The 113,598-nt window shown below is 66.3% G+C and carries 105 protein-coding genes and 3 pseudogenes (2 of these 108 cut by a window edge); 68 read left to right on the top strand and 40 right to left on the bottom strand.

The features are described from left to right. Positions 1-416, top strand: the 3' portion of a protein-coding gene (gene nrdR / locus BKA03_RS09430) for a transcriptional regulator NrdR (RefSeq protein WP_062075827.1). It extends 67 nt beyond the left edge of the window; only the last 416 of its 483 coding nucleotides appear in the window; the start codon falls outside the window, past its left edge; it ends in the stop codon at positions 414-416. Here nrdR and BKA03_RS09425 read toward each other — a convergent pair. Beyond that, complete coding sequence (locus tag BKA03_RS09425) at positions 413-2,896, bottom strand: DEAD/DEAH box helicase (protein WP_179398074.1); 2,484 nt, start codon at positions 2,894-2,896, stop codon at positions 413-415. The genes nrdR and BKA03_RS09425 overlap by 4 nt on opposite strands. An 11-nt stretch (positions 2,897-2,907) precedes the next feature. Beyond that, positions 2,908-4,113, bottom strand: a complete 1,206-nt coding sequence (gene serA / locus BKA03_RS09420) for a phosphoglycerate dehydrogenase (protein WP_083972059.1) — start codon at positions 4,111-4,113, stop codon at positions 2,908-2,910. A gap of 56 nt (positions 4,114-4,169) precedes the next feature. On the opposite strand from serA, the gene BKA03_RS15565 reads away from it, so the two are divergent. Further along, entirely contained in the window at positions 4,170-4,973 is an 804-nt protein-coding gene (locus BKA03_RS15565; RefSeq protein ID WP_062076107.1) for a matrixin family metalloprotease, read from the top strand. A 31-nt stretch (positions 4,974-5,004) separates the two neighbouring features. On the opposite strand, the gene BKA03_RS09410 is transcribed toward BKA03_RS15565, so the two are convergent. Continuing rightward, positions 5,005-7,191: a HelD family protein gene (locus BKA03_RS09410; protein WP_062076108.1), complete on the bottom strand. Its 2,187-nt coding sequence runs from the start codon at positions 7,189-7,191 to the stop codon at positions 5,005-5,007. A gap of 138 nt (positions 7,192-7,329) precedes the next feature. On the opposite strand from BKA03_RS09410, the gene BKA03_RS09405 reads away from it, so the two are divergent. The 3 genes from BKA03_RS09405 (at position 7,330) to BKA03_RS09395 (ending at position 9,184) form a co-directional block, all read left to right on the top strand. Then, on the top strand, positions 7,330-8,244 hold the full coding sequence (locus tag BKA03_RS09405) for a PAC2 family protein (protein ID WP_062076109.1): 915 nt from the start codon (positions 7,330-7,332) through the stop codon (positions 8,242-8,244). 144 nt (positions 8,245-8,388) lie between these two features. Next, entirely contained in the window at positions 8,389-8,592 is a 204-nt protein-coding gene (locus BKA03_RS09400; RefSeq protein WP_062076110.1) for a cold-shock protein, read from the top strand. A 220-nt stretch (positions 8,593-8,812) separates the two neighbouring features. After that, positions 8,813-9,184 carry a DUF3040 domain-containing protein gene (locus BKA03_RS09395; protein ID WP_062076111.1) on the top strand — a complete coding sequence of 124 codons (372 nt, stop codon included), beginning with the start codon at positions 8,813-8,815 and terminating at the stop codon, positions 9,182-9,184. Here BKA03_RS09395 and BKA03_RS09390 read toward each other — a convergent pair. The 3 genes from BKA03_RS09390 to BKA03_RS09380 are packed head-to-tail and all read right to left on the bottom strand — an operon-like array spanning position 9,129 to position 13,644. Next, positions 9,129-11,336, bottom strand: coding sequence for a transglutaminaseTgpA domain-containing protein (locus tag BKA03_RS09390; protein ID WP_062076112.1), 2,208 nt, complete (start codon positions 11,334-11,336; stop codon positions 9,129-9,131). The genes BKA03_RS09395 and BKA03_RS09390 overlap by 56 nt on opposite strands. Further along, on the bottom strand, positions 11,333-12,610 hold the full coding sequence (locus BKA03_RS09385) for a DUF58 domain-containing protein (RefSeq protein ID WP_062076113.1): 1,278 nt from the start codon (positions 12,608-12,610) through the stop codon (positions 11,333-11,335). The genes BKA03_RS09390 and BKA03_RS09385 overlap by 4 nt, the downstream gene beginning before the upstream one ends. 2 nt (positions 12,611-12,612) lie before the next feature. Beyond that, the gene (locus tag BKA03_RS09380; protein WP_062076114.1) at positions 12,613-13,644 is read right to left on the bottom strand and encodes an AAA family ATPase; all 1,032 of its coding nucleotides are present in this window, start codon (positions 13,642-13,644) and stop codon (positions 12,613-12,615) included. Between the two features lie 192 nt (positions 13,645-13,836). On the opposite strand from BKA03_RS09380, the gene mraZ reads away from it, so the two are divergent. The 21 genes from mraZ to BKA03_RS09275 all read left to right on the top strand — a co-directional run bounded on the left by mraZ (position 13,837) and on the right by BKA03_RS09275 (position 34,601). After that, positions 13,837-14,304, top strand: coding sequence for a division/cell wall cluster transcriptional repressor MraZ (gene mraZ / locus BKA03_RS09375; RefSeq protein ID WP_062076115.1), 468 nt, complete (start codon positions 13,837-13,839; stop codon positions 14,302-14,304). A 102-nt stretch (positions 14,305-14,406) separates the two neighbouring features. Next, the gene (gene rsmH / locus BKA03_RS09370) at positions 14,407-15,375 is read left to right on the top strand and encodes a 16S rRNA (cytosine(1402)-N(4))-methyltransferase RsmH (RefSeq protein ID WP_257020131.1); all 969 of its coding nucleotides are present in this window, start codon (positions 14,407-14,409) and stop codon (positions 15,373-15,375) included. Continuing rightward, positions 15,372-15,785 (top strand): cell division protein FtsL, encoded by a 414-nt coding sequence (ftsL, locus tag BKA03_RS09365; protein WP_062076117.1) that lies wholly within the window; start codon positions 15,372-15,374, stop codon positions 15,783-15,785. Before rsmH ends, ftsL begins: the two co-directional genes overlap by 4 nt. Positions 15,786-15,913: 128 nt before the next feature. Continuing rightward, positions 15,914-17,683, top strand: a complete 1,770-nt coding sequence (locus BKA03_RS09360) for a peptidoglycan D,D-transpeptidase FtsI family protein (RefSeq protein WP_062076118.1) — start codon at positions 15,914-15,916, stop codon at positions 17,681-17,683. 1 nt (position 17,684) lies between these two features. Further along, the gene (locus BKA03_RS09355; protein WP_062076119.1) at positions 17,685-19,262 is read left to right on the top strand and encodes a UDP-N-acetylmuramoyl-L-alanyl-D-glutamate--2,6-diaminopimelate ligase; all 1,578 of its coding nucleotides are present in this window, start codon (positions 17,685-17,687) and stop codon (positions 19,260-19,262) included. Continuing rightward, positions 19,259-20,614, top strand: coding sequence for a UDP-N-acetylmuramoyl-tripeptide--D-alanyl-D-alanine ligase (locus BKA03_RS09350; RefSeq protein WP_062076120.1), 1,356 nt, complete (start codon positions 19,259-19,261; stop codon positions 20,612-20,614). The genes BKA03_RS09355 and BKA03_RS09350 overlap by 4 nt, the downstream gene beginning before the upstream one ends. Next, a complete protein-coding gene (mraY, locus tag BKA03_RS09345; RefSeq protein WP_062076121.1) occupies positions 20,611-21,711 on the top strand; it encodes a phospho-N-acetylmuramoyl-pentapeptide-transferase in 1,101 nt (366 codons plus the stop codon). The genes BKA03_RS09350 and mraY overlap by 4 nt, the downstream gene beginning before the upstream one ends. After that, positions 21,711-23,117: a UDP-N-acetylmuramoyl-L-alanine--D-glutamate ligase gene (murD, locus tag BKA03_RS09340; protein WP_238579475.1), complete on the top strand. Its 1,407-nt coding sequence runs from the start codon at positions 21,711-21,713 to the stop codon at positions 23,115-23,117. The genes mraY and murD overlap by 1 nt, the downstream gene beginning before the upstream one ends. A 1-nt stretch (position 23,118) precedes the next feature. Continuing rightward, complete coding sequence (locus BKA03_RS09335) at positions 23,119-24,342, top strand: FtsW/RodA/SpoVE family cell cycle protein (protein ID WP_062076122.1); 1,224 nt, start codon at positions 23,119-23,121, stop codon at positions 24,340-24,342. Then, positions 24,335-25,453 (top strand): undecaprenyldiphospho-muramoylpentapeptide beta-N-acetylglucosaminyltransferase, encoded by a 1,119-nt coding sequence (gene murG / locus BKA03_RS09330; RefSeq protein ID WP_062076123.1) that lies wholly within the window; start codon positions 24,335-24,337, stop codon positions 25,451-25,453. Before BKA03_RS09335 ends, murG begins: the two co-directional genes overlap by 8 nt. Then, positions 25,450-26,814, top strand: coding sequence for a UDP-N-acetylmuramate--L-alanine ligase (murC, locus tag BKA03_RS09325; protein ID WP_062076124.1), 1,365 nt, complete (start codon positions 25,450-25,452; stop codon positions 26,812-26,814). Before murG ends, murC begins: the two co-directional genes overlap by 4 nt. Before the next feature lie 286 nt (positions 26,815-27,100). Then, positions 27,101-27,829 carry a cell division protein FtsQ/DivIB gene (locus BKA03_RS09320; protein WP_062076125.1) on the top strand — a complete coding sequence of 243 codons (729 nt, stop codon included), beginning with the start codon at positions 27,101-27,103 and terminating at the stop codon, positions 27,827-27,829. A gap of 123 nt (positions 27,830-27,952) precedes the next feature. Continuing rightward, on the top strand, positions 27,953-29,113 hold the full coding sequence (gene ftsZ / locus BKA03_RS09315; protein ID WP_062076126.1) for a cell division protein FtsZ: 1,161 nt from the start codon (positions 27,953-27,955) through the stop codon (positions 29,111-29,113). Between the two features lie 2 nt (positions 29,114-29,115). Continuing rightward, entirely contained in the window at positions 29,116-29,844 is a 729-nt protein-coding gene (locus BKA03_RS09310; RefSeq protein ID WP_083972069.1) for a purine nucleoside phosphorylase YfiH/LACC1 family protein, read from the top strand. Between the two features lie 163 nt (positions 29,845-30,007). Next, a complete protein-coding gene (locus BKA03_RS09305; protein WP_062076128.1) occupies positions 30,008-30,484 on the top strand; it encodes a cell division protein SepF in 477 nt (158 codons plus the stop codon). A 48-nt stretch (positions 30,485-30,532) separates the two neighbouring features. Continuing rightward, positions 30,533-30,832, top strand: a complete 300-nt coding sequence (locus tag BKA03_RS09300) for a YggT family protein (protein WP_238579476.1) — start codon at positions 30,533-30,535, stop codon at positions 30,830-30,832. A gap of 112 nt (positions 30,833-30,944) precedes the next feature. Further along, positions 30,945-32,096, top strand: a complete 1,152-nt coding sequence (locus BKA03_RS09295; RefSeq protein WP_062076129.1) for a DivIVA domain-containing protein — start codon at positions 30,945-30,947, stop codon at positions 32,094-32,096. 106 nt (positions 32,097-32,202) lie between these two features. Then, on the top strand, positions 32,203-32,655 hold the full coding sequence (locus BKA03_RS09290; protein ID WP_062076130.1) for a TraR/DksA family transcriptional regulator: 453 nt from the start codon (positions 32,203-32,205) through the stop codon (positions 32,653-32,655). A 2-nt stretch (positions 32,656-32,657) separates the two neighbouring features. Further along, positions 32,658-33,182: a signal peptidase II gene (gene lspA / locus BKA03_RS09285; RefSeq protein ID WP_238579479.1), complete on the top strand. Its 525-nt coding sequence runs from the start codon at positions 32,658-32,660 to the stop codon at positions 33,180-33,182. Next, complete coding sequence (locus BKA03_RS09280; RefSeq protein ID WP_062076131.1) at positions 33,179-34,096, top strand: RluA family pseudouridine synthase; 918 nt, start codon at positions 33,179-33,181, stop codon at positions 34,094-34,096. The genes lspA and BKA03_RS09280 overlap by 4 nt, the downstream gene beginning before the upstream one ends. A gap of 4 nt (positions 34,097-34,100) precedes the next feature. Next, the gene (locus BKA03_RS09275; RefSeq protein WP_062076132.1) at positions 34,101-34,601 is read left to right on the top strand and encodes a GNAT family N-acetyltransferase; all 501 of its coding nucleotides are present in this window, start codon (positions 34,101-34,103) and stop codon (positions 34,599-34,601) included. 16 nt (positions 34,602-34,617) lie between these two features. Here BKA03_RS09275 and BKA03_RS09270 read toward each other — a convergent pair whose 3' ends face one another. The 4 genes from BKA03_RS09270 to BKA03_RS09255 all read right to left on the bottom strand — a co-directional run bounded on the left by BKA03_RS09270 (position 34,618) and on the right by BKA03_RS09255 (position 41,770). After that, positions 34,618-35,331 carry an ABC transporter ATP-binding protein gene (locus BKA03_RS09270; protein WP_062076133.1) on the bottom strand — a complete coding sequence of 238 codons (714 nt, stop codon included), beginning with the start codon at positions 35,329-35,331 and terminating at the stop codon, positions 34,618-34,620. After that, entirely contained in the window at positions 35,328-36,470 is a 1,143-nt protein-coding gene (locus tag BKA03_RS09265) for an ABC transporter permease (RefSeq protein ID WP_062076134.1), read from the bottom strand. Before BKA03_RS09265 ends, BKA03_RS09270 begins: the two co-directional genes overlap by 4 nt. 143 nt (positions 36,471-36,613) lie before the next feature. Then, positions 36,614-37,213, bottom strand: a complete 600-nt coding sequence (locus BKA03_RS09260) for a TetR/AcrR family transcriptional regulator (RefSeq protein WP_062076135.1) — start codon at positions 37,211-37,213, stop codon at positions 36,614-36,616. A 114-nt stretch (positions 37,214-37,327) separates the two neighbouring features. Beyond that, a complete protein-coding gene (locus BKA03_RS09255) occupies positions 37,328-41,770 on the bottom strand; it encodes a DUF3418 domain-containing protein (RefSeq protein WP_062076136.1) in 4,443 nt (1,480 codons plus the stop codon). Positions 41,771-42,023: 253 nt separating this feature from the next. Here BKA03_RS09255 and dnaE point away from each other — a divergent pair, with 253 nt between their 5' ends. Then, on the top strand, positions 42,024-45,563 hold the full coding sequence (gene dnaE, locus BKA03_RS09250; protein WP_062076137.1) for a DNA polymerase III subunit alpha: 3,540 nt from the start codon (positions 42,024-42,026) through the stop codon (positions 45,561-45,563). Here dnaE and BKA03_RS09245 read toward each other — a convergent pair. From BKA03_RS09245 to BKA03_RS09235, 3 genes are all read right to left on the bottom strand, one after another. Beyond that, on the bottom strand, positions 45,560-47,032 hold the full coding sequence (locus BKA03_RS09245; RefSeq protein WP_062076138.1) for a nitronate monooxygenase: 1,473 nt from the start codon (positions 47,030-47,032) through the stop codon (positions 45,560-45,562). The two genes, dnaE and BKA03_RS09245, sit on opposite strands and share 4 nt — an antisense overlap. 136 nt (positions 47,033-47,168) lie before the next feature. Further along, entirely contained in the window at positions 47,169-49,073 is a 1,905-nt protein-coding gene (locus BKA03_RS09240; RefSeq protein WP_238579477.1) for an ArnT family glycosyltransferase, read from the bottom strand. A 56-nt stretch (positions 49,074-49,129) separates the two neighbouring features. After that, complete coding sequence (locus tag BKA03_RS09235) at positions 49,130-50,518, bottom strand: bifunctional glycosyltransferase family 2/GtrA family protein (protein ID WP_179398072.1); 1,389 nt, start codon at positions 50,516-50,518, stop codon at positions 49,130-49,132. A 128-nt stretch (positions 50,519-50,646) separates the two neighbouring features. Between BKA03_RS09235 and hisD the strand changes: the two genes are divergently transcribed. The 8 genes from hisD to BKA03_RS09195 all read left to right on the top strand — a co-directional run bounded on the left by hisD (position 50,647) and on the right by BKA03_RS09195 (position 57,453). Beyond that, positions 50,647-51,975: a histidinol dehydrogenase gene (gene hisD, locus BKA03_RS09230; RefSeq protein WP_062076218.1), complete on the top strand. Its 1,329-nt coding sequence runs from the start codon at positions 50,647-50,649 to the stop codon at positions 51,973-51,975. A 2-nt stretch (positions 51,976-51,977) separates the two neighbouring features. Then, positions 51,978-53,105, top strand: coding sequence for a histidinol-phosphate transaminase (locus BKA03_RS09225; protein WP_373366742.1), 1,128 nt, complete (start codon positions 51,978-51,980; stop codon positions 53,103-53,105). Next, the gene (gene hisB / locus BKA03_RS09220) at positions 53,102-53,716 is read left to right on the top strand and encodes an imidazoleglycerol-phosphate dehydratase HisB (protein ID WP_062076220.1); all 615 of its coding nucleotides are present in this window, start codon (positions 53,102-53,104) and stop codon (positions 53,714-53,716) included. The genes BKA03_RS09225 and hisB overlap by 4 nt, the downstream gene beginning before the upstream one ends. Before the next feature lie 13 nt (positions 53,717-53,729). Next, on the top strand, positions 53,730-54,203 hold the full coding sequence (locus tag BKA03_RS09215; protein WP_062076221.1) for a hypothetical protein: 474 nt from the start codon (positions 53,730-53,732) through the stop codon (positions 54,201-54,203). Positions 54,204-54,212: 9 nt separating this feature from the next. Continuing rightward, positions 54,213-54,860: an imidazole glycerol phosphate synthase subunit HisH gene (hisH, locus tag BKA03_RS09210; RefSeq protein WP_062076222.1), complete on the top strand. Its 648-nt coding sequence runs from the start codon at positions 54,213-54,215 to the stop codon at positions 54,858-54,860. A 358-nt stretch (positions 54,861-55,218) separates the two neighbouring features. Continuing rightward, complete coding sequence (gene priA, locus BKA03_RS09205; RefSeq protein ID WP_062076223.1) at positions 55,219-55,956, top strand: bifunctional 1-(5-phosphoribosyl)-5-((5-phosphoribosylamino)methylideneamino)imidazole-4-carboxamide isomerase/phosphoribosylanthranilate isomerase PriA; 738 nt, start codon at positions 55,219-55,221, stop codon at positions 55,954-55,956. A 115-nt stretch (positions 55,957-56,071) separates the two neighbouring features. After that, positions 56,072-56,680 (top strand): hypothetical protein, encoded by a 609-nt coding sequence (locus BKA03_RS09200; protein WP_062076224.1) that lies wholly within the window; start codon positions 56,072-56,074, stop codon positions 56,678-56,680. Positions 56,681-56,709: 29 nt separating this feature from the next. Next, the gene (locus tag BKA03_RS09195) at positions 56,710-57,453 is read left to right on the top strand and encodes an SseB family protein (RefSeq protein WP_062076225.1); all 744 of its coding nucleotides are present in this window, start codon (positions 56,710-56,712) and stop codon (positions 57,451-57,453) included. A 7-nt stretch (positions 57,454-57,460) separates the two neighbouring features. On the opposite strand, the gene BKA03_RS09190 is transcribed toward BKA03_RS09195, so the two are convergent. From BKA03_RS09190 to BKA03_RS09170, 5 genes are all read right to left on the bottom strand, one after another. Further along, a complete protein-coding gene (locus BKA03_RS09190; protein ID WP_062076226.1) occupies positions 57,461-58,177 on the bottom strand; it encodes a S1 family peptidase in 717 nt (238 codons plus the stop codon). Then, positions 58,174-58,806 (bottom strand): hypothetical protein, encoded by a 633-nt coding sequence (locus tag BKA03_RS09185; RefSeq protein WP_062076227.1) that lies wholly within the window; start codon positions 58,804-58,806, stop codon positions 58,174-58,176. Before BKA03_RS09185 ends, BKA03_RS09190 begins: the two co-directional genes overlap by 4 nt. 116 nt (positions 58,807-58,922) lie before the next feature. After that, on the bottom strand, positions 58,923-59,681 hold the full coding sequence (locus BKA03_RS09180; protein WP_062076228.1) for a S1C family serine protease: 759 nt from the start codon (positions 59,679-59,681) through the stop codon (positions 58,923-58,925). Next, positions 59,678-60,319 (bottom strand): hypothetical protein, encoded by a 642-nt coding sequence (locus BKA03_RS09175; protein WP_062076229.1) that lies wholly within the window; start codon positions 60,317-60,319, stop codon positions 59,678-59,680. Before BKA03_RS09175 ends, BKA03_RS09180 begins: the two co-directional genes overlap by 4 nt. Further along, positions 60,320-60,682 (bottom strand): DUF1844 domain-containing protein, encoded by a 363-nt coding sequence (locus BKA03_RS09170; RefSeq protein ID WP_062076230.1) that lies wholly within the window; start codon positions 60,680-60,682, stop codon positions 60,320-60,322. Between the two features lie 111 nt (positions 60,683-60,793). Between BKA03_RS09170 and infC the strand changes: the two genes are divergently transcribed. From infC to BKA03_RS09145, 5 genes are all read left to right on the top strand, one after another. Beyond that, the gene (gene infC, locus BKA03_RS15560) at positions 60,794-61,948 is read left to right on the top strand and encodes a translation initiation factor IF-3 (protein ID WP_083972116.1); all 1,155 of its coding nucleotides are present in this window, start codon (positions 60,794-60,796) and stop codon (positions 61,946-61,948) included. 93 nt (positions 61,949-62,041) lie between these two features. Further along, positions 62,042-62,236, top strand: a complete 195-nt coding sequence (gene rpmI, locus BKA03_RS09160) for a 50S ribosomal protein L35 (protein ID WP_062076231.1) — start codon at positions 62,042-62,044, stop codon at positions 62,234-62,236. A gap of 25 nt (positions 62,237-62,261) precedes the next feature. Beyond that, positions 62,262-62,642, top strand: coding sequence for a 50S ribosomal protein L20 (gene rplT / locus BKA03_RS09155; protein WP_062076232.1), 381 nt, complete (start codon positions 62,262-62,264; stop codon positions 62,640-62,642). 24 nt (positions 62,643-62,666) lie between these two features. Further along, positions 62,667-63,503 (top strand): TrmH family RNA methyltransferase, encoded by an 837-nt coding sequence (locus tag BKA03_RS09150; protein ID WP_062076233.1) that lies wholly within the window; start codon positions 62,667-62,669, stop codon positions 63,501-63,503. 53 nt (positions 63,504-63,556) lie between these two features. Next, complete coding sequence (locus BKA03_RS09145) at positions 63,557-64,027, top strand: hypothetical protein (protein WP_062076234.1); 471 nt, start codon at positions 63,557-63,559, stop codon at positions 64,025-64,027. A 159-nt stretch (positions 64,028-64,186) separates the two neighbouring features. On the opposite strand, the gene BKA03_RS09140 is transcribed toward BKA03_RS09145, so the two are convergent. From BKA03_RS09140 to BKA03_RS09130, 3 genes are all read right to left on the bottom strand, one after another. Then, on the bottom strand, positions 64,187-64,519 hold the full coding sequence (locus BKA03_RS09140) for an HNH endonuclease (protein WP_373366741.1): 333 nt from the start codon (positions 64,517-64,519) through the stop codon (positions 64,187-64,189). Between the two features lie 143 nt (positions 64,520-64,662). After that, complete coding sequence (locus BKA03_RS09135) at positions 64,663-66,015, bottom strand: IS256 family transposase (protein WP_179398184.1); 1,353 nt, start codon at positions 66,013-66,015, stop codon at positions 64,663-64,665. 40 nt (positions 66,016-66,055) lie between these two features. Then, positions 66,056-67,138, bottom strand: coding sequence for a DUF222 domain-containing protein (locus tag BKA03_RS09130; RefSeq protein ID WP_179398071.1), 1,083 nt, complete (start codon positions 67,136-67,138; stop codon positions 66,056-66,058). 492 nt (positions 67,139-67,630) lie between these two features. On the opposite strand from BKA03_RS09130, the gene pheS reads away from it, so the two are divergent. Then, positions 67,631-68,728 carry a phenylalanine--tRNA ligase subunit alpha gene (pheS, locus tag BKA03_RS09125; RefSeq protein WP_179398070.1) on the top strand — a complete coding sequence of 366 codons (1,098 nt, stop codon included), beginning with the start codon at positions 67,631-67,633 and terminating at the stop codon, positions 68,726-68,728. Then, positions 68,728-71,349 carry a phenylalanine--tRNA ligase subunit beta gene (gene pheT, locus BKA03_RS09120; protein ID WP_179398069.1) on the top strand — a complete coding sequence of 874 codons (2,622 nt, stop codon included), beginning with the start codon at positions 68,728-68,730 and terminating at the stop codon, positions 71,347-71,349. Before pheS ends, pheT begins: the two co-directional genes overlap by 1 nt. A 59-nt stretch (positions 71,350-71,408) precedes the next feature. On the opposite strand, the gene BKA03_RS09115 is transcribed toward pheT, so the two are convergent. After that, the gene (locus BKA03_RS09115) at positions 71,409-72,332 is read right to left on the bottom strand and encodes a cytochrome c oxidase assembly protein (protein ID WP_179398068.1); all 924 of its coding nucleotides are present in this window, start codon (positions 72,330-72,332) and stop codon (positions 71,409-71,411) included. A 292-nt stretch (positions 72,333-72,624) separates the two neighbouring features. Between BKA03_RS09115 and BKA03_RS09110 the strand changes: the two genes are divergently transcribed. Next, on the top strand, positions 72,625-73,236 hold the full coding sequence (locus tag BKA03_RS09110) for a DedA family protein (RefSeq protein ID WP_179398067.1): 612 nt from the start codon (positions 72,625-72,627) through the stop codon (positions 73,234-73,236). Positions 73,237-73,247: 11 nt separating this feature from the next. Here the strand turns inward: BKA03_RS09110 and BKA03_RS09105 are convergent, their stop codons facing one another. The 4 genes from BKA03_RS09105 to BKA03_RS09090 are packed head-to-tail and all read right to left on the bottom strand — an operon-like array spanning position 73,248 to position 76,848. After that, positions 73,248-73,856, bottom strand: coding sequence for a response regulator transcription factor (locus BKA03_RS09105; RefSeq protein ID WP_179398066.1), 609 nt, complete (start codon positions 73,854-73,856; stop codon positions 73,248-73,250). Then, positions 73,853-75,028 (bottom strand): sensor histidine kinase, encoded by a 1,176-nt coding sequence (locus tag BKA03_RS09100; RefSeq protein WP_218856019.1) that lies wholly within the window; start codon positions 75,026-75,028, stop codon positions 73,853-73,855. The genes BKA03_RS09105 and BKA03_RS09100 overlap by 4 nt, the downstream gene beginning before the upstream one ends. Before the next feature lie 24 nt (positions 75,029-75,052). Next, a complete protein-coding gene (locus BKA03_RS09095; RefSeq protein WP_179398065.1) occupies positions 75,053-75,850 on the bottom strand; it encodes an ABC transporter permease in 798 nt (265 codons plus the stop codon). Beyond that, positions 75,847-76,848 (bottom strand): ABC transporter ATP-binding protein, encoded by a 1,002-nt coding sequence (locus BKA03_RS09090; RefSeq protein WP_257020129.1) that lies wholly within the window; start codon positions 76,846-76,848, stop codon positions 75,847-75,849. The genes BKA03_RS09095 and BKA03_RS09090 overlap by 4 nt, the downstream gene beginning before the upstream one ends. A gap of 115 nt (positions 76,849-76,963) precedes the next feature. On the opposite strand from BKA03_RS09090, the gene BKA03_RS09085 reads away from it, so the two are divergent. After that, positions 76,964-77,173 carry a phenylalanine--tRNA ligase subunit beta-related protein gene (locus tag BKA03_RS09085; protein ID WP_179398064.1) on the top strand — a complete coding sequence of 70 codons (210 nt, stop codon included), beginning with the start codon at positions 76,964-76,966 and terminating at the stop codon, positions 77,171-77,173. 100 nt (positions 77,174-77,273) lie between these two features. On the opposite strand, the gene BKA03_RS09080 is transcribed toward BKA03_RS09085, so the two are convergent. Further along, entirely contained in the window at positions 77,274-79,646 is a 2,373-nt protein-coding gene (locus BKA03_RS09080; RefSeq protein ID WP_179398063.1) for a P-loop ATPase, Sll1717 family, read from the bottom strand. A gap of 552 nt (positions 79,647-80,198) precedes the next feature. Here BKA03_RS09080 and BKA03_RS09075 point away from each other — a divergent pair. Beyond that, positions 80,199-80,408 (top strand): annotated as a pseudogene (locus BKA03_RS09075) (GTP-binding protein); the annotation flags it as partial. A gap of 39 nt (positions 80,409-80,447) precedes the next feature. Here the strand turns inward: BKA03_RS09075 and BKA03_RS09070 are convergent. The 4 genes and pseudogenes from BKA03_RS09070 to BKA03_RS09055 form a co-directional block, all read right to left on the bottom strand. Then, positions 80,448-80,918 (bottom strand): annotated as a pseudogene (locus BKA03_RS09070) (SDR family oxidoreductase); the annotation flags it as partial. Positions 80,919-81,066: 148 nt separating this feature from the next. Further along, on the bottom strand, positions 81,067-81,639 hold the full coding sequence (locus BKA03_RS09065) for a recombinase zinc ribbon domain-containing protein (protein WP_179398062.1): 573 nt from the start codon (positions 81,637-81,639) through the stop codon (positions 81,067-81,069). Between the two features lie 49 nt (positions 81,640-81,688). Further along, positions 81,689-82,324, bottom strand: coding sequence for an NAD(P)H-binding protein (locus tag BKA03_RS09060; RefSeq protein ID WP_179398061.1), 636 nt, complete (start codon positions 82,322-82,324; stop codon positions 81,689-81,691). A gap of 87 nt (positions 82,325-82,411) precedes the next feature. Further along, positions 82,412-82,912 carry a MarR family winged helix-turn-helix transcriptional regulator gene (locus tag BKA03_RS09055; RefSeq protein ID WP_179398060.1) on the bottom strand — a complete coding sequence of 167 codons (501 nt, stop codon included), beginning with the start codon at positions 82,910-82,912 and terminating at the stop codon, positions 82,412-82,414. Positions 82,913-83,027: 115 nt separating this feature from the next. Between BKA03_RS09055 and BKA03_RS09050 the strand changes: the two genes are divergently transcribed. From BKA03_RS09050 to BKA03_RS09035, 4 genes are all read left to right on the top strand, one after another. Further along, on the top strand, positions 83,028-84,023 hold the full coding sequence (locus BKA03_RS09050) for an NADP-dependent oxidoreductase (RefSeq protein WP_179398059.1): 996 nt from the start codon (positions 83,028-83,030) through the stop codon (positions 84,021-84,023). 378 nt (positions 84,024-84,401) lie between these two features. Further along, positions 84,402-84,833: an IS110 family transposase gene (locus tag BKA03_RS09045; RefSeq protein WP_179398058.1), complete on the top strand. Its 432-nt coding sequence runs from the start codon at positions 84,402-84,404 to the stop codon at positions 84,831-84,833. Positions 84,834-85,199: 366 nt separating this feature from the next. Continuing rightward, positions 85,200-86,582, top strand: coding sequence for a hypothetical protein (locus tag BKA03_RS09040; protein ID WP_218856018.1), 1,383 nt, complete (start codon positions 85,200-85,202; stop codon positions 86,580-86,582). A 424-nt stretch (positions 86,583-87,006) separates the two neighbouring features. Further along, on the top strand, positions 87,007-87,219 hold the full coding sequence (locus BKA03_RS09035) for a hypothetical protein (protein ID WP_179397631.1): 213 nt from the start codon (positions 87,007-87,009) through the stop codon (positions 87,217-87,219). A gap of 30 nt (positions 87,220-87,249) precedes the next feature. On the opposite strand, the pseudogene BKA03_RS09030 reads toward BKA03_RS09035, so the two are convergent. Together BKA03_RS09030 and BKA03_RS09025 are read right to left on the bottom strand one after the other, a co-directional pair. Continuing rightward, positions 87,250-87,602: pseudogene (locus tag BKA03_RS09030) on the bottom strand (SDR family oxidoreductase); the annotation flags it as partial. Further along, entirely contained in the window at positions 87,598-88,275 is a 678-nt protein-coding gene (locus BKA03_RS09025) for an HAD family hydrolase (protein ID WP_179398056.1), read from the bottom strand. The gene BKA03_RS09025 and the pseudogene BKA03_RS09030, both read right to left, overlap by 5 nt. A 123-nt stretch (positions 88,276-88,398) precedes the next feature. On the opposite strand from BKA03_RS09025, the gene BKA03_RS09020 reads away from it, so the two are divergent. From BKA03_RS09020 to BKA03_RS09010, 3 genes are all read left to right on the top strand, one after another. Then, positions 88,399-88,809, top strand: coding sequence for a hypothetical protein (locus BKA03_RS09020; protein WP_179398055.1), 411 nt, complete (start codon positions 88,399-88,401; stop codon positions 88,807-88,809). A gap of 44 nt (positions 88,810-88,853) precedes the next feature. Further along, positions 88,854-89,174 (top strand): helix-turn-helix domain-containing protein, encoded by a 321-nt coding sequence (locus BKA03_RS09015; protein WP_179398054.1) that lies wholly within the window; start codon positions 88,854-88,856, stop codon positions 89,172-89,174. A 64-nt stretch (positions 89,175-89,238) separates the two neighbouring features. Continuing rightward, positions 89,239-89,766, top strand: coding sequence for a nucleotidyltransferase family protein (locus BKA03_RS09010; protein WP_308477972.1), 528 nt, complete (start codon positions 89,239-89,241; stop codon positions 89,764-89,766). Between the two features lie 81 nt (positions 89,767-89,847). Here the strand turns inward: BKA03_RS09010 and BKA03_RS09005 are convergent, their stop codons facing one another. Continuing rightward, the gene (locus BKA03_RS09005; RefSeq protein ID WP_179398053.1) at positions 89,848-90,744 is read right to left on the bottom strand and encodes an SDR family oxidoreductase; all 897 of its coding nucleotides are present in this window, start codon (positions 90,742-90,744) and stop codon (positions 89,848-89,850) included. Positions 90,745-90,973: 229 nt separating this feature from the next. Between BKA03_RS09005 and BKA03_RS09000 the strand changes: the two genes are divergently transcribed. The 4 genes from BKA03_RS09000 (at position 90,974) to BKA03_RS08985 (ending at position 94,524) form a co-directional block, all read left to right on the top strand. Further along, positions 90,974-92,062, top strand: a complete 1,089-nt coding sequence (locus tag BKA03_RS09000) for an alpha/beta hydrolase (RefSeq protein ID WP_179398052.1) — start codon at positions 90,974-90,976, stop codon at positions 92,060-92,062. 92 nt (positions 92,063-92,154) lie between these two features. Beyond that, positions 92,155-92,667, top strand: coding sequence for an O-acetyl-ADP-ribose deacetylase (locus tag BKA03_RS08995; protein WP_179398051.1), 513 nt, complete (start codon positions 92,155-92,157; stop codon positions 92,665-92,667). 394 nt (positions 92,668-93,061) lie between these two features. Continuing rightward, positions 93,062-93,769 (top strand): GAF and ANTAR domain-containing protein, encoded by a 708-nt coding sequence (locus BKA03_RS08990; protein WP_179398050.1) that lies wholly within the window; start codon positions 93,062-93,064, stop codon positions 93,767-93,769. 2 nt (positions 93,770-93,771) lie between these two features. Then, a complete protein-coding gene (locus BKA03_RS08985; RefSeq protein WP_257020128.1) occupies positions 93,772-94,524 on the top strand; it encodes a GAF and ANTAR domain-containing protein in 753 nt (250 codons plus the stop codon). Positions 94,525-94,666: 142 nt separating this feature from the next. Here the strand turns inward: BKA03_RS08985 and BKA03_RS08980 are convergent, their stop codons facing one another. The 3 genes from BKA03_RS08980 to BKA03_RS08975 form a co-directional block, all read right to left on the bottom strand. Further along, positions 94,667-95,047, bottom strand: coding sequence for a hypothetical protein (locus BKA03_RS08980; protein ID WP_179398048.1), 381 nt, complete (start codon positions 95,045-95,047; stop codon positions 94,667-94,669). Next, entirely contained in the window at positions 95,044-95,169 is a 126-nt protein-coding gene (locus tag BKA03_RS15300) for a hypothetical protein (protein ID WP_257020127.1), read from the bottom strand. The genes BKA03_RS08980 and BKA03_RS15300 overlap by 4 nt, the downstream gene beginning before the upstream one ends. A gap of 195 nt (positions 95,170-95,364) precedes the next feature. Next, complete coding sequence (locus BKA03_RS08975; RefSeq protein WP_179398047.1) at positions 95,365-95,832, bottom strand: GNAT family N-acetyltransferase; 468 nt, start codon at positions 95,830-95,832, stop codon at positions 95,365-95,367. A gap of 145 nt (positions 95,833-95,977) precedes the next feature. Here BKA03_RS08975 and BKA03_RS08970 point away from each other — a divergent pair, with 145 nt between their 5' ends. Together BKA03_RS08970 and BKA03_RS08965 are read left to right on the top strand one after the other, a co-directional pair. Continuing rightward, entirely contained in the window at positions 95,978-96,460 is a 483-nt protein-coding gene (locus tag BKA03_RS08970; RefSeq protein WP_257020126.1) for a nucleotidyltransferase domain-containing protein, read from the top strand. After that, positions 96,457-96,816 carry a HepT-like ribonuclease domain-containing protein gene (locus tag BKA03_RS08965; protein ID WP_179398046.1) on the top strand — a complete coding sequence of 120 codons (360 nt, stop codon included), beginning with the start codon at positions 96,457-96,459 and terminating at the stop codon, positions 96,814-96,816. The genes BKA03_RS08970 and BKA03_RS08965 overlap by 4 nt, the downstream gene beginning before the upstream one ends. Positions 96,817-96,880: 64 nt before the next feature. On the opposite strand, the gene trpS is transcribed toward BKA03_RS08965, so the two are convergent. After that, positions 96,881-97,921, bottom strand: coding sequence for a tryptophan--tRNA ligase (gene trpS / locus BKA03_RS08960; RefSeq protein ID WP_179398045.1), 1,041 nt, complete (start codon positions 97,919-97,921; stop codon positions 96,881-96,883). A 258-nt stretch (positions 97,922-98,179) separates the two neighbouring features. Here trpS and BKA03_RS08955 point away from each other — a divergent pair, with 258 nt between their 5' ends. The 5 genes from BKA03_RS08955 to BKA03_RS08935 all read left to right on the top strand — a co-directional run bounded on the left by BKA03_RS08955 (position 98,180) and on the right by BKA03_RS08935 (position 105,897). Next, positions 98,180-99,631 (top strand): 3' terminal RNA ribose 2'-O-methyltransferase Hen1, encoded by a 1,452-nt coding sequence (locus BKA03_RS08955; protein ID WP_179398044.1) that lies wholly within the window; start codon positions 98,180-98,182, stop codon positions 99,629-99,631. Then, positions 99,628-102,168, top strand: a complete 2,541-nt coding sequence (locus BKA03_RS08950; protein ID WP_179398043.1) for a polynucleotide kinase-phosphatase — start codon at positions 99,628-99,630, stop codon at positions 102,166-102,168. The genes BKA03_RS08955 and BKA03_RS08950 overlap by 4 nt, the downstream gene beginning before the upstream one ends. A gap of 455 nt (positions 102,169-102,623) precedes the next feature. After that, complete coding sequence (locus tag BKA03_RS08945) at positions 102,624-104,264, top strand: peptide chain release factor 3 (RefSeq protein ID WP_179398042.1); 1,641 nt, start codon at positions 102,624-102,626, stop codon at positions 104,262-104,264. A 265-nt stretch (positions 104,265-104,529) separates the two neighbouring features. Further along, positions 104,530-105,213 (top strand): AMIN-like domain-containing (lipo)protein, encoded by a 684-nt coding sequence (locus BKA03_RS08940; RefSeq protein WP_179398041.1) that lies wholly within the window; start codon positions 104,530-104,532, stop codon positions 105,211-105,213. Between the two features lie 306 nt (positions 105,214-105,519). Next, positions 105,520-105,897: a hypothetical protein gene (locus BKA03_RS08935; protein ID WP_179398040.1), complete on the top strand. Its 378-nt coding sequence runs from the start codon at positions 105,520-105,522 to the stop codon at positions 105,895-105,897. Positions 105,898-105,978: 81 nt separating this feature from the next. Here the strand turns inward: BKA03_RS08935 and BKA03_RS08930 are convergent, their stop codons facing one another. Beyond that, complete coding sequence (locus BKA03_RS08930; protein ID WP_179398039.1) at positions 105,979-106,977, bottom strand: restriction endonuclease; 999 nt, start codon at positions 106,975-106,977, stop codon at positions 105,979-105,981. A gap of 116 nt (positions 106,978-107,093) precedes the next feature. Here BKA03_RS08930 and BKA03_RS08925 point away from each other — a divergent pair, with 116 nt between their 5' ends. The 5 genes from BKA03_RS08925 to BKA03_RS08905 all read left to right on the top strand — a co-directional run bounded on the left by BKA03_RS08925 (position 107,094) and on the right by BKA03_RS08905 (position 112,985). Beyond that, complete coding sequence (locus BKA03_RS08925) at positions 107,094-107,405, top strand: Dabb family protein (protein WP_218856017.1); 312 nt, start codon at positions 107,094-107,096, stop codon at positions 107,403-107,405. A 115-nt stretch (positions 107,406-107,520) separates the two neighbouring features. Continuing rightward, the gene (locus BKA03_RS08920; protein ID WP_179398038.1) at positions 107,521-109,284 is read left to right on the top strand and encodes an MFS transporter; all 1,764 of its coding nucleotides are present in this window, start codon (positions 107,521-107,523) and stop codon (positions 109,282-109,284) included. Then, positions 109,281-109,775: a MarR family winged helix-turn-helix transcriptional regulator gene (locus BKA03_RS08915; protein ID WP_179398037.1), complete on the top strand. Its 495-nt coding sequence runs from the start codon at positions 109,281-109,283 to the stop codon at positions 109,773-109,775. Before BKA03_RS08920 ends, BKA03_RS08915 begins: the two co-directional genes overlap by 4 nt. A 640-nt stretch (positions 109,776-110,415) precedes the next feature. After that, a complete protein-coding gene (locus tag BKA03_RS08910) occupies positions 110,416-112,407 on the top strand; it encodes a putative bifunctional diguanylate cyclase/phosphodiesterase (RefSeq protein ID WP_179398036.1) in 1,992 nt (663 codons plus the stop codon). Between the two features lie 2 nt (positions 112,408-112,409). After that, positions 112,410-112,985, top strand: a complete 576-nt coding sequence (locus tag BKA03_RS08905) for a DUF5317 domain-containing protein (protein ID WP_179398035.1) — start codon at positions 112,410-112,412, stop codon at positions 112,983-112,985. A 19-nt stretch (positions 112,986-113,004) separates the two neighbouring features. Here the strand turns inward: BKA03_RS08905 and BKA03_RS08900 are convergent, their stop codons facing one another. Further along, positions 113,005-113,598, bottom strand: partial view of a sugar O-acetyltransferase gene (locus BKA03_RS08900; RefSeq protein ID WP_179398034.1) — the 3' portion only. 18 nt of this gene lie beyond the right edge of the window; the window shows 594 of its 612 coding nt (coding positions 19-612); its start codon lies off the right edge, out of view; the stop codon is at positions 113,005-113,007.

Here is a 113,598-nt window from a genome sequence, read left to right as displayed (position 1 = left end):
CGCTCATTCGCAGGCGCCGGCAGTGTCCCAACTGCGGCAAGAGATTTTCCACGGTCGAGGCGTTCTCGCTCTCCGTCGTGAAACGCTCTGGCGTGGTCGAGCCCTTCTCCAGAGACAAGATCATTTCCGGGGTTCGCAAGGCCTGCCAAGGCAGGCCCGTCTCAGACGATGACCTCGCGCTGCTCGCGCAGAAGGTCGAAGAGGCTATTCGCGACTCCGGACAGGCCGAGATCGACGCGCTCGATATTGGCCTGGCAATTCTCACTCCGCTGAGAGATCTCGACGAGATCGCCTACCTCAGGTTCGCGAGCGTATACCAGGCCTTTGATTCCCTCGAAGACTTTGACCGAGCGATCGCCGACCTCAGGCACGAGGACGCGGGCAAGGAACCTGCCGCGTCGGGCTCGACCGACTAGTCCTTCTTCTTGGGCCGGGCCTTGCCTCTCCGGCTTCCGGGCGGCTGGCGTCCCGTCGACTTGTTCTTGCTCTTGTGGGCCGCACCGTGGCCGGGTTCGCTTGCCGGAGGCGCAAAGTCGCGCCGCGGCGCGGAGCCGCGATTTTCCGTCGGCGAGTCATCGCGGCGAGCGGGCCGATCATCGCGGCCGCCCCATGCTGGCTTGGCGCCACGAGAATTGTCGCGGTTTCCTGCGTAGCCGCCACGATCGGTATTGCCTCGGTATCCACCGCGTGAGTCGTCCTTGCGAGGCGCCCAACCGGTACGGGACTGCGCGGCGGGGCGTTCACCACGGGAGTCGTCACGGTTGCCCTGGTACCCGGAGGTGCGTGCGGGGCGTTCACCACGGGAGTCGTCACGGTTGCCCTGGTACCCGGAGGTGCGTGCGGGGCGTTCACCACGGGAGTCGTCACGGTTGCCCTGGTACCCGGAGGTGCGTGCGGGGCGTTCACCACGGGAGTCGTCACGGTTGCCCTGGTACCCGGAGGTGCGTGCGGGGCGTTCACTACGGGAGTCGTCACGGTTGCCCTGGTACCCGGAGGTGCGTGCGGGGCGTTCGCCACGGGAGTCGTCACGGTTGCCCTGGTACCCGGAGGTGCGTGCGGGGCGTTCACCACGGGAGTCGTCACGGTTGCCCTGGTACCCGGAGGTGCGTGCGGGGCGTTCACCACGGGAGTCGTCACGGTTGCCCTGGTACCCGGAGGTGCGTGCGGGGCGTTCACCACGGGAGTCGTCACGGTTGCCCTGGTACCCGGAGGTGCGTGCGGGGCGTTCACCACGTGAGTCGTCACGGTTGCCCTGGTACCCGGAGGTGCGTGCGGGGCGTTCACCACGTGAGTCGTCACGGTTGCCCTGGTACCCGGAGGTGCGTGCGGGGCGTTCGCCACGGGAGTCGTCACGGTTGCCCTGGTACCCGGCACCACGCTGCGGCCGTTCGGTCTGTTCTGGACGCTCGGTGTACTCGCGCCGTGCGGGCCGTTCCGTGCGTGCGGGTGTGGCGGGCGGCGCGGCCGTCTGGCCTGAGAGCTGTTGCTCGCGCAACGCCAAGGCCCGCTCCCTGTCCGCAAGTTCCCTCTCCTTGGCGGTGAGGTGATCGCGCTTGGCAGCGAACGCGGCATCGTCGCGCGGCGACGTCACTGGCCGCCCGCGACTGGGACGCTCGCGTCCGGGACGGTCGCGCCCGCCGCGAGAGTCGTTACCCCCGCGGTCGCGTCCACCGCGGCGGTCCGCCCGCATGACGGGCAGGGGCTCAATAACGGGGACGCCGGAAGGCTGCCGCGCGCCCGTAAGTGCGTCGATTTTGGCCAAGGCTGCCGCATCGACTGTCCTGAAGGCGGCGTCCTCTGCCTGAATGTTTGCCTCATCGAGTACCCGAAGCGCGGCATTTCGTTGGTGGGGGAGCACCAACATGACGGCGAGGCCATCGGCGCCCGCCCTGCCGGTGCGGCCGGAGCGGTGGGTGTAGTCGCGGTGGTCGGCTGGCGGGTCGATCTGGATGACCAGGTCCACCGCGTCCACGTGAATCCCGCGCGCGGCCACGTCGGTGGCCACAAGAACGGGCAGCCTGCCGGAACGGAACTCGACCATGACGAAGTTGCGCTCCGCCTGAGAGCGATCGCCGTGCAGGGCCGCCGCAGGAACGCCATTCGCGCGCATGTCGGCCGCGATGCGATCGGCGGCGAGCTTGGTCCGCACGAAGCACAGGGTGCGTCCCTCGCGGGCCGCCATGCGAGTGGCCATCTTGTACTTCTCGTGCGGAGGGATGGAGATCATGACGTGGCGCTGGGTGGGCTGCGCGCTGCCGTCGGTGACGTCGTGCAACACGGGGTTGTGCATGTATCGCTTGACCAGATCGTCGACGACGCCGTCCAGGGTCGCCGAGAACAACAGGCGCTGCGCGTCGGCGGGAGTCTTGTCGAGGATTTCTGCGATTTCCTCGCCGAATCCCATTTCGGCCATGTGATCGGCCTCGTCGAGCACCGTGATCGACGTGTGGGACAGGTCAATGTGTCCGCGCCGCACGAGGTCCGCCAAGCGGCCGGGGGTGGCCACGACGAGGTGGACTCCGCGCTCCACGGCCATGATCTGCTTGCTCATCGACAGTCCGCCTGCCACGAGCCTGTACGTGAGTTGCGTCGCGTGAGCGTAGGGCTCGAGGGCATCGCCGACCTGCATGGCGAGCTCACGGGTCGGTACGAGCACGAGCGCATGGACTTGATGACGTTCGGGCTTGGGCAGGTCCGCGACGCGAGCCAGGATCGGCAGGCCAAACGCAAGGGTCTTGCCGGATCCGGTGCGGGCTTTGCCGAGCACGTCCCTACCGGCCAGGGCATCGGCGATGGTCGCGGATTGGATGGGGAACGGAACGGTCAGCTCGTAGTGAGCGAGTGTGGCAACGAGCTTCTCGGGAAGACCGAGATCGGCGAAGGACGCGGTCGACACGCCTCCGGTGGTTATGAGAGCACCCGCAGCCGCACGGTCGCTGGCATCGTGGACAGGGCGGTGAGGGCTTCGTCCGCAAGTCCCGCGGAAACGTCTGTGACCACGTAACCAAGTTCACCGCGAGTCGCGAGAAGTTGAGCCTCGATGTTGACCTCATGTTCCGCGAAGGCGCGGTTGACCGCGGCGAGAACGCCGGGGATGTTGGTGTGGAGGAACGCGATGCGGTGCGCTCCCTGGAGCAGGTCGAGCGACAAGTTGGGCAGGTTCACGGAAAGCGAGGTCGACCCGCTGAACACGTAGTCGCGCAGCCGCGTCGCAACAAAGATGCCGATGTCGCGCTGCGCCTCCTCGGTGGAGCCGCCGATGTGGGGCGTGAGGATGACGTTGGGCATGTCCTGCAGCGGAGAGGTGAACGCGTCGCCCTTGACCTTCGGTTCGACGGGGAACACGTCGATCGCGGCGCCGCCGATGTGGCCCGATTCGAGACCGCTCTTGAGCGCCTCGATGTCGAGAATGAATCCGCGCGACAGGTTGAGAAAGAGCGCCCCTCGCTTCATAGCGGAGAACTGTTCGCGACCGAAGAATCCCTGGTTGCCAGCGCGCCCATCGACGTGGAGCGTCACGATGTCGGCTTCCGCAAGAAGCGATTCGAGCGTCGGCATCTTGGTCGCGTTGCCAAGAGCGAGCTTCTCGGCGGCGTCGAAGAAGATGACGTTCATGCCGAGGGCCTCGGCGATCACCGAAAGCTGCGAGCCGATGTTGCCGTAGCCGACGATGCCGAGGGTGCGGCTCCTGATCTCGTGGGCGCCAGTGGCGCTCTTCGACCACACGCCCGCGTGCATCTGGCGGTTGTGCTCGGGGAGCCTGCGGGTGAGCGAGATCATCTCGGACACGGCCATCTCGACGACCGACCGCGTGTTGGAGAACGGCGCGTTGAAGACGGCAACCCCGCGCTTGGCCGCGGCGGCCAGGTCAATCTGGTTGGTTCCGATCGAGAAGGTGCCGATCGCGATGAGGTCCTTTGCGGCCTCAATGACGCGCTCGGAGACCTGCGTCTTGGATCGAATCCCGAGGAGCTGGACGCCGTCAAGGGCGGCAATCAACTCATCTTCGTCGAGGGCTCCGTCACGATTGTCGACGGCGATGCCGGCGGCGGTGAGGATGTCGGTGGCTTTGGGGTGAAGTGTTTCAAGGAGGAGTGCACGCACGGGCCCTATGTTCTCGCACTTCCGGTTCGTTTACCAATTTGCCCCGTCCGTGACAGGCTGAACGGGTGAATACGCTTGGGCGCACGCTCATGGTTGCTACCGTCGCGATCGTCTGTGGTTTCGCCGGGGCCTACGCGTACAACAGCGGTGCAATCGATCCGAGCCACTTCGGCCAGCCGCGCAACGCCGTCGATGTGAACGGCAAGTTGGTGTCTCTGCCTTTGCCGGGTCCCCATCCACAGCGGCTCGCGCCCGTTGTGGTGACCGATGCTGTGGGGGAGTTCACTTTCGAGTCGGAGGGCGCGGATGGCCCCGTCCTACGAGACCCCTGCCTTGCCATTCATTGGGAGCTCTCCGCCGCCGGGATGCCTGCGGGTGCCGAGCCGCTCGCCCAAGAGGCAGTCGCCAACGTCGCCGCGCACGCCGGACTTGTCTTCATCTTCGATGGTTATACGAGCGACCAAGCGGCGTTTGATGGCCCCCTGTTGGTGCGCGGCGACGGCTGGCAGTACGCGCCGATGGTGATTGGCTGGGGCACCGCGGCTCAGTCCTCTGATCTCGGAAGCGATACCGCGGGCGTCGGCGGGGCAAGGGTGACTCCTGGCGCCTATGAGGAACGCGAATTCCTGTGGTCGGGGACCGTGATCATCGATACGTCAAATATTCGAGACATCGTGACGAGCCCAGCGGAGCAGGCCCGTATCCGGGCGGTGATCATGCACGAGCTTGGCCACGTCGTCGGTCTCAACCACGCCGCCGATCCTCACGAGTTGATGTATCCGACAGCCACCTACGTCATCGACTGGGGTCCGGGCGACCTCGAGGGACTTGCCGCCGCGGGTGCGGGGCCGTGCGAGGTGTCGAAGTGACCCGACTGGTGCTCTGGCGGCCGGAACTCGCCTAGATGTCGGTGAGTCCATCCGGCAGCTGTCCGTGGTGCACCAAGACGAGCCTCCGGGTCGAACGAGTGAGCGCCACGTACAGGTCTTGAGGCACGCGAGCGATCGAGGTGGGATCGGCGATGACTACCGAGTCAAATTCAAGGCCCTTCGCCTCGCGTGCTGTCATGACTTCGATTCCCGGACGCGCAAGCGACGACACATGAGAGATCAGGTCCTCGGACGCAATGACGGCCACCAGTCCGCCGCCGCGAGTCACGAGTGAGTCCGCCTCGACCCCGGCCGCGTCGGACGCGACCCGGGCAATCGCCTCGCGTTCCGGGACGCCGATGGTCGCGAGGGCATCGTCGACGTCCCTCGCCGCGCTCATTTCGCTCACGGGCAGGCCGGCGGCGCGGGCGAAGCTCTGCGCGGCCGACGCGACAGCCGCGGGAATGCGATAGCTCACGGTGAGTTCGCGCAGGTGCCACCCCGCCTGGAACAGCGGGTCCATCGTCTCCGGCCACCAGCGAGTCCCAGCTGGGGCCGAGGTCTGTGCGATGTCGCCCACGATCGTGAACGAACGGGAGGGGCACCTTCGCAGGAGCATCCGCCAGGCCATGGGGGAGAGCTCTTGAGCCTCGTCAACAATCACGTGCCCGTAGGTCCACGAGCGGTCCTCGCTCGCGCGTTCGGCGACGGTCTTGTGCGTTTCCGGCGCCCTCATGCGCTCGGCAAGCATCTCCGCCGTCACGATGCCATCGCCGCCGATGATGTCGAGCACTTCGCGGGCATATCGCAGTTCGGCCTTGTCATCGCCCGATACGCGGGTCGACTGCGGCAGGTCTCCGAGCAATTCGGCGGCCTCGTCGAGGAGCGGCACGTCCGCATCAGTGAAGGGCGCGTCGGGGTCGCGTGCCAACAGCGCGCGCTCGGCGTCGGTCATGCGGGACGCACACGCGGCAAGCAGGTGAGGTTTTGAGAACAGGTCTCGTAGCAACTGCTGAGGGGTCAACGGCAGCCAACACAGGTTGATCGCGACCCGTAGCGAGCGGTCGTCGCGCAGGTCTCGCGCGATTTCCTTCTTGTCGTCGTCTTCGATTTCTGGGCCGAGCTGATCGACCACTTGGCGCGTGAGGCGGTTGATCATCTCCTTGGCAAACGCGGCGCGGGCCGCATTGTGGGGCTTCCCGTCGCGACGTGCGCGGGCTTGTGCCTCGCGCACATCGGAACGCTTGATCGTCACCTCTCGACCGTCTATCCGAAAATCCTGATCGCGTTTGGGAACGCGTTGGCGCTCGCGCACGGCCGACCTGACAACGGTTGACATGTCGAGCCTGCCCTTGAGGGCCGCGACGTCGTCGTGCTCCCGCGCCGTGGTGCGAATGCCCTTGACGAGTCCAGCCAAGGTCGTCGATACCGCGCCCGTCTCGCCCAAGGAGGGGAGCACGTGGTCGATGTAGCGCAAGAACGACGTGGATGGGCCGATGAGCAGCACCCCGCGGCGTGCGAGCAAATCCCTGTGGTGGTAAAGCAAGTAGGCGGCACGGTGCAGGGCCACTGCGGTCTTGCCGGTTCCGGGGCCGCCCTGCACCACGAGAGCTCCCTGCAAGGGAGCGCGAATGACCGCGTCCTGCTCGGACTGAATGGTCGCGACGATGTCGCCCATGCGGCCGGTGCGCTTCGCGTCGAGAGCCGCGAGGAGGGCTCCTTCGCCCGCGAGAGAAGCCTCGTGACCCGAACCCCTGAGCGCCTCCACATCCAGCACGTCGTCCTCGACCGCGGTGACGACACGTCCCTGGGTGGTCAGGTGTCTACGCTTCATCACACCTTGGGGTTGGGCTGCGGTCGCTGAGTAGAAGGGCGTCGCCGCGGGCGCGCGCCAGTCGGTCAGGAGCGGGATGTGATCGGCGTCTGACAGGCCGATGCGGCCCACGTAGAGCACGTCGCTCGCGACCATGTCGAGGCGTCCGAAGCACAAGCGGTCCTCGACGGCATCCAGTTGAACGATGCGGTCCTCGTAGAGCGTTGCGAATGCGTCGCGCTCCGAGCGATTCTGGGGGGAGCCGGACGGTCCCGCTTTGCGAACGTCTGCGAGCCGCTCTGCGGCCTCGAAACGCAAAGCGTCGAGCCGCGCATAGAGGGCGTCGACAACGCCCTGTTCCGCGCCAATGCCAAGGCCCGCCTCGACGGTGGACTCGTCGTGCATGAACTCCCTTTCGCGCTGCCAGCGAACCCCGCGGGCAGTAGACCATCCTCGCACGAGAGGCGGCCTAGAGGAATGCTCGGGCGTTCGCGGGCCGCGATATCGCGCATATTGGCGGCCTATCCGTGTCACAGTGAGGGCATGGCACTCATCACCTGGGATATCGAGGGCGTCGCGCAATGGGCCGACCGCTCGGGATCGGACGCGGTCTTGGTCCAGTCGCTCAGGGGGTTCATTGACGCGGGCAAGGTTGGCAGGCTCGTGTGCGAGCACATTCTGAGCCTGTCGGAACCTGTGAGGCTCGCGACTTTTGACATCGATGAGTTTCTCGATTACCGCTCCCGTAGGCCGGAGATGACGTTTTCCGTCAACGAGTGGACCGGTTACGACGAGCCCTACTTGGCGATTGACATGGTGAGAGACGCCGAGGACCGTGCTTTCCTTCTGCTCCACGGAAGTGAGCCCGACGTCCGTTGGGAGGCCTACATTCGTGCCGTGAAGGGTGCGGTGGAGAAGCTGGGCGTTGGCCTGACGGCAGGTGCCCACGGAATTCCCATGGGTGTTCCCCACACCAAGCCACTGCAGTCGACCATTCACGGCACGCGCCAGGATCTGCTACCAGACACCTCAGGCATGTTTGGGACGGTAACGGTTCCCGCCTCCGCCCAGAATCTCTTGGAATACCGATTCGGCCAGTGGGGCATGGACGCCGTCAATGTTGCCGTTCACGTGCCGTACTACGTCGCGCAGTCCGCGTTGCCGCAGGCGGCGCAACACGCACTGAGTCACCTCGAGGGGCTGACGGGGCTGAGTCTCTCACCCGAGCGTTTGGACGAGGCTGCGGTCGCCGCGTCGACCGAGATCGCGAGCCAAATGGTGGACTCGGAAGAGGTCCAGGCGCTCGTCGCGACCCTTGAAGAGCAATACGAGGTCATGGAGGCGGCGCGTCGGGACGGCATCCCGCTCGACCGTCCGCTGCCCACCGCAGACGAACTTGGGGCCGAATTTGAACAATTTCTTGCCCAACAACGCCGAGAGTCTCCCCCTCACGACTAATTTGTGCCATGCTTAGCATTGGTTGCATCTACGTAGTGAGCAGTACCCGTCTGCCTAGCAGACACGGGGCGAGGCATTGCGGCGACGAGTGGGACACAGTGTCCCGCTTCCCGTCCCGGGCATTAAAGGCAAGGAAATACCAGCATGACACAGGGCTCCGTTAAGTGGTTCAATGCAGAAAAGGGCTACGGCTTCATCGCTCAGGACGGTGGAGGCGCTGACGTCTTCGTTCACTACTCCGCGATTATTACCGACGGCTTCAAGACCCTCAACGAGGCGCAGCGCGTCGAGTTCGAGGTCACGCAGGGCCCCAAGGGTCCGCAGGCCGAGCAGGTCCGCGCTCTGTAACCAGAGACAGACTTCGAGAACCGCCGCCTCCCTTGTGGGGGCGGCGGTTCTGTCTATTTGGGGCTCGAATGGCCGCTTGGGAACATCGCACGCACCTTGGTGCGTTGAACACGCGAGGGCCTTCTCCGAAGGGCACACGGGGGCGCTTGGCCAGACGGGCTAGTCCGTTGGCGACGGAGGAATTAGACTGTGCTCACCTAGAAGTGTGAAGGAGGTCACGATGCCGCTGTCTGAACACGAGCAGCGAGTGCTCGAGCAACTCGAGCGCGACCTCGGCGCGGACCCGAAGTTGGGCCGAAGCATGGCGAGGGGTTCCCGCAATCGGGGGCGTATCGCTTTGGGCGTCATCGGCGTGATCGCCGGCCTAGGGGTCGTCCTCATCGGCGTCGTTGCGGCGATCGTGCCACTGGGAATCGTCGGTTTCGCGCTCATGACCGCCGCGGCGATGTGGGCCATTTTTGCTCCCACGCGACCGTCACTCTCTGTGGTCGGCAAGTCGAAGTCTTCAGCTCGTTCTCAGCGGGCCAAGGAACCCTTTATGCGCCGTGTCGAACATCGGCTTGAGCGGCGCCGCGAACAGGGCGACCTTTAGCGTCAAGGCCCCTCGCTTGAGCGGCTGCGGCGACGATATCTTCCGCCCATTCCGTGATCGTTTCCACGTCTAGGGCCGTACCGGTGGGGGCGTAGCGGTAGTCGGCTACCGCGTTCGACATCGTGGTGAACTTTTTGAGAATGTCTAGGGGCAGGAACGCGCCTTCGGTAGCGAGAGCCCTGGTGACGTAGTCAACGGCCTCCGAGGGAGTGAGTGACAGCGGCCACGCCGTATCGGGCGGAAGGCCCTCCCTCACTGTCGACCACACCGTCTCCGGCGTGGTCTCTTGCCACTCGCCGGAGTGCCTGCGTTTCAACCACCACGACACGCCGCCAAGGGCGATTGCCGCCAGGACGACGAGGATGACGATGAGCGGCCAGGGGACCGAACCGGTGGCGGGGGCGTCCACGGATGAAGGCGAGTTCCCGCCGGGGTCTGCGGGTCGGTGTGCTCCCGAAGGAGCCGCCGTAGGAATCGTGATTCCACCAGAGCCGGTGCCGGTTGGGTTCCCCACGGGATCGGCGTAACTTGGCCTGGGACCCGTTTGGACTGCCGGGGTTGGTTCGAAACGAACCCAGCCCTCGCCCGCGAAATACAACTCCGGCCAGGCGTGGGCGTCACCCCCGCGGACGACGTACGCACTGTCGGTGCTTGCCTCTCCTGGAAGGAAGCCGACCGCGAGACGAGCAGGAATGCCGAGCGAGCGCGCCAACATGATCATTCCGGTGGCGAAGTGAATGCAGTACCCCTCGCGCTTGTCAAGGAACACCGACACCGAATCGGATCCCGAGGGATCGACTGAAGTGGAGTACGTGAAGTTGGCGGGATCGCGGAAGTACTCCTGGAGCGCAAGCGCCTGGTCGTAGCGGGTCGTCGCCTTGGCCGTGATTTCGGTGGCGAGGGCAAGGAATCGCTTGCTGTCGGTATCGGCAGGGATGTTTACGTACTTGGCGCCGAGAAGGGCATCATCACTCGACGCGTTGCCCAGTGCGCGCAGCGTGTCCGCGTTGAAGTAGTTTAGGTCGGCACTGAAGGAATAGTCGAGCCCGGTGGTCTTGTCGGTGGAACTGGAGACGGTGTCTTGGCTCGGCGAATATGTCCACGAGCCAGGCACATCGACGGTGCGCGGCACTGTGGGCAGGGGCAAGTGATCGGAGATGAGACCCCGAATGCTCACGTCGACGCGGTCGAGCTGATGCGCATTCCAGTCGGGCACCGGGTTTGACCACAGCACCGAGGTGATCGGGACGTGGCCACCATCGGATTTGTCGAGCGACCATTGTGTGCCGTCGAAATTGGTCACCGTGTAGAGCCTAAACACATCGGGTCTTGCGCCCGTCGAGACGTACACCAAGACCGGCGAGGAGGAGTTTGCCGTCAGTGAGTTGCGCAGGTCGCTTGTCGGGTTGAGGCGTGTGGACGTGTCGAGTCCATTGGGTGTGGTGAACCGGGGAATGATGCCCCAGCCGTTCCCTCCTAGGGCGGACGGGGCGACGAGCGCCACGAGCACGACGGTTGCGGCGGCCGCCGTGACCGCACCCACGGTCGACGGCCGTGCGGCCGCGCCGGTGGGTCGCTTTGTCAGTGCAAGCAGGATGACCCAGCACGCGATGGCCGCGAGCAACATGCCAATGGAGACCCTGTTCTGGAGGGTGATGGCTGGCATCCACGGCACGATCAGGACCAGACCAGACACGGCAGCAGCCCGCCAAGATACCGCCAGGTGTTCGGCGACTAGGAAGATCGCGAAGGCGCCGCCCATGACGAGCGCGAGCAGGGGTCTGTTGATCTCGGCAGGAGCGACGGTGGTTGCGGCAACATGGATCCCCTCACGTACGGCGCTCGCGAGGTCATGAAGCCCCGACGGGGTGGGGAAATAGCGAACCTGGCCTTCGGGGCCACGTGCGAACGCGGGGATGCTGACGAGCACGGCGATCACGGCGCCGACGACGGTGGGGAGGAGGCGTGAACGCGACACCATGCGGGTGATGGAGACGGCGACGGTCACGACGACCATGAGCATGATGGTGGTGCCGAGCCACGGGCCCCACACGATCATCGTGGTGAGTCCATTGAAGCCAAGGAGCACCGCGACGGCGACCACGGGGGTCGCGTACCAAGGGGCTCTCGTGCCTCTGATGAGGTCGTTCATTCGATGTCCCCCGCAGTGAGGAGAATCGTCCAGATGGCTGCAAGATCATCGCTCGTAGTTGCCGTCGTCGCCCTCCAACCGGAGCGGCGAAGTGCGGTCGCGCAATGGGCGGCGTCTTCGTCGCTGTCGGACTCGGAGCGGACGATGGCCCAGGCGTGACCTGCTTGGCCGAGCGGGGCAAGCGCCTCGAGGCACGCGGAATCGAGAGGGTCGAAGACTCCCACGAGAACCTCGCCCTGGACCAGGTCGTCTCCCGCGTGATTGATCGCGCGCAGGAGCTGCTCGGTCGATGTGTGGTGACTAGCAGGGCTTGTCAGGTCGATCGTTTGGTTGAGCAATTCGACGCGAGCCTCTTCGGGGTGCCGCTTGCCCAAGTGGTGTCCGCGCTCGTTGGTGAGCGTGCCGCCGAGGAGTCGAACGGGGTGACCAGAGCCTAGAACGGATACCGCGATCGACGCAGCCGCGGAGATCGACCATTCCAGTGCTTCGGCAGCCGAAGGGATGTCGAGGAGGACGGTGGCTGGTCGTCGCCCTGCGCGCTCGTCTGAGCGAACCTGCATCGTGCCGGTCCTTGCGCTCGAGGGCCAATGGACCCTGCGGAGGTCGTCGCCTTCCCTGTACTCGCGGAGGGAGGCGTCGTCGGGAGCGGGGCTTCGCGCGCCGAGCACGACGCGGTCGGAGTGGCCCATAAGGGCGCCGGCGGTGGCGCTCAGGTCCACGATCGCCGGCCACACAGGAATGAGTTCGGCCGGCCCGACGGCGGTATCCGCCCAGAAGACTCCCAGGGGTTCGGATGAGTGAACCAAGGCGGGCCCCAGCGGCCATCGGCCCCTGCGCGAGGGCAAGAGCGCATAACTGAGGGACAGCTTCTCGGGAGTGCGGCTCACGGTGGCCTTGGTTCCCAGCCCGCCGGTGAGCTCGGCCGACGCCTGTTCGCGAATGTCGAGCGCCTCGGTGAGTGCCCTGCGTACCGTCGCGCCGCTACTGCGCCTCGAGGCCGAACTTATCGACACCGTCACGCGACCGGGAACGCCGACGGTGAGCGGGCGTGGCGTCACGTCGCGCCTGGCGTAGGGGAATTGGGCAAGGAAGCTGTTCACCGCGAGCAGCATCCACAGGCCCGCGACGGCCACCACGCTCACCATCGCTACGCCGATGTAGACGAGCGGCGGCGCGGAAAAGCCCACGCCCAGCCCGCCGACGACCACGCCGGACGCACTCAAGCCGATGCCTCGTGAGGTGAGGACCGTGTCGGACTTGGCTCGCGTTGCCATTGCTACACCGAGGTCACGCGCACGCCGACGTTGACGGCCGCCTCACGCTTCTTGGGCAGGTCGCGCGCCTCGGTGGGGACCGTGGTGCGCGCGAGGATCTCGCCGAGGATCTTCGAGGCGCTGTGTCCCGCGAGTCGCGCCTCCGTGTTGGGGATTAGGCGGTGAGCGAGCACGGGTTGCACGAGCGCCTTGATGTCGTCAGGGAGGACGTGATTGCGACCCGACATCGCGGCCCTTGCCTTCGCGGCGGCCAGCAGTTGCAGGGCCGCGCGGGGAGAGGCGCCGAGCCGGAGCGACGATTCGCGGCGCGTGGCGGAGACGAGGTCGACGATGTACTGCTTGATCGCGGGAGCCGCGTAGATCCGCTGGGCCGTCCGAATCAGGCGCTCCATCGTGTCGCCGTCGCATACGGGCCTGACCGCGCTCAGGGGATCGGCGCCGTCGTGGTTATCAAGCATCGTCATTTCGTCCGCGGCCGACGGGTACCCGACGGACACCTGCGCCATGAAGCGGTCGCGCTGCGCCTCGGGAAGGGGGTAGGTGCCCTCCATCTCGATGGGGTTCTGGGTGGCGACCACGATGAAGGGCCTGGGGAGGGGGCGCGTGTGCCCGTCGACCGTCACTGCCCGCTCTTGCATGGACTCGAGCAGGGCGGACTGGGTCTTGGGCGACGCGCGATTGATCTCGTCGGCGATCACGACGTTCGCAAACACGGGTCCCGGTCGGAACTCGAAGCGGTGGTCGTCCGAGCGATAGATGCTCACGCCAGTGACATCGGAAGGGAGCAGGTCTGGGGTGAATTGCAGGCGCCCCACCGTGCAGTCGATGCTCGCCGCGAGGGCCCTGGCGAGGGTCGTCTTGCCGACGCCTGGCACGTCCTCCATGAGGAGGTGCCCCTCTGCGAGCACCACCGCAAGAGCGGCGGTGATCACCTGATCGAGGCCTGAAAGCACCGTGGTGATCGACTGACGGATCTGGCTCGTGACGTGGGCGACTTCGGCAAGTTCCGCCTCTGTCGGGAGGGGCTGGGTCATTAACGCTCCTTCGCGGTCTCCACCGAGCCTAATTCATGGAGCGGCGCAAGCAGTCCTCCACTTGAATTCTTCCATTATTACCAGGTACTAAAGTGAATTTCGTCACCTGTTTGGTGAGAATCTCGGATTTTGTGGAGTGTTGTGGAGTAAGGTGGAGCGTGCTGGCGAGTCGTGGCGCGAGGGAGGTGAGCCGTGGTTGATGAGTTGACGCATGGCCTAGGCCCCACAGGGGTCTTCCTTGGCACCTTCACGCCCAAGCTCGACGACAAGGGAAGGCTGATACTTCCCGCCAAATTCAGGGGACGCCTTGCTCAGGGCCTCGTCGCGACGAGGGGGCTCGACCGCTGCGTCTTCCTCTTGCCCGTGGACGAGTTCATGAGGATGCACGAACGACTGCGCCGCGCGCCCCTCGAGAACAAGCAGGCCAGGGACTACATGCGCAACTTCTTGGGCCATGCCCAAGACGACGTGCCGGACAAGCAGGGACGGATCCTGCTCGCCGCGCCGTTGCGGGACTACGCATCGCTTACTCGCGATGTGGCTGTGGTGGGTATGGGTTCGCGCGTCGAGGTGTGGGACGCGCAGGCATGGCAGAACTACCTCGCCGACGGCGAGGACGCGTACTCCGCAACAGCGGAGTCGTTGCTGGGAGAGACCTAGCGACGCGCGCCGAGGCCTCCAGCCGAGCCCCTCTGACGGACTTCCCCCCGCCAGAGGATTCGGAGGGAGACCTCGATGCGTGTCGGTCATAAGGAGACGTTGTTGAACGAGACAGCTAGTCGGCACACGCCGGTCATGCTCGGCCGGTGCGTCGAGTTGCTGTCACCTGCCCTCGTGAACCCGGGAGCGGTCGTCATCGACGCAACCCTGGGCATGGGGGGCCACGCCGAGGCCCTCCTCAAGGCGCACCCGGACCTCACGGTGGTGGGGATTGACAGGGATCGCGACGCGATCTCGCTGGCGACCGCGCGCCTCGCGTTCGCGGGCGACCGATTTGCCGCTCACCACGGCACCTATGACGACATCGACGGTGCGCTTGCCCGCGTCGGCGCAACTCGCGCGGACGGCATCCTGTTCGACCTAGGTGTGAGCTCGCTCCAACTCGACGAGGACGACAGGGGCTTTGCGTACTCCCGAGACGCACCGCTCGACATGCGCATGAATCGGGAAGATCCCGTGACCGCAGCCTCGCTCCTCGCTACCGAAAGCGAAGACGAAATCGCGAGAATCCTTCACGTCTACGGCGAAGAACGCTTCGCTCGCAAGATCGCGCGATCCATCGTGAGGCGCCGTGAGACCGATCCCATCGAGCGTTCGGAGCAACTTGTCGACCTTGTCAGGGCGTGCATCCCCGCTGCGACCAGGACGCCCGGAAGCAACCCCGCAAAGCGTACGTTTCAGGCGCTGCGCATCGCAGTTAACCGCGAGCTTGACGTGCTCGAGGCGGCCATGGTCGCGGCGATCGAGGCGATCGATGTGGGTGGCCGCATCGTGGTGATGAGTTACCACTCGCTCGAGGATCGGATCGTCAAGCACGCCTTTGCGGCCGGTGCCCAGACATCCGCTCCGCCCGGAATGCCCGTCGTCCCGCTCGAGGCACAGCCATACCTCAAGCTGCTCACTCGCGGGGCGGAGAAGGCCTCGGAAGAGGAAATTGCGCTTAACTCCCGCGCCAAGCCGGTCCGTTTGCGCGCCATTGAGCGCACCAGGTCGACCGCGAGGGCCGCATGAGCGCCGCACCCTTGCGTTCCTCGACCGCAATGCGCAGCTCGACGCCACCTCTGCGTTCCGCGCCGACCCGTGAGGCGCCGCGCCGCGAACACCTTCGCCCGGTTCCCGCTCCGCAACACGAGCGCTCGCTCGCACCCTTTGCATGGCTGTGCGTAATGATCGTCCTCGGGGCCCTGGGCGCGGTCTTGGCGCTCAACACCACGATGGCGGGGGGCGCCTACCAGTCGCGCGACCTCACGATCGAGATTGCAGCCCTGCATCAGCAACGCGCCACCGCACTGACCAAGTTGGAGTCGAACGCCGCGCCCGGTGCTCTCGCGCTGCAGGCGCGGTCGCTGGGTATGGTCCCCGCCGATCACATCGGCTTCATCACCCTGGCCACCGGCCAGGTTCTTCAGGCGGGTGGGTGACCATGTCCCGAATCGAACCGCCGTCACGGCCTCGCCGTCCCCAGTCCGAAGCCCCCCGCGACCGTCGGCCTGCGGGCGGTTCTGGCGTGCCGCGCCGCGCGGGAAGTGCGCGCCGGTCATCGACGAAAGTGCCACGCATCGGCACTCCCGCACGGCGCCAGACTCTTCTCTCCTTCGCGTCACTCGTTTTGGTCGGAGTCTTCGCCGCGAGGCTCATCGACGTGCAAATCGTGAGCGCGGCGCCCCTCGCCGAGAAGGCTCTAGCCCAGCGACTGGTGACGGTGGACGTCACCCCCGCTCGCGCGGACATCCTCGACCGCAACGGAGTAGTGCTTGCCACCTCCGTCGTTCGGTACAACCTCACGGTCAACCAGGTCGAGCTTGCCAGTTGGAAGCGCACGGCGGCGGGTCAGGTGACCGCCGCGGGGCCGCTCGACGCGGCCAAGATCCTCGCGCCCATCCTCGGGATGAGCGAGGCCGAGCTGGGGGCGACCTTCGAGGGAAACCAGCCGTTCAAGTACGTCGCGAAGAACCTCACGCCCGAGGTTCTCGACCTCGTCAAGGCCGAGCGCATCTCCGGAATCAGTTGGGAATCAGTGCCGGAGAGGCTCTACCCGAACGGAAACACGGCGGGCAACATCATCGGCTTCATGGCCTACTCCAAGGACAGCAAGGTCAAGGTGGGAGCGGGTGGAATCGAGCAGGCCCTTCAGAAGGAACTCGAGGGTACGCCGGGTTCGATGACCTACGAGCAGAGCAAATACGGCACGATTATTCCCGCGGGAGTCCACTCGGAGACGGCTGCAGTTCCCGGCGAAACGGTCGTGCTGACGATCGACAGGGACATCCAGTACTTCGCCGAGCAGCGGCTCGCGCGGGCATTGTCGGAGACTGGTGCGAGCGGCGGCGTGGTGGTCGTGATGGATCCGAAGACCAGTGAGGTCTTGGCGATGGCGGACTCGAATGCGGTCGACCCGGCCAATCCGGGCGCCACCAGCGCGGCCCACCGCGGTTCGGGAGCCGTGGAGGACGTGTTCGAGCCGGGATCGACCGCCAAGGTCATCACCATGGCCGCCGCGCTCGAGGAGGGCGTCGCGACCCCCACGTCGCAATACGTGGCGCCGTACAAGTACACGGCCCCCAACGGCCAGCAATTCCAGGACTCCGAGGCTCACGCGGACGAGAAACTCACGCTCACCGGTGTGCTGGTGAAGTCGTCGAACACGGGCACCGTGCAAATCGGCTCACAGATGAGCGACGAGACGCGCTACAACTACATGACCGCATTTGGCCTCGGGCAGCGCACGGGCATCGGTCTCGTGTCGGAGTCGCCAGGGATCCTGCACCCGTGGCAAAAATGGGACGGTCGCACCAAGTACGTCACCTCCTTCGGTCAGGGAGTGTCCGTGACCGCGCTCCAGACCGCGCAGGTTTACGGCATCGTCGCGAACGGCGGAGTCAAGGTGGCGCCCACGATCGTCAAGGGTTTCGACAACGCCGACGGCACCTTCACGCCCAAGGAACCAAGCACGCCAGTTCGCGTGATTTCATCGAACACGGCGAGCGAGTTGATAAGCATGCTCACCGAGGTGACACAGGACGGAACGGGGAAGGCCGCGCAGATCCCCGGCTACCTGGTGGCGGGCAAGACGGGCACCGCGCAGGCCGCGGATGCGAATGGCCAGATGACGCGCATCGTCGCGTCGTTCGTGGGAATCGCGCCCGCGGCCAACCCGAGCGTCGTCGTTTCCGTGATCCTGTATGACCCCAAGTCTTCGATCTACGGCGGCGAAGTTGCCGCACCGGTGTTCAAGGACGTGGCAACCTTTGCCTTGCAGACGTTGCGCGTGCCTCCCTCGACGGGAACGCTGACGCAATACCCGATCACCTGGGAGTGACATGACGATTTCGATGCGCCCCGCGCACGTCGAGCCCGTCTCTTTGAGTGAACTCGCGGTGGCGGCGGGTCTCGATCCATCCGCGCTCGATGGGGACGATGTCCTCATCACGGGCGCGACGGTCGATTCGCGCGAGGTTCGGCAGGGAGACCTCTTCGGCGCGTTCGCGGGACTCGTCCAGCACGGCGCGCGCTTCGCGGCTGGGGCGGTCGCGGCCGGAGCGGTCGCCATTCTCACCGACGCCGCTGGGCGTGACATGGTGCGGGCCGAGGGCCTGACGGTTCCCGTGGTGGTCGCGCAGCACACGCGCGCGGCCATGGGCGAGGCTGCGGCGGCCGTCTACGGCCATCCCTCGTCGCGGCTCACGTTTGTGGGAATCACTGGAACGAACGGCAAGACGACCACGAGCTACTTCATCGACAATGCGCTCGCCCAGGTTCACGCGCACAGGGCGGTGCTCGGCACCGTCGAGCTGCGGATTGGGGACGAGGCGATCGAGTCCCCGCGCACGACGGTCGAGGCGCCGGTGTTGCACGGACTTCTTGCCCGCATGCTGGAGGAGGGCGTGACGGCGGCGGTGACCGAGGTGAGTTCGCACGCGGCCGCACTTGATCGCATTGCGGGCGTCGACTTCGCCGTGGCCGTCTTCACCAATCTACAGTGGGACCATCTCGACTTCCACAAGACGATGGACCGCTACCTGGCCGACAAGGCCAAGCTCTTCGCTCCCGGCAGGGCGCGCAGGGGAGTGGTATGCATCGACGACGAGTACGCTCAGCGCCTCGCTCGAGAGGCGCCCATCCCCGTCGAGACGGTCTCGACCAGGCCCGGGTCTCCGCGCGGCGACTGGAATGTTGAGGACGCGCAGGTGGGCCTCGACGGCGTCGGCTCGCAGTTCATTCTGGTGGCGCCTGATGGCACGCGCCACGCGGCCGAGAGCCCGTTGCCTGGCCTCGTCAACGTGTCGAACGCCGCAGTGGCTGTCGTTGCGGCTCACGCCGCCGGCGTTCCCCTGACGGCGGCCATCCACGGCGTCGCGACGGCTCACGGGGTGCCGGGCCGGATGGAGCGCGTGATCGAACGCAGCGACGTCGATCCGCTCGCGATCGTCGACTACGCGCACACGCCCGACGCGCTCACACTTGCCCTTGAGGGGGTGCGCCCCATCACGCCTGGCAAACTCATCCTTATCTTCGGTTCGGACGGCGATCGCGATCAAGGCAAGCGACCCGTCATGGGCGAGATTGCCGCGAACCTGGCCGACGTCATCGTGCTCACCGACGAGAACCCGCGTTCGGAGGAACCGGCCGCAGTGAGAGCCGCCATTCGTGCAGGCATCGAAAAGGTGCGTCCCGATTTGCGCGACGTTCATGAGATCGAGCCGCGAGTAGCCGCGGTCGAATATGGCCTCCGCCTCGGCAAGCCGGGCGACACCGTCATCGTGACGGGCAAGGGGCACGAGCCCACCCAGGAGATCGCAGGCGTGTTCTACAGGTACAACGACCGCGACGCATACCTCCAGGCCCACGCGCGCATCGTCGCGGATCGAATTGCGGACGAGCGCGAGGGGTCATCGTGAGGTCTCTCACCGCCCAGTGGATCGCCAATGCCGTCGGGGGAGTGCTCGTCGCCGACGTCGACACGCTGGTGACGTCGGTAGTGAAGGATTCCCGCGACGCGACGCCAGGGGCGCTCTACGTGGCTTTCGTCGGCGAGCAGGTTGATGGTCACGACTACGTCGGCCAGGCGTTTGCCGCGGGCGGGACGCTTGCGCTCGTGTCGCGAACGATCGACGGACCTCACATCCTCGTCGACGACGTCACGGCGGCGCTGGGCGCCCTGGCCAGGGACTACCTCGCGGCTTTGCGTCACGAGGGCGAGTTGGTGGTCATCGGCATCACGGGATCAAACGGCAAGACGTCGACCAAGGACATTCTCGCCCAAGTGCTCCCGCACGCGGTGGCTCCCGTGGGCAGCTACAACAACGAGATCGGCTTGCCGCTCACCGTGCTCACGGCAGGCCCCGATACTCGCCACCTTGTGCTGGAGATGGGGGCTTCGGCCCCGGGGGACATCGCGTACCTGACGGCGATCGCACCACTTGATATCGCCGTGGTCCTCATGATTGGTTCAGCGCACGCGGGCGGCTACGGCTCGATGGCCGCCCTAGCGGAGGAGAAGGCGACGATTCTCGACGGCGTCGTGCCTGGTGGCACGGGAATCCTCAATGCCGACGATCCCTTAGTCGCGACGATGGTCGGCAGAGCGCCGCGCACAGTGACGTTCGGGTTTGGTGAAGCCACCGTCGCGGGTGTGGGCCGTCGCACGGAGGCAGGGCGCGCCAGATTCTCCGTTCTCGGCCAAGAGGTGGCACTGTCGCTCATCGGTGATCACCACGCGACGAACGCGCTCGCCGCGATCGCGGTGGGCCTCGAGTGCGGAATGTCGGCGGAAGCGGCCGCGGCCGCGGTGAGTTCCGCACTTCCGGCGAGCCCGCACCGCATGGCATTGCGCGAACGCGCCGACGGCGTGCGCATTCTCGACGACGCCTACAACGCATCGCCCGAATCGATGCGGGCGGCGTTCAGGGCACTCAAAGCGGTCGCGGCCGGCGGGAGGACGTGGGCGGTGATCGGCGAGATGCTCGAAATGGGCGACGACTCCATCGCGGCGCATGACTTCCTTGGAGAAGACGCCGTCCGGCTCGGAATCGATCACCTGGTCGTCGTGGGCGTCGGGGCCCGTCCCGCCTTCGTTTCGGCGGTCCGCGAGGGCTCCTGGGGGGATGAGGCCGCGTTCGTCGCTACCATTGACCAGGCTCACGAATTGATTGCGGGCCGTGTCGCACCGGGGGACACCGTCCTGGTCAAGGGATCGCACGGCACGGAGCTGTGGCGATTGGCCGACCAGTTGATCGAGGAGGTTTCATGAGGGCGATAGTGCTCGCAGGGGTGATTTCGACTCTCATCTCCCTGTTCGGCACGCCCTGGGTGATTCGGTACCTCAACAAGCGTCAGTTTGGGCAGTTCATTCGCCAGGACGGACCCGCGTCGCACCACACGAAGCGCGGCACCCCGACGATGGGCGGCGTCGTGATCATCTTCGCGGCTGTCGTCGGCTGGGGGCTGGGAAACCTGATCGCTCATCGCCAGCCGAACGTGTCTTCCGTTCTCGTGGTGGGTTTGATGCTCGGCTTGGGGCTCGTCGGCTTTCTCGACGACGGAATCAAAATCACCAGGGAGCGTTCGCTCGGCCTGAAGGCCAGATGGAAGATCGCGCTTCAGGCCGTGGTGGGAATCACGTTCTCCCTGCTGGCGCTCCAGTTTCCCAACGGACGCGGCGTCTACCCGGCCTCGAAGGCGATCTCGTTCCTGCGGGACACCTCGATGGACTTGGCGATCTGGGGCCCAACTGTCGCCGTCATCGGGTTCGTGGTGTGGTCCAACTTCCTCATCACGGCCTGGTCGAACGCCGTCAACCTCACCGACGGCCTCGACGGCCTCGCGACGGGCGCGGCGATCATCTTCTTCGGCGCCTACGTCCTGGTGAATATTTGGCAGAGCAACCAGCTGTGCGGCGTCAAGAACTTCGACCCCGCCACGTGCTACCAGGTGAGAGATCCGCAGGACCTGGCGATCCTTTCCGCGGCGATTGCGGGGGCGAGCGTCGGCTTCCTGTGGTGGAACACCTCGCCCGCGAAGATCTTCATGGGAGACACCGGTTCCCTGGCGCTCGGTGGCGCCATCGCCGGAATCACGATCGTCAGCCGGACCGAGATTCTGGGTGGCATCATCGGCGGCCTGTTCGTCATCATCGTGCTCAGCTCGGTCATTCAAATCGGCTTCTTCAAGATCTCGGGGGGCAAGCGGGTCTTCAGGATGGCTCCGCTCCATCACCACTTTGAGCTGCTCGGGTGGGGTGAGGTCACGATCGTCACCAGATTCTGGATTGTCGCGATCCTCTTGTCGGGTTTTGGCATGGGGCTCTTCTACGCCCAATGGGTGTCCAACCTGGGCCCAGGCGGCTGATGCTCGACATGATCGCCCCCGCCTCGCCCGACGGCGGAGAGCACCTTGCGGGCGCGCGATTCCTGGTCCTTGGCATGGGCGTCGGTGGAACCTCCACCGTGCGGGCACTCGACGAGGTCGGTGCAAGCGCCGTTTCTGTGGACGCGAACGGTGGCGCCGATGCCACGTCGATCGAGGGGCTGAGGCTCGGCGAATTCGACGCCGTCATGGTCTCCGCGGCATTCGCCCCCCACAGTGCTCCCGTTCTCGCTTGCCAAGCGGCGGGCCTCCCGTTGTGGTCTGAGATGGAGTTCGCCTGGCGAGTACGCGCAAGCGATGCGCCATGGGTCATGGTCACGGGCACCAACGGCAAGACCACCACGACCCAAATGGTGGGCTCCATCGCGACCGCAGCGGGACTCGATGTCAAGGTGTGCGGCAACATGGGCGAACCCGTGATCGACGCCGCACGGGCCGGTCACGGCCTTCTGGCGGTCGAGATTGCGAGCCTCCAGCTTCACTTCACCTCGACGATTTCGCCGGCAGCCACCGTGTGCCTCAACGTCGACAGCGATCACCTCGATTGGCATGGCTCGCTCGAGGCGTACCGCGCCGACAAGGCCCGCGTCTACAGGCATGTGCGCACCGCCGCCGTCTACCCCGCACGTGATCGCCTGGTCGAGGCGATGGTCGAGGAGGCGGACGTCATCGAGGGGTGCAGGGCGGTAGGCGTGACCCTCGGCGCCCCATCGATCTCCCAGCTAGGAGTCGTCGACGGAATCCTGCTTGACAGGTCCTTCGGCGACGCCCGTCACCGCCAGGCCATCGAGATCGGCCATGTGAGTGACCTGCAGCATCTGGTCTCCGGTGATGTTCCGCCCTACCTCGTCACGAACGCGCTCAGCGCCGCCGCGCTCGTACGCGCGGTGGGCGGGTCGCCCGAGGCAGTCGGCGCAGGGCTTCGTGCCTTCTCGCTTGACCACCACCGCACGGCTTTCGTGAGGTGGCTGGACGATGTGGCCTACGTGGACGACTCGAAGGCAACGAACGCGCACGCGGCCATCGCGGCCTTCGGCGGCAGGCCGGCCCGCTCCGTCGTGTGGATCGCGGGAGGACTCGCAAAGGGTCAGACCTTCGACTCGCTCGTAGCGGAGGTTCGTGATCGACTGCGGGCGGTTGTCCTCATCGGCGTGGAAGCGGAGCCGCTGGCCGCCGCGCTCGCCGAACACGCCGCAGACGTCCCCGTGAAGCGCATCGGCCCGGGTGAAACTGTGATGAGTGACGCCGTTGAGGCGGCACGAGAACTCGCTCACCCTGGCGACACCGTGCTGTTGTCTCCCGCGTGCGCATCGATGGATCAATTCCGCGACTACGCGGACCGAGGCGAGGCCTTTGCCGAGAGGGTGAGGTCGCTGGAAGGGAGCTGAGGTGACGGCTGAGCCGAATCGCGTCGTACGCGCGAACCTCTGGTCCTCCCCGGCCATGAGTTACTACTTGCTGGTTGCCTCGACGTCGATACTCCTTCTGCTCGGCCTAGCAGTGGTGTTGTCGAGTTCTTCGATCGCGTCCATCCGTCAACAAAACGGCAATCCATGGGCGCTCTTTCTCATCCAGCTTGCGGCGCTAGCGGCAGGCCTCGGCGCACTCGTCGTCGGCTCGCGCCTGTCGGTCGCCGGGTGGAAGCGTGTGACTCCATGGGTGTTCTATGGAGCGATTGGGCTGCTCGTCATCGTGATGACTTCCGGTTTGGCAATCGGAGGTAACCGCAACTGGGTCAAGCTTGGCCCCGTGACCGTGCAGCCCTCCGAGATGGCCAAGTTGGGGCTCGCGCTCTACCTTGGAATCGTCCTCTCAACCTTCAGGAAACACCTCACCACGTTCAAGCGAATCATGGTTCCGGGTGGGGTCGCCGCGTTGGTAGTCCTTGGACTGGTGCTGGCGGGCAAGGACATGGGAACCGCGATTATCCTGGCGATGCTCGTTGCCGCGGCGTTCTGGGTTGCGGGCCTCCCTTTCCGCTTCTTCGCGGTAGGAGGCGTTGCCGCGGCGGCCGCGATGACGGTGCTGGTCTTCGCCGCCAGTTCGAGGGTGGCGCGCATCCTGACGTGGGCTTCACCCAATTGCGATCCCACCGCCGCTTGCTATCAGCAGACGCACGGCACGTGGGCGCTTGCCTCGGGCGGGCTGTGGGGTGTGGGCCCCGGGATGAGTCGGGAGAAGTGGGGATACCTTCCCGCGGCCGACAACGACTTCATCTTTGCGATCCTCGGCGAGGAGTTCGGGCTCATCGGCACCCTGCTGGTGCTGGTGGCGTTCACGATGATGCTGATCGCCGTAAGCCGCATCGTGCGCCGCCACAAGGACACCTTCGCGCAAATAGCTTCCGCCGCCATCGGCGCCTGGCTCATTGGTCAGGCCTTCGTCAACATTGCGGTCGTACTCGAACTCCTGCCGGTCACCGGCATTCCGCTGCCGCTTGTATCTTCCGGGGGTTCGTCCCTCGTCGCCTCGCTAGCCGCGATCGGGGCACTGATGGCTTTCGCGCGCTCCGAACCCGGTGCGAAACAGGCATTCTCCGCTCGACCGTCGGTCATGCGGCGCTCGATCGCAGTGATGGCAAGGGGGCGCGTGTTGAGGGGGAACCGTGGCTAGGATCCTGCTCGCAGGCGGCGGCACTGCAGGTCACGCCAATCCGCTGCTCGCGACCGCCGAGGAACTCTTGTCGAGGGGCCACGACGTCGCGGCCCTGGGCACGGCCGAGGGCCTCGAGGCGGAGTTGGTTGCTCGGGCAGGGATCGACTTCTACGTGGTCCCCAAGGTGCCCTTGCCCCGCAGGCCATCGCTCGATTTGCTGAAGCTTCCCTCGCGATTGGGCTCGGCGGTTCGCGCAGGCACTCGCGCGATTGACGCGATCGAGGCTCAGGCAGTCGTGGGCTTCGGCGGCTACGTCTCGACCCCTGCCTACCTCGCCGCGCGCCGGCGCAAGGTGCCGATCGTGGTGCATGAGGGCAACGTCTCACCCGGGATCGCGAACAGGCTCGGTGCGCGCTGGGCCGCCGCGGTCGCGGTGACCTTCGAGGGAACGCCCTTGCGCGGAGCGGAGGTCACGGGCCTTCCGATGCGTCTGGCAATCACGGAGCTCGCGGGGAGGCTCTCCGACGGCCGGACGAGAACCGAACTTCGAGCGCGAGCGCGCGAGTCCTGGGGTTGGGACGCGGATGCTCCCACCTTGCTCATCACCGGAGGCTCCACGGGTGCGGCCAACCTCAACGCGGCCACGGCGGGGGCGATCGAACACTTGGTACAGCACGGGGTTCACGTGATCCACCTCACCGGCAGGGGCAAGTCCGAAGGCGCCGAGCGCGCTCGCGGCAATCTGGCTGCCAGGCACCGCGACATGTACGTCATACGGGAGTATGTGCACGACATGGAGACGGCGTTTGCCGCCGCCGATGCGGTCGTGTGTCGCGCGGGCGCGGGCACGGTGTGCGAGATTTCCGCGCTGGGACTTCCCGCGGTGTATGTGCCCTTGCCGCATGGCAACGGCGAGCAGGCGCTCAATGCCAAGGGAGCAGTCGAGGCGGGAGCAGCCACGCTGATTCGTGACGGCGATCTCAATGCCACCTCTCTTGAATTGGCCGCGGAACCGCTCGTTCTCGACGCCACGACTCAGGAGGCGGCGCGAGCGGCCGCCGCGACCGTGGGCATCGTCGACGGCGCCGCGAGGCTCGCGAATATTGTCGAACGTGTGGTGAAGGCATGAGGTTTCATTTCATTGGAGTGGGTGGCTCGGGAATGTCCGCCGTCGCGCGCCTTGTCGCCGCGCGTGGAGTGACTGTCACCGGCACCGACAAGAAGCGCAGCGCGTACTTTTCTGCCCTCGAAGCCGCCGGCGTCGACGTCCGCGTGGGCCACGATCCCGATCTGGTCGTGGGCGCCGACGTGGTCGTTATTTCTACCGCGGTGCGCGAGTCGAATCCCGAACTAGAGCGGGCCAGGAGCCTTGGGATCGACGTGTGGCATCGCTCGGAGGCCCTCGCGTGGGCCCTCGCGGGCAAGCGATTGGTTTCCGTTGCGGGATCCCACGGGAAAACCACGACGTCGGCGCTCGTTGCCCACGTGTTGCACACCTGCGGAGTCGACGCGAGCTATGCGGTCGGCGCCCGTGTGTACGGCGTGGAGGGCGCCGTTGCGGGTGGATACGGAGGGTCCGCGATGGAGGCCGTTGTTGAGGCCGATGAGTCCGACGGCTCCTTCATGCGCTACGACACCGCCATCGCGATCGTCCTCAACGTTGAGTCCGATCACCTGGACTTCTACGGATCGTTCGAGGCGGTCGAGAGGGCGTTCGTCGACTTCGCCTCCAAGGCACCCGTGGTGATTGCGTGCGCCGACGACGCCGGATCCGCGCGAGTGGCGGACGCCGCCGAGGCGGCGGGCTCGCGAGTGATTCGTTACGCAGCATCGTCGCTACGCACCCCGGCCAAGCTTGCCGATGTCCAGGTCGACGTCGACTCTGTGACGTGGGGTGATGTCTCGGTGCCATTGATGGTTCCCATTCCGGGCGCCCACCAGAGGCTGAACGCGGCGGCCGCGTGGGCCGCTGTCGTTGAACTTGGCGTCGAGCCTGGCCGTGCGGCCGCGGCGATCGCGTCCTTCGCGGGCACCGGCCGGCGCTTCGAGTTGCGCGGCGAGGTGGATGGAGTGCGTGTGATTGACGACTACGCACACCACCCCACAGAGGTGGCCGCGGTGCTGGCCGCCGCGCGGTCCGCCGGCGCCGGACGTCTTGTCGTGCTCTTCCAACCCGCGTTGTTCACCCGAACCCAAGCGCTCGGTGCTGAGTTCGGCAGGGCGCTGTCGATTGACGACGCGGCACTCATCCTGGCCCCGGTTCATGGGGATCGCGAAGACCCTATCCCGGGGGTATCGTCGCAGCTCATCGCCGACGCCGTGACGCTGGGTTTCGGCACCACACTTGAACTCGCGGACGACCTTGCGGATGCGGCGAGCAGGGCGGCTGCCGCGGCGCGTCCGGGGGACACGATCATGACGATCGGGTCAGGCACCGTCACCGAGGCGGCCGGGTGGATCGTATCGGCCTTGGAGGCACGCCGTGGCTGAACGCAGGCCCCCAAGCGTGGGCAATTCGCAAAAGCGGGAACCCGAAGCGGCTCGCCCCTCCGCACGCGGTCGCGCACCCAAGCCCGACGTCGGCGGTGGTCAGCTGCCGCGGAGGGAAGCCCCAAGGCGTCGCTCGACGGGACAGGTAGAGACCCGGTCGCGTCGCGATATCGAAGAGCCCCGCAACGAGCGGCCCGTCTCGCCTCGAGAGGCCCACTCGCCCGCCGCATCGACATGGACCCGCGTCGACCCCAAGAGTGCGCCGATCGATACCGTCACTCATCGGATGAGCGAGCGTTTGGCGGAGCGCAAGCGCACCGAGAGAAGGCGTGCGCTCGCGCGATTCGGGCGTTGGGCCGCGGTGGTCGCGGTTGCCGCGGGTGCGCTCTGGGCATTCTTCATGTCGCCGCTCTTTGCTCTTGATCCCGCCAAGGTTGAGCTTTCGGGGATGTCAAACGAGATCGACGCGACCGCGGTCACCGGCGTTCTTGCGTCCCACGACGGCGAATCCCTTGCGTTGCTCAATGTTCCGCACGTCGCGGATCAGTTGCGCGACATCAAGGGTGTGCTCGATGCGAAGGTCGAACGGGTGTGGCCCGCGGGACTGCGCGTCACTCTCGTGGCACGTCACCCGGTGGCGGCAATCGCTAGTGGCACGGGCTTCGCTCTTCTCGATGCCGACGCGATTCAGGTGGGTCTCGCGGATCAGGCGCCGGCGGACCTGCCCCTCGTGACCGTTCCCGTGGGTGACAACCGCGTCCTTGCGGCGGTCCTCGAAGTAATTCGCAACCTGCCGGCCGACCTTCTGGGGAAGGTGAGTGGCATCGGCGCCCAGACCGAGGACACGGTGTCATTCGACTTGAAGGGCGGGCCACATGTCGAGTGGGGGAGTTCGGGTGACTCGGCGTTGAAGGCTCAAGTGCTCGAGGTGATGCTCGCCTCGCCCTCTGCGGCGACCGCGGGTGTGATCGATGTTTCCGCGCCAACGCTGCCCATCACACGGGCCGCAGGTTAGCGAAGTCGCGCGACACGCGAGCGCACGTCCGCAGGTTCGACCGTCACTCCACGTACCGTCTACACAGGTCAACTTGACATAACTCTGACCCTCAAGTTGAACGTTAATGTTGAAGGGAAGGCCATGGCCGCACCGCAGAACTACATTACGGCGATCAAGGTCGTCGGCGTCGGCGGCGGCGGAGTCAACGCCGTCAATCGCATGATCGAGGTGGGCCTTAAGGGCGCCGAGTTCATCGCGATCAACACCGACGCTCAGGCGTTGCTCATGTCCGATGCCGACGTCAAGCTCGACATCGGCAGGGAACTGACTCGCGGTCTGGGCGCAGGAGCCGATCCCGAGGTCGGGCGCAAGGCCGCCGAGGATCACGAGGACGAGGTGGCCGAGGCCCTTCGCGGTGCCGACATGGTCTTCGTCACGGCGGGAGAGGGCGGCGGCACGGGCACCGGGGGCGCACCCGTGGTGGCGCGCATAGCTCGCGGCCTCGGCGCGCTCACCGTCGGTGTGGTGACGCGCCCGTTTAGCTTCGAGGGCCGTCGTCGTTCCGATCAGGCCGATTCCGGCATCGAGCGCTTGCGCGAAGAGGTTGACACCCTCATCGTTATCCCCAACGACAGGCTTCTCGACATCGACGACGCGAGCCTGTCCGTCCTGGGAGCCTTCGCCGCCGCCGATCAGGTCCTGCAGGGCGGCGTTCAGGGCATCACCGACCTCATCACCACCCCAGGCCTCATCAACGTCGACTTCAACGACGTGAAGTCCGTCATGAAGGGTGCTGGTACGGCACTCATGGGTGTGTCGAGCGCGCGTGGCGAAAACAGGGCGCTCACTGCTGCAGAGGGCGCCATCTCCTCGCCGCTTCTCGAGGCCTCGATCGAGGGCGCACACGGCGTGCTGCTCAGCATCGCGGGCGGATCAAACCTCGGCATCAAGGAGGTCGAGGTCGCCGCGCGCCTGGTGCGCGAGGCTGCTCACCCCGAGGCCAACATCATCTTCGGGACCGTCATCGACGATGCCTTGGGTGACGAACTCCGTATCACCGTCATCGCCGCAGGCTTCGATGGTGGCGCTCCGCCGATTCGCCGCCACCTTGGGGCGCTGGGCACGGTGCCGGCAGCGGTTCCCACGCCGTCGACCGCCGTGCTGGAGCCCATCGACGCCCCCGTGGAGGACGATGTGGCGCCGGTTCAGGTGCGGGAGCCCGAGGCGCACACGGCCGCGATCGACGTGCGTCCTCGGTGGGTGGACGAAGACGCGCTCGATGTTCCGGAGTTTCTGAAGTAGTGATGGATGCCCGACTACCAGTCAGGGCATTCTTCACGGATCGATACGGGGGAGTCAGCGCCAAGCCGTTTGACCAGCTCAACCTGGCAGAACACGTTGGTGACGACCCCTCCGCTGTTGCCGCCAACCGCAAGGTCGTGGAAGAGCGCGCGGGCGGCACGGTCGTGTTCATGCGGCCGCAGCACGGGACGAAGGTGGCCGTGCTTGGTGACGACTACCTGGATGGACGGGAGCCGCCCGAGGCCGACGCGCTCATCACGACCGTTCCAGGACTGGCTCTCGCTACCCTCGCGGCCGACTGCGTACCGCTCTTGATCCACGACGGTCTGTCGGGTGCGGTCGCCGCCGTGCACATCGGTCGCGAGGGCCTTCGCAGGGGCATCGTCGACACGGCCGTTGCCGCTCTCATTGATCTTCGCCGCGGTTGGCGCCACGAGGAGATGATCACCGCGAGCATCGGACCCGCCATTTGTGGCCACTGCTACGAGGTATCGGGTGAGCTGCGGGCCGGCGTCACCAAGTTCCACCCCACGGCCGCCGCCACAACGAGCTGGGGCAGCCCGGCTCTCGACCTGCCCGGTGCCGTGGCCGAGCGGCTCGCCGAACTCGGCATGACGAACGTCTTCAGGCACCGCTACTGCACTTTCGAGGACTCGAACCTCTTCTCGTATCGCCGTGACAAGGTGACGGGACGGCAGGCGGGTGTGGTGTTGTGCGAGGCGAGAACGTGACGACGTCGAGACCGCGGCATCGAGACCGCGGCATCGAGACCGCGGCGTGTCGATCATCGCGACCACGCGGCATTGAGGCCACGGCGTGTCGATCATCGCGGCCCCGCAGTGCCGCGCTTACCGTGGTGGAAGCAAGATCCAAGTGTGAGAGCGGAGCATTAACATGAGCGCCATGCGCAAGGCGATGCAGTACTTCGGCTTCGATGTCGCCGATAGAGACGACTACGACGACTACTACGCCGACGAAGAGCTGGCGCCGGTGACGAACCTGCACGACGTCGCGGCCGTGCGCGAGCACCGCGACTCGCGGCCGCGCACCGACGCGGTGCGGCAGCACCGTCCGCGCGCGAGCGAGCCAGGCGACCTCCGTCGTATTCAGACGATCAAGCCGCGCACCTACAACGACGCCAGACTCATTGGCGAGGCCTTCCGACAGGGTGTTCCGGTCATCATGAACCTTACCGAGATGGCTGAGGGCGATGCGAAGCGTCTCGTCGACTTCTCGGCGGGCCTGGCGTTTGGTCTTCGCGGATCCCTTGAGCGGGTCACGACGGCGGTCTTCCTGTTGTCGCCAGCCCACGTCGAGATTGCCGTGGACACGGAGCAGGCGCCCGCACGCGACGGTTTCTTCACAGGCTAATCGGCGTTCGAGGGATAAGTTCCGCGGTACCTCAGGTAGCCTAGTTCGGTGCCCTTCGCAATTGATCTCGCCCTTTTCGTGCTGTGGATCGTCTGGATCATGCTGATCGCACGGATTGTTCTGTCTTTCGTGCTCTCCTTCGCGCACGACTGGCGCCCGGCTGGAGTGCCAGCGCTGTTGGTCGAATCGGTGTACACCGTGACCGACCCGCTAATCAAGCCGTTGCGGAGAGTTATTCCTCCGATTAGCATCGGCGCGATCCGATTGGACGTGGCGTTTCTCATCGTCTTTATCGCGGTGATGGCGCTTCAACAGCTCCTGACGGCGCTGAAGACACAGATTGGTTAGGTGGCTACGCGCGTGAGGAACTCAAGCCCCCGCCGATACGTAGGGGGAATACGTGACCACTGCACACGAGGCACGCGCGCTGCGCGTTCCGCGACGCGAGGAGGGATGACGCATGGCGTTGCTCACCGCTGAGGACGTTCTGAACAAGGCGTTCTCCAAGACGAAGTACCGCGAAGGTTTTGATCAGGACGAGGTCGACGACTTCCTCGATGAGGTCGCGAACGCCATCTCCGCGCTCACCGCCGAGCGCGACGAGTTGCAGGCGCGCCTGTCGCAGTATCAGGCGGGCGGTGCACCAGTTGCCGCAGCCGCCGCGCCGGCCCCAGCAGCCGAGCGGCCGGGCGGCGTGTCATCCGCCTCCGCCGACCTCCTCGCTGCGGCCACCGACCCGAACCCGCCGTCGGCCACCACGATGTTGTCTATGGCGCAGAAGCTCCATGACGACTATGTCCAGGCGGGCGAGGCTGAGCGAGACCGCATCATCGACGAGGGCAAGTCCAAGGCCGAGTCAATTGTCGAGCAGGCGGCGACCGACGCGCGTGTGCGGATGCAGTCGCTCGATTCCGAGCGAGCGGACCTTGAGCGGCGCATCGACGACCTCAGGCGGTTCGAGCGGGACTACCGGGGTCACCTGCGCAACTACCTCGAGAACCTCCTGGGAGATCTCGAGCACAATTCTGCACGAGGCGGTGTCGGTGCGCCGGGAGTCGGTGCGCCCGGTGTCGGTGCGCCCGGTGTCGGTGCGCCCGGTGTCGGTGCGCCCGGTGTCGGTGCGCCCGGTGTCGGTGCGCCCGGTGACGATGCGCCCGGTGACGATGCGCCCGGTGACGATGCGCCCGGTGACGATGCTCCGTCCATGACCCCAGAACCACCGCTCTTCGGCGGCGGGTTCGCGGCCGAGCAGCCCGTGGCTCCCAAAGAGCCCGTCGCGGTGCCCGGGGTGGACCTCAGCGCCGAGCCGCAGCCATCGGTCGGCGCTGTTGCCGCGCCGGAACCTTTCGCGCCGACGGCCGAGCCGGAAATCCGTGCTCAGGGCTTTCACGTGAGCGAAGCCGTACCGGTTCCGTCGTTCGCCGAAGAGTTGCCACCCTTCCCCGGGATGCCTCAGTCCGCGAGCCCTTTTGCCTCGCCGTTTAAGGACGCCAACCCGTTTGCGCCCTCGGCGACGCCCAAGGCGGCGGAGATTCCAGCCGACGGCTCCTCGACGCCAGCCGCACCAGCAGAGGCGGACCCAGAAGAGGAAGCACCTCGCTGGAACTTCTAACAGCGTCACCGCAACGCGCCGGGCTTGGGACTGTTGTCCCAGCGCGGCGCGTTGCCTTTACTCGAGAGTGCGACTACTCTCGCTCCGTTACCCAAGTGAGGACCTCATGACGAGCACAGACGTTCCCATCGTTAAGGTGGACCCCGCGGACTTGAAGGCGGCCGATGCCAAGGCTGTCGCAGTACGCGACGGAGACGAGCCGTGGAAGATAGGCGAGCTTCGCGACATTGTCGTGACCCTCAATGCCGACGTCGAGCGACTGCTTGTCGAGTTCCGTGCCAACGAGGTTGACCTCGATGACCTTCTTCACACCTCCGAGGGCTCGGGCGATGACCAAGCCGACGCCGGCTCGACCGCACTCGAGCGCGAGCAGGAGATGTCGATCGTCAACAACACCCGCGAAATGCTTGAGGAGTCTGTAGACGCGTTGCGGCGCATCCAGAACCACGCCTTCGGCGCGTGCATCTCGTGTTCTCAGGGCATCGGCAAGGCGCGCCTGCAGGCGTTCCCGCGCGCCACCCACTGCGTCGCTTGCAAGCAGCGCGAGGAGCGCCGTTGACCGTGCGGCCGGCCGTGTGGCTGGCCGCGGTCCTCGTAGTCGCCCTCGATGTCTTCACCAAGCAGTGGGCGCTGAGTTCTCTCACACCCGGAGTGCGTCACCACGTCATTGACGGCGTGATTTCGTTCCAGCTGGTCTTCAACTCGGGCGCCGCGTTCTCGCTGGGCGAGAACTACACGTGGGTGCTCACGGTGGTGGCCGCCGTTGTCACCGTCGGAATCGCCTACTACGCCCGACGGGCGCGGACGTGGTGGTCGGTCGGACTCTTTGGGATCGCCTTGGGCGGGGCCCTAGGCAACCTCCTTGACAGGCTCTTCCGGGCGCCGGGATTTGGGCGCGGGCACGTGGTCGACATGATCAACTATCACAACTTTTTCGTCGGCAATGTGGCTGACATGGCGATCGTTGGCTCGGCCGTGACATTTATGGTGATGAGCATGCTGGGACGCAAACCGTTGATGCCTCTCCCGGAAGGTCCGTCTTCGTCGAAGGGGAAGGCGGACGCCTTCGAAGATGCCTCCTCGTGAGTGACACTCGCTACCTTCCAGTTCCTGACGCACTCGTAGGCCAGCGCGCCGATGTCGCGCTCGCGCGAATGCTTGGCCTGAGCCGCTCCAAGGCGGCCGACATTGTTGAGGCCGGGGGAGTGAGCCTCAACGGCAACACGCTCGGCAAGTCGGACCTTTTGGCCGACGGCGTTCTCGCGGTAGACCTGCCCAACGAGCGCGGTGCGGTCCCCGAGCCGTCGATTCCCGGCGGCCTGGTGGCCGTCTATGAGGACGAAGACATCATCGTCATCGATAAGCCAGTTGGCGTGGCGGCGCACCCCTCTCCCGGATGGGAGGGGCCCACAGTCACGGGAGCGCTTGCCTCGGCGGGGATCACGCTCGCTCCAGTGGGCGCCGCGGAGCGCCAAGGGATTGTGCACCGGCTCGACGTGGGGACCTCGGGCCTCATGGTTGTCGCCAAGACCGCGCCGGCGTATTCGGCGCTCAAGCACGCCTTCAAGGAACGCACCGTTGAGAAGGTGTACCACGCGGTTGCTCAAGGCCACGTGGAGCCGACTCAGGGAACGATCGACGCTCCGATCGGGCGCCACCCCACCGCTGACTACAAATTCGCCGTGGTCGAAGGTGGGCGGGATTCGATCACTCACTACAAGGTCCTCGAGATGTTCCCCGGTGCGACACTCGTCGAGGTCCACCTCGAAACGGGCCGCACCCACCAGATTCGTGTCCACATGGCCGCCATCAAGCACCCGCTCGCGGGTGACATCACTTATGGCGGCGACCCGGTCATGGCCCAGAGACTGGGACTCAAGCGCCAGTGGCTCCACGCGAAGGAGCTCGCCTTCGAGCACCCGACGCGTCACGGAGAAGTGAGGGTGACGACCGAGTACCCCGATGATCTTGCGCACGCCCTGGGGAAGTTGAGAGGTTAGAACGATGCGCGTGATTTCCATCACCACCCCCGAGGAGTTCGCCGAGGCGTTGGCCGTGCGGTTCGCCGTCTTTGTCGGCGAGCAAGGAGTAAGCCCCGACGCCGAGCGAGACGGGATTGATATTGATCCGCGGACGCTTCACGTACTCGCGTACAGCGACGAAGGCGAGGTGCTTGGCACGGGGCGCCTCGTGGCACCGCATTCCGATGCGGCACACGGTGCTGCGGTGGGCTTCGGCAACATGGATCCCTCCCACCCCCACATCGGTCGCTTGGCGGTCCTGTCGAGTGCCAGAGGCGCCGGAGCGGGCAAGGCGCTCATGATCGAACTCGAGCGGCAGGCGCTTGCGCTGTTCGGTGAGGGGAGGCGCATCAGGGTCGAACTCAGCGCCCAGGACCACGCGCTTGCGTTCTACAAGAAGCTCGGTTACACGACGTTCGGCGACGGCTACCTCGATGAGGGCATCCCACATCACGACGCCTTCAAGATCGTGGTGCCTCGCTAGCGAGAGTCTCGCCCCGTCATCGGGCCGTGACGATCGGGCTCTCGGGATCGAGCCGCCCGTCCTCCATGGTGAGGACCCTGTCACAGTGGTGCAGCACGTCGTGGTCGTGGGTGACCATGACTGTCGCGACGCTCGAGAGATGTGTCTCCTCACTCAGGAGGCCCACGATGTCCTGACTGCGTTGGCGGTCGAGCGACGAAGTTGGCTCGTCCACGAGCAGCAGCGAAGGGGAGTTGACCAAGGCCCGCGCGATGCCGACTCGCTGTCGCTCACCGCCCGAGAGTTCGTGGGGCCTTCGGTTCGCCTTGTGCGCCATGCCGACCTGCTCAAGCAGGCTCGTCGGATCGAAGGTGCGTCCGCCGGCAAGGCGGTGGACAAGCCTCAGTTGGTCGGCGACCGTGAGGGCGGGCACCAGGTTGCCGCTCTGGAACACGAAGCCGATCTCGTGCAGGCGAAACCGTGCCTGCGCCCGGCGTGACAGCGAGGCCAGATCTTGGCCGTGCACGCGCACGGAACCGGACGTGGGGGCGGCGAGCGCGCCGGCGATGGCGAGCAGGCTGGACTTGCCGGCTCCCGAGGGGCCGACGATCGCCAAGAACTCGCCCGCGCCCACGCGAAGGTCGACGGAGTCGAGCGCACGCACGGTGCGGTCGCCGTCCCCGAGTTCGAGGGTGACGCCCGTCATGGAAATGCCCGCTGTGGTGGTGCTGGTGGCGTCGTGTGTGGTCATCGCTGTCCTCCGAGGGCCGTGAGGGGGTCGATGCGCACGATGCGGATCACGGCGAGTGCCGCACCGGCGAGTCCAAGAGTGACCATCACGGCGCTGGCGGCGGCCACGGGCGACGCCTCGATGGCGAAGGGCACCGCGCTGGGCATGATTGCGGCGAGAAAGAGTCCCGCGCCGACGCCGACGCCGGTGAAGGTAAGCAGCAGCGCGGCGGCCTGGATAAGGCTATCGCGGAGCAGGAAGCCGGACGAGGCGCCGACCGCCCGCAGCACCGCGAGTTCGTGGGATCGCTGCACCGTCCACACGGTGAAGAATGCGCCGATGACGAGCGCGACGATCACGTAGAGGAACGCCTGGATGAGCGTGATCGTCGTCGTCTCGGCGGTATATCCCGGCGAGGCTCCGAACGAGTCGGTGAGGGACCGTGTGGTGGTTCCGGCCGCGGCGTCGCCTCGCGTGGCGTCCCATCCCGCACCCGGCCTGGCGCGCAATGCGATGGCGCTCGCGGTGTCGTGAGCGGCGTTCGCGACGTCCGCGGTGGTGGGCGCGCCCGCGGCGGAGCGGCCCGTGGAGAGGTATTGCCAGGTCGCGAGTGGGACGTAGCCGACGTCGACGTGGCCGAAGGTGTCCTGGCCGGTCGTGAACCCGATCACCCGCAGTTGGGTGCCGACCCGATCGAGGGTGATCACGTCGCCCAGGGCGACTCCGCGGTCGCGGGCCGTGGCTGACAGGACGATGCCGTCGGTCGGCCCGAGCTTCGCGCCGCTGCCGATCTCGGGAGCCAGGAAGGACGCGGGGCCGACGCCGAAGAGCGTGACGTCCAGCGCGGCACCACCTGCGGTGTGGGTGTTCACGATCGACACCCCGAAGAGTTCGGCGTCGGAGATTCCTGGTTGTGCCGCCCACGTGGCGCGTTGGGAGTCGTCGACGACCGAGCGCATGAACGCGTTGTCGGTCTTGGTTCCCGCCGCGAAGGCAAACGCGGTGGCGGGCAGGCGCTTGAGGCCGGAGACGCCATCATTCACCAGGCCGGTAGACAGACCGGAAAGCATGACGGTGAGCAGCGCAAGGAGGCTGATCACCAGGCCGATGAGGACGAATCGGCCGCGCTGGAAACCCAGCGAGCGCAGGGCGAGGAACATGGGGCTCCTTCGGGCTTTGACATGGGCGATGTTATCGACTCGGTGTCGATAACGTTAGCGACTATATGTCGGTAAACCGATAAGGGCAAGTTCGACGCTGTCGGGCATGTGAGTCGTCGCGGAACCGCGCCGGTGCGTCGTCGTCAGATTGAGGAGGCGGTGTCGCCGCGGGCGGCGAGGTATGGGTCCAGAATCTCCAGGATGCCCGCCATCACCGCGTGGGCGTCGGCGCCCGATTCCACCTGGCGGGCGCCGGAGTGTACGAGAGCGTTGACGAGTTGGGCCGTGAGCTCGGCGTCGGTGCTACCTATCTCGGCGAGGGCCTCGGTGAGCGGCTCGACCAGGCGTTGGTGAAAGTCGGCCGAGTGGCGGCCCATGTGTTCGGCGGGCGCGATCGCGGCGAGTGTGCGCGCCAGGGCGTGCTCTCCGTCGGAAACCAGGCCAATGTTCTCCCTGACGAAGGCGCGAACGCGTCCAGCGGAGGTGGGCTCGGCGGCGTAGGCGGCCTGAAAGCGCTGCTCCCATCGCGGGAACGTGTGCTCGACCACCTGCGCCAGCAGGTCCTCGCGTGAAGAAAAGTAGTGATAGACGCTCGAGCGGGACAGGCCGGCGCGCTTGCCCACCGCCGCGAGGCCGGGGATTTCTTCGGGGCGCTCGTGCAGCAGGGTGACGGCGGCGTCGAGTAGGGCGGCGCGGCGGGCCGCCCTGTGCTCGGCCACCGTCGCTTCCACGATCTTCGGCACGACTTCCCCTTCTCGCGGGTGGTGATTCTCGGCGCGGGGCGCCGGACCGGGCCACCTTACCGCGCGGCCCACGACGAGAGGGAGCCGCCAGGCGGCGCGGACTGGCTCCGCGGGTCACCCGAGAACGGCGCGGATACGCTTCTCGCTCACCGGCTCGTCGGTTCCCAGTTGCTGCGCAAACAGCGACACCCTGAACTCCTCGATCATCCATCTCGCCCGCTCCAGGCGCGTGGTCGCCTCGAGATCGGGGCCGCTCGCGCCGACGGCGGCCCGTTCGCGATCGAGTTCGGAGACCAACTCGCGCACGCGCCAAGCCAGCTCCGCGTCCCTCGCGGGCTCCGATTGTGCCTTCTCAATCCGGTGGCGGGCGGCCTTCAGGTATCGCGGCACGTGCCGAAGGCGCTCCGGCGGGGTGCGCGACAGGAAGCCGTCCCCCGCAAGGTCCGTGGCGAGGGCTCGTGCCTCTGCAAGCGTCGCGAGAAGCGCCATCGACGTGGTCGAGCGGATGTCGGTGTCGAGAGCCCGTGCCTGCTCGGCGACCGAGACGGCGATGACCGCGAGACGCAACACCTCGTCCTCGAGCTTACCCCTGACGGTGTCCCGCAGCGCCCCGTACCGCTCGGCGTCGCGCACAGCGCCGGCGTCGGTGTCGCCGCCGGAGGGCGTGAGCGAGCGGATCGCCGAAAGTTGAAGATCGGTCACGAGCGAATCCGTGTTGCGGTATCCCGACGCGGCGAGGGCGAGCGACTGCGTGCCCGACCAGCGTGAAGTGACGCGTTTGGTCGCGAGGCCGCACTCCGTGAGGAGCAGGCGTCGCACCCCGTCGGCGTGGAGGGCGTCCCGCACTCGTGCGTCGGCCGCTATCCGGAGCGCGGCGGACGCGCCCTCGTCAACGAGCCCGGGATAGCCGCGCGCGATGGTGCCCCCGCCGATGTCGCTCTCGACCACCTCGGGAAGGGCGCCCGAAGGGAGATCCGTTGGCCAGGTGGTCAAGGACTCGCGCTCGTGGATTCCGCCCGTGCCCATGGGGGGTGCCGATGGCCGCGGACCGGGGGTCGCTCCCTTGGGCGGCGCTCCGCTCCCAGGGGCCGATGCCGCCGCGCCGGGAAGGGCACTACGCACGGCGCTGCTAGACACGGCATTGCGCACCGCCTGGGCGGTCCGCGCCGCAAGGTTTCGCTGAATGAGGGCAAGGTTGCGCGATTCCTCGATCGTCTCTTCGCGACCGTCGGTGTTCTCGGTGACCCGGAAGGTGATGCGCAGGTGCGAGGGGAGGCGTTCGTCCACGTCCGCCCAGGCATCGGCCGGGATGTCGACGGCGCGCAGGTCGCGGGCGGCCCTCGTGAACTCGGTCCTGTACGACTCGGCCTCGCCACGTGAGCGCACTCGGTCCTCCCAAGACGGGCCGTGGGCCTCGATCCTCGCGACGATGTCCCTCGCCACGTCGGGGGCGGGCACCAAGAGACGGCGCACGGTCTTCGGCAGCGCCCTGATGGTGGCCGTCGTGAGCTCGGTGAGGAGCCCCGGCACGAGCCAGTCGAAGCCGTCTTCGCTCACGCGAGGGAGCACCGCGAGGGGCACGTGGACGGTGACGCCATCGGCATCGCTGCCCGGGGCGAACTGGTACGTGACTGGCAGCGTGAGGCCTCCATGCGGCCAGGCATCGGGAAAGGCCCCGGGGTCGAACGATGGTGCCTCCGGCAGCAACAGGTCCTGCGTAAAGGTCAGCAGATCGGGGGTGGCGCGCCTGGCGCCCTTCCACCATGAGTCGAAGTGCCTGGCGGACACCACCTCGTCGGGGATCCTGTCGTCGTAGAACTCGAACAGAGCCTCCTCGTCGGCCACGAGCCCTCGCGTGCGCGAGCGCGCCTCGATCTCGGAGGCCTCATCCAGCAGGCGGCTGTTCTCGGCGAAGAAGGCGTGGTGCGTGGTCCACTCTCCCTCGATGAGGGCGTTCCTGATGAACAGCTCGCGCGCCTCAACCGGGTTGACCTTGGCCCACAACACGGCCCTGTCGGCGACCAGGGGGACGCCGTAAAGCGTCACCCGTTCTTGAGCCATGGCGGCACCCTGGCGCGTTGACCAGTGCGGCTCGGAGTAGGAGCGCTTGGCGAGGCTGCCCGCGAGTTCCTCGGCCCACGCGGGGTCGATCTCGGCCACGTCCCTTGCCCACAACCTGTTGGTCTCGACCAGTTCCGCGGCCATCACGAAAGCGGGCGGCTTCTTGGCTAGGGGGGAGTTGGGCTGGATCGCGAATCTGGCGCCGCGCGCACCCAGGAACTCGTTGGGCGCCCTCCTTGAGGCTTTGCGCATGGCCGATGCCCGAGCGTCGCCCCTGAGGTGCGAGAAGCTCGAAGCCTTGGGCGGGGAGACGTCCTGGATGCCGATTTGGGTCAGCAGGCCCGCGAGCACCGAGCGATGGATTGCGTCCTCGTTCCACGAGTGGGTGAACGTGGGCTCCATCTTGGTGGCGGGCGCGGGTGAGGAAGGGGCGCCGCCCGCATTGCCGGCCCCTGCACCGCCGGCCCCTGCACCGCTGGCCCCTGCACCGCTGGCCCCTGCAACGCCAATCCCCGCATCGGCCGGGCTGCTGGCCCGCTCGTGACGGCGGGGCTTGATGGTGATGCCGACGGGCTTCGCGGCGTCGCGCAACTGCTGCACGAGGTCCTGCCACTCGCGCACCCTCAGGTAGTTCAGGTACTCGGAGCGGCACAACCGCCTGAACGCGCTCCCGGAGAGCTCGCGCTGCTGTTCGCGCAGATACGCCCACAGGTTGAGGTACGCGAGCAGGTCGGACTTGGGGGTGGAGAAGCGCCGGTGCTGCAGATCGGCCTCCGCACGCTTCTCCGAGGGGCGCTCACGCGGGTCCTGAATCGAGAGGGCGGCCGCGATAATCGCGCATTCGTAGGCGACCGAGTGCTTCGCGCCCTCGACGATCATCCGCGCCTGGCGGGGGTCGAGGGGCAACCGGGCGAGCGCGCGGCCCACCTCGGTAAGCCTGGTCTTGCCCCCGCGGCCGGTGGTCACGGCGCCGAGGTCGGTGAGCAGCTGGAGGCCGTCACGGATCGACCTGATGTCCGGCGACTCGACGAAGGGGAAGGACGCGACGTCGTCCGGTGAAGAGACCACACCCACGCTGATCATGTGCAGCAGCACCGAGGCGAGCGAGGTACGCAAAATCTCGGGCTCGGTGAATGCGGGCCTGGACTCGAAGTCGTCCTCCGCGTAGAGCCTGATCGCGATGCCATTCGCGAGGCGCCCCGCACGACCCGCGCGTTGGCGAGCGCTCGCCTGGGAGATGGGCTCGATCGGGAGGCGCTGGACCTTGGTGGCCTTCGAGTAGCGCGAGATGCGCGCGGTGCCTGGGTCGACCACGTAATGGACGCCTGGCACCGTGAGGGAGGTCTCGGCGACATTGGTGGCGAGCACGATGCGCCTGGCCGCATGCGAGGCGAAGACGCGGTGCTGCTCGGCCGCTGAGAGCCTGGAATACAGGGGGAGCAACTCGACGGCCTGGGGGTGGCGCGCGTCCCTTACGCGAGCGCCCAGGTGTCCCTCGAGGGCCTCCACGGCGTCGCGGATCTCGCGTTCGCCAGAGAGGAACACGAGGATGTCGCCGTGACCCTCGCGCATGAGCTCGTCGCAAGCCTCGACGATGCCCGTCATGAGGTCCCTCTCCTCGCCCTTGGTTGGGCCCGCGAGGGGTCGGTACCGCACCTCGATGGGGTAGGTGCGGCCCGTGACCTCGACGACGGGCGCGACGGGCTGGGTTTCAGCCGCCGCACCGCCGTCGGCGATGGGCCCGCCCGGAGCGCTGTGCTGATTGCTTTGCACCCCACGGGGCGCACTGTGCTGATTGCTTTGCACCCCACGGGGCGCACTGTGCTGATTGCTTTGCACCCCACGGGGCGCACTGTGCTGATTGCTTTGCACCCCACGGGGCGCAAAGTGACGCGCGAAGCGCTCCGAATCGATGGTGGCGGACGTGATGATGATCTTGAGATCGGGGCGACGGGGGAGCAGGTTGGTGAGGTAGCCGAGGAGGAAGTCGATGTTGAGGCTGCGCTCGTGGGCCTCGTCGATGATCAGGGTGTCGTACGCACGCAGCTCGGGATCGTGCTGGATTTGGGCGAGCAAAATCCCGTCGGTCATGACCTTGACGAGAGTGCGTTCGGAGGACTGTTGAGTGAATCGCACCTGGTAGCCGACCACGTCGCCCAGGGTGGTGCCGAGCTCCTCCGCGATGCGTTCCGCTACTGAGCGCGCCGCTATTCGTCGCGGCTGGGTATGGCCTATTTGCCCGGTGCGGCCCCTGCCCAATTCAAGAGCAATCTTGGGAATCTGGGTCGTCTTCCCGGATCCCGTCTCTCCCGCGACGATCACCACTTGGTGGTCCCGGATCGCGGCCGCGATGTCCGCGCGTCGAGCCGAAACGGGCAGGTCCTCGGGGAAAGTGATCGGGGGAAGCGCGACGAGGGCACGCGCGGCGGCCGCCTTTTGTCGGTCGACCTCGGGCCGCTTGCTCGCGGTTGATCCCGCGCGGCGTGTGGAGGTCATGTCTCCATTGTCGCGGTCACGGCGTCGGCATTCTTGCGCGGGCACCGGACGTACCGTCCCCGACACACCGTCCCTGACACACCGTGGCGCGACGCGCCCGGCGACACGCCGACACGGCGTCGCTGGCCGCCGGGCGGGTGTCAAGGACGGTGCGGGGGCGCCGGAAACGGCCGTCGCGAAACCGCGGTGGCTAGTGGTCAGGGACGCGAGTCGGCGGACCGCGGTGTCCGGGCACGCGCCTAGAATCGTCTCCATGCCGTCGCGCGATTTCGTTCACCTCCACGTGCACACGGAATACTCGATGCTCGACGGCGCGGCCCGCATCGGCGACCTCATGAAGCGGGCAAACGAGCTCGGCCAAAAGGCCATGGCGACCACCGATCACGGCTACCTCTTTGGTGCCTACGAGTTCTGGTCCCAGGCCACCAAGGCGGGCGTCAAGCCGATCATCGGCCTAGAGGCCTACCTCACTCCCGGCACCGCGCGCTCGGATCGCTCGCGCGTCAAGTGGGGCCAAGAGGGTCAGGCTGGCGACGACGTGAGCTCGGGGGGCGCGTATACGCACGCGACGATGTGGGCGCGAGACACCGCAGGGATGCACAACCTGTTCCGTTTGGCCTCATACGCGAGCCTTGAGGGCCAATACTTCAAGCCACGCATGGACCGCGACCTTCTGCAGCGCTACTCGAAGGGAATCATCGCGACCACCGGCTGCCCATCTGGCGAGGTGCAGACCCGACTCCGCCTCGGCCAGTACGACGCCGCGCTCAAGGCGGCGGGGGAGTTTCAGGAGATCTTTGGCAAGGACTCGTATTACGTCGAGCTCATGGATCACGATCTCGACATCGAGAAGCGCGTGTTCGAGGACCTGCTGCGCATCTCGAAGGACCTGGGTGCGCCGCTCGTGGCCACGAACGACCTGCACTACGCGGCCAAGGAAGACGCTCACACCCACGAGGCGCTGCTGTGCATCCAGTCTGGATCCACGCTCAACGAGCCGACGTATGACCAGGGCGGCAAGCGATTCGCCTTCAACGGCGACGGGTACTACGTCAAGACGGCCGAGGAGATGTGGGCGCTGTGGGGCGACTACCCAGAGGCCCTCACCAACACCCTTGAGATCGCGGACCAGTGCGAGGTCGCCTTCAACACCGCGGCGGACTACATGCCGCGTTATGCCTGTCCCGCAGGCGAGGACGAGCACTCGTGGTTCGTCAAGGAGGTCCAACGCGGCCTGCACGATCGTTTTGGCGAACAGATTCCCGCGCACGTCCAGGCCCGCGCCGACTTTGAGATTGAGGTCATTGCCGACAAGGGCTACCCGGGATACTTCCTGGTAGTTGCCGACTTTGTGAAGTGGTCCAAGGACAACAAGATTCGCGTGGGGCCAGGGCGTGGCTCGGGCGCAGGCTCGATGGCCGCTTACGCGATGGGCATCACGGATCTCGACCCGATCGTTCACCAGCTCTACTTCGAGCGCTTCCTGAACCCGGAACGCGAGTCCAAGCCCGACTTCGATATCGACTTTGATGAGCGTCGTCGCGGCGAGGTGATCCGCTACGTCACGGACAAGTATGGCGAGGACAAGGTCGCCCAGATCGTCACATACGGCACCATCAAGGCCAAGCAAGCGCTCAAGGACTCCGCGAGGGTGCTGGGCAAGCCCTATGCGCTCGGCGAGCAGCTCACCAAGGCGTACCCCGAGCCGCAACAAGGGCGCGACCTCTCACTTGCCTCGGTCTTCGACGAGAAGCACGAGCGCTACAACGAGGGCGGCGACTTCCGCGCCTTGGTCGATTCGGACCCCGACGCGCGCGAGGTCACCGACATGGCGCTCGGCCTCGAGGGGCTCAAGCGCCAGTGGGGTGTCCACGCGGCTGGTGTGATCATGTCGTCGGATCCGTTGATCGACATCATCCCGATCATGCGGCGCGAGCAAGACGGCGCGATGATCACGCAGTTCGACTATCCGACGTGCGAGGCGCTCGGCCTGGTCAAGATGGACTTCTTGGGCCTGCGCAACCTCACGATCCTGGACGACGCCCTCGACAACATCGTCGACAATGGCAAGTCGCCGCTGGTGCTCGAGGACCTCGCGCTTGAGGACCAGGACGCGTTCGACCTCTTGGGCCGCGGCGACACACTCGGCGTCTTCCAGCTCGACGGCGTGGCGATGCGCCAGCTCCTGCGACAGATGCGCCCCGACACGTTCGAGGACATCTCGGCCGTGCTCGCTCTGTACCGTCCGGGCCCCATGGGCGCTAACTCACACCTGAACTACGCCGAACGCAAGAACGGCCGCCAGCAGATCGTCCCGATTCACCCCGAGCTCGAGGAGCCGCTGCGGGAGGTTCTCGACGTCACGTATGGCCTCATCGTGTACCAAGAGCAGGTCCAGCGCATCGCGCAGATCGTCGCCGGGTACACGCTCGGCGCGGCAGATCTGTTGCGTCGTGCGATGGGCAAGAAGAAGCCCGAGATTCTCGCAAAGGAGTATGAGCCCTTCAAGGCCGGAGCCCTAGAGCGCGGCTACTCGGAGGCGGCTATCAAGGCGCTGTGGGACATCCTGGTGCCCTTCGCCGACTACGCCTTCAACAAGGCGCACACGGCCGCCTACGGAGTGCTGTCGTTCTGGACGGCGTACCTCAAGGCGCACTACCCGGTCGAGTTCATGGCGGCTCTGCTCACCTCGGTGGGCACCGACAAGGACAAGATGGCGCTCTACCTGGCCGAATGTCGCCGCATGGGCACCACGGTGCTGCCGCCGGATGTGAACGATTCCAAGGCCAACTTCTCTGCTGTCGGGAACGACATTCGCTTTGGCCTGACTGCCGTGCGCAACGTGGGCGCGAACGTGGTGGCAGAGCTCATGAAGGCGCGAGAGGCGAAGGGCCGCTACGCATCGTTCCCCGACTTCCTCGATAAGGTGCCCGCCTCGGTGTGCAACAAGCGCACGATCGACTCCCTCGTGAAGGCGGGGGCGTTCGACTCGCTGGGGCACACGCGGCGCTCGCTGTCCGTGATCCACGAGCAGGCGGTCGACTCCGTGGTGGGAGTCAAACGCCAGGAGGCAACCGGTCAGTTTGACCTGTTCGGCGACGACAAGGAACTGGGCGGAGGCGTGCGCGTCGAGGTGCCCGACATCCCCGAATGGGACAAGAAGACGCTACTGAACCTCGAGCGGGAGATGCTCGGCCTGTACGTCTCCGACCACCCCTTGTCGGGGTTGGACCATGTGCTCCGATCCGAGGCGAGCCACCAGATTCTGTCGGCGACGGCGCCCGGTGCGGTCGGAGACGGTGAGCAGATCACCTTCGCGGGCCTCATCACTCGCGTGGATCGGCGCATTGCGCGCTCCGGCAACGCCTACGCGCTCGTGGTTCTCGAGGACATGACGGGCGAGGTCGAGGTCTCGTTCTTTGCCAAGACGTACGACACCTACGCCCGCGACCTAGTGGACGACGCCGTGGTGACCATCAAGGTGCGTGCGCGTGAGCGTGGCGACGGCGGTATGCAATTCTCTGCGGTGGAGCTCCGCATGCCCAACATCACCGCGCAAGACAACACGCCGGTGGCGATCACCGTGCCCGCTGCGCGCGTCACGCCTCCTTTGGTCGACGAGGTGAAGGCCATCTTGCGCTCGCACCCTGGCCCCGTGGAGGTTCGGATGGTGCTCACGGGTGGGGAGAAGCCGCTCACGATGCGGCTCGGCAACGAGTTTAGGGTTGCCAAGACATCGGCGCTCTACGGCGACCTGAAGGCCGCGCTCGGCCCCAACTGCCTGTCGAGCTAGTTGTCGCTGGGCGCGAGCAACCAGTCGAGGGCTTGGCGGGCGGTCCAGCCGCCCGGGTGGAGCGCGGCGAGGCGCCGAGGCCCGTCGAGGTTGGCTCCGAGCGTGATGAGGGGCTTCTCGACATAGCCTGTGGCGCGCGTCTGCCCGAGGCCGACGTTGGCCATGAGGGCGTTGCACAGGCACAGGCGACCGGCGGTGTCATCCGCGCCGCCGCCCTTGCGTGCGAAGGGTCTGACCGGCTCGGCCGGGCACCGGTAGCCCACGGCGTCGTTGTCGCGCACGTAGGGAACGCCCAGAAAACCGAGGTCGCACAGGCGGGGGCGCTCCTCGACCGCGCCGGGATCCGTCAGGGAGCCCGCCAACTCGACCACCTTGAAGGGGAAGCCGGTGGGTGAGGCGCGCAGGTCGGTGGTCACCCGCAGCGTTCCGTCCGCCACCCCGGCAACGAGGGCGTCGCGAATGGCGGGCTCGAAGTTCGCGTCGTGGCTCAGGGCGAAGAGGGTTCCGACTTGAACGCCGGCGGCACCCGCCGCCTGCGCGGCAACGAGTCCCTCGGGGGTGCCATAGGAGCCTGCCAACCAGAACGGCAGCCCGATCGCGGCGACCTTCGCAATGTCCGCGTAGTCGCGAGGGCCGAACTGAGGCTCTCCCGACTCGTCGAGGACGACCTTTCCACGCGGCGGCGCGTTGTGGCCGCCCGCCTGCGGGCCCTCGATCACGAAACCGTCGGGACGAATCGCCTCATCGCGCGCGAGGTACTCGGCGAGCACGTGGGCGGAAATGACCGCGAGGAAGAGCGGGCGCTTGAGCGGCGGCAAGGTGACGCCGAGCAGTTCCGATGGGTCGAGCGAGACGGAGAAAGTTCCATACTCCGCACCCTGCACGTCTACCGGAAACTTCACCGAGGAGTGTGTGGCGAGCTGGTTCAGCAGGCGAGGAATCTCGCGGGGGAGGCCCGCGCCCATCACCACGTAGTCGACGCCCGCGAGCATGGCGCCATAGGCCGCCGCAGGGGTGGCCATCTGTACCTTTTCGAGGTAGTTGACCCCCACCAAGCCGGAATGGCCCTCTTTCGCGAGCCACACCTCGACGAAGTTGCCAAGTACCGCGAGTTCTTGGGACGGCCGTTCCTGCGCGACGACAAGCTTGGGAACGGCGGCGTATGGCTCGCCGGAAGTGCGGCCGTCGGGCAGGAAGTATTCCTCGACGGCACGGGCGGCCATGGAGGGCACGGGGAACGCCGCGAGTGCGCGACGCATGTGACCGCCCTTGTCGCCATCCTGGAGCCTGCGTGCGAGCACCATGTCGAGGCCGATGCCTGACACGACGCCCAACTGCCCGGCCTGGGCGACCTGCGAGGCGAGCCGCCACGAGGACACGGCTGCGCCCATGCCGCCCTGGATGATGCGTGGAAGCTTGCGACTCTCCACGGAGTCGGCTTGCTGTGATGCTGCGGTGCTGATCGTCATGGCGAGCCTCTCCAATCCTTTTGGTTAGGGTAACCTACGCAACCGTAGGTAGGGAGGGCGTACGTCCCGTCACTCTTGCGGGGGAGGGCGTGCGGCTCGTCACTCTTACGGGGGAGGCCGAGCGGCCACGGGTTGATCAACCGGTCGGCTTGGTGAGGTCGTACATCGTCACACCGTCGACGGTCTGTGCGGAGAAGTTGTGGCGTACCCAGGTCTCGATTGACGCGAAAACCCGTTTGCCGCCTCGGCCACCAGAACCGGACCTGCCGACGATGTAGTAATGGATCTTGCCATCCGCTACATACGCCTGGAACTGTGCCAGCGTCGGGGAGGGGTCACCACCGCTGAATCCGCCGATCGGCATGACCGACTTGTCGGTGAGCAATTGGTAGGTCGCAGCGGTTTCCGAGCCTGTGGCGGCGACCCACGTGTAGGAGGCCGCGTCCTTCAAGAGGAGCGCGATCACCACGTCGCTCCCAGTCAAGCCGTGGAAGGCGCCGGGACCACGCGAGGTGCCGCCCACGACCGCGGGCCCGGTTTTCACTCCTCCGCCCTCGTGGGGCGTGACGACCGTCTGCACGGTCCAGGCCGTGGGTCCCGCGAGGGCTGCGACCATGGCGAGCACGACGCCCGTGCGGAGAACTTTCGTTCCCAAGCGTCGGCCCAACATGAGGCCCGCCGCGGCGACGAGACCCACCACGAGCACGACCCAGGGCAACCAGGGGTTCCATTCAGGGGACCTTCCCAGGACCACGAATGCCCAGCCGGTCGTGACGAGAGAAACCGCCGCGAGCACGGGCATGGCCCAGCGCTCGGTGCGACGCGTCCACACGAGCCAACCGCCGATGCCAACAAGGGCGCCGATCGATGGCGCGAGGGCGACCGTGTAGTACTCGTGGGCCATGCCGTTCATTAGGGAGAACGTGAGGCCGGTGACCAGGAGCGTCGCACCCCAGATCAACAGGGCGGCGCGGCGAACGTCGGTGCGCTTCGCGCGCCCGACGATCAGCAGGCCAGCGAGTCCGAGGAGCAGTGCGGCAGGGATGAGCCACGCGATGTGGCCGCCGAAGTCACCCGCGAACATCCGCAGCAAGCCGGCGTTGAAGTGCGACACTGCGCCGCCTGGGTGGCCACCTGAGTTTTCCGAGGCGGCCCCGCCGAGCGCGGTACCTGTGTGAGTGGTGGGCGCCGAGTGGCCGAGGATGCGGCTGAGGCCGTTGTATCCGAAGGTGAGGTTGAGGAAGGAGTTGTCGGTCGAGCTGCCGACGTAGGGACGGTTCGCGGCTGGGGTGAGTTCGACAATCGCAACCCACCAACCTGCGGAAACGATCATCGCGACGACGGCGATGAGGCCGTCGCGAAGGCGCCGCCATAGCGACACGGGCGCGGCGATGAGGTAGACGGCCGCGATCCCGGGAAGCACGAGGACGGCTTGAAGTTGCTTGGTGAGGAAACCGAGCCCGACGAGAACGCCCGCGAGCACCATCCAGCGGGTGCGTCCGTTCTCGACGGCTCGCAGGGTCGCGACGACGGCGCCCGTGAGCAGTAGCACGAGGAGCGCGTCGGGGTTGTTGAAGCGGAACATCAGTGCCGCGACCGGCGTGAGGGCCAGCACGGCACCTGCGATGAGCCCGGCTTGTGCGCTGAAGTAGCGGCGCACCGAGGCGTACACGAGCCCGACGGTGGCCACGCCCATCAGGGCTTGAGGCACGAGCATCGACCAGGAGTTGAGCCCGAACACCCGAGCGGACAGCGCCATGACCCACAAGGACGCGGGAGGTTTGTCAACAGTGATCGACGCCCCCGCGTCCGATGCGCCGAAGAGGAAGGCCTTCCAACTCACCGACCCGGCCTGCACGGCGGCAGCGTAGAACCAGTTGGCCCAGCCTGACGCGGACAATTCCCACAGGTACAACGCGCCGGTCACGACCAGCAGAACAAAAAGGGCCGGACGCTCCCAGCGCTTCCTCGGAGAGGGGCTGAACCTCTCGTCGATGATCTCGGCGGGCGGCACCGCCGGCACCGCCGGCACATCGGGCACGGCGGGAGCCGAGGACTCCACGCGTAGGACCGGCGACGGCGCTTCGCCTTCGAGGGCTACGGCGCGGGGGGTAGCAGTAATCGGAGTGCTCCTTCGGTGAGGTGAGTCTCGGCGCGCGCGCCGGTCGGTTCAAGGGTGGCGCGGGCGCCGGTGGGGGTGGCCGCTGGGCGGGGGCGGAAGACCCAACGCCTCAGGAGGACGAAGCGCAGCACGGTCGCTGCGAGGTTGGCGATGACGAGGACGGCGAGTTCAACGGAGTGGGGTGCCGTGGGTGCCGTTGCAGTGAGAAGTGCGAGGGAGCCGGAGGTGAGTGCCCAGCCGAAGAAGAACACGAGCAGGCCTTGGCCTTGATGGCGGGCCGCGTTTGTCGAACCGCGGAACCCGAACGTCACTCGCCTGTTCGCGGCCGTGTTCGCAATCGCGGTCAGCAGGAGCGCGCTGAAATTCGCCGCCTGAGCGCCCATGGGGCCGCGCAGCAGGAGGAAGAGCAACGCGAACGCGAGGGTTGAGGCGATGCCGACGACCGCGAACCGTACGAGCTGGTGCAACAGCGCGGTTTGTGGGGGCGCGTCGGGAGGCACGACGACGCCTTGGACGATGCGTGTTTGCGAGTCTCCGACGAGCGGCAGGTGTTGACCGATTTCGCGAAGCGGCAGCGCTCCGCTCATCAGTTCGCGGCCCACGCGAATAACACCCTTGAGGTCCGCCATGGCGGTGGCGACGATGTCGACGCGCGAGTCGGGGTCGTCGACCCAGTCGACGGGGACCTCGTGGATGCGCAGCCCGGCCCGCTCGGCCAGCACCAGGAGTTCGGTGTCGAAGAACCATCCGGTGTCCTGGACGAGCGGGAGTAACTCGCGGGCCACATCGGCACGGATGGCCTTGAACCCGCATTGTGCGTCGGAGAACCGTGCGGCAAGCGAGGTGCGCAACAGGAGGTTGTAGGAGCGGGAGATGAATTCGCGCTTGGGCCCGCGCACCACCCGGGAGGAGCGTGCCAGACGTGTGCCGATCGCCACATGGGAGTGGCCAGAAACAAGCGGGGCCACGAGGGGCAGCAGTGCGGACAGGTTGGTCGAGAGGTCCACGTCGCAATACGCCAACACCTGGGCATCCGACGTAGACCACACCGTGCTGAGGGCCCGACCGCGACCCTTCGCCTCAAGGCGGACCACCCGAACCTGCGGCAGCTCGGCGGCAAGACGCCCGGCAACCGCATGGGTGCCATCCGTCGACGCGTTATCGGCGATCGTCACCCGCCACGTGAACGGCAACGTGTCCTCGAGATAGGCACACACAGCCCGAACCGAAGCCTCAAGCCCCGCCACCTCATTGAAAACAGGGATCACCAAATCAAGAACCGGACCCGCTGATGCACGCAGGCCGTGCACCTCGTCGTGAGGTTGGAATGCGCCGGAGGGCGCGCCGTACTTTGCTTCGGCCATGCGAACAGTCTTTGCAGGGTCGCTGTGAACTCCGTCAGAGCATCCTGGGAGTTTGCTCAGTGGCCGATGCGTACCGGTGGCGCGCTCAAGGACGGGGACGAGCGGCTGTCGCCGGTAGGCTGGCGGGCGTGTTGAGGCGCATCGATATTCGAGGTCAGAACCTGTCCACCAGGCAGCTCCTGGAGGTGGTGCCGCGCGCCGAGATAGACATCGATGCCGCGCTCGAAACCGTGCGCCCCATTCTGGCCGATGTGCGCGCCAGGGGAGAGGTCGCGCTCCGTGAGTACGGCGACCGCTTTGACAGCGGATCGCCAGCGAACCTGCGAATCGCGCCCGCCGACATCGAGTCCGCGCTGGCGACGCTCGACCCCGCGGTGCGGGAGAGCCTGGAAGAGGCCATCCGCCGGGTGCGCCAGTTCCACGAGGCCACGGTGCCTCCTGCCGTCAGCGTCGACCTTGCGCCGGGTGCGCGCGTGAGCCAGCGCTGGGTGCCCGTGGCGCGTGTGGGGCTCTACGTGCCGGGAGGGCTGGCCGTCTACCCCAGTTCGGTGGTCATGAACGTGGTGGCCGCACAGGCCGCGGGCGTGACCGAAATCGCGGTCACGACGCCGCCACAGAAGGCCTTCGCAGGCGCCCCGCACCCCTCGATCCTCGCGGCGTGCGCGCTGCTCGGGGTGACCGAGGTCTACGCGGTCGGCGGGGCTCAGGCGATCGGCATGCTCGCGTATGGGGCGACCCGCACGGACGGCTCTGTGCTGTGCGATCCGGTTGACGTGATCACCGGGCCGGGAAACGTCTATGTGGCCGCCGCGAAGCGCGCGGTCAATGGCACCGTGGGGATCGACTCGGAAGCGGGTCCGACGGAGATCGCCGTCATCGCGGACGATTCCGCAAACCCGGGCTTCATCGCGTATGACCTCCTCAGCCAAGCGGAGCACGACCCTATGGCGGGCTCGGTCCTCATCACCGACAGCGCAGAACTGGCCGAAGCGGTGGGCGAAAGGCTCGCGAGCATCGTGGGGGTGACCAAACACGACGTGCGAGCCAAGGAGGCCCTCGGCGGAGTCCAGAGCGCGATCATCCTCACCGACAATCTGGAGCAGTCCATCAGGGTGGCCGACGCGTATGGCGCCGAGCACCTTGAGATCCACACCCGCGACGCGGCAGCCGTCGCGGGCCGCATTCGCAACGCGGGAGCGATCTTCGTGGGGCCCTACAGCCCGGTCCCCTTGGGCGACTACATGGCCGGTTCCAATCACGTCCTCCCCACGGGAGGCACCGCGCGATTCGCGAGCGGCCTGGGCGTCACGAGCTTTCTGCGGGCGGTCTCCGTGATCGAGTACGACGAGGCCGCACTGGCCCAGGTGGGCCACAAGGTAATTGCGCTCGCGAACGCCGAGGACCTTCCCGCCCACGGCGAGGCGATCGCCGCGCGGCTCAGTCCGACGAGCGACTGAGCATCGGCCCTCAGCGCGCCAGTAGACTCACGCCCATGACCTTGCCGCTGCGCCCAGAACTCAAGGGACTGTCACCGTACGGAGCACCTCAAGAGGAGGTGGCCGCCAGGCTGAACGTCAATGAGAACCCATATTCACCCCCGCCTGCCGTTGTTGACGCGATCGCCAATGCCGTGCACAAGGCGGCCAGGGGGCTGAACCGGTATCCCGACCGCGATTTCATGGCTTTGCGCGTCGACTTGGCTCGCTATCTGGGCGCCGAGAGTCACGTTGACTTCCTTGAGCCCCACAACATTTGGGCGGCCAACGGCTCCAACGAGGTGATGCTGCACCTGCACCAAGCCTTCGGTGGGCCGGGTCGCATCACACTCACGTTCTCGCCCACGTATTCGATGTACCCCGAGTACGCGCGCGACACCCTCACGGAGTATTTGAGCCTCCCGCGCCGCGAGGACTTCCACCTCGATATCGACCTGTCAGTCGCCGCGATCAGGGAACACAAGCCGACGCTCGTGATCGTGGCGAGCCCGAATAACCCAAGCGGCACCGCCCTTGCGTTGGACGACGTCAAGGCGCTCGCGGCCGCGTGCGCCGAGGTGCCCGGCGGCAGTGTGCTCGTGGTCGATGAGGCTTACGCGGAGTTCCGGCGCAGGGGAGTGCCGAGCGCGGCCTCGCTCTTGCCGGAGACCCCGCACCTGGTGGTCACTCGCACGATGTCGAAGGCGTTTGGCCTTGCAGGCGGGCGTTTGGGCTATCTTGCGGCGAGTCGAGAGGTGGTCAACGCGCTGACGGTTGTGCGCTTGCCGTATCACTTGAGTTCGATCACTCAGGCGGCCGCTCGCGCCGCTCTCGCTCACCACTTGGAGCTCCAGGCACAGGTGGACGAGATCCGAGCCGAGCGCGACGATACCGTCGACTGGCTACGCGCCCAGGGATACACGGTGCCCGAGACGGACGCCAATTTCGCCTATTTTGGACCGCTGAAGGACCGCGACGCCGTGTTCAGGGGCCTGCTCGATCGCGGAGTGCTCATCCGCGTCGTTGGCCCGGAGGGCTGGATGCGTGTCACGATCGGCACCGCGAGGGAAATGGCGATGTTCCGCAACGCACTCCTGGAGGTCACCTCATGACTAGCAACGGCACCGGACGCACGGGCCGCGTCGAGCGCGCCACGAGCGAGTCGAGCGTCCTGGTTGAACTCGACCTCGACGGTTCGGGAGTCACCGAGATCAGCACGGGCGTGCCGTTCTACGACCACATGCTCACGGCGCTCGGCAAACACTCGCTCATGGACCTCAAGGTCCAGGCCACGGGCGATGTGCACATCGATTCGCACCACACGGTCGAGGACGTCGCGATCTGCATCGGCGAGGCCCTCAAGCAAGCGCTCGGCGATAAGGCGGGCATCTCGCGGTTTGGCGACGCGATGGTTCCGCTTGACGAGGCCCTCGCCCAGTGCGTCGTCGACGTCTCGGGACGTCCCTACTTTGTGCACACCGGCGAGCCTGCAGGCCAGGCAACGCACCTCATCGGGGGCAACTTCGCGGGTTCGCTTACGGCGCACGCCTTGGAGTCGATCGCCCACCACGCCGGGGTTTGCGTGCACATGCGGGTGCTCGCGGGGCGCGATCCGCACCACATCGTCGAGGCCCAGTTCAAGGCCCTTGCGCGGGCGCTGCGGGCCGCCGTAGCTCCCGATGCCCGGGTCACTGGCATTCCGTCCACGAAGGGCGCCTTGTAGAAGTGGAGAAGCCGTGAGCGATGACTTTCCTTCGACGTCCGCGGCTACTGCGGCGCTGCTCACGCCGATCCCCAATGGGAAGGTGCTGGCCGCGCTGTTCGGCGTCAATGGCATCAAGGGCCGGGTTCTCGAGAACTCGGCGGGCACGCTCGCGGTGCTTGACGACCCGTCGGACCGCGCGCTTCACGCCGCGGCCGCCATCATCTCGAACTTTGCCAAGGACGCGCCGCTCGTCGCCCTCGTGAGGCGCGACGGTCAGATTACGGCGTGGCGGTACCTCGCGGGCGAGCGCGGGGACACGCAGGCTCCGGGCCTGATCCTTAACGAGGCACCGGGAGTGGTCAGCACCATCATGTCCGGCGCGCAAACGATCGATGATGTCGCCGCCACCCACCCCGACAAGGTGTTCGATGCCCACATGGGCAGGTTTGCGGCGTTCCGGCTGCTGCGGGCGTCGGCGAAGTTAGCCAAGCGCCAGCGTCCGTAGAATTGCCGCATGCCCACCGTCACCGTCTTCGACTACGGCTTTGGCAACGTCCGCTCTGCGGTGCGCGCGCTCGAGCACGTAGGCGCCGATGTCACCCTTACCTCCGATCGCGCTACGGCCGAGAACGCCGACGGACTGGTAGTGCCAGGCGTGGGCGCATTCGCCGCGTGCATGGAGGGCCTGCGCGCCGCCCGAGGCGACCAAATCGTCGGCAGGCGCCTCGCAGGAGGCCGCCCGGTGCTGGGCATCTGCGTGGGGATGCAGATCATGTTCGAGCGCGGCGTCGAGCACGGCGAGGAGGCGGCAGGCCTGCACGAGTGGCCCGGCACGATCGAGCTGTTGCAGGCCCCCGTGATCCCCAACATGGGTTGGGCGCAGGTGACGCCACCAGCCGAGACAGTGCTATTCAAAGGAGTCGAGGACGAGCGCTTCTACTTTGTGCACTCGTATGGCGCGCGCGAGTTCCCGCTTGAACACGACGACACGGGCAGGCTCAAGCGACCGCTCGTGACCTGGTCGGAGGCGGGGGATGGCGCCAATGCCGACCGCTTCGTCGCGGCCGTCGAGAACGGGCCCCTGTGCGCCACGCAGTTCCACCCCGAAAAGTCGGGTGAAGCTGGGTTGCAACTGCTGCGCAACTGGGTTGCCACACTCTGAGCCGATGCCTCCGGGCGCGGGGTGGCCTCGGCGTGCGCGGGGCGATTTCGGTTGGCGCGGGATCTGCGTCGCGTCGATAACTCACTACTGGCGCGACGTTGACCTTCCGGCGCACTCCTGAATGCGCTCGTCCAAGTCAATCTGGTAGTGAGTTTTTGACGAGGGCGAGCGGCAGGCCTCCCGAGCCAGGCGCGGAACGGCACTCATGGGCTGCGCCGGTACCCTTAGATCCGCATGACGCAGTTCAGCCCGCTGCGGATCAACGCTGTGCCGCCCCGCACCGCCTGCACCGCCTGCACCACCCGCACCACCCGCACCGCGACGCCGGGCGCCCGCCCGGCCCCGCCCAAGGAGAGACATGACCGACCTGCCCCGCCTCGAGCTTCTTCCCGCCGTCGACGTGGCCGACGGGCAGGCCGTGCGCCTCACGCAGGGTGCAGCCGGCTCCGAGACGGGATACGGCGACCCGCTCAGCGCGGCCCTCGACTGGGTCAGGGGTGGAGCCGAGTGGATTCACTTGGTTGACCTCGACGCGGCGTTCGGTCGCGGCTCGAACGCCGAGCTCCTGGCGCAGGTGGTCAAGGCAGTGGACGTCAGGGTTGAGATGTCGGGCGGCATCCGCGACGACGAAAGCCTCGAGCGCGCCATGGCCACGGGCTGCGCCCGCGTGAACCTGGGTACGGCCGCGCTCGAGAACCCCGAGTGGACCGCATCGGCCATCGATCGCTACGGCGACCGTGTGGCCGTGGGCCTCGACGTGCGCGGCACGACGCTGGCGGCTCGCGGGTGGACCAAGGAGGGCGGCGACCTGTGGGAGGTGCTCGCGCGCCTCGACGCCGCGGGCTGCTCGCGATACGTGGTCACCGACGTCAACAAGGACGGCATGCTCAATGGCCCCAACCTCGAGCTGCTCGCGCAGATGTGCGCGGCCACCAAGGCGCCCGTGGTGGCCTCCGGTGGCGTGAGCTCGCTCGCCGACATCGAGGCCATCCGCACCCTTACTCCCTTGGGCGTCGAGGGCGCGATCGTTGGCAAGGCGTTGTACAACGGGAACTTCACGCTGCCGCAGGCGCTCGACGTCGCGGGCCGACCCTAGAGTTTTCGTTGCCCAGCATTCTCGCTAGCCAGGGCTTGCGTGACCCAACGCGGGAAGCACTCCGAGCGTTAATGTGAGAGACCGGCATCTACGCATCGTCGATGGGGGAGGGCACATGGGGATCGCGCGCACGGTCGCAACATTCGTCATGGCTTCGGCGGCTCTCGCACTTGCTGGTTGCACGGGAGACAATGGCGATTCCGAGGCGCCGGCACCGACTCAGACCTTCGCGACACCCGCCCGGGTGTGTCCCGAGGAGTTGCCACCGCTGCCCGAGGGCTCGACCGAGTCCTGGGACCTCGCAACAGACGCGCCTGATCTTCCTAAGGCTTCGGCCGCGTGGCTGTGCAAGTACATACAGAAAGACGCTGGGACGGCCGTCAACCATCCGTCGGACTGGGTGTGGTCTCGCGACGGTGAACCGAAGCGGCTTGAGGGCGCGGGGCTGGACGTCGTGGCCGGCCTGCTCAACGACCTCACCGTCTTTCCCGACGGCATGGTCTGTACGGCCGACCTTGGCCCACGGTGGCTCGTGGCGTTCCAGGTGGGCGATGAGGTGTGGGGAGCGACGATCGACGAGTACGGATGTCGCTGGACGCGTCTGACCGAGGACCCATTCACGGTCGCGGCCGGCCACTCCGATGACCCACGCCTGGTGCAAGGGTCGCTGCGGCCGCCCACGGGCGTCCTGGATGACCTCAAGGCCGCCGCGGGTCTGGCCTGACTGTCAGCGGGGCTCAGTAGGCTGGAGCCATGACGGATCACGAGGACTGGGCGCAGGGCGACCCCCTCAAGGAGATCCCCGCGTCCGTCTTCGCGGACGACGACGGCAGCGCCGATGCCCACCTGGCCCAGTCGCTCATTCGTTTCTCTCGCGGCAAGGCGCCCCTCGCGGAGGTGGTCGACTCTCTTGCCTACGCGCGCGTGTTGGTGCCGGTCGTCGCCGAGGGCGAGGAGCGCGTCGTCGGCAAGCATGGCGTGGAACAAGACCACGTGGCTTCGACGGGGGTGGTGGCGCTGCAGGCACCGGACGGGCGCATGGCGCTACCGATCTTCACCGACGTGGATGCGATGCGTGCCTGGAATGCCGACGCCCGCCCCATTCCCGCAGAGGGGCCGCGCGCGGCGCTCGCCGCGGTGGCGGAGGGCTGGAGTGTGCTCATCCTGAACCCAGGGATGGAGACCGTGCTGATTCCGCGACCCGCCGTGTGGGCGCTCGGCAAGGGGGAGCCGTGGCGACCCGCCGTCGTCGATGGCGCGGTGGTTGCCGAGGTCAGGGACGCTATCGCCGACGCGATACCGGTGGCGGGCGTCGTGCGCGCGGTGGATGCACTGCCAGGGCGCGGGGCGGAGGTGGCCGTGGTGCTTTCTCTCGAGCCGGGGCTCGACCGCGCAGGGCTCGACGATGCGGTGCGGAACGTCCATGAGGCCCTCGCCGCGTCGGCCGTCATCGCGGATCGCGTCGATAGCCTCGAGCTGAGGCTCGCGACCGCGTAGACACGCCCTAGCAGGCGGCGGAGTTGTTCGTCCAGCCCGTCGGGTCATCCAGGAGCCCCTGGAGCGACGACGCCGGCCACGCGAGGGCATCCCACTCGGGATCGCCCGCGTAGACGATCGCGACGACCTTTCCGGCCGCGTCGTAGACGGGGGAGCCGGAGCTTCCGTGGTCGATGTGCGCGTTAATCAGCCACACGTTTTGACCGGAATCGCCCAAAGAGTCGACCTCGGTGCCGATGAAGTGACCCTGCGCGACCGTGAGCGCCTGGCCCAATGGGTACCCGACAACCGTCATCGGAGCGCCGTTGGTGGGTACGATCTCGGCCATCGTCGCCGACTCGGTAAAGACATCGTCCAGGTTGAGAAGTGCCAGGTCGGGGGTCTTGGCGATCAGCGAGGAGTTGACCACGTAGTCGTGGCCGTCGTAGGTCGTCACCTCGATGTGCGTCGCGCCCTCCGCGACGTGTCTGTTCGTGATCACCTCGTGCGAGTTGAGGATCCAACCCGAACCGGTGGCCCAGCCTTGGCACGTGGCGACGCGGATTCGCACGGCCAGGTGTTGCTCTGTCGTGAATCCGTCCGATGAGGGGGTGGCGGTCGCGGCCACGGGGGTGGCTTCTGGAATGAATGTGGTCTTGAGCGGACCTGGAGGTGCGGGGATGACGCCGCACGCGGCAACTGCTGCCGCTGCGAGGATCGCGCCCGCGCCAACAGCGAGCCTCATTTGCCGATCTCCGCCTTGAAGTTGGTGTAGTCGTTCTTGATGCCGTTGCAATAGGTGGTGATCTCGGCGGCGTAACCGGCGTTGCTCAGGCCCCTGAAGCCAGTGCCCTGGATGTAGGCGTCGATCACTCGCTGGCGCTGGTCGGCGCAGGTGACCATGGAGTCGACCAGGTTGATCCAGACGGCCTCGTGGTCGACGGCGTTCGCCTCATCGTTGGCGAGGGTCGAGATCCGCGTGGTTGCGGTGTCGAGTTGAGACTGCAGCACGGCCGCGTGCGCCTCGGCGGTCTTCCGTGCGGCGGTCTGGTCCGCGACCTGGGTACCGAGGTCTTGAGAGATCGCAGTGAGGTCGTCCACGCGATTGCTCCACTCATGGGCAACCACCGCCAAGTACACGCACAGGCCCGCGAGCGAGGCGACCGCGAGCGAACCCGCCGTCCACCACAACCAGCGCAGACGCCGACGCGTCGGCTTGGGCCGTAGGGCATCGGCCTCTCGGGGCGATTCGTGAGCGGTGTAGGGGGCCGTGTAGGGAGCGAACGCGGGCGTGCCGCCCGCCTCCAAAGCGAACGTCGGCTCCGCCTCGGGTGATGACACTGGTGCCGGCACGGCGGCGGAATCCTCGCTCATGATTCTCCTGTTCCTCGCCTCAGGACCCTACCGGAGTGGCAGGACGCTGCCCGAGCGAGAGGTGCCCACAACCCGTCGGAGGAAGCCATCGACGGATCCGCGCGCGTGCAATGCGCTTAGGCTTTCCCGCAGTTGTTTGCCTGGGGGACCAGCAGTTGGTCCTCGGCGATCAGCGTACGCAGCAAGGAGACGGGCACCATGAATGACTGGTTGGACTCGTTCTTCGCGTAAATGACGCCCACCACTTCACCCTTCTCGTTGAGCACAGGGGAGCCGCTCGAGCCTGGCTCCACCGGCGCCGTCGTCACCATGACGGTGCCGAGCGACGCGCCGAGCGGGTCCGCAACACTCCCGAGCACCACGCCGGTCACGGTTGTGGGTTTTCCGCCGAGGGGATAGCCGATGACCGTGATCGCGTCGCCCTCCACGGGGTCGGATTGGGCGAGCACGGCGAAGCCGCCGATCGACTGTTCGGTGGTGATGATCGCGAGGTCTGCCACCGCAGTGGCGGAGGCCGCCGTCACGGCAATCGTGCGGCCGTCGTAGGTGGTCACCTGGAGTTCCTTGGAGCCCTCAATCACGTGCCTGTTGGTGACGAGGGTGTGGGCGTCTACCGCAAAACCCGTGCCCGTCTTGATGACAAACGCGGTGCCCGTGTTGGGCGAGTCGCATCCCACGTTGCGGACTCGCACTGTCATGCGTTGGGCCGCTGAGAAGCCGTCGGGGGAGAGATTTCCTTGGGGTGCGGCGACCTCCGACGGGGTCGCCGGCACGTAGTCGCTCGGGAGAGGGCTCGGACTGGCGGGAAGTACTCCACACGCAGCGACGAGTGCCGCCGTTGCCGCCAGGGCGAGAACGCGATACGAAAACCTCATGGGGTGAGAACTTGCTGGAGCTGAACGTTGGAGGTGACCGCGTTGTCGCACTTGATCTTGAGGCTCGCCTCGAAGTCGGTGATTTGGGCGGGGTCGTAGGTAGGAGTGGCGCTGGCAGCGTCCTTCAGGTAGCCGATGAGTTGAGTCTTTCCTTCGATGCACCGATCGAGGGCGTTGGCGACGCCCTTCGCGGTGGACAACGTGGTGGTGAGCTGGTCGATTTGCCTCGCGTAAAACTGGACGTTGTCGCCCTGCTGGGCCGCGCTGGCACCGAGGTCGAGGACCTTCTGCTGAACCGTCTTGAGCTGGCTCGCGAGCTGGTCGTTCTCACCGTGAAGGTTGACCACCTGGGCCTGCTCACTGGCGACGCGCTGCCCGAGGTCGTAATTCTGGGCCTTGACTTCCGTGACCTGCTGCTCCCATTTGAGAGACACGTTGCGCAGGTGGACGATGAGGCCGATGGCCACGGCAAGGAGGATGACCCCTACGGCCGTGACGGCGATCCACAACCGCTGCCGCGACACCGGTATGCGGTCGAGTGCGGTGCTACCCTCGGTGACGGGCGTCAGGACGGTGGTCTCTTCGTTGGCCGCGACGCGGTGCACATTGAAGGGCCCGTTTGGTGGTGTGGTCGTCATTTAACTCACTGCTCCGGTGTACTTCTCTCCGGGCCCCTCCCCAGGTGCGTCAGGCACCACGGATGCCTCTCGAAAGGCCAACTGTACGCTTCGGAGTCCGTCGCGCAGCGCTCGGGCGTGGGTGTCGCCCAAATCGGGCGCCGCACCTGTTACCAAGGCGGCAAGCGCCGTGATGAGGGTGCGGGCCTCGTCCAGGTCCTTGAGGTCCTCTCCCTCCTCCGCGAGGCCGCATCGGAGCGCGGCGGCCGACATGAGGTGCACACTGACGGTGGTGATGAGTTCCACCGCGCTCACGTCCGCAATGTCGCGCGCGAGGGTGGTGCTGGGGTCTTGGGACTCGGGGCTGGTCGTTGAGGGCGTCATGGTGCTATTCTTGTACGCCGACCGGCCGTGGGCTTTCTGCGGCTCGCAAGTGGAGTCACTTCCCACCCTTGGACCAGCACATGGACCGGGGTTTTGGTCTGGGCGAACGCCATGCGTTTGCTCGTACCTGGGTGGCCTCTGCGCGTGATCGGCAGGGGCCTTTTTCTTTGCCCTGGCACATTTTCGACAACGAAGGAGCGAATTATCAACGAGCCCCGCATCAACGAACGCATTCGAGTTCCTGAGGTCCGACTAGTAGGCCCTCAGGGCGAGCAAGTAGGCATCGTCAGGATTGAGGATGCGCTGCGGCTTGCTCAGGAGTCCGACCTCGACCTGGTCGAGGTCGCGGCGAATTCGCGTCCCCCCGTTGTCAAACTCATGGACTACGGCAAGTTCAAGTACGAAGCTGCGGTGAAGGCGCGCGAGGCGCGTCGTAACCAGGCCAACACGGAGATCAAGGAGATGCGTTTCCGTCTCAAGATCGACGAGCACGACTACGAGACGAAAAAGGGCCATGTCATTCGCTTCCTTAAGGGCGGCGACAAGGTCAAGGTCACCATCATGTTCCGCGGTCGTGAGCAGTCCCGTCCAGAAATGGGTAGGCGTCTGCTCCTCAAGCTTGCGGAGCAGGTCACCGAGTTCGCCATAGTCGAGAACATGCCGAGCCAAGAGGGCCGCAACATGTCGCTCGTCCTCGGACCCGTCAAGAAGAAGGCGGAAGCCAAGGAAGAGCAGCGCAAGGCTCGCGAGGCCAAGAAGACGGCAGACGACGCGGCGAGGATCGAGCGCGAGGGTGGCGTTGCTCCCGAAGCAGCTGCGCCCGTGAAGAAGCGTCCGACCAAGGTCGACGAGGTCGCGGCCGACGCGGCAGCTGCCGAAGCGTTCGAGGTTGAAGTAGCTGCGGCCGAAGAGGCGAAGGCTGCGGCCGTCGAGGCCGAAGCGGTTGAGGCTGAAGTGGTTGAGGCTGAAGCGGTTGAGGCTGAAGCGGTTGAGGCTGAAGTCGCCCCGGTCGTCGAGTCGGAGGCCGAAGCGGTTGAGGCTGAAGTCGCCCCGGTCGTCGAGTCGGAGCCCGAAGCGGCACCGGTTGTCGAGGCTGAGGTGGCAGCGGCTGAGGTTGTCGAGGCTGAGGTGGTCGAGGTCAAGAAGGCCGCGCCGGCCAAGAAGCCAGTACCCAAGCCGGTTCCAAAGGCCGCACCCAAGCCGGCACCTAAGCCGGCGAGTAAGCCGGTGAGTAAGCCGGCAAGTAAGGCAGACACGGAGGCGTAACAGCCACCGATCCCATAGATGTCCGGGCGCCAGTCCGGGGAAGTGTGTGCCGAGTCGCATGGCTCGGCCAGACGTGAAGTGAAGGAGGGCAAAGTGCCCAAGAACAAGACCCACTCGGGTGCCAAGAAGCGTTTTACGCTGACAGGAACCGGCAAGGTGAAGCACGCTTCGGCAATGAACGTGCACAAGTTCGAAGAGAAGACGTCGTCGCGCAAGCGTCGCGTTGCCATCGACGGCATCCTGCCCGGTGCCGATGCCAAGAAGATCAAGAAGCTGCTGGGCAAGTAGCCCGAAAGACTGAAGGAGTAACCCCATGGCACGCGTCAAGCGGGCTGTTAACGCCCAGAAGAAGCGCCGTACTACCCTCGAGCGCGCGTCCGGCTACCGTGGCCAGCGCTCACGTTTGTACACGAAGGCGAAGGAGCAGGTCACCCACTCCTTGATGTACGCCTACCGGGACCGTCGCGCCCGCAAGGGCGAGTTCCGCAAGCTGTGGATCCAGCGTATTAACGCTGCGGTCCGCGAAAACGGCATGACCTACAACCGTTTCATCCAGGGCATGAACCTGGCTGGCATTGAGGTCGACCGTCGCATGCTTGCCGACATGGCCGTCAACGACGCTCCTGCTTTCAAGCAGATCGTCGAGTTGGCCAAGAAGGCACTGCCTGCCGACGTCAACGCGCCGGTTGCGTAACATCGCCGTCGTCACATCTCAGCGATGACAGAACGCCCCGCAGGGCGCCACCTTTCCGCGGTGCTCGCGAACCCGCGAGCGGACCGTGTGAAGCAAGTGGCTGCCCTAGCGGGGCGTTCTGCACGCCGCAGGGCGTCGCAGATGATTGTCGAAGGCCCCCAGGCGGTGCGGGAGTTGGTGGCGCATCGCGCCGAGCACGTGAGCGACGTGTACGTCTCCGAGTCGGCCCTCGCCACGCGTGGGCCGTTGTGGGCGATTGCGGAGTCGGCCCTCGAGAAGGGGCTCGCCGTACACCCGGTCACCGACGAGGTGGCGCACGCCCTATCAGCCGACGCTCAAGGCATCGTCGCCGTCGCGGGGCTCGCCGCGATCGTCGGTGAACCCGTTGTGCGAGGAGACCGTTTGGTCGCGATCCTGAGCAACGCGCGCGATCCCGGCAACGCCGGTGCGGCGATTCGCGCCGCCGATGCCGCAGGTGTCGCCACCGTGGTTCTCGCGGGGGAGTGCGTCGATCCCGCCAACCCCAAGGTGATTCGCGCGAGCGCGGGATCGCTCTTCCATGTGTCCGTGATGAAGGTCGCCGCGCTCGCCGACGCCACAGACAGCGCGCGTGAGGCGGGTCTTACCGTGCTCGCTGCCGATGTGTCTGGCGACGTGGAGCTGGGCGTTCCCGGCGCGCTCGAGGGTGCCTCGCCCACCGCTTGGGTGTTTGGCAATGAGGCGTGGGGGCTCTCGGCGGATGAGCTCGCAATGGCGGACCGCGTGGTTCGTATTCCCATTTTTGGTGAGGCCGAGAGCCTCAACCTCGGTACCGCCGTTGCCGTATGCCTTTACTGGTCGGCCTTCGCCCAGCGCCTCTAGCTCGTCACTCCGCGAAACTTAGGCGACATCTACGCCCTGGTAGCCTCGTCGCCGTGACCGATTCCGCGCGCAGCATCATCCCACTGGACCTCGTAGGTGCCAAAGGCAAGGTCGAGGTGACCGGTGCCCTTGGCATCATTGCCAGAGTTCAAATCGACGGAGAGCGGGCACGCCCGCAACGTGGCGGGTGGTCGATTCCGCTCAAAAAGGGCGGCGAGACCAAGCTTCTGGTGAAGGGCTTCCTTCCAGGATTCCAGCGCTTCACCTGGAATGGCGACACGGCACTTCAACTCGGCGCGCACGTGCGTTTGCCGGAGAAGATCGCGATGTTCGCCCCGTTCCTGCTGATGGTGGTGTCGGTATTCCTGGTGCCGATTTCGCTCGCACTGTTCATGATGGGCATCCCGATCGTCAAGAATCCGCTCATGCCGCGCGCGCTACGTGTCGCGATTCCGATCATCAATACGATCGCGGCTTCGATCGCATGGATCGCTCTTGCCAGCATGGTCGGTCCCAAGCACTAGGCGAGTCGGTTGCGGTGAACTTCGGTCGGTGAACTTCGCTCGGTGAACCCCGGGTGCTCGGCTCCGCGGCGCCGTTGCCGTTGCCGTTGCCACTGAGTTTTGCCGTCGCCTTGCCCAGCGCCACCCGCGCGTGGGGGCGGGGCGGGTCGCGGTGCGTGGCTAGGCGGCTTTGTTCCGGGCGGGGTTGTCGGGGGGTGGGCAGAGTTCTTCCGTGACGCCCGGGTTGCTTGGGTTGCTTGGGTTGCTTGGGTTGCTTGGGATGCTCATGTTGCTCAGGTCGCCCCCACCGGCGAGGTTGCCGATGTTGATGGCGGCGAGTCCTCCTGGTCTGGCGCGTCGCGCGGGATCAATCTCGGGCGGGGGGATGAAGTTGACGCGCCCGTGTTCCACTTGAATGTTCCAGCCTTGGCGGTGGATGTCGTGGTGGCATCTGGTGCAAAGCATTACCCCGTTGGCAAGGTCTGTGGGACCGCCTCTTTCCCACCAGTGGATGTGGTGGGCTTCGCAGTGTTCGGGTGGGGCATGACATTTGGCGCAACCGCCGTCGCGTTCGAGTAACGCGAGTCTTTGTGCCGGTGTGAAGAGCCTGACTCGAGCCTGTCAAGTTGTTTGTGTAAGCGGGTGCGGTTCGGTTTTTAGAGGTAGGGCTGGATGCGGTCGGGGTAGGCGATCGCGAGTTGTGAGAGGGCTTGCTTCCAGTTCGTGGTGATCTGGCCTTCGACGAGGCGGCCTTCGGCGTTGCGTTTGACGCCTGGCGCCCGTCCGCGTTCCTTGGCTCGGTCGCGGGCCCGCTTGTCTTCGATGTTGCAGATCGCGAGCCAAAGTAGCTTCACGACGGCGTCATCGGAGGGGAAGTGGCCTCGGTTCTTGATGATTTTGCGTAACTGGTAGTTGAGCGACTCGATCGCGTTGGTCGTGTAGATCACCCGCCTTAGCATGGGTGGGAACGCCAGGAACGGGGTGAACCTGTCCCAGGCGTCCTCGAACACTCGCACCGTGTTCGGGTTCGCGATGCCCAGGTCGGAGGCCGCGAACTCGGTCAGCGCGGCCAGGGCGGCGTCTTCGTCTGCGGCCTGGTAGATGGGCTTGAGCGCGGCAGCGACGGCTTTGCGGGACTTGTAGTTCACGAACCTCATCGCGGAGCGGATCAGGTGCACCACACAGGTTTGAACCGTCGACTGCGGCCAGGTCGCTTCGATCGCTTCGGGGAAGCCAGTCAGCCCGTCACAACACACGATGAGCACGTCCTGGATTCCACGGTTGGCCAGCTGGGCGCACACACCGGCCCAAAACTTCGCTCCCTCGGTGGCCTGGATCCAGATCCCTAATACGTGCTTGATGCCGTCCAGGTCAACACCGACCGCAATGTGTGCGGCCTTGTTGCGCACGTGGGCACCATCACGGACCTTGACCACCAAGGCGTCCAGGTAGATCACCGGGTAGAACGCCTCGAGCGGTCGCTGCTGCCATGCGAGGACTTCGTCGAGGACCTCATCGGTGATCTTGCTGATCGTCTCCCGGCTGAGTTCGGTGCCGATCGTGGACACGAGGTGGTGCTCAATATCGCGAACAGTCATCCCGCCTGCGTAGAGGGAGATGATCATGTCATCAAGGCCACCAAGCCGCCTGGAGCCCTTGGGGACCAACACCGGGGTAAACGACCCGTCCCGGTCCCTGGGGATCGCCAGATCGACATCACCGACACTGGTCGCGACGGTCTTCGCAAAGCTGCCGTTGCGTGAGTTGGAATGCAACCACGCATCCGGGTCGCCCCTGTCATAGCCGACGTGCTCAGTCAGTTCGGCCTGCAACCCGCGTTCCAAGCCCGCCCGTATCAACTGTTGGATCAGGCCATCCCTACCGTCGAATTGGACCTCGCCCGCATCGATCTTCGCGTAGAGGTCATCGAGAGCACCAGAGGCTTCAAGCGCCTGGACACCCTCCCGTTGAGCCCGACCGCGTTCCTCACGCGCCTGCTTATCAATCATGGTCATCAGTGTCTCCACTTTCAGTCAGAAACCCCACCCCTTACACAAACCATCTGACACCCTCCCTGACTCTGCGGCCCAGGTCGAGTACCTCACTCTCGCCGCCCAACACTTCGGCAATGATGCCCGCATCCCCCGCGAGACGGCGCAGTTGACCTACTGAGACGGGTTGGTTGGTGCCGTCAATACTGCCCAAACCGGTCCCCGTGTCGCGGTCGCGCAGGCTCATCCGCACGATGATGGTGGTGCGGATCCCCGACCGGTCCGTTTCCTTGCAGCCCAACGCGTGCCGACAGACCTCAAACAAGGCATCGGCCCGCATCTGACCCACAGTTCTTTGATCACGTTCAGTGGGGTCTTGGTCACGCCTGGCACGGAACTGATGGGTGACGATTTGTTCGATCACGGTACGAATGGGTGCTGCTGTGACGGCGTCGAGTTTGCCGGTGAAGGTGACCATCCCGGTGTGGTCTTCCTTCCACGCCACGAACCGTTCCGCGTGTTGGCGTCTCTCACGTTCCTCGTGGCCGGCAAGGTCAGCGCGTGCCACCGCGTGGGCGACCAGGCGCCGCACCTCATGCACCGCCAAATGCACCGCCCGGTCCACCAGGCGACGCTCCAACTCCTGCAACCGTTCACTCGGCACCCGTTCCGCAAGGGTCTCCAGCCCTGCGGTGATCAACCCCGCCGCATCAACGGCCAGATCACCCGCGTGGGCGGCCTGTGCCACCGCGGGATAGCGGGGCGCAGGTGGGGTGGTGGACTGGGTGGGTAAGGACCCATCGGGCGACGCAACCAACACCACCGCCGGCATGAGCGCGAGCCCTGCCTCAATGGAGCGCATCGCACCCGCGGTCGTCCCACCCGTCACCCGGGCAACCATCGCCCCCGCGGAACCAAAACCCTGCCTTCGTGCCAAACCACCACCTGGCAGGTCGGGGGCGGACCTGCGCGCGACATCACCCGCGAAACGCGCCCCCCACGTCCCAACCAACCGCTCGAGCCGTCCAAAAGCATCGTGCGCCTCCAAGAAAGCAGCATCCGGAAGGTCCGACACGTCACGGCGCGCGAGCACACTCACCAAGGCACTCACCCTGGCAATCTCCGCCGCGTCGATGGCCATAACAACAGTCAACCAGCAGGGTCAGACAACCACCTACCAGGCACAACACCCTGTGGAGACACCACCAACACACATCCTGGGCACGACAGGCGATAGCCCGCCCCGAACGGTACAGATCAAGCCACCACGCAACAGGACAAGCCCAAAACCGGTACAGATCAAGCCACCACGCAAGCAGACCCGCCCAAAACCGGTACAGATCAAGCCGCCACGTGCGGGCGATGCGTTGGGCGGGCTCGACGATTGCCCCGCGCTAAAGTAAGTGCCGTGACCACGGCCCGCTCGTTTAACTAGGCCCGGCGAGGACCGCCGGGCCTGATCCCGCGCGCCGCGACCTTGAGTGAGCCGCCCTGAGTGGCCCCGGGCACCGACAGCCGCAAGAACACGGTCGGTGCACCACGCCCGTGAGCCTCGGAATCCCAGCAACGGAAACTCAGCCCCGCGCCGCCGATAGACTTCTGGCCGAGCCTTCAACCCATTCGAGGGGTTTTCATGTCTGATCTTTCTCCGCTCGATGCCGCCGGCATCGAAGCGGCCGTCTCCGCCGCCACCAAGGCGTTCGACGCCGCCACCACCCTGGACGAGCTCAAGGAGGCGCGCCTTGCCCACACGGGCGACAAGGGCGCGCTGACGCTTGCCAACAGGGGCATCGGCGCGCTCGCCGGTCCCGACAAGGCCACGGCCGGGCAGCTGCTCGGCAAGGCCAGGGCGAGCATCGGCAAGGCCCTCGCCGCACGCACCGACGCCCTCGAGGCCGAGCGTGACGCGCGCGTGCTGGCCGAGGAGTCCGTCGACGTCACGCTTCCGGTAACAAGAGGTCCCGTCGGCGCCAGGCACCCCCTGGAGACGATGCAGGAGCTCATGGAGGACATCTTCGTCGGCATGGGCTGGGAGGTGGCCGAGGGCCCCGAGATCGAGGCCGAGTGGTTCAACTTCGACGCCCTCAACTTCGACCCCGACCACCCGGCCCGCGCGATGCAGGACACCTTCTTCGTGGAGCCGCGCGAGGGCGACGAGCCCAGCGTCGTCCTCCGCACCCACACGTCCCCGGTCCAGGCACGCGCAGCGCTCGAGCGCCGCGACGCCCTCCTCACCGAGGGCCGCGGCATCTACGTCATCTGCCCCGGGAAGACGTTCCGCACCGATGAGCTCGACGCGACCCACACGCCCGTGTTCCACCAGATCGAGGGCCTGGCGATCGACAAGGGCCTGACGCTCGCGCACCTCAAGGGCACGCTCGAGCACCTCGCGAAGGCGATGTTCGGGCCCGATGCCGAGATGCGCTTCCGCCCGTCGTACTTCCCGTTCACCGAGCCGTCGCTCGAACCCGACCTGCGCTGCTTCGTCTGCGGCGGCTCCGACACGGAGTGCCGCACGTGTCGAGGCACGGGCTGGATCGAGTGGGGCGGCTGCGGCATGACGCATCCGAACGTGCTGCGCGCCGCGGGCATCGACCCCGAGGTCTACACGGCGTTCGCCTTTGGCATGGGCATCGAGCGCACGCTCATGTTCCGCCACGGCGTCAAGGACATGCGCGACATGGTCGAGGGCGATGTGCGGTTCTCAGCCCAGTTTGGAGTGGAACTGTAATGCCTAAGATTCCGATGTCATGGCTGGGCGAGTCCGTCGCCCTCGGTTCCGCGACCCCCGAAGAGGTGGCCGCCGCCCTCGTCAAGGTGGGCCTCGAAGAGGAGGGCATCTCCGGCGGGGGAGTCGAGGGCCCGCTCGTCGTCGGCCGCGTCCTCTCGCTCGTCAAGGAAGCGCAGAAGAACGGCAAGACGATCAACTACTGCCGCGTCGACGTCGGCGGGCTGAACGACGCTGCCGGGCCTGGTCATGCGCCCGACGATGGAGTTGACTACCCGACGAGTCGCGGCATCGTCTGTGGTGCCCACAACTTTGTTGAGGGCGACTACGTCGTCGTCGTGCTTCCAGGCGGCGTGCTGCCTGGCCCGTTCCCCATTGCGGGCCGCAAGACGTACGGTCACTGGTCTGATGGCATGATCTGCTCCGCTCGCGAGTTGGGCCTTGGCGAGGACCACACTGGCATCATCGTGTTGCGCCACGCCGACGGTTCGGCCGGACTCGTGGGTACGGACGTCGAGTTGACGCCTGGGGACGACGCGATTGAGCTTCTCGGGTTGGGCGAGCAGACGGTCGAGATCACCGTCACGCCCGACCGCGGCTATTGCTTCTCGATCAGGGGAGTGGCGCGCGAGTACTCGCACTCGACCGGCGCGGAGTTCACGGACCCGGCCGGCATCCCGGTGATGGGCGCGGCATCGGCCGCAGGTTTCGAGGTCGTGGTCGAGGACCAGGCGCCCATCCGCGGCACCGTTGGCTGCGACCGCTTCGTGGCGCGCGCCTTGCGCGGCTTCAACCCCGCCGCCGCGAGCCCCACGTGGATGAGGCGCAGGCTGGAGCAGTCGGGCATGCGCTCGATCTCGCTCGCGGTGGACGTCACCAACTACGTGATGCTCGAGCTGGGCCAGCCCCTGCACGCCTACGACCTGGGCAAGCTCACCGCGCCGATCGTCGTGCGTCGGGCCGCCCCCGGGGAAAAGCTCGTCACGCTCGACGACGCCACGCGCGACCTCTCGCCCGAGGACCTGCTCATCACCGACTCCGCCGCCGTCTCAGGAGGCGCCGGAGGCCACGGCAACCGCGCCATCGGCATGGCGGGTGTGATGGGCGGGCAGGATACCGAGATCTCGGACGCGACCACGGACATCCTCATCGAGGCCGCGCATTTTGACCCCATCACGATCGCGCGCACGGCCAGGCGCCACAAGCTGGGTTCGGAGGCGTCGCGTCGCTTCGAGCGCGGCGTGGACACTGCCCTTCCGCCGGCGGCGGTGCAGCGGGCACTTGCGCTCATGCAGGAGTTCGGCGGCGGAGTGATCGACGAGGTCTTCACGGACGCCGGGCACGCGACCGAGCTGGCCCCCGTCACGATGGAGATCGACTTCCCCACGCGCATCGTCGGCATGGACTTCCCGGCCGACGAGGTGGTCGCGTCGCTTGAGGCCATCGGCTGCCACGTGACTCGCCTGGGCGAGCAGCTCGCGGTGGTGCCGCCCACGTGGCGCCCCGACCTGGACATTCCGGTCACCCTCGTCGAGGAGGTCGCGCGCCTGCGCGGCTACGCCGAGATGCCGTCGATCCTGCCCGTGGCGCCCCCAGGGCGCGGGCTGACTCACGGCCAGCGCGTGCGTCGGTCGGTGGCGAGGGCCCTGGCCGATGCCGGTCTCACCGAGGTGCTCACGTACCCGTTCATGTCTGTTGAGCGGCTCGACGAGTGCCTGGTTCCCGCCGACGACAAGCGCCGCAAGCTGGTGCGTTTGGCTAACCCGCTCGCCGCGGAGAAGCCGGTCATGCGCCCGCGCGTGCTGTTCACGCTGTTCGACGCGGTCAAGGTCAACCTTGGTCGCGGCTCGCAAGACGTGGCCGTGTTCGAGGTGGGCCGCGGGTACCTGGACACCGGCACGGGCGTGGCGGCGCGGTTGCCGCTCGATGGCTCGGTGACGGACGTTCAGCTCAAGGAGCTCGACGCCGCGCTGCCCGAGCAGTTGCGCATGGTCGCTGGCGTGCTGACGGGTTCGCGGATATATGCCGGCTGGAACCGCGCGCTTGCAAACGGCGCAGCACAGCCGTGGGAGTGGTCCGATGCCTTGGCGCTGGTCGAGGTCGTGGCGCACGCCGCTGGGGTGGTCTTGACGCCCCGCGCCGACGCCTACGCCCCCTGGCACCCAGGCCGCGCGGCGGTCTTCACGCTGCCAAACGGTACACCGGCGGCGCACGCGGGCGAGTTGCACCCCAAGGTCTGCGAGACGCTGGGCTTCCCGGCCAGGTCGATCGCGTTCCAGGTGCTGCTGGACCCGATCATCTCGTTCACCGAGGGCGCGCTCGTTGCCGCCGAGGCCGTGAGCCAGCAGGTGGTTGCGAAGGAGGACTTCGCGTTCGTGGTCCCCGCTTCGGTGACCGCCGGCGCGCTCGTCGCCGCGGTGCGCGAGGCCGGGGGAGACCTGGTGGAGGACGCGCGAGTGTTCGACGTCTACGAGGGAGCCCAGGTCGAGGCCGGTCACAAGTCGATGGCCGTCAACGTGCGCATGCGCGCGGCGGACCACACGCTCAGTGCGGACGAGGTGCTCGGTGTGCGCGAGGCCGTGATCGCGGCGGCGACGGGTCAGTTGGGCGCGGTGCTTCGGTAACGCGCCGTCGCGACTCCTCACAGCGCCGTCACCAGCATCCGGCAAACACGGATCTCGGTTTAGTCGCTTCGGTCGCTGTAGCGGGGATCGGATGCCCACCAGGGCGCGGTGAGCTCGGAATCGCCGGATGCCGCATCGCGCGCGTCGAGCGCGGCGTCCACTGCACGCGCCTCCGCCTTGTCCGCGCGGACCCAGGCCGTGATGATCGCCGCGAGCACCGGTAGCCCGACGAGTTCCGTGACCGTGATCAAGGCTCCCCCGCCTAGCTGCTGGTCCCACGCAGGCGTGGGCCCCCAGCTCCGGTCGGTCAGCCCCGGAACACCTCGGGTCAAGAGCGTCGGCGCAAAAAAGATGAAGACGCCGGGGACCGCGTCGAGCAGGCCATCGACGAACGCAAACAAGACCCGAACTGGATGCGTGCACCATGCCGGCAACATCTCCTCGCCAAGGATCGGCAGAACGACCAGCGAACCGGTGACCAGCAATTGCGCGTACAGCAGTTCTCGCACGGGCATGCTGGACGTGGACAAAGCGAAATACCGCGTGAGGAAGACGACGATGAGCGAAACCATCGCCAGGAGCGAGCTCACCAACGGGAACATCAGCACGCGCGCTACCGGCGACCGCAACAAGCGAAGCAGCCGCCCGGCCCCCACCTCGCCCCACGCGGCGCGAGCCAGTGCGAGGGGGTCCCCGAGCGCGAGGCCCATCGGCACCACCGCCGAAAGCACCCCCGCTTGGACCGCCGCTACCCAGAACAACGTCGAGCGGTACGCCGCGAGCCCACCACACGTGGCGAAGACCAAGGTGGCGGGGCCCATGACGAAGAACGCCGTGCTGCGGGCCTTGGACCAACTGATCCCACGGCGATGTGCTTGCCAGAGGAGGGCGCCGTACAGGCATGCAAGAACCGTCGCAAGCGAGACGCCCAGCGGGTCGAACACCCAAGAGCTCAGGAGCGTCCAGACGGTCAGGGTAGGCATCGCGCCATCAGTGCGCAGCCGGCGCCTATGCACTGCAATATCTCAACTCTCACCCCCCGATTCTTGTCTATTGGCGTGGCTCTCGATGACGGCACGCAGGATTCGCTGTCGACTAAACTGCGGGTAGTACGACCGATCCGGTCGGACTTGATGCGTCAACACCCCAGTCATCGGCTGCCGTCTTGGGCCGCTGCCGGTCCCACCGCACGGAGCCTCGCCCGTGCCCGACCCGACAGGAACCTCCCATGGACGCCCTCCGCCGAGCATTAGGCGAGTTTCAGGCGGCCCTACCGTGAGCGCCATCATCGACCACATCCTCAGCGCCCCCACCTGGACCGTGCTCGGACTGGTCGGGCTCGTCGTCTTCGTCGAGGACGCCCTCTTTGTTGGCTTCGTCGTGCCAGGTGAGACCGCAGCAATTCTCGGTGGAGTCGCGGCCAGCTTCGGACACGTGCCCCTAGCGGCCGTGATCGCCGTGGTGATCGTCGCCGCCATCGTCGGCGACAGCGTCGGCTACGAGGTCGGTCGCCACATCGGGCCGCGGATTCTGTCCCTGAAGATTATGGACCGACGACGCAAGAGCCTCGACAATGCCCAGGATTTCCTGGCCCGCCGCGGCGGCGTTGCGGTCTTACTGGGCCGCTGGACCGCCTTTTTCCGGGCCGTTATGCCCGCCCTGGCCGGCACCGTGCGGATGCCCTACCCCAAGTTCCTCGCCTTCAATGCGACAGGCGGCATCGTCTGGGGCGCCGTCGTGGTGACCGCCGGATACCTGGCCGGCCGCTCCTACGCCCAGGTAGAGAAGACGATGGGCCGCGTTGGCGCGCTGGTCATCGCGGGCATCGTCGTGGTGGTCGTGGCGGTCTGGCAGATTCGCAAGCGCCGCAACGAAGTCTCCGAGTAGCCAGCCCCGCCCTACAACCAGCCGTTGTTCTCGGCGGTCAGCACCGCCTCGGCGCGGTTGGCCGCGTCGGTCTTGCCGATCGCCGCAGACAGGTGGTTACGCACAGTGCCCTCCGACAAGACCAACCGGCGCGCGATCGCGGCGACCGACGAGCCGTCCCTGGCCGCCCGCAGCACCTCCGTCTCGCGCGGCGTGAGCGGGGACTCGCCGCTGAACAGGCTGTCCGTGGCGAGCGCAGGGTCGACCACCCGCAGGCCCTGGTGTACCCGGCGCACGGCATCGGCGAGCTTGGCTGCAGGGGTGTCCTTGACCACAAAGCCGGCCGCGCCGGCCTGCAGTGCGCGGCGCAGGTAGCCGGGCCGCCCGAACGTCGTGACCATGAGGACGTGGGTGCTTGGCAGCCGTTCGCGCAGCAGGGCGGCGGCCGCGATACCGTCCAGCCCGGGCATCTCCACGTCCAACAGGCATACGTCCGGCCGATGCTCCAGCGCGGCGGGCAGCACCTCGTCCCCGGCGCCCACCTCGACCACCACCTCGAGGTCGGATTCGAGGTTGAGCAGGGCCGCCAGCGCGCCGCGCACGAGCGCCTGGTCGTCGGCAATCAGCAGTCGTATGGTCATCGCTGCGCCTCGCCAGTGCGCTCAGCGGGCTCTGCGGGAACGGCGACCGTGAGCGAGAAGCCGTGCGGCTCGACGGCGGACGTGGTGACGTTCGCACCGAAAGCCGCAGCCCGCTCACGCAGGCCGAGCAGGCCATGCCCGGGCTCGCCGTGCATCGTGCCAGGTCCGCGGCCGTCGTCACGCACCTCGGCGCTCGTCGCCGTCAGCCGCACCGTGCAGTTGGACGCGCCGGAGTGCCTGACGACGTTGGTGACGCCCTCCCGCACCGTCCACGCGAACAGCTCGCGAAGGTCGCCTTCAACGGCATCGGTCGAGTTCGGCAGGTCGGCGGCGATCTCTGCGGCGGCGAGGGCGGTGCGCGCGTGGGACAGCTCGCCCGGCAGGGTCAGTTCGCGGTAGCCGGCCACGGCGCGGCGCACGTCGGCCAGAGCGTCTCGGGACAGCCACTCGAGGTCGAGTACCTCCGCCTTGGCCCGCTCAGGGTCGACGTCGATCAGCCGGGCGGCCAGCTCGGCCTTGACCGTGATCACGGTCAGCGAATGACCCAGGATGTCGTGCAGGTCGCGGGCGAAGCGGTTGCGCTCCTCGGAGACCGCCAGCCGCTGGTTCTCCTGCTGCGCCTCGCGCAGCCGGACGTTGCCGATCATCGTCTGTTGGAAACCGAGGACCGCGAGCATCGCTGCAAGCATGCCGAGCAGGAGGCCGTAGTCCGGGTGCCAGCCCGGCACGAGGAAGCCGGTGAGGTACCACAGTCCAGCATGCAGCGAGCCCAGCACGAGCGAGCGTCGCCCGCGAGTCGTCATGACCACCATCACGCTGACGTAGACCGCCGTGGTGTCACCGATCTGGCCGAGCAACACGCTATCGGCGACCGCGAGCAGCAACGCGACGCTGACACCCACGGCTGCCGCGACGGGACGTTCAGGGAGCCAGCCGTTCTCCATCCTCCGGCGGCGCACCACCACGAAGAAGCCGACGTACCAGACTGCGAAGACCACGGTGACGGCGATGCCAGCCAAGCCCTGAGCGGTCGCTCGCCGGTCCCATGCGGCCGATAGCGGCTCCACCAGAAACACCGCCCACAGCGTGACCCACAAAATCCCGAACCGTCCGGTGCCGCTCATCCGGTTCGGTAGCCAGAAATCCCGGGAGGGTGCGGCGAGGTCGGCCATGCGCGTCACGCTAGCAGGCACATGTCACACACGGGACGTGTCCTTGGACATTCTCCAGGCGGCGGCTGCGACGAAGACCACGAACCACGCGACGGCGTTGACGAGGGCGTACCAGGGAAGTTCGTGGGTCAGGGGAGCCCTGGCCACCTCGGCGACGCCGTACATCGGCGTGAAGACCGCCACGTGCCAGATCGCGTTGCCCTTGGTGAGCGGGATGAACAGCCCGCCGAGGAAGGACAGCAGGGCTAGGCCGGGGCCGAGGATCTGCATCGCGTTCTCTCCGGGCACGATGTAGCCCACGAACACTCCAAGCGCCGCGAACGTGAGGGTGCACAGGAGAGTGACAACGGCCGACGCTATCCACGTGCTCGCGGGCATGTCGGGCTTGCCCTGGGCTAGCCCGGCGATGTTCACGACAACGATGGCGATGGCGCCCATGGAGAGCGCAACGAGCGCCTTGATGAGGATGTAGGCCACGGGGTTGAGTGGCGTGAGCCGCAGTTGCCGGGACCAGCCGAGCGACCGCTCGAGCGCGACCATCGCACCCCCGGCGGCCGCGGTGAGGGCCGCGCCGTACAGCGCCATCGACACCAGGATGTAGGCGGACACGTTGCCGGAGCCGACGCGGTCGGCGGTGCCCGTGCCGGTGCCGAACGCGAAGAACATCGCCGCCGGGAAAATCAGCGTGAAGACCATCGTGCGCTTGTTGCTGAGCATCCTCTTGAGTTCGATCGACAGCACGGTGAGGTTGAAGCCGCCCATCGGCGGAACGCGGCGGGTGGACAGGTCGGTGTTGATGCCCGCGGTGGTGGTGGTGGTCATCGCCGTGCTCCTTCCTGGGGGGTGGTGGGTTTGGTGTTGCCAGCGTCGGCGCTGGTGGTGGCGTCGTCGTCGCCCGACGTCAGGCTGATGAAAGCGTCCTCGAGGCCGCTCGACGTGATCTCGAGGTCGCGTGCGTCGGTCTCGGTGAGCAGCCAGCGCGCGACCGCGTCGCTGTCCTTGGTGCGCAGGTAGACCTGTTCGGACTGAAACTCGACGCTGTCGACGCCGGGCAGGGCGCGCAGGGCGGCCTCGTCGGCGTTGGGCAGGGTGGCCCGCACGGTGCGCCCGGAGGTGAGCGCCTTGATCTCGCTGCCCGTGCCGTCAGCGACGATGCGGCCGTGGCTGAGCAGCACCACCCGGTCGGCGTACCTGTCGGCCTCCTCGAGGTAGTGGGTGGCGAACAGGACTGTGCGGCCGCGCTCGGCGTCCTTGCGGATCGCCTCCCAGAAGCCGCGGCGGCCCTCGACGTCCATCCCGGTGGTGGGTTCGTCGAGGATCAGCAGCGCGGGGTCGGAAAGCAGGGCCATTGCGAAGCGCAGCCGCTGTTGCTCGCCGCCAGAGCACTTGCCGACTTTGCGGTCGGCGATCGATGCCACGCCGGCGGTGGCAAGGACCTCGTCCACGGGGGCAGTGTCGGCGAAGAGGCTCGCGGTGTAGCGCAGCGTGTCGCGCACGGTGAGGTCCTTGAGCAGGCCGCCGGTCTGCATCACGGCGGAGACCAGGCCGCGCGCGATGGCGTGGCGCGGCTCGTGGCCGAGCACCCGGACGGTGCCCGATGTTGGCTGGGACAGGCCGAGCACCATGTCGATGGTGGTGGTCTTTCCCGCTCCGTTGGGGCCGAGGAATGCGACTACCTCGCCCTGCTCGATGTGGAGGTCGACTCCGCGCACGGCGCGGACGGAGCCGAAGTCCTTGGTCACGGCGGTGAGGTCGACCGCTAGGGGCGTGCCGTGTGGGGAGGTGCCGGGGGTGTGAGGCATCGTGCTGGTTGTGATCATGACTCCCATGGTGGTGCCCGCGGCGTCGAGGGCTCTGGTTTGGACGTCACGATGTGGCGGTGACATCTGTCACGTCTTTCGGCTGGTTACGGTGTGGTGACCCTGCGGCGGTCGCATGCGTGCGCGAGGCCGGGGAGACCTCGTCGCGGACGCGCGAGTATTCGACGTCTACGAGGGCGCCCAGGTCGAGGCCGGTCACAAGTCGATGGCCGTCAACGTGCGCATGCGCGCGGCGGACCACACGCTAAGTGCCGATGAGGTGCTGGGTGTACGGGAGGCCGTGATCGCGGCGGCTACGGGTCAGTTGGGTGCGGTGCCCAGGTAGGCGAATTTTCCGTGGCCGTTTGGTAGCTCCACAGAGTGGGGCGTTATTGCGCTTTTTGTGGAGGCTCCCGGAGGTAGGAAACCACTGCAGTCACGTCGTGTCACTTGATGTGCAGATCGGTGTCTGGAATTTCCAGGAAGGGTCGGTACGCAGGGTGTACTCGGAAGTGCAGAGGTCGCCCGTCGTTCGCGGCGCCCTGTTCCGCTATCTTGAGGCGCCGACGAGCGCGCGCTGCGCCGTCGACGTGCTCGAAGGTGCCCTCGCTCATTTCGATTTGCAGAAAGGTGCTTCGCACAAGGAAATCTCGAATATCGTTCGCATCTCCGTGGGGCGAGAGTAACGCGATTATCTCAGTTTGGTCTAAAGTCGCGGGCTTCCCGACGAACTCGTAGATTACCGCTTCGAGATCAAACTCTTCAGCTTGACCTTCGACGAGGAGCGCCTCGACTACAAACTCAGAATACGGTTGTTCGGCCGCGATGAGATCCGTCTCTCTGACCAAGTCGTGTTTGTTGTTGATTGCCGAAGTAAGTGCCGCGTTTGCGAAATAGACCAAGTCGCGAGGCCGAGGGAGCACGCGCCAAGGTATGTAGTCGCGAGTCTGGGTGCTTCGAACCTCTGTTTCGAAGATCTCCGCCCACATGTCCGCTTCGACGCCGGAGTGATCGTCGTCGCGGAGCGCGCCGTACCGTTCTTCGAGTACACGAAGCAGGAGCTCCTCGTCGCTCCAACGGACTTCGAGTGTTTCGATCTTGTCGGGTTCACGCGCGAATCTTGTCACGATGTCAAAAATGTCGGTGCGAAGAAAAACTGCCAAGGTGAAGACTGGGCCCGCCGGGTGGTCGCTGGACCGCCTGAGTTCGCGCTCGATCTTTCCGCTCGCGACGAGCAACGCCAAGAGAAACCTTGACATCGCGGCGTAGTTGATGCCGCGTTGCCAGGCTTTGTCGAGGTTGTCGAAGAGTACGGCTACGCGATCATAGGACGCGAGGTTTGGTTGCATGGCGGCAACGAGTCGGCGGACGTGTTCCACCTTGAATGCCTTGGCGACGGCTTCTCTGTCGTCGGGTCGCCGGGTATGCGTTTTTTGCGGAGTGATGAAGTCGTTCACCGCGTGCTCAAGCCTGGAACTCAAATCTGCGTCGACTTCGACGCCGAGATTCTCGAGTTCTTTGCGAACCCTTTCAATGTCCTCATCCAGCGGCCAACCGGCGGGGCGTGAGTCAGCGTGCCGCACAATTTGCATCGCGATCTCCGTGTAGACGAGGTAGCTCCAGAGACTGAGCAACATGTAGTCCGTCACTGCTTCCGAGTCCACGCTGCCGATCGCTTCGACCAAGCCACTTATCTCGTAACTCGCGGGCTTTATGGAGACCACAAGGTTCTTGCCTGAAGAGCGGAGGTCGTCGACGAGTCGTTGCATCGTGGCGGTCTTGCCAGTGCCTTTACGTCCGACAAAGATCTTGGCGTCGCCACGCAGCATGGTCTCGTACTCACTCGTTGGCACAAAATAGTCGGCCAAAGAGTCACGTTCGTACTCTGCGACGTATTGCCCAAAGGAGCGAATCGGGAGTTCGACTTGCAGCGCGAGACGCCCGGCGCGTCTCCCCGTGGTGGTGGCTTGTAGATGGCGTTCGTCGAGCCAGATTCTGACTCGGCCTTGGAGATCACTCGATGATTGGAAGTTCAGCAGCATGTCTGAATAGTCAAGCGGAGTTTGGTAGGTCGGCTCCGCCACGAGCAGGAGCGGAACGTCCAGGCCGTGCGCGATACCAGCGAGCAAACTTGCTCGGGAGTTGTGTTCTTCCGCGCGGTTTCGGTCCGGATCTAGGAACGGAATAATGGCTGCTGTTGAGCGGTATATCTCCTCCACGTAGAACTTCAAAGGGGCCAGAACCAAGTCCTCGCTGCTGCCGCGCAAGGTCCACCCTCTGTCGCGATCCAGCATCTTCTTCAGGTTTGAGAACGCAGTCGTTGGCACCGCTGGTTGAGGAGCAAACAGGGAGTTCGGCTTCTTGGTCTTTGCGTCAGCGAGCAGGCGATCTAGGTGGGTTGGCTCTCCCACACGAGGACGGCTTGCAAGGAACAACGCCGCGAGTTTTGAAGCATCCCCGCTGTAGTCGATCCGGCCCATCTGTGACAGCAGGCCAAGGGATTTCCAACTTCGTGTGGCGGTTGTGAGGGTCTCGTCCAGCGCCGGCACCGTGTGTTTCCCCCGACCAATGGCGTAGCCAAGCTCGAACAACACGTTTTCATTGAGAGAACTTACCTCCGCGATCAGCACGTCTACACCGTCGATAGCCGCGCAGATTTCGGCCACTAGGTGACGACCTGGGACGGGAAGGTCCTCCCAGGTGACCGCGGATTCCATGTTGGCGCGCAATATGTTCGCGCTCGCCCGTACGGATTCGGCGATCAGCGGCGAGTGAGATGAATATGCGAAGAAGACGCTGCTTGCAAGTCTGTTGGACACCTTGCCAACGTATACGTGAAGGTCAAGTAACGCTAGACGGCGGCAGGTCTTGAGTTTCGCTCGTTGGGGCCGCGCGAACAGACTCGGTGCGTGGGCCCGAGGACAGAGGTTCTGAACGTGAGGAGGAGGGTAGTGGACTTCTCCGGTCGATCAAGTGCCGTCGGCAAATGAGGCGGGGACTCTAAGCAAGTTGCGCGCAGTTGTCCCCGACGCGACGACTGCCAGGTCGATTGGCCTGGCTTTCGGGAGGCAATCCAACGGCAAGCCGGGCCTCGGCTCTGGTGTGCTGCGGGGTTCGCGCGCAGGCCGACATTCGGGAATGCGCCGCAAGCCTCCCAATGATGGCGCTGTCCGGAGATCGGGTCGGGAGGTGGCGGCTCCTCCGAACGGGCCGTAGGTGTTCGCGTACGGCGGGCGCCCTGGAATTGGGCGGGCCCCATCGTGACGCGACGGACGGTTTGAAGAAGAGGTGCTACTGCACTGCAGGCGATCTGTGAGAGCAGCAACACGAGAGGTGAAGTAACTGACGTACGGTCCGCCTCAGCCGTAGAGATGATGCCCTGTGAGCGCCCCGGCGCTCAGCGACGCGACCGTCGCCAGTGGGCCCGGCGTCGGCGCTCCATCGCCGGGATCGCTCACCTCGATGCTGGCAAGTCAACCTTGACCGAGGCGCTTGCCCTACACGTGTCTGGGATCGGCCGCGCGGGCTCCGTGTTCGACTGGTTCGAGATCGAACGCGCCCGTGGGATCTCGATCAGCTCGTCCGCGCGACGCCACACCCGCGGCGAGCAACTTAACCGATCACGGCACGTTCGCCCCGCCATTCACGTTGATGACCTCGCCGACCACAAAGCTCGATTCGGGCGACGCGAGGAACACATACGCGGGCGCCTGCTCCACCGGTTGGCTGGTGCGGCCCAGCCACGAGCTGTCGCCGAAGCCGTTGAGCTTCTCCGTGGGCTGCCCGTCGGACACCTGCAGCGGCGTCCATACCGGCCCCGGCGCGACGGCGTTGACGCGGATACCGCGCGGCGCCAGGTCCTGCGCGAGGGCCTTGGTGAAGCCGTTGATGGCGAACTTGGTGGACGCGTAGTTGATGATCATCGGCGACGGGTTGTAGCCCTGCACCGAGGTGCTGTTGATGATCGTGGAGCCCGGGCCCAGGTGGCGGAGCGCGTCCTTGGTGATCCAGTTCATCGCGTAGAGGTTGGTCTTGATGGTGCGGTCTAGGTCGTCCTCGTCCAGCTCGTCGAACGACTGGTGATAGACCTGGGGCGCTTCAGTTTGATCGGTCGCCAGAGATCACCATCTCCTGCTTCGTGCGAGTTGCGGCCAGTCGGCTCACCGCTAGACTCGCCCCTGGCAATGTGGGCGCTCAGCTTGATCCATTTGTTCGAGTCAGCTTCAGTGAGGTCCACCATCAAGGGCCGCCCGGAAGGGCGGCCCTTTTTTGTGCTCCGGCCGCCCCTTCGACGCGTCCGAGGCGTGCCCGGGGTTCTCTCGATGCGGCGCGTCCCACGACGGCCTGCTCGTCCTCGCCGATGTGGATCTTCTCGAAAAACGCCTGGTCCGTCAGCCGCTTGGCCTCGTCATCGGACTGCTGGTACGGGGCGGCGCAGTAGGTGAGCAGCTTCAGGGCGCTGGCGAGATGCTTCCTCTGGCCCGTGTCCTGCTCGTGGTCGCTCTCGAGCTTCCGGTCGATGTCGGTCAGCTCGGCAAGTTCTTGGGCGCAGGATGCCATGCGTTCCGCGAAGGCCGCATTGACCTGTCTTGCGAGCGCGGTGAAGGTTTGCTCGCTGATCCCGATGCGTTCGTAGCAGGCGGCGACGAGTTCTTCGGCGATGCCGACGGGGACGGCCTTGCGGGTGCAGGTGGTGCGTTTGCTGGTCTGGCCGGAGCAGACATAGTGGGCGTAGCGGATGCCTTGCTTGTTCCTGGCGAAGTCGAGGTGGAGCCGGGACTTGCAGGTCGCGCAGTAGAGGATCCCCTTCAAAAGGGGTGCTCGTGCCTGCAGAAGCGAACGTCGGCCCGCGCCCGACGGTTCATTGGTTCCGGCCCAAGAGGTTGGGCTTGATCCCCTCTCGCCAGATAGTCGCTGGGATGCTCTGCGTCTTGTTCGTCGTGGCGATGGCGACCGCGGCCTGCAGGTCGGCCGTGCGATCGAGCTGATCGGCGATGGCAGCGGCGAGATCGCGGCGCGCTGTCTGCTTGCCGGCAATGTGGTTGCGGGCTATCGCGTATTCCGTGGGCGGGTCCATAGACGTGAGGCCAAGTGGTCGCATAATCGTCCAGTCGAGGCCGCTTCCAGCGACGATGCGTTCCATGCGGCGCAGGTCGTCGGACAGGGTGGCCCCGACGCGGTCGAGGATGCGGGTGATGAGCGCCCGTTCGAGCCAGTTCATCTTCGGATCGCGCCAGTCGGCCGCGGCCATCGAGCTGGTCACGATGAGCCGGCGGATGGCCCGGGCATGCATGGCCTCCACGATGGCGCGCGCGGAGGCGGAATAGGACGTGATGGGCTGCTTGCTGAACCTCGTCCCGAGTACGGACGCCACGCCATCGCATCCCTGCATCGCCTCGGCAACCTGGGCAGGACGGGTGGCGTCAGCTCGCGCGACTTCCAGCCAGGGTGTGCTGACCTGGATCGCTTCGGGATGTCGAGTGAATGGCCCTGACACGCCAGCCCCGGTTGAGGAGCTGTTCGACGAGGAGGCGGCCGGTGGGGCCGTTCGCTCCGAAGACGGCCACCGTGCGCGTCCCGTCGTTCATGCGCTAGCCCCCGAGGCGCGAGGCGGGCACGAGCTTACGTGGTCTGTCTCTTCAGTGGATGTCGTGACGATCTCGCTCGCATCCGAGAGGAAGCGCGTCAGCAGGGCTACCTCATCTAGCGTCCACGAGGCCAGTAGACGCGCGAGGCGTTCGTTGGCTCGCACGTAGGCATCAGTCAGGCGATCGACACCGGTCGCGTGGATGCTGGCGGAGCGCCGGTCGACCTCGTTGAGGCGTCGCTCGATCCACCCATCGCGTTCCAACCGCGTCAGGATCCCGGTCATGGTCGCGAGATGGGTGCGCGTGCGGTGCGCCAGCTCGGTAGGCGTCTGAGGGCCGTCCTGATGCAGTGTGTCGAGTACAGCGAGATCAGCGTTGTTGATGTGGAGCCGAGCCCCGACCACACGGTTGCTGACCATCAGCGCGCTATTCAGCCGTCGCAGGGCCAAGATGGCCTGCTCGACCGCTGGACGCAGGCTCGTGGTCTCCTTGTCCATGAATACTCCCCGCTAGTACGATACTCGTATGATACGGTTATCATAGTAACTCGTCACTGCATCAAGGAGACGGCCGGGCGTTGACGGGCACGCACGTGACGATGAGGAGGACGTGATGAGCGGAGCCATCCAGTACCGCAGGTTCGGTGGCCCGGAGGTGTTGGAGATGATGGACACACCCGTGCGCGAGCCGGGCGACGGTGAGCTCCGGATCGTCGTCAAGGCGGCGGGGCTCAACCCGATGGACGAGAAGGTCTTCAGCGGTGATCCGCGCCTTCGACTCGTCGGCTTCGTCGACGCCCTGTCCAAGCCGGCACAGTGGTTCTCGCCTGGCTTCCCAAAACGAGTGAGACACGATTTTGCGGGGATTGTCGACGCAGTAGGCAGTGGAGCGGGCGGTTTCGCCGTCGGCGACGCCGTCCTCGGAACGCTGAGGGGCGCACCAGGGACGAAGACGAAGCGCGGCTCGCTCGCCGAACACCTCGTGGCGCCCGTCAGCGACGTCGTCCACAAGCCAGAGGCCCTGAGCTTTGAGAGCGCCGCGGCGCTCGGCGTCGTCGCCCAGACCGCTAGCGGCGCCCTGCGCGAACTTGATGTGCAGCGCACCGACATCATCGTCATCAGCGCCGCCGCCGGTGGTGTCGGTTCACTAGCCGTGCAGCTCGCGATGCAACGCGGCGCAACGGTGGTCGGTATCGCTGGGGAAAGCAACGCCGACTTCCTGCACTCGCTCGGAGTCATTCCCGTAGCGCACGGTGCACGAGTCAGAGATCGAGTCCTCGCCGCGGCGCCTGGCTCCGTCACGAAGCTGCTCGACTGCTACGGCGGAGACTACGTTCAGCTCGGACTCTCTCTCGGTTTGCGCGGCTCGGCCATGGGAACCCTCGTCCCCTCACCAAGAGCAATCTTCCGCGGCGCGCGGTTCACGGGTTCACGGCATGCACAGCCTGGGGATCTCGAAGCGGTCGCCACGTTGGTAGCAAGCGGTGCCGTCAAGACCGCCATCGCGCATACGTACCCCTTCGACATCGAGGCCGTGCGCGACGCATTCAGGGAGCTCTCCGGAGGGCACGTCCGAGGCAAGCTCGTCGTCAGCCTTGCCACGTCGTGACGATTGTGTTCGCTGCCAGGACTATCTCAGGGGCAACCTCAGTAGTATTTGGTTAGGTGATGACGATGGCGGCAGCGATGGAGACGGTGAGGTTCGGGCCGAGCGGCGCCCATGCCTCCGATCGATGGTGCGATACTCGCTCCGCGTGACGCCGACGCCGCGGCGCAACTGCCGTGTCGGCTCGCAAAATCGGGATCGACCAGCCAGCAACACGCGCGGAGAGATCGACGACGCCCTAGACGTAGCGCACGACCTCAAGACCCATCGAGCGGACTACCGCCGCGTCTGCGTCCACCAGGCCATCGCCTGACATCGGCCGACCGACGCACCGACGCACCGACGGACTGGCGTAGCAGGAATGGTGCATAGTTTCTACCGGTGCAGGATAGGGGACTGCTGCGCGAAGCAGCCAACTCCCAGCGCCTGGCTGGTCCTGTGTTTGGCGGGATCGACACTCACAAGAACACTCATCACGTGGCGATCGTCGATGGGACGGGACGGCCTGTCGAGAATCGGGAGTTCACGACAACACCTGCCGGTTACGCCCAGATCGTCGCATTCTTCCGCGAGCACGAGACCGTCGAGCGTGTCGGTGTCGAGGGCACCGGCTCCTACGGCGCCGGCATCGCCCGCGCCCTCGCGATGGCAGGAATCCCTGTCATGGAAATCGCCCGCCCGAACAGGCAGCATCGCAGACTCAAAGGGAAGTCGGACCCGATCGATGCTCACCAGGCCGCGCTGGGGGTCATCGCCCAGTGGCCGGGCACAATTTGCCGTCCGGTGAGGTGCGGGGCCAGAGGCACACCCTGATTGCTGCGCCTGAGAGCGACTTCGGGAAGGCGTTCAGGAGAATTGTCGTCGCGTACCATTTCCGATACTGGTTTGTCTGCACACACTCCCATTTTCGCGCCCAACGATATGCTCGTTAGCGAGGCAGGTACTGCCACCTTGGGGAGCATCGTGGGTAAGTTAACTGTAGGAAATGTCGGTTGGGCTCGGAGCGCGCTCGCAGAAGCTTCCCGTACCGATCCAACGTCCGTGGAGTTGGTCGCGAAACGTTTTGTTGAGCTCAGTCCGGGAATCCTTGACAAGCTGGGTGCCCGGCGAAACCAGTTGCTTACGGGACGACGAGGAAGCGGCAAGTCAACGCACCTATATGTCCTCCGGCACAAACTCATGGCTAACGGGACCGCTGCAGCTTTGGTTGACATGGAGCAATTCTCAGGTCGTGAGTATCCGGACGTCTTGATCGAAATACTCATTGCCTTGCTTGATTCGGCGAAAGCAAAAATACGCTGGAAGCAAGCCGCTTCCGACCTGCGGATGTCGATCACTGTGTCCAAAATGCGCAGTGAACTCAATACGCTCCTTACTGACCCGGCTAAAACCAGGATGCTGGTCTACAGGGAGCGGAACACGAAGAAGAGCCTGTCGGGTACGGGGGTAGCTGGCTTAGCAGGTGGCCCGGGTGGAGTCACGGGTGTAGCAAGAGCATCGAGGCAATCGCAGGAGCGGCAGGAGCATTACTCGGATTTCGAAGTTTTGAAGATCGAGCGTCTGTTGCAGATCGTGCCTCGCGTCTCGGGCACCCTGAGGAGCCTTGCGGCGCGATCCCACGGAGGCATGGCACTGGCATTCGTTGATGACTTTGGGTACGTGGCTCTCCCTGATCAACCAGACGTGCTCGGCTACCTCAGCCGGGTGTGCAAGGGAACTGGCTTCTGGCTCAAAATTGGTGGAGTCGAGTCGCGCCTACGGACGTTTCGTCCAGGCGATCCCCCGCAGGGGATGGAGCTCGGTCACGACGTCGATCTTCTTCAATTAGATGTCACGCTGGCGAGTTTTGCCACGGCCAAGGGATTTCTTGAGCGCGTGCTTGACGGAGTGCTGAAGGACATGGCGGTGCGGACGTCAGACCTGCTTACCCCTACGGCGCGAGATCGTTTGGTACTCGCATGTGGAGGCGCCGTCGCGCGCGACTACATCACGATCACGGAGTCTGCGCTTTCCGAGGCCCTGGACCGCATGAACAAGGACGGCGCGCTTGATGCTGGAGATGAGGTCAAGATCACCGCTGAGGATGTCCACCGCAGCGTGCGCAAACGAATTGGGGAGAAGGAAAGCGAGTCCCTCAAACTCGACGCAGGGTCTGAAGCGCAAGCCTTAACTGCACGATGGCAAGATGTCTGCAGTTTTGTCCAGCAGTCGTCTGAAAACGAAGTGTTCGTGTTGGTCGAGCAGTCGCAACTTGAGAGTACGGACTGGGGGCGGCAGATCCAACAACTTGAGAATCTGCGTTTGTTGCATCGGATCCGCGATACCGTGCCGAAGACGCCGAGTTGGCGAGGGCGTAGGGTGATCGTCTACATGATTGACCTTGGGCAAGTAGCTAATCAACGCATGCGGACCGGAATCCCGGAGTTCTGGAAAGGTGAAGCGGAGTTCGATCGATTGCGCCGGGCAGAGTGGGTCTACACCCCGGGATGGAGGCCTCGCGGTGGGGCTGTTCATCAGCGCACCACCAACCCAGCGCCGCAGGGGAGCGAGCCTCTTTTCTGATTGGGACCAGCTATGTGGATAGGGTTTCGTTCCAATCGAAGTCTCAGTTTCGCGACTGACTACTCCCTGGGGGAGCCGAGTCGCTCCGGCCCGCTAGATCGGTCCGGTCTGAGGCCGTAGCACGGCCCGCGCTAACCAAGCCTTTCGATTCCCAGAACTCTCCCGTTAGTGCTCATCGGCACTGACGTGGCTTGGCTCTCGCAGGACAAATGTGACCATATGGAAGCTCACGCTCCACACCCGGTACGGCGTCGTGCGAAGGTCCGCCGCACAGTCGGAGCCGGTTGAGGTCCCCTTTGGGACCGTGAACCCGCAAGTCGTGGCCCCAGACAACGTCGCGTGGGGCGGAGGTAGGTGTATGGGGAGTGTTGTCCCGTTTGTGAAGTGCCTGCGCCTGGCTCGCGGTGCCCCCGGCGGAGCACACGTGAGTGTTCGCGGTCGACGCGGCCGACGCGGGCGCCCAGGCCTCGCGGCGACCGTCGCCCACGAGGCAGGGCATCGGCGCTCTATCGCCGTCATTTCTCACCCCGGCGCGGGTAAGTCCACGCTCACCGAGCCGCTCGCCCTCCACGCCCACGCGATCGACCGGTTCGCGATCGAACGCACGCGCCGCATATCGATCACCGCGGCCGCGTGACATCACGGTTCAGACCGAAATACGAACCCATCACGGCACGTTCGCTCCGCGATTCACGTTGATGACCTCGCCGACCACAAAGCTCGACCCCGGCGATGCGAGGAACACGTACGCGGGTGCCTGTTCCACCGGTTGGCTCGTTCGGCCCAGCCACGAGCTGTCCCCAAAGCCGTTGAGCTTCGGCCGTCGGACACCTGCAAGGGCGTCCACACCGGCCCCGGCGCGACAGCGTTGACGCGGATCCCGCGCGGCGCCAGATCTTGAGCGAGCGCCTTGGTAAAGCCGTTGATGGCGAACTTGGTGGGCGCGCAGTTGATGATCGTGGAGCCCGCTCGGGGAACAGTCCTGAGGGTCGCATCGGTGCCACCGATCAGTGCCTCAACGGCCCACCACTTCAATGGGTAGCACCGAGGCCAGCCCTTCGGCGCCTTCCCGATAGCGGTCGATGAGCGCGGCGGGCATCCCCGCGGCACGGGCCCCCGCCACGTCGTGGTCGGGGTTGTCGCCTACAAAGAAGCACTGCGAGGGTGCAACGCCCAGCCGAGAGGCGAGTGCCTCGAAGGCTCTCGCGTCGGGCTTGTGCACCCCAATCGCCTCGGACGTGCACACGGTGTCGACCAGGTCGTACAAGCCGACAGTGCGCAGTTTGGCGACCTGCTGCTCCTCGCCTCCATTGGTGAGCACTCCGATGCGGAAGCCCTGCATGCGCAGCGAGGTCAGCACGGGCGCGGCGTCGGGGAAGGCCCTCCAGGCGTCCCGATACGCGCGGAGGAATATCTCAAACAGGGCGTCAAGGGCGTCGTCGCCGGGGACAGGAACGCCGACCTCGGGGAGCACCATCTGCAGGCGCCGCCTGCGGTCATCCTGAAAGCCGATCCTGCCGGCCCTCCACGCCTCGAATTGGGCCTCGTCTGCCGCGAACCACAGCGCGCGAGTCGCATCGGACGGCTCGACGCCCAGGCCCCGCAAGAGGGCATCGGCCGCTTGAGACGCCGCGCCCCTGTGGTCAAGGAGCGTTCCGTCGAGGTCAAAACCGAAGGCGCGGATGTCGGTCACGGTTCAACGGTAGGGCGTCTTGGAGTGGATCGTCCACGCGACGGGCCAGTCGTGGACGTGGTCGCCGCAACCTCTACCTGTGGATAACACCCACGCCGCCGCGTCGGCCGTCATGATCGACCGATGGGGAGCGCGTGGACGGTCGAGGTGGCGAGCGAGGATTTTGCACGCTTCGCTCGTTCTCTCCATGAATACGAGCAAGCTGTCCTTGATACGGCCATATGGAAGGTGCTCGCCGTCGAAGGCCTGGCGATCTGCGAGTCCGAATGGGGCAAGGCCCTGGGACGCGGACTCTACGAGTTCCGCATTCGCAAGAGTCTCGATGCGATTCTGAAGGCCGCTGGTGTGCCGCGCACGCGGGGTGGCAAGAGGGCGGTGCTCCTCCGCGTCTTCTGCGCGTTTGAGCGTGAACGGGTGGTGCTCTTGTTGGGCGGGTACGACAAGGGCAGGGACCCGTCTGGACGCCGTCAGCAACGTGAGATTGCGGCGGCGCGCCGTGTGCTCGCGGAGTGGAAGCGGCAACAAGGGCCTTGACGAGATATGTGTTTGAGCACATACTGATTCCCGAGGAGGTCGCCATGTCCCGCACATATGAGTCGCTATCTGCCGAACTTCGGCAGGGCTGGAGCGACGATGCTCAGCGCGTCTATGACGCTGCGGCGCGGGAGTTCGCTGCCGAAGTAGCCGCGCGCCGTGCCGTGGGTGTCGCCGTCGCGCGTGCCCGCAAGGCCTCGGGTCTGACCCAAGTGCAACTTGCGTTGGCCGCATCGGTGCAGCAGGCCGAGGTGAGCCGCATCGAGCGCGGCCACGCCAACCCCACGGTGAGTACGCTCGCCCGGATCGCGCAGGCGACGGGCTCACGGCTGGAGTTGGTGGCGGTGGGCGAGCGTTCCGCTTAGGCCACTGTTCCGCGCGATGTGGAACAGGCGCTAAGCGGGACATCTTTTCGCCGCCCGAAGGCACGTGTCAGCCGACGTTGATAGCATTGCCTATCAGGTGGAGGTGGCCATGTCGGAATCGCTCGTTGAGCAGATGCTTGCGGACGCGCTTGAAGCCGAGCGGCTGCGTGTCGAGGCGCGCGCCAAGCTGGTCGGCGCCGTCAGGCGTGGTGCTGCAGCGGGAATGAGCCAGCGCGAGATCGCGCGCGCGGTGAACCGAAGCCAGCCCGAGGTTGCTCGCTTGTTGCGTTTCTTTCCAGCGAGTGAACGGGGGAGCGTGCTCGCCAAGCGGCGGCGCGAGGTGATTGACCTGGCCGCGCAGCATGGCTTCCGCAACCTACGCGTGTTCGGCTCGGTGGCCCGCGGCGAGCACGGGCCCGAGTCGGACATCGACCTTCTGGTGACCCTCCCCAGCGGCGCGTCGCTGTTCGACATCGGCGCCCTGGAAGCCGGGCTTACGGCGTTGTTGGGGGAGCGGGTCGACCTCGTCCCCGACGACGGCCTGCGTCCCCATTCGCGTGACGAGATCCTCGCCGAGGCGGTTCCGCTGTGAGCAAGGACGACGCAAAGTCCCTGCGGCGTCTCGATCAGCTCGGCCAAGTGACGCTGCGGTCCAGACCAACGACTCACCCCGTTACGGCACGTTTGCCCCACCATTCACGTTGATGACCTCGCCGACCACAAAGCTCGATTCGGGCGACGCGAGGAACACGTATGCGGGTGCCTGCTCCACTGGCTGGCTGGTGCGGCCCAGCCATGAGCTGTCGCCGAAGCCGTTGAGCTTCTCGGTGGGTTGGCCGTCGGACACCTGCAGAGGCGTCCACACCGGTCCCGGCGCGACGGCATTGACGCGGATCCCGCGCGGCGCCAGGTCCTGTGCGAGCGCCTTGGTGAAGCCGTTGATGGCGAACTTGGTGGACGCGTAGTTGATGATCATCGGCGACGGGTTGTAGCCCTGCACCGAGGTGCTGTTGATGATCGTGGAGCCGGGGCCCAGGTGGGGGAGAGCGTCCTTGGTGATCCAGTTCATCGCGTAGAGGTTGGTCTTGATGGTGCGGTCAAGGTCGTCCTCGTCCAGCTCGTCGAACGACTGGTGATAGACCTGGTGGGCGGCGTTGTTGACCAGGATGTCGAGCCCGCCCAAGCCCGCCACCGCATCGGCCACGAGCGTGCGGCAGAACTCGCGGTCGCGAATATCACCTGGTATCAGGACGATGGTGCGGCCCTCGGCGCGGATCACCTCGGCAATCGCGTCGGCGTCCACCTGCTCCTCGGGCAGGTAGTTGATGGCCACGTCGGCGCCCTCACGCGCGAAGGCGATCGCGACAGCAGCGCCGATGCCGGAGTCCCCGCCAGTGATGAGCGCCTTGCGGCCGATGAGCCTGCCGGTGCCGCGGTAGGTGGTCTCGCCGTGGTCGGCCTTGGGGTCAAGCTCCGCGTCCAGCCCTGGCACGGGCTGCCACGAGGCGTGAGGGACGATGTGCGAGTGGCGCACCACGGGATTGTCGAAGGTGAGCTGGTCGGGGGACATGGGCTTCTCCTAGAAATGTGTCGGCACAAGAGGCCGTCGCGCCCGACATGTAGGACGTGCGTGACCGGTCACCGTTGGCCTGGTGCGATAACGATATCGAGAAATTGTCAGCGCTGCGGAAAGTGTTGCCAGCGCGCCGCCGCCACGGTCTCCTGTCCATCTCGATCCTCGCCCTGGTTCTGGTGCTCGTCGTGGTGCGTCGCGCGTCTTGCGTCGTTAGGGTCGAATCATGAGTCACGTCAGGGTTGGCGCCCGCGCGCGCCTCGCATCGGCGGCCGTGATCTTCCTCGCTGCCGTCGGGCTCTCTGGTTGCGACGCGTCGGCCGCCCCGACGAACGAGGTCTTCCAATTCCCCTCCGCCGAACTCGCGGGCAACCTCCTCGGACTGTCCGCGGAGATCACCGTGGGCGTGCTGCTCCCCGCCGCGTACTTCACGTCGGATGAGCCGCTGCCCGTGGTCTACTACCTGCCCGGTTACTCCTCGCGGGGGACGGCCGCGGACATGCCCCGCCTGCTGGGCGACGCGCTCGACGCCTCACCGATGATCGTGGTGACGGTCACGGGGGCGAACGAGCTTGGCGGCGGTTGGTACACCGACTCGCCCGTCACGGGCAACTGGGAGCAGGCGATCGTCACCGAGATCGTGCCCTACATCGACTCGAAATACCGCACCGTGGCATCGGCCGACGCGCGGGGCATCGCCGGGCACTCGATGGGCGGCTACGGCGCGCTCACCCTCGCGATGAGGCACGCCGACGTCTTTGGCTCCGTGTTTGTAGAGGAGCCCGCTGTGGCGGGCGAGGACGGCGTGGGGAGCGCGGATCTGTTTGGTTCGGATGCGCGTGCTCGGACGGTGATTGCGGCGATTGCTGCGCTGGAGGGGCTGTCCGGCTCCGCTCTGGTGGCCGCGATGGCGGACTTTGACGGCTTCGAGTTCTCGTACGGCACGGCCTTCGCGCCGTCGGCCGAGCCGCCCTATTTCAAGTATCCCTACACCCTTGTCGACGGCCGGGTGGTGCGCGACGACGACGTGTGGGCGGAGTGGGAGGCGGGGTTTGGCTCCGTCTCTTCTGAGGTGGCTGCGGGGCGCTCGGCGCTGATGTCGCTGAGCGCGATGGGGATCGATTGCGGGTCCAACGACGAGTTTCGGTGGATCTTTGAGGGCTGCGGCTATCTCGATGCGTCGCTCAGTGAGGCCGGGGTGCCACATGTGTATTCGGTGCACAGCGGAAATCATGGGAGCAGGCTCGCCGAGAGGTTGGCCGAGGTGATGGTGCCCTTCTTTGCGGACGCGTTTGCGGGGGCTGGCGGGGTGTGACGGGGCCTGGTGGCTCGATTTCGAGAGTGAGCCGATGTGCCCGCGTCCTCGCCGCTGGCGACGCCGCCATGCGAAGTGAATAGGCTCGACTCGTGACCACCGCCACGCTCAACGCCATCCGCGCCGACATCACCACCCTGGCCGTCGACGCCATCGTGAACGCCGCGAACTCGTCGCTGCTGGGCGGTGGCGGAGTCGACGGTGCGATCCATCGCGCGGCGGGCCCCGACCTGCTGCACGAGTGCCGCCTGCTTGCCGGCTGCAAGACGGGCGACGCGAAGTTCACCAGGGGCTATCGGCTCCCTGCCGGGCACATCATTCACACGGTGGGCCCGGTGTGGCGCGGCGGCGAGGCGGGGGAGCCCGCGCAACTCGCATCCTGCTATCGCCGATGCTTGGGAGTAGCCGACGCGCAGGGCTTCGCTTCGATCGCGTTCCCCAGCATCAGCACCGGCATCTACGGCTACCCGATCGAGAACGCCGCGACGGTTGCTGTCGCGACCGTGCGTGAGGAGTTGGCGACAGGATCCTCGGTGACCGAGGTGACGTTCGCGTGCTTCAGCGAGGCCGATCTAGCTGTGTACCAGGCCGTGCTCGGCGCCTGACCCAACCCAGTCGTCGTCCGTTTGCACAGCCCCAAGGGGCCTGCGGCACTGGCGCTGGTGGAGGCATCGGGCTGGCTTGCGTGGCCGCCGCGTCTGCCGGAGCAGCCGATCTTCTATCCGGTGGGGAGCAAGTGGTGGGCGACGAAGATCGCGCGCGAGTGGAACGTGCCGCATGCGGGCGTGGGGAACGCGCGCGAGTTCGATATGGATGCCGTTTCCCCGGAGCGCTATGCCGTGCAGCAGTCCCACTCACCCAGGGCGCCGGGAGGGTCCTTTCCACGAACGCCCGCCCCGCCGCGCCGCCCGCGTACAATCATCACAAGGCGCCTGCCGCGCCCGGACTCGCACCGCCCCGGCGTCCCCCGATGGATCAACTGCCGGTCAAAGGTCGCCCATGTTACGAGTTTCGGAACTCCCCGATGGGCGTCCCGTGCCTTCCTCCGGCTCGCTGTGTGCGGCTTTTGTCACCGATCTTGGCGTTTCTGGCGCCTCGATCTCCGTGGTGAGCCACGGAGGCAGGCACTCCACTATTTGCTCGAGCGACGACACGGCGGCGCAAGCCGAGGCGCTGCAGTTCGGCCTAGGGCAGGGTCCGCACTGGGATGCTCTGGCGTCACGAGCCCCTGTCATCTCCACGGACCTAGGTGCCGCGTCCGAGGAGCGGTGGCCCCTGTTGGTTGACGGATTGGGTGGCCTGGGCATCGAGTCGCTCTTCGCCTTCCCGATGCTGATGGGCGCGGCGCTCGTCGGCGTCGTCGACCTCTACTCTCTGACGCCGCGCAGCGTCGATCAGGAATTCATCGCGACCGCCTCGTTGGCGGCGGGTCGAGTGGCGATGGGCGCCGTGCAGCGCGCGTTGCGCTCGGCCACCGACGCCACCTCGGAGGAGTCGCCCATGGCGCCCGCTTTGCGACGCGAGGTGCACCAGGCGACTGGCGTCATCATTTCCCAGCTCGACATCTCTGCCACCGCCGCGTTCGCCCGCCTCCAGGGACAGGCGTTCGTCACCGAGCGACCCATCGATGACGTGGCCCACGACGTCGTGCTCGGACGACTCGACTTCGATAACTTGCCTGACGACAACACCCAAGAAGGAGAATGATCATGGATGGTGCACTCCGCGAAACACGCATCAGCGCCGCATTTGTCGCCGTAGCCGACACTCTGGTGAAGGACTTTGACGCGGTGGATCTGCTTCACACGCTCGTCAGTGACTGCGTGGACATCTTGGGGTTCAAGGCTGGTGGACTTCTGCTTGTCGACGGCGCCGGCGACCTTCAGCTCATGACTTCTACCAGCGAGGCCGCTGAGTTCGTCGAGGTCATGCAGCTCGCGGCCGACTCGGGACCGTGCATCGAGTGCTTCACGAGCGGCGTCGCGGTATCGGTGAGTGACATCGAGCTCGAGGAGTCCCGCTGGCCGGACTTCAGGCGGGTGGCGCTTGCGCAAGGAATTCGCTCCGCTCTGGCCACGCCCATGAGGTTGAGGGGCAAGGTCATCGGAACCATGAACCTCTTCGGCAGCGACGCCGTGGTAGTGAGCGCAAGGGATGCGGCGGTCGCGCAGGCCCTGGCAGACGTGGCGACCATAGGCCTCCTGCAGGAGCGCGTGATCCGAGAAGGTCAACTCATTGAGGAACAGCTCCATCGCGCCTTGGATAGCCGAGTCATGATCGAGCAAGCGAAGGGAGTCATCGCCCATGCCCTCACACTTTCGATGGACGATGCCTTCGCCATGCTCAGAAGGTATTCGCGGGGCCGGAACCTCACCATTCGTGCGGTAGCGGAGAGTGTAAGCGGCCGCGAACTCAAGGCGCAGGACATCGCGAACGCGGTGGAAAACGCGGTAACTAGGTAGACCCCGGTAACGGTGTTACCGTGAGGAGTCGCTCCGGACCTCGGTGACCCAACCATTCTGCTTGGAACTGAGGAGCATCATGAGCCAATTTCCTGTCGCCAGTTTCCCCGATGGCATGCCTGCGTCCGAACTTTCCTCGGTGCTACCCCCGCTGGATACGCGACGCTCCCGGCGAGCGCAACGTGAGGTCGATGCGGCCCTGGACTTGTCGGGAGCAAACTCCCCAGTCGGCGCACCCTTCATGCACGCAACGCCCACGAGCGTCGTCTTCTCCGATGAAAGCTGAGGAGCGCACACGCGCCAGGATCTGATCTAGACGCAGGTCGCGCTCGACAGCTACCTCGTTCACTGTGGTGCGCGGCGGGCGGATGCCCCGCGCGGCGGCATGGAGCGCGACCATGAGCCCGCCCACGAGAGTCCATTCCTCGGGCCAGACGTGAGCGGCGATCTGGCCCGCATTGGGCCCCGGGTGAAGCCATCCGCCTGGAGGCGTCGGCACGTCGAGCACGGGGCGGGAGCTCATCTCGCGAACCGCTCCAGTGCATCGGCTAGGAGCCGCAGGCCCTCGGAGCGTTCCCTGGGGTCGATGGACCCGGCCAAGTTCGCGCCGAGGAGCGCGGCGCCCGACTCCGCAATGACCGTCACGTGCGCGAGGGGTTGGCGGGGGGATCTTCCGTGGGAGAGGTGACCTTCGCGTGCTTTAGCTCGGCCCATCTCGCCGTGTACCAGGCCGTGCTCGACGCCTGACCCAACACGAGCGTCGTCCGTTTGCGCCGGCCCACGGGGCCGACGGAGCTGGCGCCGGTGGAGGCATCGGGCTCCGGGTCGCGGGACGCGGGGCTAGAGCTCGCGCCACCACAGCAGCGCGCGGTCGCCCGTGGTGTGGTCGCGCATGGTGAACCCGCGGCGTTCGTAGAACCGCATGGCGTCCACGTCGGGCTCGTCCACCTGGATCTCGAGCCGACCCCAGCCCTCCTCGCGCGCGATGGCCACGAGCCGCGTCAGGAGCGTGGCGCCGATGCCCTCGTTGCGCAGCGCCGGCGTCACGTACAGATCCTCGAGGAGTCCCACGCGGCCGTCGTGATAGATCGACGGGCGCAGGGACACGGTCGCGAAGCCGACTGCGGGCGTGCCCGCGAGGAGCGCCATGAAGCCGGGGCCGCCCGGCATCGTGCGGAAGCGGTCCTCGAGGACCTTGAGGGGACGGACGTCGGCGTCGTACTCCGCGTTGAAGGCGGTGAGCAACCGAGCGAGTTCGGGGACATCATCACCCGTGGCTCGCCTCACCTTGGTCAGGGTCTTGCTCATGGGGACAGGGTAACTGGCGCCTAGCGTTCCGTTTAGGGTGCTGTTCCACACGATGTGGAACAGGCATTAAGTGGAACACCTTGTCTCGCACCCCAGGCGCTTGTCGGTCGACGGTGATAGCATTACCTATCAGATGGAGGTGGCCATGTCGGAATCGCTCGTGGAGCAGATGCTCGCGGACGCGCTCGAAGCCGAGCGGCTGCGTGTCGAGGCGCGCGCCAAGTTGGTCGGCGCAATCAGGCGCGGTGCCGCCGCGGGCATGAGTCAGCGCGAGATCGCCCGCGCAGTGAACCGCAGCCAGCCAGAGGTCGCTCGACTGTTGCGCTTCTTCCCCGCGAGCGAGCGGGGCAGCGTGCTCGCAAAGCGGCGGCGCGAGGTGATCGACCTGGCCACGCAGCACGGCTTCCGCAACGTAAGGGTGTTCGGCTCGGTGGCTCGCGGCGAGGACGGGCCCGAGTCCGACATTGACTTGCTCGCGACCTTTCCTCGCGATGCCTCGCTGTTCGACATCGGCGGCCTCGAAGCCGAGCTTGCGGTGTTGCTGGGGGAGAGGGTTGACCTCGTTCCCGATGACGGCCTGCGTCCGCACTCGCGTGAGGAAATCCTCGCCGAGGCGGTCCCCCTGTGAGCAAGGACGACTCCGGGCACGCACTTGCGGCTCTTGAGCACCTTGCGGTCCTGAGGAGTCACGCCGCCTCTGACGGCGCGGATGAGGCTCTCCGATTCGACGCGATCTGTATGCGGCTCGCGGCCGCTATCGAGGATGCCTCGCGCATCGGCGATGAGGTCCGTGCCCGAGCCTTTGGCGCGAAGTGGCCAGCGATGTGGTCAACGCGCAATCGCATCACCCACGGGTACGCGTTCGTGAGTTGGGACGTCGTTCTCGCGACGGTTGAGCGCGACCTGGACGACTTCGAGGCGGCGCTCCTCGCAATTGCGAAGAGTGTCGAGTCGCGGCCGTCCACTGCGGCGGGCCCCGAGTGACGTCACCGTTGCCCACGAGGCCCAGCGTCGGCGCTCCACCGCCGTGGACGCATAGACCAAGGCCCTAGTAGATCGTCCCCATCGCCTCGCGCACCTGAGCAAGCGTGGCCTCCGCCACCGTGTTCGCGGTCTCGTTGCCGAGACGAAGGATTGTCCGCACCAGATCCTCGTCCGCGGCGAACGCTTGCCTCCTCGCGCGCATCGGCGCCAGGAAATCGTTCACCGCCGTCGCGGTCACGGCCTTCAGCGCGCCGCTACCGCCGTGACCGATCTCGTCGGCCAGTTCTCCCGGCTCAACGCCCAGGCACAAGGAGGCCGTCGATAGCAGCGCCGAGACGCCAGGTCGGCGCTCGGGGTCGAAACTGATCCGTCGGTCCTGATCGGTTCGGGTCTGACGAATCACCCCAACCGTCTGGTCCGGCGTCATCGACAGCGCGATCGCGTTGCTATAGCTCTTCGACATCTTCCGGCCGTCGAGGCCTGGAACTTCGGGGGTTGAGGTGATCAGCGCATCCGGGACCGGGAAGACGTCGCCATATCGCTCGTTGAATCTCCTGGCGATCACCCTGGTCATCTCGACATGCGGGAGGTTGTCCTTACCCACGGGCACCAGATTGCCTTTGCAGAACAGAATGTCGGCCGCCTGGTGCACCGGATACGTCAAGAGCAGGCCGCTCAAAGCCCGCCCGGACGCGGCGAGCTCAGCTTTGACGGTCGGATTGCGATGGAGTTCCGCTTCCGTCACAAGGCTGAGGAAGGGCAGCAGCAGCTGGTTGAGCGCCGGCACAGACGAGTGAGTGAAGATCGTCGTCCGTTCCGGGTCGATGCCGGATGCGAGATAGTCGAGCACGGCGCCATAGACGTTCTCGCGAACGCGAGCCATGGTGTCTCGGTCGGTGATGACCTGATAGTCCGCGAGCACCAGGAACGTCTCGACTCCGAGCTGCTGCAGGCGCACTCGTTCTGTGATGCTGCCGAAGTAATGCCCCAGATGCAGGGGCCCCGTCGGCCGCTCGCCCGTGAGGACGCGAAACCTCTCCGGGTGCTGGGTCACGGCGGCCGCGATCTCGGCCGAACGCCCCGCAGTTGCGGTGAAGGATTCCATTTGTCTCTCCCGATCATTGGGAGCTACACGGAGCACTCGGGCCGTTCCACGAGCTGCCGTGCAGCCCGTGAACATGCGTCAACCGGCTGCTATCGCAGCCACCGCCATGCGGAACGGTTGAACTTCATGAAAGGGATACTACTGCGACCCAGATGCAATTCGCATCGGTCGCCACTGGGCGCCTAGCGCGCGGCCCCGTCGTTCCCTCGTCACGAGTATCGACGCCGACAACGCAAACGCCCAGGTTAGGCTCGCAATGTGATCCTCACCATCACCACCACCCACACGCCCGCGACCGACCTGGGCTTCTTGCTGCACAAGCACCCCGACCGCGCGCAGTCCTTCGACCTCTCAGTCGGCACGGCCCACGTGTTCTACCCCGAGGCCACCGAGGAACGCTGCACCGCGGCCCTCTTGCTTGAGGTCGACGCCCTGGAACTCGCGCGCGGCTCCGGCCGCTCCACCATGTCCGACTTCACGCTGGGCCAATACGTGAACGACCGCCCGTACGCAGCATCGTCCCTGCTCGCATCGGCAATGAGGCGCGTGTTCTCGACTGCGGCCGCGGGCACGCTCAAGTCCAACCAGGCGCTCGCGGACTCAGCCATCCCGCTTGAGATCCGCATCCCCGCGTTGCCGTGTCGCGGCAGTAGCGACTTCGCACGCGAGCTGTTTGAACCGCTCGGCTGGGACGTCGACGCCCGGGCCATTGCGCTTGATCCCGAGTTTCCCGAGTGGGGCGATTCGCGCTACCTGGACCTCACGCTGACCGGCACACTTCGCCTCGCCGACGCCCTCAACCAGCTCTACGTGTTGCTGCCTGTGCTCGACGACGCCAAGCACTACTGGGTGGGCGACGACGAGATCGACAAGCTCGTGCACCACGGCGAGGGATGGCTCGACGCGCACCCGCTGCGCGACGCCATCGCGCGGAGGTATTTGGCCCACCAGAAGGGCCTCGTCAACGAGGCAATTGACAGGCTCGTGGAGGCGGGCGGGGACGACCCCGATGCGCTCCCGCCGGAGGCGACCCCCGCGGAGGACCTGTCGCAGCCCCGCGCGCGGCTCGCATGGACGCGCAGGGACGCGATCGTGGCGGAACTCAAGGCACTGGGAGTGCGCAGTGTCGCAGACGTGGGTTGCGGCGACGGCGCCCTGCTCCGACCCTTGCTCGCCGACGCATCGTTCGCCCGCATCGTCGGCACGGACGTCTCCGCCACCACCCTCGCGCGTGGGGCGCGCAGGCTTCACGTCGCCGACATGAGCGAGCGCCAATCCGACCGCCTCGCGCTGTTCCAGTCGAGCGCGACCTATCGCGACCGCCGACTCGAAGGGCTGGACGCGGTGGTGCTCATGGAGGTCATCGAGCACCTCGACATCGACAGGCTGCCCTCGCTCGAATCCTCGATCTTCGCCCACGCGCGGCCGCGTCACGTGATCGTGAGCACCCCCAATCGCGAGTACAACGCGCTCTACGAGGGGATGACCGAAGAGGCGCTGCGGCACCCCGACCACCGGTGGGAGTTCACGCGCGACGAGTTCGCCGCGTGGGCCGATGCCGTGTGCGCCGGTCACGGCTACGTGGCGCGCTTCGAGGGCATCGGCGATGCCGACGCCACCCTGGGTTCGCCGACGCAAATAGCCGTGTTTACCAGGGTCGATGTACCTGAGCCAGCCCAAGGCGTTGAGGGTGCGGAGGCGCTCGCATGACCCGCCGCATCGAGATTCCCGAACTGGCGCTCGTGCTGCTGATCGGCATCTCGGGCTCCGGGAAGTCCACCTTTGCCAAGCGTCACTTCCTTGGCACCGAGATCATCAGTTCCGACGCCGCGCGCGGCCTGGTGAGCGACGACGAGAACGACCAAAGCGCCACGGCCGACGCCTTCGACGTGGTCCACTACCTCGCGGGCAAGCGCCTGGCGCGCGGCAAGATCGCGGTGATCGACGCGACCAACATCCAGCCCGCAGCGCGCCAATCACTCGTGGCGGTGGCACGCGCACACGACGTGCTGCCCGTCGCGATCATCTTCGACGTGCCCGAGAAGGTCTGCCTGGAACGCACCAGAGCGCGAGACGACCGCGACTTTGGCGCAGACGTCATCAAGCGTCAGGCCGCGACGATGCGCCGCCACCTCAAGGGCCTAGGCCGTGAGGGCATCCGGGCGACTCACACGCTGAGCGCCGCAGAGATCGACGACGTCGACATCGTGCGCACCAAGCTCTACAACGATCTGCGCGACGAGACAGGGCCGTTCGACGTCATCGGCGATGTACACGGCTGCCGCGCCGAACTCGAGACACTGCTGGGCAGTCTCGGCTATGCGGTGACCAGGGACCACGCGGGCCGCGCGGTCGACGCCGTTCACCCCGAAGGCAGGCGCGTCGTCCTGGTAGGGGACCTGGTCGACCGCGGCCCCGACACCCCCGGCGTGCTTCGCCTTGCCATGGGGATGGTGCGCGCGGGCCACGCGTTTGTGGTCTCGGGCAACCACGAGGCCAAGCTGGTGCGCGCGCTGTCACGCAAGAACGTGACCGTCTCCCACGGGCTCCAAGACTCGCTCGACCAGCTCGCGCGGGAGCCACACGAGTTTGTCGCCGAGGTGCGCGAGTGGATGGACGGGCTCATCTCGCATTACGTGCTCGACGGCGGGCGCCTGGTGGTGTCCCACGCTGGACTCATCGAGAAGTACCACGGGCGTGCATCGGGAAGGGTGAGGGCGTTCTGCCTGTACGGCGACACGACGGGGGAGACCGATGAGTACGGCCTGCCCGTGCGCTACCCGTGGGCCAACGAATACCGCGGCAAGGCGATGGTGCTCTACGGGCACACGCCCGCGCCCACGGCCGAGTGGGTCAACAACACGATGTGCCTGGACACGGGCTGTGTGTTTGGCGGCTCGCTCACGGCGCTGCGATACCCGGAGCGGGAGGTTGTCTCAATCCCCGCCGAGCGGATGTACTACGAGCCAGCTCGCCCGTTGGTGCCTCCGGTCGAGGAGCGCGAACCCGGGTTGCTGGACATCGAGGACGTGCTCGGCACCTCTGGCGTCGAGACAGCGCTTGCGGGGCGCGTCTCGGTGCGTCCCGAAAACGCCGCGCCTGCCCTCGAGGTCATGAGCAGATTCGCCATCTCGCCCTCGTGGCTGATCTACCTGCCGCCCACGATGGCGCCCGTGGACGCATCGGCCGTTGAGGGCGTGTTGGAGCACCCGACCGAGGCGTTCTCGGCGTTCCGCAAGCACAAGGTCGAACGTGTGGTGTGCGAAGAGAAGCACATGGGATCGCGCGCGGTCGTGGTGATTGCGCGCGACCTGGAGGCGGCGAGGCGGCGGTTTGACGAGAGGGGCGAGCGCACGGGCGTCGTCTATACCCGGACCGGTCGCGAGTTCTTCGCGGGCGACCTCGGGGCTGAGTTGGTGCGACGCATCACCGCCGCCGCCGAGGGTGCGGGGCTCTTCGATGAGCTTGAGACCGACTGGCTCGCGTTCGACGCCGAACTGCTGCCGTGGAGTGCCAAAGCCCAAGGGCTATTGCGCGCCCAATATGCCCAGGTGGGCGCGGCCGCGCGTGCGTCGATGCCGGTGGCGCTGGCCGCCCTGGAAGCGGCGTCGGCGCGTGGTGTGGACGTCGACGCGCTACGCGGACGCTTTGCGGCGCGCGATGCGAACGCGCGGCTCTTTGTGGACGCGTACCGGCGATACTGCTGGCCCGTTGACGGCCTGGATGGCGTCCAACTGGCGGTGTTCCAGGTACTAGCCGCCGAGGCTGCAACCTTCGAGGAACGCGAGCACGCCTGGCACATGGACATCGCGGACCGCCTGGTTGCCGCGAACGGCGACTTGTTCCGCACCACCCGTCGCACCTACGCTTCGCTCGACTCCGAGGACGAGTGCGCCGCCGCGTCGGCATGGTGGGAGGAACTCACGGCGGCGGGCGGCGAGGGCATGGTGGTGAAGCCCGCGCTCAACCTCGACGCGTCACGCGCTCAACCCACGCAGCCGGGCCTCAAGGTGCGAGGAGCCGAGTACCTGCGCATTATCTACGGCCCGGACTACCTCGACGCCGACCATCTCAAGACGCTTAAGAACAGGTCCGTGGGACGTAAGCGTTCTCTTGCCTCGCGCGAGTACGCGCTGGGTATTGAGGGTCTTCGGCGCGCGGCGGCGGGTGAGCCGTTGTGGCGGGTGCACGAGTGCGCGTTCTCAGTGCTCGCGCTTGAGAGTGAGCCGATGGATCCGCGGCTTTAGCACGGTGGAGCGCGCGGCCGGTGTGCACCGAGCACTGCGGCTATCTGGATTATCCGATGGATGTGCCTGTCGCGGCGCGGGTCGGAGGGCGAGCGGAGTCCTCGGTGGCGCTTGATCTGAGTGCGTTGCACCGCGTGCCGCCACGCAACGCGTCCTGTGAGTACATGAGTGCACGTTTCGGTGGCGATCGAGCACTCATGTACTCAGGGGGCGCAAGGCCGATTCGGGAGGCGCGGGCAGGGGGCGCAGTGGGTGCAGGGGCCTGGAGTGGGAGACCCCCGCGCCACCACCCACGCCAGGCGAGCTCCACTTCGACGCACCGGTAGGCTAGTTCGAGACTCTGCCGCAACGCCGGCCATCTGCAAGAGCCGCGACACGGGAGATGAAGTGACTGACGTACAGCTGCGCCCAGGCCTCGGCGTCACACGCACCGTCACCCTCAGCGGCGACGCCCGATGAGCGCCCCCGTGCTCAGCGCCGCGACCGTGACCGCGGAGGCACGGCGTCGGCGCTCCATCGCCGTCATCTCTCACCCCGACGCCGGAAAGTCGACCCTGACCGAGGCGCTCGCCCTCCACGCCCACGCGATCGATCGCGCAGGAGCCGTGCACGGCAAGGGCGGACGCTCGGGCACGGTGTCCGACTGGCTGGAGATCGAACGCACCCGCGGCATTTCGATCACCTCGGCCGCGCTGCAGTTCGAATACGGCGACCACATGATCAACCTGCTCGACACCCCCGGCCACGCCGACTTCTCCGAGGACACGTACCGCGTGCTCACCGCCGTGGATGCCGCGATCATGCTGCTGGACGCATCAAAGGGCCTCGAGCCGCAGACCCTCAAGCTCTTCGACGTCTGCCGTAGGCGCGGCGTGCCCGTCATCACCTTCGTCAACAAGTGGGACCGCCCAGGCAAGGCCGTGCTGGAGCTGTGCGACGAGCTCGAGCAGCGCATCGGCCTGCGACCCACCCCGCTGAGCTGGCCCATCGGCGAGGCGGGCCGCTTCGTCGGGCTGCTGGACAGGGCCGACGCAAGCGTGCGCACGTATCGCAAGACACCAGGCGGCGCGAACCTGGCCGAGGAGACGTACTTCGAAGCGGCCGATGCCGCGCGCGAGTTGGGCGAGGACTACGCGACCGCCTACGACGAGGCCCACCTGCTCGAGCCCGTCGACCGCGAGTCCTTCCTGGCAGGCAAGACCACGCCGATGCTCTTTGGCGCAGCTCTCGCCAACATCGGGGTCAAACAATTGCTCGACACTGTGCTCGAGCTCGCGCCTGCGCCGCGCGCCCAGCCGACCGACGATGGCGGCGCCAATGCCGAGCCTGGTGCCGACGCCGACGCTGGCACCGAGCCAGTCGCCCGCGCGGTCGACACCCCCTTCAGCGGCTTCGTATTCAAGATCCAGGCCGGCATGGACCGCAACCATCGCGACCACCTCGCGTACGTGCGCGTCTGCTCAGGGCGCTTCGAGCGCGGGATGATCGTCACCCACGAACGCACCGGCAGGCCCTTCGCGACCAAGTACGCGCAGTCGGTGTTCGGCCGCGACAGGGAGACGATCGAAGAGGCCTTCCCCGGCGACGTCGTCGGCCTGGTGAACGCGAGCAACCTGACCGTGGGCGACACTCTCTTCGACCCCGACGGGCCCTCCGTGCGCTTTCCCGCTATGCCCGCCTTCGCGCCCGAGCACTTTGCGGTGGCATCGGTGCGCGACCCCGGCCGGTCCAAGCAATTCAGGAAGGCGATCACGCAGCTCGAGCAAGAGGGCGTTGTTCAGGTGCTCATCTCCGAGTCCCGAGGTGACGCCAACCCCATCTTCGGCGCCGTCGGCCCGCTCCAGTTTGAGGTCGCCCAGTTCCGGATGGAACACGAGTTTGGGGCGCCGATGCGCCTCGATACCCTGGGGTTCTCGGTCGCGCGGATGGTCACGTCGGAGGATCTCGCGGAGGTGCGTTCGTCCACGGGCATCGAGGTGGTTCGCAGGCCCGATGGCGCCTGGCTCGCGCTGTTCCGCGACATCTGGCACGTGCGGGGCTTCGAGCGGTCGCACCAGAAGGTTCAGCTGATCCCGCTCGACGCGAGCGAGGGCTGACGCGGGGACGCTGCTCCCGCATCGGAGACGTGCCGGCCCGGACTCCGCCCTGTCAGTCGAAGAGTGCTCGTTTTGATGCCGATTGAGCACTCATGTACTGATGGGAAGCGCGACGTCCCCGGGATGGCGCGCGCAAGCCCAGCGCGTGCCCGTTTTCGCAGTGCCGGCCCCGAGCGTTTGCGTGCCCCGTCCTACTGCGGTATGCCTGGAGTTGTACGCCCATGTCAGCGCAGACATGCCTGGTCACTAGCACTGGAGCGATACGATGCGCCGATCTCAACTGGCCCGAGTTCTCGCGGTGGCGGCGGTCAGCGCCATGTTCACGGCCGGGTGCACCGGGGTCAATCCAAAGCCGAGTGCCACCGCCACGGCAACCCCCGTCGTCACGTCCACGCCGACGGTTTCCTCGCCCTCCGCGACGACGCAGACCGCGACGCCGTCGGCCGCTCCCGACAGCCCTTCCACCGCGGCCCCCCTGCCAGCGGACGAACCGGCCAACGCGCCCCCCTTCCCTGCGGACACAGCGCCCGACACCTCGGCGGCCAGCGCGGGTGCGTTCCTCAGCCCCGTCAACCTGCGTTTTGGGGTTCACGACGGCTACGACCGCGTCGTGCTCGACCTCGAAGGGACGGGCCAGCCAGGGTGGGTCAGCCAGTACGTCGACGTTCCCAGGGCGGAGGGTTCCGGCTCCGTCGTCGATCTTGCAGGTACGGCGTGCCTGCAGACGACCGTCAAGGGCGTGACCTACCCGACCGAGGTCGGGGCCAAGACGTACGTCGGCCCGCAGCGCTTCAGTCCCGCATCGGCGGGCGTCGTCAAGGAGGTCGTCTACGGCGCGGTCTTCGAGGGTCAGGCGGAGGTCTACATCGGTCTGTCCTCGAAGCAGCCCTTCCGCGTGTTTCTCCTCGAGAATCCCACCCGTATCGTGATCGATATCTACCACCCATAGGGAGCGTCTGGTGGGGCGGCATCCGCCAGAGATGCGGCCACGCCCCCTGCCTGCGCCCTGTGAGTACATGAGCGCTCGTTTCCGCCGCCGATGGAGCACTCATGTACTCAGGGCGCGCCACCGAGCCTGTTGAAGACGCTCGAGTCCCATTCGAGAACGCCAGAAAGGGACATACCGCCGCAAAAGGGAACGGCGGGCCGGCACGGATCGGCCCCACGCGAAACCCTTGCGGCCTCGATGTCCGCGCGGTAACTTCTCCATCACGGGGCACGCTGCTTCGGTGCGCTTGCGCGAAGGAGAACCGACATGATGATCACGGGTGGTTTGGCGACGGTATTGGCGGGTGCCCTGGGTGCTCTGCTGTTCGAGGTTGTCCGCATGGTGAAGAGCTGGGAGCACGTGGGCGCGAGGGAGGTTGTCACGTCGCTCGTCGTGGTCACCTGCGGCGCCTTGGTGCCGCTGGTCTACGGCATTTCGGAGCGCAACTTCATTGAAGTGGCGCAACTTGGCATCGGCATTCCCGCGTTGGTGACTGCCGGGTTCCGTTTGGGCACAGATAGCCCGAGTCCGGCGTCTGGGCACCCGACCGTACTGAAAGAAGGGGAGACTCTCACCGCTGGAGGCGAGACTCGCCCCAAGGTGGCCGTCAAGCGATCGTTGGCCAACTACCTCGCCCTGCGGTAGCCCGACCTCCATCTGCTGCTCGGCACTTGCCATCCACCGCGTCGGCGACGCGGAGCGAGTCTGGGGCGGTGTCTTGCCGACCTACCCGAGGCCGTCCAGCATGGCCGTTCTTCCAAGCCCGTTCGCGCCGTCAAGCGTGCCCGCAACGGCGTCGTAGATGAAGAGGGCCACGTGTGCTTGGTCCGCGAGGGCCTCGGCGTCCTCCGCGTAGGTGCCGGCGGTGAAGAACAGCGGACGACGCCCGTCAACGGCGGCGGCCACGAGCCCTTGCACGTCCTCGACACCGACGGGCGCCGCGTCGTTCTTGACCTGGGCGACGCACCGCGCACTTGCCGCGGCGACGAGTCCGACCCCGGCCTCGTGCGACGTTCCCGCGTCGGACTCCCCGAGATGCCGCATCCAGGTCGCTACTAGGTACTCGGCGCCCCCCTGCGATACCCCGAATGGCTGGCCAGGCGGCGGGGGAGAACCCACCGCGCGACGCTGCTCACGTGCGTTCTCGCGAGCGGCTTCTTCCTCCTCAACGGTTCGCCGGGGTGCCGGTTCTTCCTCAACGGCGGCGGCTCCCACGACGGCCGCATCAACCACCGGGGCTCTGGCATCGTCCGGGTCAACGGGCCCAGGTTCGAGGTCCGTGGCAGTTGCGGCAGTTCTCGCAACCTGCAGGAGCCGTCCGGTCTCGACCTCTCGGGCTTGCTGCGCGCGAGACAGCATTGCGCCTGCTCGAAAGGCGTTGACGATCAGCCAGACGACTCCGGCGGCCAGACCGAGGAGGCCAATCAATGGGCCGGTCGACGAGCCGCCGCCTTGGCGTGGGGTGGAGGCGATGGCGGTCACGATGCCGATCAAGGCCAGTGCGATGGGACCCGGGAAATGGCGCCGACGCCAGATCTTGATCTCGCCCTGCTGTACTTGCTCCCACGTCCGGGTGAGGCGCACGATTTCGCCCGTCACGTCTCCGACGACGAACGCCTCCATCGTGTAGCCCTCGACGGGGTTGCGAATGAACGACCGGGCGGCATCTTGGCCCAACCTTCGAGCCGCCGCGTCTCGAGGGCTTCCGATCGAGTACTCGTCCATGCTCCAGAACTTATCGCAACCATCGGGCGTGGCGGGGGACTGCCGCACCGCGTTGCTGGTTGTCGTCCAGCGGTGCGAGGGCGCGCCCGTGGAGCCGAATGTGTGAGTATCGAGACATGAACACTCCCGGCAGCATCGTCCACGTCGTCATGACCCAATGGCGCGCCGATGCGCCCAGCGAAGCCTTCGCCGAGATCAAGGCGATCATCGGGCGCTTCCAAGCCGAGATCCCTGGCATCGTGAGCGTGGTCGAGGGTGCGAGCGTCAGCACGGAGGGGCTCGAGTCCGGGTTCGAGTGGGCCCTGGTGGTGACCTTCGAGAGCAAGGCCGCGCGCGACGGCTACCTGGATCACCCGACGCACCTGCCGGTGGCCGCGCTGATCGGGAAGTGGGCCGAACGCGTGGTGGTCTTCGACCTGAGCGCGTAGCGGGGCGGCCGAACGTCGCGCGAAAACCAGTTAACATACGTTAAGTAGTTGTCGCTAGGCCTTGGCCAGGCCAAGGCCAGCCTTGTCCCAGGCTTTGGCTGCCCGAAAGGACCCCATGTCTGCCCCAGCCCCCACACGCACGCCCGAGCCCGCCTCCGCGCGCACCCAAGCCCGCGCCAATCGAGCCGCCAGGGACACCGCGCGTCCTCACTACAAGTGGATCGTGCTGTCGAACACGACCATCGGCACGCTCATGGCGACCATCAACGTGTCGATCCTGCTCATCGCCCTGCCCGACATCTTCAGGGGAGTGGGCATCAACCCCCTCACGCCGTCCAACACCGGGCTGCTGCTCTGGCTGATCATGGGCTACACGGTGGTCACGGCGGTGCTCGTCGTGGGCCTTGGGCGGCTCGGGGACATGTACGGCAGAGTCAAGATGTACAACGCGGGGTTCGCCATCTTCACGTTCTTTTCGATCGCGCTCTCGATCACGTGGATGCACGGGACCACCGCCGTCGTATGGATGATCCTGATGCGGGTGCTGCAGGGTGTCGGTGGGGCGATGCTCATGGCGAACTCCGGCGCCATCATCACCGATGCGTTCCCCGTCAACCAACGCGGCCTCGCGCTCGGTCTCAACCAGGTGGCGGCCATCGCCGGTTCGTTCCTCGGTCTCGTCATAGGCGGCCTCCTCGCGCCCATCGAGTGGCACCTCGTGTTCCTCGTTTCCGTGCCCGTCGGCCTCTTCGGAACCGTCTGGGCCTATCTGCGCCTCCACGACATCGGCAAGCGGCGGCACGCGCGGATGGACTGGTGGGGCAACGCGACCTTCGCCGTCGGGCTCATCGCGGTGCTCGTCGGCATCACCTACGGAATTCAGCCCTACGGGACCCACACCATGGGCTGGACCAACCCCAGCGTCGTCGCCGCGCTCGTGGGTGGCGCCGCCGTGCTCGTCGCCTTCACCATCGTCGAAACCAAGGTCGAAGATCCGATGTTTCACCTCGACCTATTCCGGATTCGCGCCTTCACCGCGGGCAACGTCGCGAGTCTGCTGAGTTCGCTCGGGCGTGGCGGGCTGATGTTCATCCTGATCATCTGGCTCCAGGGCATCTGGCTGCCGCTCCACGGCTTCTCCTTCGAGTCGACGCCCCTGTGGGCGGGCATCTACATGCTTCCGCTGACGGTCGGGTTCCTGGTCGCGGGACCGCTCTCGGGGTGGCTCTCCGACCGCTTCGGGGCACGGGCCTTCGCCACCGTTGGCATGGTGGTCGCCGCCGCGAGCTTCGTGTGGCTCCTCGCACTCCCTGTCGACTTTGTGTATTGGCAATTCGGGGCCGCGCTGCTGGTCAACGGGCTCGGAATGGGCCTGTTCGCCGCCCCCAACTGGGCCGGAATCATGAACAGCCTGCCGCCACATCAGCGGGGCGCGGGAGCGGGAATGAGCGCCACCTTCCAGAACTCGGCGATGGTGCTGTCCATCGGCATCTTCTTCTCGCTCATGATCGTCGGGCTCTCGACGTCGCTGCCAGGCACCCTGTCGAGCGGGCTCATCGCCCAGGGAGTCCCCGCCGCCGCCGCGGCCCAGGTCGCGTCGCTTCCCCCCGTCGGCGTGCTGTTCTCGTCGCTCCTTGGCTACAACCCCATCGCGACCCTGGTTGGCCCAAGCGTCCTCGGGCATCTGCCCGCCGCCAACGCCCAGTTCCTCACCGGCAAGGCGTTCTTCCCTGATCTCATCTCCGGGCCGTTCCACCACGGGTTGGGAGTGGCCTTCGCGTTCGCCATCGCGGCATGCTTGCTGGCCGCCGTCGCGTCCGCTATGCGGGGGACCCGGTACGTCCACGCCGAGTCGGACGATGAAGGGGCAAGGGCATGACGCACGACGCTGCAGTTGCGGAAGGTGGGGCGGCGGACGCCGGGGTCGCCTCCGCGGCCGAGCTCGCCGGATCGCTCCGGACCGTCGTGGGGCGACTCTCGCACCAATTGCGGGTACCCGCCGCGAGCCAAGGTGTCACGCCGACGCGGCTGAGCGCTCTCATCGCGCTCGAGCGGGCGGGCGTCCTGCGGCCCTCCGTCCTCGCGGCGTCGCTCGGCATCACCCCCGCGAGCACGTCCCGTTTGGTGGAGTCTCTCGAGTCCGAGGCATGGGTAAACCGCGGGGTCGATCCCGACGACGGCCGGGCGTGCCTCCTGAGCCTCACGGCCGAGGGTTCCGCGATGCTCGCGCGCCTTCGCAGCGAGACCGACAGCATGCTCGCTGACGACCTCGCGGCGCTTGCGCCCGAGGCGCGGCGCACACTCGCCGACGCTCTCCCCGTCCTCATTGAGCTCGCGGATCGTTGGGTGGCGCCCACGCGCGACGAGTGAGGTTACGCACGATGCGCTAGGTGACGGGGATTCCCCTGAGCTCGAACGGAATCCGCCATCGGCATCGGCCTGACGCATGCTCGCCGCGACCCATGGCCGTCGTGCCGACCATGGACCAAGGAGGAGCCTGGACGAATGCTCAGAAAGTGGCACCAGACACCCTAAATGGTGCCCCCAGGGCAGGGGGCAGTAGCAAAGTGCCTAATAACTGGCGCGATTCCCCCATCTGTCCAAATGTTGGAAACCGCGCAAAAAAAACTTTGAGCGACACACCGGGGGTAGTGTGGTTCATTCCCAGCATTGGGAGCGTAGATAGGCCAATATGAACTTAGGTCGCCAATCGGAGGCCTACAAAACCAGGGGCAGCGGTCGGGCTCCGAAGCACCGGATGTCCTGACGTCCTCGTTGCGCCAGGGTAGCGTTTGGTCCGCCGGCTTCGCCCCTCAGCACGAGGAGAGATTATGCAGAAGTGGAACGCATTCCAGAAGAGCACCGCTGTTCGCGTAGTTGCGAGCGCGGGCACCATCATCGCGGTTGCCGCGATCGTCGGCGCTGGGCTTAAGTGGAACTGATCCCACAGCCGCGTGAAGGCGGCGTCGGGAGGCGACTCCTGACGCCGCGTTCGCGTTTCCTTGCGTATGTGACGGCCGTGTCTGCGCTCGGCGTGTCGTGCATCGTCTTCATCCTTATTTCAGCCCCGTGGTCTTCGACGTTTGTCCCTGGCGCGACGTGGGCAATCGTGTTCCTCGCGATAGCGGCCATTGTGGGCGAAATGCGGCCCATTCGACTTTTGCGTGCGGGCGCAGAGACGCGCACGCTCTCGACCTCCGCGCCGTTTGTACTCGCGCTCATCGCTGTCGCGGGCATCGGAGCGGCGGTGGCGGTTCAAGTCATTGCCAGCATCGGCGACGACATACGCCAGCGGAGGAGCCCTTTGAAGTCGCTCTTCAATACTTCGCAGTACGCGGTTAGCCTCATCGTCGGACGACTTGTCTATTCTGGTTTGGCGGGAGTCGGCTTTTTTGAAACGCCTACGCCCGTGGGCGCGGGACACCTCGGTGCGTTACTGGTGGCCGGTATCGCCATGGTCGGCCTGAACTGGGGCCTCGTCTCTGGCGTGGTTTCGCTTGTCACGTCACAACCACTCTGGGTGTCCCTGTGGCATGACGCTAGGGAGTACCTCGCGACGATCGCGGTCCTGCTCAGCGTCGGCGGCATCGCGGCGATCATCGCTGCCCAGGGCATCGGCGCGCTCACCCTCCTCGCCGCACCGGTGATCGCCGCTCACCTCTTCGCCGCAGCGGCCGCCCGCCACGCTCACGCCGCGACTCACGACGCGCTCACGGGCCTCGGCAATCGCGGCAAGCTTTACTACGACCTCGGCCGCGCGCTCGAGGAAGCGAAGGACTCGGTCGCGGGCGGCCCCGGCCTCGTAATGCTCGACCTTGACCACTTCAAAGACATCAACGACACGCTGGGACATCCAGTGGGCGACACTATCCTGCGCCAGGTGGGGGAGAGGCTCGTGGCCGCGGCCCCCAAAGATGCGTCCGTGCACCGCCTCGGTGGAGACGAGTTCGCCGTCGTTGTTCACGGAGGATTGTCGGACTCGAGGCTGGTGGCCCGCGACTTACTCGCGTCCCTCGACACCGCGATTCCCGTCGAGAACCTCGAGCTCGTCGTGAGGGCGAGTGTGGGAGTCGCCGTCGCGCCCGTGCACGGCACCGACGGCGAGACGCTCATGAAGAACGTCGACATCGCGCTTTATCACGCCAAGCTCGAGCGTGATCGGATCAGCATGTACTCCCCGAAATTCGACGTGAATACCGTGGAGCGCTTGCGCTTGTTGTCGGAACTGCGGGCCGCGCTCGATGCGCGCCAGCTACACGTTGTCTACCAGCCCCAAGTCGACCTGAAGAACGGCCGCACGGTAGGCGTCGAAGCGCTTGTGCGGTGGCGTCACCCCGTGCGCGGACTTGTGGTGCCCGATGAGTTCATCCCGCTCGCCGAAAACTCCGGCCTCATCTTTCCCCTCACCGACTTTGTGCTTGACACCGCGCTCGGCCAACTCGCGATCTGGCGCGCGCAGGGCTACGAGGTGCGCATGGCCGTCAACCTGTCCGCACGGCACCTGTCTGATTTGGGTCTGCCCGACCAGGTGGCGGATATCGCTGCGCGCCACAACGTCCCGCTGAGTTCGCTCGTCCTTGAGGTCACGGAAACCGCCATCCTGTCTGACCCCATTCGCGCGGACGCGGTCATCAAGACCCTCCGCGGGCTTGGCGTCGAGATCTCGATCGACGACTACGGCACAGGCAATGCGTCGCTCAGCTACTTGAAGCGCCTTGAGATCGACGAGCTCAAGATCGACAGGTCGTTTGTCAGCAATATTCGCATCGACGACCATGACCTGATCATCGTGAAGTCCACGATTGGTCTTGCACTCGCGCTCGGTTTGCGCGTTGTCGCCGAGGGAATCGAGGATGGCCCGACTACCGCCGCGCTTCGCGAACTCGGAGGCGTCCTCGGCCAGGGGTATCACCTGGGACGCCCTGGCCCCCCGGAGCAGATCGGCGCCAGGCTGGCCGACGAGCACCGCGCGGGCGCACGTGCCAAGGCGGCGAGCGAGTAGTCATGTTGGTCGTGGTGTTGTGCACGGTGGGCATCATCTCGCCGCTTCTTGCCGGGCGGTGGCCCGCAGGGCTTCTGCTCCACAAGTGGCGCCTGCCGGTACTGATTTGGGCTGCCCTCGCCTTTCAAGTGGTGGCTGTCGAGGTCGCAATGCCGCACGCTCTCGCGGCGACCGTCCACGTGTTGACCTACGCGGTGGCGTTCGCGTTCCTGTGGCTGAATAGGCGAGTCGGGGGGGTATTGATCGTGGCCGCGGGCGCCATCACTAATGGCGTTGTCATCGCTCTCAACGGCGGGACCCTTCCGGCGAGTGCGTCGGCGGTGAAAGCCGCCGGCCTCGACGGCGATATCGCGTTTGCCAACTCCGCCGTCCTTGATCACCCTGTCCTGCCGTGGCTTGGCGACGCCTTCGCATGGCCCACGCCGCTGCCTCTCGCGAACACCTTCAGCGTCGGCGATGTGCTGATTGTGGTCGGAGTCTTTGTGGCCGCCTGGGTGGGGTCGCGCAGGTTCGGCGCCCCGCCATCGGCGTCGGTGTCGGAGCCGGTGTCGGAGCCGGTGTCGGCGCCCGACAACTAGAACGCCCGCGCCGGCGCTTCTAGATCTTTCGGAGGATTCGGGCGGGGTTGCCCCCGACGACTACGTCTGGAGGCACGTCCTTGGTCACCACGGAGCCCGCGCCCACGACCGACCTGGCGCCGATCGTGACGCCGGGGCAGATCACCACGGAACCGCCCAGCCACGCGTCGTCCTCGATCGTGATGGGCAGCCCGATCTCCCAGCCCTCGCGCCGTAGTTCGACGTCCACCGGGTGATTGGGCGTGTAGAGCCGCGCGCCGGGTCCGATCAGCACGCCGTCACCGATAGTTACGCGCCCGGAGCCCAGCACCATGAAGTCGTTGTTGATGAACACGTTCGAGCCGATCGACACACGCTCGCCGTACTCGATCAGGATGGGTGGCCGGATGTCCAGGCCATCGCCGCATGACTCGATCGCGCCCGCGAAGGCCGCCGTCATCGCCGTCGGGTCCTCCGCATAGCGGGCGTTGACCTCGCGGCACACGGCGAGTGTCCCGCTTTGGAGTTCCGGAAGTTCGGGGCCCGCACGGTACCGGAACCAGTCGTCGGCGCGTAGCTTCTCCAACTCGGTGCGGCTCGGGTCCAGTTGCGGGCGCTCGTTCTTGCGCGCGCG

Source organism: Demequina lutea, assembly GCF_013409005.1.
GTDB lineage: Bacteria > Actinomycetota > Actinomycetes > Actinomycetales > Demequinaceae > Demequina > Demequina lutea.
The sequence above is the reverse complement of the archived record's forward strand: the minus strand, read 5'-3'. Positions and strand labels throughout refer to the sequence as shown.

Coding starts and splice junctions, on each gene's coding strand:
- BKA03_RS09395 (WP_062076111.1), top strand. CDS start 8,813: ATGCCGCTGTCTGAACACGAGCAGCGAGTGCTCGAGCAACTCGAGCGC.
- pheT (WP_179398069.1), top strand. CDS start 68,728: ATGCCTAAGATTCCGATGTCATGGCTGGGCGAGTCCGTCGCCCTCGGT.
- BKA03_RS09270 (WP_062076133.1), bottom strand. CDS start 35,331: ATGACCACACACGACGCCACCAGCACCACCACAGCGGGCATTTCCATG.
- ftsL (WP_062076117.1), top strand. CDS start 15,372: ATGAGCGCCGCACCCTTGCGTTCCTCGACCGCAATGCGCAGCTCGACG.
- BKA03_RS09015 (WP_179398054.1), top strand. CDS start 88,854: ATGTCCCGCACATATGAGTCGCTATCTGCCGAACTTCGGCAGGGCTGG.
- BKA03_RS09130 (WP_179398071.1), bottom strand. CDS start 67,138: ATGGCCATCGACGCGGCGGAGATTGCCAGGGTGAGTGCCTTGGTGAGT.
- BKA03_RS09245 (WP_062076138.1), bottom strand. CDS start 47,032: ATGACGATCAGCACCGCAGCATCACAGCAAGCCGACTCCGTGGAGAGT.
- BKA03_RS09040 (WP_218856018.1), top strand. CDS start 85,200: ATGGCTAACGGGACCGCTGCAGCTTTGGTTGACATGGAGCAATTCTCA.
- BKA03_RS09310 (WP_083972069.1), top strand. CDS start 29,116: ATGGATGCCCGACTACCAGTCAGGGCATTCTTCACGGATCGATACGGG.
- BKA03_RS08950 (WP_179398043.1), top strand. CDS start 99,628: ATGACCCGCCGCATCGAGATTCCCGAACTGGCGCTCGTGCTGCTGATC.
- BKA03_RS08970 (WP_257020126.1), top strand. CDS start 95,978: ATGTCGGAATCGCTCGTGGAGCAGATGCTCGCGGACGCGCTCGAAGCC.
- BKA03_RS09085 (WP_179398064.1), top strand. CDS start 76,964: ATGCGTGCGCGAGGCCGGGGAGACCTCGTCGCGGACGCGCGAGTATTC.
- BKA03_RS08980 (WP_179398048.1), bottom strand. CDS start 95,047: ATGAGCTCCCGCCCCGTGCTCGACGTGCCGACGCCTCCAGGCGGATGG.
- BKA03_RS09090 (WP_257020129.1), bottom strand. CDS start 76,848: ATGATCACAACCAGCACGATGCCTCACACCCCCGGCACCTCCCCACAC.
- BKA03_RS09195 (WP_062076225.1), top strand. CDS start 56,710: ATGACGGATCACGAGGACTGGGCGCAGGGCGACCCCCTCAAGGAGATC.
- BKA03_RS09385 (WP_062076113.1), bottom strand. CDS start 12,610: ATGGCAACGCGAGCCAAGTCCGACACGGTCCTCACCTCACGAGGCATC.
- BKA03_RS09005 (WP_179398053.1), bottom strand. CDS start 90,744: ATGTCCCCCGACCAGCTCACCTTCGACAATCCCGTGGTGCGCCACTCG.
- hisH (WP_062076222.1), top strand. CDS start 54,213: ATGCCCACCGTCACCGTCTTCGACTACGGCTTTGGCAACGTCCGCTCT.
- BKA03_RS09265 (WP_062076134.1), bottom strand. CDS start 36,470: ATGTTCCTCGCCCTGCGCTCGCTGGGTTTCCAGCGCGGCCGATTCGTC.
- murD (WP_238579475.1), top strand. CDS start 21,711: ATGCTCGACATGATCGCCCCCGCCTCGCCCGACGGCGGAGAGCACCTT.
- BKA03_RS09170 (WP_062076230.1), bottom strand. CDS start 60,682: ATGACGCCCTCAACGACCAGCCCCGAGTCCCAAGACCCCAGCACCACC.
- BKA03_RS09095 (WP_179398065.1), bottom strand. CDS start 75,850: ATGACCACCACCACCACCGCGGGCATCAACACCGACCTGTCCACCCGC.
- BKA03_RS08925 (WP_218856017.1), top strand. CDS start 107,094: ATGAACACTCCCGGCAGCATCGTCCACGTCGTCATGACCCAATGGCGC.
- BKA03_RS09400 (WP_062076110.1), top strand. CDS start 8,389: ATGACACAGGGCTCCGTTAAGTGGTTCAATGCAGAAAAGGGCTACGGC.
- BKA03_RS08920 (WP_179398038.1), top strand. CDS start 107,521: ATGTCTGCCCCAGCCCCCACACGCACGCCCGAGCCCGCCTCCGCGCGC.
- BKA03_RS09135 (WP_179398184.1), bottom strand. CDS start 66,015: ATGATTGATAAGCAGGCGCGTGAGGAACGCGGTCGGGCTCAACGGGAG.
- hisB (WP_062076220.1), top strand. CDS start 53,102: ATGACTAGCAACGGCACCGGACGCACGGGCCGCGTCGAGCGCGCCACG.
- BKA03_RS09355 (WP_062076119.1), top strand. CDS start 17,685: ATGACGATTTCGATGCGCCCCGCGCACGTCGAGCCCGTCTCTTTGAGT.
- BKA03_RS08985 (WP_257020128.1), top strand. CDS start 93,772: ATGGATGGTGCACTCCGCGAAACACGCATCAGCGCCGCATTTGTCGCC.
- BKA03_RS09055 (WP_179398060.1), bottom strand. CDS start 82,912: ATGGACAAGGAGACCACGAGCCTGCGTCCAGCGGTCGAGCAGGCCATC.
- murC (WP_062076124.1), top strand. CDS start 25,450: ATGAGGTTTCATTTCATTGGAGTGGGTGGCTCGGGAATGTCCGCCGTC.
- BKA03_RS08940 (WP_179398041.1), top strand. CDS start 104,530: ATGCGCCGATCTCAACTGGCCCGAGTTCTCGCGGTGGCGGCGGTCAGC.
- BKA03_RS08915 (WP_179398037.1), top strand. CDS start 109,281: ATGACGCACGACGCTGCAGTTGCGGAAGGTGGGGCGGCGGACGCCGGG.
- BKA03_RS09200 (WP_062076224.1), top strand. CDS start 56,072: ATGGGGATCGCGCGCACGGTCGCAACATTCGTCATGGCTTCGGCGGCT.
- BKA03_RS09390 (WP_062076112.1), bottom strand. CDS start 11,336: ATGAACGACCTCATCAGAGGCACGAGAGCCCCTTGGTACGCGACCCCC.
- BKA03_RS09100 (WP_218856019.1), bottom strand. CDS start 75,028: ATGGCCGACCTCGCCGCACCCTCCCGGGATTTCTGGCTACCGAACCGG.
- BKA03_RS09290 (WP_062076130.1), top strand. CDS start 32,203: ATGACGAGCACAGACGTTCCCATCGTTAAGGTGGACCCCGCGGACTTG.
- BKA03_RS08990 (WP_179398050.1), top strand. CDS start 93,062: ATGTTACGAGTTTCGGAACTCCCCGATGGGCGTCCCGTGCCTTCCTCC.
- BKA03_RS09275 (WP_062076132.1), top strand. CDS start 34,101: ATGCGCGTGATTTCCATCACCACCCCCGAGGAGTTCGCCGAGGCGTTG.
- trpS (WP_179398045.1), bottom strand. CDS start 97,921: ATGGAATCCTTCACCGCAACTGCGGGGCGTTCGGCCGAGATCGCGGCC.
- BKA03_RS09190 (WP_062076226.1), bottom strand. CDS start 58,177: ATGAGGCTCGCTGTTGGCGCGGGCGCGATCCTCGCAGCGGCAGCAGTT.
- BKA03_RS09050 (WP_179398059.1), top strand. CDS start 83,028: ATGAGCGGAGCCATCCAGTACCGCAGGTTCGGTGGCCCGGAGGTGTTG.
- BKA03_RS08945 (WP_179398042.1), top strand. CDS start 102,624: ATGAGCGCCCCCGTGCTCAGCGCCGCGACCGTGACCGCGGAGGCACGG.
- BKA03_RS08930 (WP_179398039.1), bottom strand. CDS start 106,977: ATGGACGAGTACTCGATCGGAAGCCCTCGAGACGCGGCGGCTCGAAGG.
- BKA03_RS09150 (WP_062076233.1), top strand. CDS start 62,667: ATGACAGAACGCCCCGCAGGGCGCCACCTTTCCGCGGTGCTCGCGAAC.
- BKA03_RS09410 (WP_062076108.1), bottom strand. CDS start 7,191: ATGCACGACGAGTCCACCGTCGAGGCGGGCCTTGGCATTGGCGCGGAA.
- BKA03_RS09295 (WP_062076129.1), top strand. CDS start 30,945: ATGGCGTTGCTCACCGCTGAGGACGTTCTGAACAAGGCGTTCTCCAAG.
- rplT (WP_062076232.1), top strand. CDS start 62,262: ATGGCACGCGTCAAGCGGGCTGTTAACGCCCAGAAGAAGCGCCGTACT.
- BKA03_RS08905 (WP_179398035.1), top strand. CDS start 112,410: ATGTTGGTCGTGGTGTTGTGCACGGTGGGCATCATCTCGCCGCTTCTT.
- BKA03_RS09320 (WP_062076125.1), top strand. CDS start 27,101: ATGAGCGAGCGTTTGGCGGAGCGCAAGCGCACCGAGAGAAGGCGTGCG.
- BKA03_RS09105 (WP_179398066.1), bottom strand. CDS start 73,856: ATGACCATACGACTGCTGATTGCCGACGACCAGGCGCTCGTGCGCGGC.
- BKA03_RS09235 (WP_179398072.1), bottom strand. CDS start 50,518: ATGGCCGAAGCAAAGTACGGCGCGCCCTCCGGCGCATTCCAACCTCAC.
- BKA03_RS09175 (WP_062076229.1), bottom strand. CDS start 60,319: ATGACGACCACACCACCAAACGGGCCCTTCAATGTGCACCGCGTCGCG.
- ftsZ (WP_062076126.1), top strand. CDS start 27,953: ATGGCCGCACCGCAGAACTACATTACGGCGATCAAGGTCGTCGGCGTC.
- BKA03_RS09185 (WP_062076227.1), bottom strand. CDS start 58,806: ATGAGCGAGGATTCCGCCGCCGTGCCGGCACCAGTGTCATCACCCGAG.
- BKA03_RS09180 (WP_062076228.1), bottom strand. CDS start 59,681: ATGAGGTTTTCGTATCGCGTTCTCGCCCTGGCGGCAACGGCGGCACTC.
- BKA03_RS09255 (WP_062076136.1), bottom strand. CDS start 41,770: ATGACCTCCACACGCCGCGCGGGATCAACCGCGAGCAAGCGGCCCGAG.
- BKA03_RS09380 (WP_062076114.1), bottom strand. CDS start 13,644: ATGACCCAGCCCCTCCCGACAGAGGCGGAACTTGCCGAAGTCGCCCAC.
- BKA03_RS09305 (WP_062076128.1), top strand. CDS start 30,008: ATGAGCGCCATGCGCAAGGCGATGCAGTACTTCGGCTTCGATGTCGCC.
- BKA03_RS08935 (WP_179398040.1), top strand. CDS start 105,520: ATGATGATCACGGGTGGTTTGGCGACGGTATTGGCGGGTGCCCTGGGT.
- BKA03_RS09000 (WP_179398052.1), top strand. CDS start 90,974: ATGAGTCACGTCAGGGTTGGCGCCCGCGCGCGCCTCGCATCGGCGGCC.
- BKA03_RS09020 (WP_179398055.1), top strand. CDS start 88,399: ATGGGGAGCGCGTGGACGGTCGAGGTGGCGAGCGAGGATTTTGCACGC.
- infC (WP_083972116.1), top strand. CDS start 60,794: ATGCGTTTGCTCGTACCTGGGTGGCCTCTGCGCGTGATCGGCAGGGGC.
- dnaE (WP_062076137.1), top strand. CDS start 42,024: ATGCCGTCGCGCGATTTCGTTCACCTCCACGTGCACACGGAATACTCG.
- priA (WP_062076223.1), top strand. CDS start 55,219: ATGACCGACCTGCCCCGCCTCGAGCTTCTTCCCGCCGTCGACGTGGCC.
- pheS (WP_179398070.1), top strand. CDS start 67,631: ATGTCTGATCTTTCTCCGCTCGATGCCGCCGGCATCGAAGCGGCCGTC.
- BKA03_RS08975 (WP_179398047.1), bottom strand. CDS start 95,832: ATGAGCAAGACCCTGACCAAGGTGAGGCGAGCCACGGGTGATGATGTC.
- BKA03_RS09115 (WP_179398068.1), bottom strand. CDS start 72,332: ATGCCTACCCTGACCGTCTGGACGCTCCTGAGCTCTTGGGTGTTCGAC.
- mraY (WP_062076121.1), top strand. CDS start 20,611: ATGAGGGCGATAGTGCTCGCAGGGGTGATTTCGACTCTCATCTCCCTG.
- BKA03_RS09405 (WP_062076109.1), top strand. CDS start 7,330: ATGGCACTCATCACCTGGGATATCGAGGGCGTCGCGCAATGGGCCGAC.